This window comes from Nocardiopsis mangrovi, assembly GCF_042653925.1.
GTDB classification, from domain to species: Bacteria; Actinomycetota; Actinomycetes; order Streptosporangiales; family Streptosporangiaceae; genus Nocardiopsis_B; species Nocardiopsis_B mangrovi.
In genome coordinates this window covers 55,836-146,217 of record NZ_JBHSFQ010000018.1, presented here as the reverse complement: position 1 = coordinate 146,217, position 90,382 = coordinate 55,836, and the positions used below count along the sequence as shown (strand labels likewise).

The following is a 90,382-nucleotide window of genomic DNA, read 5'->3' as shown; positions in this document are numbered from 1 at the left end:
CGCCAGGACAACCACGCGCCGCGCGCGATCGGTGAACCTCTCGAACATGACTCGTCGCTCCTCACAGAGCGGTCAGACAGGGACGGAAAACCCGAACCCCACTTTCCGCAAACCAGCCCCCGGGGAGGGACCCCCAAGAGGCGTACCGCACCCGTCCATCCGGTCAGGCGGCCACCCGGCCGGCCCGGTGAACCCGCACCGCGGCCGTCACCGACCATCCGTGCATGAGACTTTCCCCGACGATAGGGCGTTCACCCTCATCCAACTACCAATCGGGCCGCCGGTGTTCCAACTACGCCGCAAGCGAACGGCCCGTGTCCCTCGTGATGAGGGCACACGGGCCGTGCGGTGTATTCAGCCGGTGATGTGCTCTGAGCGAACACGCTCACCCGCGTCCGGGAACCGGGGCCATGGACTGAGGCGTGCGGGCGGGTGGCGAGCGACGCTCAGCCCTGGGCGGCCTTGAACTCGGCGACGATCGCGGCCGGGATACGACCCCGCTCGTTGACCTGCTTGCCAGCGGCCTTCGCCCATGCGCGGATCTCTGCGCTGCGCTCGCGGCTGGGCGCGTTGCGCTGTGCCCGCGCGCTGCCGCGCCCGCCCTTGGCGGGCGCCTTGCGCGCGGCCTCGACGAACGGGGCGAGCGCATCACGCAGCTTGGAGGCATTGTTGCCGCTGAGGTCGATTTCGTAAGCGGCGCCGTCGACCCCGAACGAAACCGTCTCCTCGGCCTCGCCGCCATCGAGATCGTCGACGAGAAGCACCTGAACCTTTTGCGCCATAGATACATCCTCTTTCAGCAGAGCGGTGCGGCGGCACCTGAATATAAAGCTATCCGGAGAGAACGAGAATTACAATTCTCACAAGCAGCATTCCGCATGCGCGTCGATCCCGGGCTCGTGGCATGGCGGAAAGGCGCAGCACCGCAGGCGATACGGCCCCGCCGCCTGCCTCGGGGGACCGGAGTCGTTAACCCCTGCGGCGGGCCGCATTCGCTCGCTTAGCCTCCGGCGGGACGGGTGCCTTCCCCGGGGAGTTCCGCGGGAGATCCCTCCGCGCCCTTTGCCCCGTCTTCCGCTGTAACGGCTTCGGCCACTCCCGGGCGCGCCGCCCCCGCATCCGCCGCTTCGCGACCTGCCGCGTCGTCGACCTCGCTGACCAGGCGTCCGTCCGACGTTCTCGGAGCCATCTCGTTGCGGAGCAGCTTGATGACGAACGTACAGAAGACCGTCGCGACAACAGCGGGGGGGATCAGCGCCGACAAAACGTCACCCATCGCTGGCACACCCCTTCGTTGTTGTTACTTTATGCAGCAATTACCCCACAGAGGGGCGCTGCCGACCAGTGTCCGCGATCAGCCGGCGGCCATGCCGTGATCCGCCGCGGACTCGGGAGAGATCAACATGGTCTCCGACATCATAGACACCTTCCATACCCGTTCCGACCCGGGTGCGCGACTCGCGGCTTTCGCGGAACCGCAATCGCGCCGTCCAGTCGAGTTGAGAGCACGGCACACCCGCGGGCAACGTGAAGCCGGTTAGCCCGGCGGGACCGCAACCGAATCGGAGTGGAAAAGACGACGCTTCGTGGCCGGTCCGGCGTGGTTTCACGGTCGGCGGACGTTCGGACCACCCACCCCTCTCGGCGGCCGGCCCGAAGAAGCGTCCCGGCGAGTTACCAACCGCAATCCGTAGATTACCCGTCCCTATCAGCCCCTCCGCACCGGGCGCCATATGCGTCCGGGTGCGTGCCAGTTGTGGGATCGTGGCATCCTGCACTCGGACCGGGACACGCGGCGGACCCATGGGTATGGGCGCCCGGGTAAGTGACCAAAGTCCCGACCACCCCGTCACCGTGGGCATTCGGAGGCCGTCGCCGTGGAGTTCCACGCAGATCTGCATATTCACTCCAAGTACTCACGGGCGTGCAGCAGGGATTGCGACCTGGAGCACCTCGCCTGGTGGGCCGCGCGCAAGGGCATTGACCTGGTCGGCACCGGTGATTTCACTCACCCCGCCTGGCGCGAGGAGCTGCGGTCCAATCTGGTCCCGGCCGAGCCCGGCCTGTTCCGGCTGAAGCCGGAAATCGAAGCCCGCGTGCTGCGGACCCTGCCGCCGGCGTGTCGGAAACCAACGCGGTTCATGCTCTCGGTGGAGATATCCACCATCTATAAACGGGGCGAACGCACCCGAAAGGTGCACCATTTGCTCTACGCCCCGTCGATGGAGGCGGCCGAGGCGATCACGGCGGATTTGGCGAAGATCGGCAATCTCGCCTCCGACGGCCGGCCGATCCTCGGCCTGGATTCACGGGACCTGCTGGAGATCACGCTCTCCAGCGACCCCGGCTCCTATCTCGTTCCCGCGCACGTGTGGACCCCGTGGTTCGCCGTCCTCGGCTCGAAGTCCGGGTTCGACGCGGTGGCCGACTGCTACGCCGACCTCGCCGGCCACGTGTTCGCCGTCGAGACCGGGCTCTCCAGCGACCCCGACATGAACTGGACCGTGTCGTCGCTCGACGCCTACACGCAGGTCAGCAATTCCGACGCGCACTCGCCGCCCATGCTCGCCCGCGAGGCCACGCGTTTCGACACCGACCTCGACTACTACGCCGTGCGCCGCGCGCTGGAGACCCGCGAGGGGTTCCGCGGCACCGTCGAGTTCTTCCCCGAGGAGGGCAAGTACCACCTCGACGGGCACCGCAAGTGCGGGATCCGCTTCGACCCCGCCGAGACCCGCGCGCACGGCGGGCGCTGCCCGGTCTGCGCCAAGCCGCTCACCGTCGGGGTCTCGCACCGGGTCCACGAACTGGCCGACCGCGACCCCGGGTTCCGCCCCGCGGGCGCCGCCGGGTTCACGAACCTGGTGCCGCTCCCGGAGATCGTCGGGGAGATCCTGGGCTTCGGCCCCAAGAGCAAGCGTGTCCAGGCCGAGGTCGCGCGGCTGGTGGCGGCGCTCGGCTCCGAACTGGACATCCTGCACGCCCGGCCCCTCGACGACATCCGCGCGGCGGGCGGCGAGCTCTTCGGCGAGGCGATCACGCGCCTGCGCAAGGGCGAGGTCATCCGCAACGGCGGCTATGACGGCGAGTACGGCACCATCCGGATGTTCACCCCCGAGGAACTGGCCGCCGGCACGCACGCCGCGCCCACGCTCTTCGACGACCCCGTCCCGCTGCGGCCCGCACCCGGCAAGGGCGGCGACCCCGCTCCGGCAGCGGCTCCGCCCGCGTCCCCGGAGCCCCCGGACGCTCCTCAGCCCGCGCCTGAGCCCCCTGCCGGCGGCGCGGCGGACGGCCCCCGGGAGAACGGCGACACGCCCGCCCTGTTCCCCGACACCGCCGACGACGGCCCGCGGCCGATCCCGGGCCTGCTCGACGGCCTCGACCCCGAGCAGCGGGCCGCGGCCGAGGTCCCCGGCGGCCCGCTGCTCATCGTCGCCGGGCCCGGAACCGGCAAGACCCGGACCGTCACCCGCCGCATCGCGCACCTGGTGTCCGAACGCGACGTCCCGGCCCGCCACCAGCTCGCGATCACGTTCACCCGGCGCGCCGCCGAGGAGCTCGGCGAGCGGCTGACCGCGCTGCTGGGCGAGCGCGCCCGCGAGCTCACCGTCACCACCTTCCACGGCCTGGGCCTGCTCATCCTGCGCGAGCGCTACGAGCGGATCGGCCTGTCGGCGGGCTTCGGCATCGCCGACGCCGCCCGGCAGCTGGAGATCGCCGCCGGCGTCGCCGGAGGTGAGCGCGAGGGGCGCCGGCTCCTGGCGCGCCTCGACGGCGCGGCCGATGCGGAGCCCTCGGCCGAGGAGGACGCCTACCGGCGGCGGCTGCGCGAACTCGACCTGGTGGACTTCACCGACCTGGTGGCGCTGCCCGTGCGGCTGCTGCGCGACGACCCCGCGCTCGCGGCGGCCTACCGCGACCGCTGGCGCTGGATCAGCGTCGACGAGTACCAGGACATCGACGGCACCCAGTACGCGCTGCTGCGGCTGCTGGCGGGCGACACCGGCAACATCACCGCCATCGGCGACCCCGACCAGGCCATCTACGGGTTCCGCGGCGCCGAAGTCGGGTTCTTCCTGCGGTTCACCGAGGACCACCCCGGTGCGGTGACGGTGCGGCTCACCCGCAACTACCGCTCCAACGCCACCATCGTCACCGCGGCGACCCAGGCCATCGCGCCGGCGTCGCTGGTGCCCGGCCGGGAGCTGCGGGCGGTCGGCGACTTCGCCGACCCGCCGCGGATCGGGGTGCACGTGGCCGCCGACGAGCGCGCCGAGGCGTCGTTCGTGGCCCGCGCCATCGACCGGCTGCTGGGCGGCACGTCCCACCACTCGCTCGACAGCGGGCGGGTGACCGGCGACGGCGACGGCGGCCTGTCCTTCGGCGACATCTGCGTGCTCTACCGCACCGATGCCCAGAGCGAGGCGGTCATCAGCGCGTTCAACACCGCGGGCATCCCCTTCCAGAAACGCTCGCACGACCGGCTGCTGGCGCGGCCGGCCGTGCGGCTGGTCGCCGGCGAACTGGCCCGCCACCCCGGCGGGGCGCTGACCGAGCGCGTGCGCGCCGCGGTCGCCCTGCTGTGCGAGCGGCACGCCGACGACACCGCGCTGGTGACCGACCTGCGCACGGCCGGCGAGCTGATGCTGCCGCCGGCGGGCCGGTGCGGCGCCGACCTGGAGGCGTTCCTGTCCGCCCTCGCGCTGGGCGCCGAGGTCGACGCGCTGGACCCGCGCGCCGACCGGGTCGCGCTGCTCACGCTGCACGCGGCCAAGGGCCTGGAGTACCCCGTGGTGTTCCTCATCGGCTGCGACGACGGCCTGCTGCCGTTCCGGCTGCCGGGTACGGCGCCCGGGACCGGCGACCCGGCCGGCGACGCGGAGGAGCGGCGGCTGTTCTTCGTCGGGCTGACCCGCGCCCAGCGGCGCCTGTACCTGTCGCGGGCGCGGCGCCGCACCCGGCGGGGCGGCGGGGCGGCCGACACCGTGCCGTCGGCGTTCCTGTCGGCCATCGACGACGTTCTGACCATGGCGGTCGACGAGGAGACCGCGACGCGCAGGCGGCCGAGGGACCGCCAGCTCCGGCTGATCTGACGCGGCCGGTCCGGCTCAGTGCCGGGGGACGCCGGGGGCGTTGAGGTACACGAGCATCCGGGTGTTGCCGAGGGTGTTGGGCTTGACGCGTTCGAGGCCGAGGAACTCGGCCACGCCTTCGTCGTAGGAGCGCAGCAGCTCCTCGTAGACGCGGGGTGAGACCGGGGTGCCCTGGATGGGCTCGAAGCCGTGCCGGCCGAAGAAGCCGGTCTCGAACGTCAGGCAGAAGACCCGGCGCACGCCCAGTTCGCGGGCGCGGTCCAGGAGCGCCCCGACGATCCGGTGGCCGACCCCGTGGCCCTGCGCGCTGCGGTCGACGGCGACGGTGCGGACCTCGGCGAGGTCCTCCCACAGGACGTGGAGCGCGCCGCAGCCGACGATGGTGCGCTGCTCGCCATCGCCGGCTTCGGCCACGCAGAACTCCTGGACGTCCTCGTAGAGGTTGACGGTGCTCTTGGCGAGCACGCGCCGCTCTTGGCTGAACGTGTCCATGAGTCGGCGGATATGAACGACGTCTCGGGTCCGCGCTCGGCGGACGGTGACCTGCTGGGGATGCATGACCGCCTCAGATTACTCGTTGGCCGCCATGCGCGGGACTCCGGCGTCCCCTTGTCCCGCCCGGGCCTCCCTACCCTGGCGGGACGGCCGGGACCGGCCGGGGGTCCGTCAGATGAGCTGCTTTCGCGCGGCCCATACGACCGCCTCTATGGGGGTGTTGACCCCGAGTTGGTCGCAGATGGCACGCAGCCGGCGGCGCAGGGTGCGCGCGCTCAGCTCCAGACGCCGCGCGGCGACGTCCGTGGTCACGCCGGTGGCGATTTCCGCCAGCAGCTGGAGTTCATCGTCGGTCAAGTTGACCGGAAGGGTCGGTCCAGAATCGTGGGCAGGTGCGGGGGCCGGCACCATGCTCTCCCGCAGCAGCGGGACACTGGGGTCCTTCACGGTACGACGTACGAGTGTGGCCTGTTCCACTCCGTCCTCCCTCATCCGTGGTGAGTGCGGAACAACAACTCGTCGCCGCAGTGACCTCGGTCGAGCAGAGGGACGAACCTCTTGACATGGACGCCTGGGTTTTCTCCGGGACCGGCCGCCGACCACCGGCGCAGAAGCCTCCCTGGCACAGAGGCGGGTGCGCGGCGCCTGCGGGAATCCACGGACCCTCACGCTGAGATCTGGGACGGACAGATCCTGCGGGGGCGTGCACGGCAAAGAATGAAAGAAGCCGCCGAAGCAGTGTTCAGCCATTCTCACTCACCGTCATGTAGATCCACTACGGCAAACACGCGGATTTCTCCGCTCGTTTCGAAACGCTAAGCGGATGCGAACAGGTCGTCAAGGTCGTTATGAGCACAGAGCGTGACCATGTGATCATTATCGGTCATGACCTGGGAATGCAGGAATCTTCAATTCCGGCATTGACCTGCGAAAATAATCTACGCTACGGCCGCGGCGGAGCCGCTCGGAGGATCCCAACAGTATTCAGAAAGTGACCATGTAGACAGTGCTGCTGGCCTGGGCCTTCATGAGGGTGTCAAACATCACGATCCGACAACGCGCGCAAATGCACCCGCGCAATGCCGCCCCCGCCATCGATTCCGGCGGGGGCGGTGATGCCCGCTATTCGGGCTTGACCAGCGGAAACAGCACGGTGTCGCGGATATTGCGGCCGGTGAAGCCCATGAGCAGCCGGTCGATTCCGACCCCCACTCCGCCCGTGGGCGGCATGCCGTATTCGAGGGCCCGCAAAAAGTCCTCGTCGAGCTGCATCGCCTCGGGGTCGCCGCCGGCGGCCAGCAGCGACTGCTCGGTGAGCCGGCGCCGCTGCTCGACCGGGTCGACCAGCTCCGAGTACCCGGTGCCCAGCTCCATGCCGAACCCGATCAGGTCCCACTTCTCGGTGAGCAGGGGGTCGTCGCGGTGCTGCCGGGTCAGCGGGCTGGTCTCGACCGGGAAGTCCCGCACGAAGGTGGGCTGTTCGAGGGTGTGCTCGACCAGCTCCTCGAACAGGTGCTCCACCAGCTTGCCCTGGCCCCAGTCGGGGCTCCACTCGATCTCGCGGGAATCGGCGAGCTTGCGGACGTCCTCCAGCGGGGTGCGCGGGGTGACCTCGGTCCCCAGCGCCTCCGACACGACCCCGTACAGGGGGACCTGCGGCCACTCCCCGCCCAGGTCGAACTCGCGGCCGTCGCGCTCGACCACGGTGGAGCCGAACACCGCGCGGGCCGCCGACTGGATCAGCTCGCGGGTGGTGTCGGCCACGACGTTGTAATCGGCATAGGCCTGGTAGAACTCCAGCATCGTGAACTCGGGGTTGTGCGTGGAGTCGGCGCCCTCGTTGCGGAAGTTCCGGTTGATCTCGAAGACCCGCTCGACCCCGCCCACCACGAGCCGCTTCAGGTACAGCTCGGGGGCGATGCGCAGGTACAGCCCGAGGTCGTAGGCGTTGATGTGGGTGGTGAACGGGCGCGCGGTGGCGCCGCCGTGCACCTGCTGGAGCATCGGGGTCTCGACCTCGATGAAGCCGCGGTCCATCAGGCCGTCGCGCAGGGAGCGGACGGCCGCGGCGCGGCGCCGCACCATGTCGCGGGACTCGGGGTTGACGATGAGGTCCACGTAGCGCCGGCGCACCCGCGCCTCGGGGTCGGTGAGGCCCTTGTGCTTGTCGGGCAGGGGGCGCAGGCACTTGGCGGTGAGGGCCCAGGAGTCGACCATGACCGACAGCTCACCGCGCCGCGACGTGATCACCTCGCCCTCGACGCCCACGTGGTCGCCCAGATCGACGTCGGACTTCCACGCGGCCAGCGAGTCGGCGCCGAGCCGGTCGAGCGACAGCATGACCTGGAGGTCGCCGGAGGGGTCGCGCAGGGTGGCGAAGCACAGCTTGCCGCCCGTGCGGTAGAGCATGACGCGGCCGGCGATCCCCACCCGCTCCCCTGTGGCGGAGTCGGGGCCGAGGTCCCCGAATTTCTCCCGGACGTCCCCGATACCGGTGGTCCGCGGGAACCCGACGGGGAAGGGGTCGGCCCCTTCGCCGCGCAGCCGGTCCAGCTTCTCGCGCCGGATGCGCATCTGCTCGGGCAGGTCATCGTAGGAATCGTCCAGCACATCACTCACGGCATCGATCCTATCGGCGCCGCCGCCTCGGCCGGACCGCAGGCGGGACCGCCCCGCTCAGCCCACGTTGCGCTGGTACACCAGCCGCAGGCCGATCAGCGTGAGCCACGGCTCGTGGACGTCGACGGTCTCGCACTCGTCGACCACCAGGGGGGCGAGCCCGCCGGTGGCCACCACCGTGACGGAGTCGACGTCGGCGGTGAGGTCCTGGGCCATCCGGTCCACGATGCCGTCGACCTGGCCCGCGAAGCCGAAGACGATCCCCGAGCGCAGCGCCTCGGTGGTGTTCTTGGCGATGACCGCGCGCGGCTTGACGATCTCGACCATGTGCAGCTGGGCGCCGCGGCGCGACAGGGCCTCCACCGAGATGTCGATGCCCGGCGCGATGGCGCCGCCCACGTACTCGCCCTTGACGCTCACGGCGTCGAAGGTGGTGGCGGTGCCGAAGTCGACCACCACGCACGGGCCGCCGTAGAGCTCCACGGCGGCCAGGGCGTTGATGATCCGGTCGCTGCCGACCTCCTTGGGGTTGTCCATGCGCACCGGGATGCCGGTCTTCACGCCCGGCTCGACGATGACCGCCGGCACGTCGCCGAAGTGCCGGCGGAACATCTCGCGCATCTCGTGCTGGACGGTCGGCACCGAGCAGCACATGGCGATGCCGTCGATGTCGCCGGAGCGCATCAGGGCGCTGCCGCCGATGAGCCCCTGGAGCACCACCGCCCATTCGTCGGCGGTGCGGCGCGCCTCGGTCGATACGCGCCAGTGCTCCGTCAGGTCCTCGCCGTCGAAGAGGCCGAGGACCGTGTGGGAGTTACCGACATCGATCGCGAGCAGCATGTGGGCCTCATCATCCGGGGTCGTGGGGGTCGGCTGGGTTCAGTGGGTCTCGCGCAGATCGAGCGCGATGTCCAGTGCCGGACTGGAGTGGGTCAGGGCACCCACCGCAAGATAGTCCACCCCGGTCGCGGCCACTTCGGACGCGACCGCCAGCGTCAGCCCGCCGCTGGACTCCAGCCGGGCGCGGCCCGCGACGAGGGCCACGGCCCGCCGCAGGTCGGCCACTGTGAAGTTGTCGAGCAGGATCTCCTGGGCGCCGGCCTTGAGCGCCGGCTCGATCTGGTCGATCCGGTCGACCTCGACCTCCAGCGGCAGCCCCGGGTAGGCGCGCTGGACGGCGCGGACGGCTTCGGCGACGCCGCCGGCGGCCAGGACGTGGTTGTCCTTGATCAGCGCGGCGTCGGCGAGGCCGTAGCGGTGGTTGACCCCGCCCCCGCAGCGCACGGCGTACTTCTCCAGCGCGCGCAGGCCCGGGTGGGTCTTGCGGCTGTCGCGGATCCGCGCCCCGGTGCCCTCGACCGCCGCCACCCATCGCGCGGTGGCGGTGGCGATGCCGGAGAGGTGGGTGAGCAGGTTCAGCGCCGTGCGCTCGGCGGTGAGCAGGTCGCGCGTGCGCGCGGTGACGGTCATCAGCACATCGCCGCGGCGCACCCGGTCGCCGTCGGCGACGCGGCGCTCCACCTCGACCGCGCCGCCGGCGACGGTCCAGAACACGAGCTCGGCGACCGCCAGGCCGGCGGCGGTGCCATCGGCGCGGGCGACGACGTCGGCCGTGCTCAGCTGGCCTGCGGGGATGGTGGCCACGGTCGTGACGTCGACGCCGGCCCCGTGGCGGAGGTCCTCGTCGAGGGCGGTGCGCACGAGGCCGAGCGTGCCCAGGCCGGAGTCGTCCGGGGTGGGCTCGTTGGCCTCGGGGACCGACGCCGCCAGCTCGGCGGAGATGTGCTCGGGCGGCCGGACGACGGGCGCGGCCGGGCGCGGGAGCACGGTGACCCGCCCCTCGGGGTCCAGCACGCCCACAGCGCCCGCGTGCCCCCCGGGGGCGTGCCCGGGGTGGTCGGACCGCCAGTGTGCGCCGCGGCTCTCGCGCCGGGCCTCGGCGTGGGCGGCCACGAAGGCGGCGACGGTGAGCAGGTTGGTGGCCTCCCACGCGGCGATCCCCGGCTCGGCGGCCCCGGGCGCGGCGGACGCGGCGGCGATCCGGTCCAGCGCGGCGCGGGCGGCGGCCAGGCCCGCGCCGTCGCGCACGACGCCCACGTGCCGCGACATCGCCGCGCGCAGTTCGCCCGCCGTAGCGGGGTCGGCGAGCCCGTGCGGCCGGACGAGGGCGGAGCCGGCCGCCGACGCCCCGGTGGCGGTGGGCCGCCCGGCCAGGGCGCGGGCGATGCGGCCGGCGAAGACCAGTCCCTCCAGCAGCGAGTTGGACGCGAGCCGGTTGGCGCCGTGCACACCGGTGCAGGCGGCCTCGCCCACCGCGTAGAGCCCGGGCACCGACGTCGCGCCGTCCAGATCGGTGCGGATGCCGCCGGAGGCGTAGTGCGCGGCGGGCACGACCGGGATCGGCCGCGTCACCGGGTCGATGCCGTGGGCGCGGCAGGAGGCCAGGATGGTGGGGAACCGTCTCTCCCACTTCTCGGCCCCGAAGTGGCGCGCGTCCAGCAGCACGTGGCCGGCGCCGGTGTCGGCCATGGCGCGGGAGATGGCGCGCGTCACGATGTCGCGCGGCGCGAGGTCGGCGAGCTCGTGTTCGCCCCGCATGAACCGGCGGCCCTCGGTGTCGACCAGGAAGGCGCCCTCGCCGCGCACCGCCTCCGACACCAGGGGCTGCTGGCCGCGGGAGTCGGCGCCCAGCCAGAGCACGGTGGGGTGGAACTGGACGAACTCCAGGTCCTGCGCCTCGGCACCGGCGCGCAGCGCGAGCGCGACCCCGTCGCCGGTGGAGACCGGCGGGTTGGTGGTGGCGGCGAAGATCTGGCCGATACCGCCGGTGGCGATGACCACGGACGGCGCGAGCACGGCGCCCACGCCGTCGCGCCGCCCCTCGCCCATCACGTGCAGGGTGACGCCGCGGACCCGGCCGCGCGGCGCGCCGGGGGCGACGGGGGTGAGCAGGGCGTCGAGGGCGAGGGCGTGCTCGATGACCTCGATGCGCGGCTGGGCCTCGACGGCTGCGATCAGGGCCCGCTCGATCTCGGCCCCGGTGGCGTCGCCGCCGGCGTGGGCGATGCGGTCGGCGCGGTGCCCGCCCTCGCGGGTCAGCGCGAGTTCGCCGGCGGGGTCGAGGTCGAACCGGGCGCCCGCGGCGACGAGCCGGCGCACCGCGCCGGGGCCCTCGGTGGCCAGCACGTGCACGGAACGGGGGTCGCAGGCGCCGTCGCCCGCGGTGAGGGTGTCGATCATGTGCGCGACCGGGCGGTCGGCCGGCCCCAGCGCGGCGGCCACGCCGCCCTGCGCCCACCGGGTGGAGCCGGTGGAGAGCACGTCCTTGGTGACGATGACGGCCCGCCCTCCGGGCACGCGGGCGACGTAGTCCAGCGCGGTGCTGAGCCCGGCGACGCCCGACCCGACGATCACGACGTCGGCTTCGGTCGTCCAGCCGGGCTCGGGGGCGGTGAGCCGGAGCGGTAGGGGCGACGACGTGGTGGCGCTCACCGTGGTTACTCCCTGTTCCAGGTGGGTCCGCTGGGGATCACAGCGTGAGCGGCACGTTATCAATCAGCCTGGTCGCTCCCACACGCGCGGCCACCACGAGCACGGCATCGCCCCGGAAGTCGCCGGGGACCTCGGAGAAGGACTGGGCGTCGACGAGGGCCAGGTAGTCCACCTCGACCGGCGGCGCCTCGTCGGCCGCCGCGTCGAGCACGGCGCGCGCGGCGCTGAGGATGCCGATCGGGCCGGTGACCGACGCGTCGGCGCCGGCGAGCAGCGCCCGGGACAGCGCGAGGGCGCTCTCGCGCTCCTTGGCCGACAGGTAGGCGTTGCGGCTGGAGGTGGCCAGGCCGTCGGGGTCGCGCACCGTGGGCACGCCCACGATCGCGACGCCCATGCCCAGGTCGCGCACCATCCGGCGGACGACCGCGAGCTGCTGGGCGTCCTTCTGGCCGAAGAACGCGAGATCGGGGCGGACCATATGGAACAGCTTGCCGACGACGGTGAGGACGCCGTCGAAGAAGCCGGGGCGGAACTCGCCTTCGAGGACGTCGCCCATGCGGCCGGGGTGGACGGTCACCATCTGCCGACCCGGGTACATGGTCTCGACCGCGGGCGCGTAGACGACGTCGACGCCCTCCTCGGCGCAGACGGCGAGGTCGGCGGCCAACGGTCGGGGATAGCGGTCGAAGTCCTCGTTCGGCCCGAACTGGAGCGGGTTCACGAAGATGCTGACCGCAACGGCGTCGGCCTGCTCGCGCGCCGCGGCGATGAGCGCGCGGTGCCCGATGTGCAGCGCGCCCATGGTCGGCACGAGGGCGAGGCGGCCCAGGCCGGGGCGCAGCCGGGCCAGCTCCTCCGGCGTGCGGACCACGATCGGGTCACTGGGCGCGGGGGTCGCCGAAGCGGGGGCCTGATGGGTCATGGGGGTGTCCTCCGTCGATGGGGAAGCGGCTCACGCCTGGAGGACGTCCAGCAGGCGTTCGGCGTCGTGCGGCTTGAGCAGCCCCGCCGCAAGGGCGCGGTCGGCGGTCAGCCGGGCCAGCGCCACATAGGCGGGGACGCTCTCCGGGGAGTGCGCGCGCAGTTCGGCGATGTGCCCGGCGACGGTCTCGGTGTCGCCGCGCAGAACGGGTCCGCTGAGGCCGTCCATGCCGAGCCGCAGCGCGTTGTCCAAGGCGGCGCCCAGCAGAGGGGCGAGCATCCGGCCCGGGTCGTCGACGCCGGCCCGGGTGAGCAGGGCGGCGCTCTCGGCGACCAGGGTGACCATGTGGTTGGCCCCTCCGGCGAGCGCCGCGTGGTAGAGGGTCCGGTGCTCCTCGGCGATCCACACGGGCTCGGCGCCCATCTCCACCACCAGGGCCTCGGCGATGGGGCGCAGCACGTCGGGTGCGGTGACGCCGAAGGAGGCGTTGGTGAGGCGGTCCAGGTCCTCGTCGCGGCCGGTGAAGGTCATGACCGGGTGCAGGGCGAGGGGCAGCGCCCCGGCCGCGGTGGCGGGCGCGAGGACGCCGTGGCCGTGGCTGCCGCTGGTGTGGGCGAGGAAGGTCCCGGCGACCGGGGTGCCGGTGTCGACCAGGCCGCGCACGAGGGGGGCCAGGGCGTCGTCGGGGACGGTGAGCAGGACGAGGTCGACGGCCTCGACCACGTCGGCGGGTTCGAGGAGGGTGGCGTGGGGCAGCCGCTCGGCCACCCGCTCGCGGGAGGCGTCGGAGACGGCCGCGGCGGCGACGACCCGGTGGCCCGCGCGTTCGAGGGCGGCGCCGAGGACCGATCCGACCCGGCCGGGGCCGATCACGCCGATGGCGAGCCGCGCCGGGCGCCGGGTGACTTCCGTTGTCTCCATCGCACCTCGTTCCGCCCACGTTCCAGCCCGCACCGGGGTACCGGACGTCCGGCCGCCAGCTTACTGTCCGTTGCTGAGCAGCGCGGACGCCGGGTGCCCGGCGGGTCGCCGAACTGGGGGAGCGGGCCGGCCGCGGGCGTCAGCGGTCGAAGACGAACACGGGGCCGAAGATCACCTTGTCGCCGAAGTCGTTGCCGGCCAGCGCCGGCCCGCCGCCGGACGCCGCGCCGTTGTCGATGTCGTTCTCGACCTCGGTCGCCGGCTCCGCCTCCGGCGCGGTCTCGTCGGCCGAGGCGGGGCCGACCGCGATCAGGACGCCGATGACGGCGGCGGCTACGGCTCCTGCGACGGAGTACTTCTCGGGCACTGGGCCTCCTTGCGTTCGCCGGACGGGCGCCGTCCGGCCTGGCTGATGTCTCGACGGGCGGCGGGTCGCTCGCCCCGGATACGCGGAAGGGCCGGCGCCGCCCCCAGGGCAGGCGGCACCGGCCCGCATCACGCTCGGTCCGCGCCCCGAAGGCGCGGGTGACCGGATCTGCGGACGATCCGGATCAGTGGCGGCCGTGACCGCCGACGTGGATGTCCTCGATGACCGCCGCGCCGGAGTGGTCGCAGCTGGCCCCGGCGTTGCCGAGGACCGCGATCGCGTTGCCGCAGAGGTTGATCGGGATGTCCAGGTCGGCGACGAGCTGGTTGCCCCCGAGGAGGCTGCCGTTGCCCGAGGTGGACACGTCGTCGGCGGCGTAGGCGGGCGTGCCCGCGAGAAGTGCCCCTGCGAAGGCGGCTGCGACGGCACCGGCGGCGAGAACGTTCTTCAGCACTGCGAATCCCCTCATGAAGGTCCGGCCGGTGGCACCGACCGGCGCGATATTCCTGTGCGTATCAAAGTAAACACGCAACGTGTTCGCACACTATCTAGCCACACGGGGACGGCCCGGAACGTGGATTTTGCGAAAGTGAATAAGGGGAGAAAATCTTCACCGCCCCGAACGGGGTGGCATGTCGGACATTCCGCAATCAACACACCCCCCTACCGCCACAAGCGGTGACGCACGCCACACAGGCGTGTCTATGCGTGCGTCGTGGGGCAGAGCGGGAGAAGCCGCGCGCAAGCGGCCGAACCGGGGCTCACCCCTGCCGCCCGGCCGCCTCACTGCGCGTGGCCCAGCGCTCGGGTCCGGCGCTGGAGCTGCGCGCCTCGTGCCCGTAACGGGCGATGCCGTCGACGACCCGCCGGGCCTCGGCGAGGTCGCGGCCCACCGCACGCGCCCGGATCGGACCGGGCGGGGTGTCGGCGTCGACCGTCGCGACGCCGCGCCGCCGCGCCAGCGGCCCGGCGGTCATCCGGATGCTCTGCGCGCGGGCGTGCGGGACGATCTCGATGATCCGGCAGAACAGCCCGCGCCGGGCCACGAACAGCTTGCCGTCGACCCCCAGCGCGTCGCCGCTCGTGTGGCCGCGCGCCGCCGGGTGCAGCGGCACCCCCGCCGCCGAGGTCCCCGGGAAGAGCTCGTCCACCAGGGCGAAGGCGAGGTGGCGCGGGACCACCGGCAGCAGGACCGAGGAGTCCATCTGGCGCTCGCCGACGTAGCCGGCGACGTTGGCCTCGACGCGCACCACCCCCAGCGAGCGCCACAGCAGCGGCTCGACGAGGCGCACGGCCTGCACCCTGCCGGGCGGCACGGTCTGCATCCGCGCCGCGAAGGCGCCGTACCGCAGCCGCAGGCCGTCGGGCGACAGGGAGGCGTAGAAGTCCGTGTAGCGCATCAGCGGGCCGAGGAAGCCGCGCATCAGACCCAGCAGCAGCGGGACCGCCCCGCCGAGGACGCCGAGTTCGCCGACCGCGATGCCGCCGGCGATCAGCATCAGGAAGAGCATGAACGCGCCGAGCACCGGAAGCCGGAAGGCCAGCGCGCCCAGGAGCAGGCCGAATGGCAGCCGGTAGAACGGCCATTCGGGTGCTTCGGGGGTCTTGCCCGACAGCCCGGCGGCGTGGGCCAGCAGCGACGCCCGGAGGCGTTCGGCCGTCCCCCGGCCGAGGTAGCGCAGGCGGATCTCGCTGGAGTCGCCCCCGGCCAGCTCCACGCGCAGCTCGGCCAGGCCCAGCACCTGCATCAGCAGCGGGCGGACGACGTCGACCGCCTGGAGGCGGCTGAGCGGGATCTCCCGCGACACCCGCCGCACCAGGCCGGTGTGCACGACCAGGTGGTCTTCGCGCAGGCCGAAGGACGAGTGCCACCACGAGAGCAGGGCGTAGGCGGTGGAGCCGCACGCCACGGCGATGGTGAGCATCGTCATCCAGCCGAGGCCGAACCCGATGAGCAGGGGGCCGGGCATCGCCAGGAACACGACGGTGACCAGCACGACCTGGAACGGCACCGTCGCCCAGTGCGTGCGGTGGGCCCCGCGCGTGACATCGGGGACCGGCCGCGCCGGAGGCGGGGGCGGTGGCGGCGCGGCGGGATACGGAGCGGACACGGCCGCCGGCGGCGTCGGCGGCAGGAACCGCACGTGCGCCCCCTGACCGGAACCCCCGCCGGGCTGCCCGGGGTACCCGGGCTGTCCCGGGTGCCCGGGACCGCCTGGATGGCCGGGGTACCCGGGACCGCCGGGGTATCCCGGACCACCGGGGTACGCGGGGTCGCCGGGATGACCGGGACCGCCGGCCTGGCCGTTGTAGCCGGAGTGCCCCGGTCCACCGGCCTGGCCGGATCCACCCGGGTATCCGGCGGCGGGCGGCACGGGATACGCATGCGGGTGCGGCCGCCGGGCGGCACCGAAGGTCTGCTGCGCGGCGCCGCCGAACGTCTGCTGCGGCGCGTAGGGCCCCGTGGCCTGCGCCGGCTGCGCCCCTTGGCCGAAGGCACCGGTCGTCGGCGGCCCCGCCCGGCCATCCCCGTACGGCGGCCCGGGGACCGCGCCGCCGTGGCCCGGGTATCCCCCGGTTCCATGGCCGTGCGGCCCGGAGGCCCCGTGGGACCCCGGGTGATCAGGGCCGGCCGGCCAGGGCCGGCCGTACGCCTCACCCTGCGGAGGCCCGGCGAAGGTCTGCGTCGGGTGGGGCTGCTGGTGCTGGAACCCCTGCGTCGGGTGCGACGGCGGAAGGCCGATCGTCTGCGGGGCAGGGGCGAACGCCTGCGACTCCTGGGGCCCGGGCCCACCCCGCGTCTGCTCGGGCCGCGCGGACACCTGCGATCCGGGGAAGCCCTGCGTCCGCTGAGCCTGGACCGTGTTCTGCGCCGGCTGGGGCCGGGCGAACGCCCGGGTGCCGTCCTGTTCGCCGGGGAGCGACCCCTGGTACCCGGGTGGCACCGCCGGACCGCCCGCCGGTGCCGCCGACGCCGGAGGACGGGCGAAAGCGGCCGTCGGCCCGGCCGGAGCCGAGGGGTAGGCGGAGGGCGGAGCACCGTTCCCGCGGCCGATCGAAACGGGGCCCTGAGGCCCCTGGAAGGCGGCCTGGCCGTCGGCGGCCGGACCGTGAGAGGACGTCTCCGCGGTCGGCCGCGGAGCGGCATACGGGCGGCCGGCCCCAAGGGGTCCCTGGGTCGCATGGTGGCCGTGCGACCTCGGAGCCTCAGAAGACCCCTCGACGGCCGGAGCGAAGCGAGGAGTATCGGAGGACCACGAGCCGCCGGACAGGCCGTTGGCGTGCTCCTCGGGGCCGTGTGAGGACCACCCCTCGCCCAGGCCGTCGTCGCCGCCCGGGTCCGGCTCGGATGCCGCCCCGCCTCGGGCGGCTACGGCGGCCCCTCCTGCGAGGGTCCCGGTCGCGTCGACCTCGGTCCACAGCGGGCCGGCATCCGGCGATCCGGCGCCGGCGGCCCCCACACCACTGGCGGAGGGAGCACTCCCGATCTGCGAGGCACCACCGGTTATCGCCGACCCGCGACCGTCCCCGGCCCGCAACGGATCCGCGGGGAAGGGGTCATCGCCATCGCGCGAAGAACCGGACGCACCGTCGTCCTCCGGGGCCTCCCACGACACCCCGCCGTAGAACCCGTCGGCCTCCTGCGGCGAGCCATCACCAGAGACACCGAACACGCCCGGCGAGGAGACCGCCCGGGAAACCGCCCCGGCCCCGGCCGGCCCATCCGGCGTGCCCTCCGCACCGCTACCGGCCGACGGAGCCCTACCCGGGTCCCCCTCGCCGCTGTCGGCGCGCGTGTGATTCGTGCGGGGCGGGTCATCCTCGTCACGCACGGAGCGAGACGACCCGTCGTCCTCCGGGGCCTCCCACGACAGCCCGCCGAAGAAATCGTCCGCCGCCGGTGCCCGGTCGTCCTGAGGGGCATCGGACACGTCCGGCCCCGCTACACGCTCCGAAACCGCGCCGGCCGCGACCGTCTCCGGCTCGTCCTGCCCGGCTCGGGCCCCGGCGGCCTTCGCGGTCGCCGGCTCCGACGCGTCGGAACCACTGCCTGGGGTGTCCTCAGCCGGTGCGGCACCGCCGGACGTCCCCGGGCCGCGATCAACTCCGGCCCGCGAAGGGCCGGGGGCGGATGGTCCGCCGTCATCGCGCGCGGACCCGGACGACCGGCCTCGCACCGGTGGCGCTTCCGGCCCCGTGCCGGTCCCGGGAACCGGTGCCTCGTCGCGGCCGGCAGCGGACGGGACCGCGTCCTCGGCGAAGCCGACCCATGACACGCCACTCGCGAAGTCGTCGTCCTCGGCGTCCGGGGCGGGCTCGGCGGCGGTGGGGGCCCGGCGTGCGTCGTCGGGTGCGGCCCGGCCTCCGCGGCGGCGTGCGGCGGTCCGGTCGCCGGGCAGGCTCATGTGCGGCCACAGCGGTGGGGGGGACGCGTCCCCGCCGCGGCCGTTCCCCGCCGCGGCCGTGGCCCCGTCCGGCTCCCGCGCCGGCCCGGTACCGGATGCGGCGTCGCTTCCGGTACCCGCCGCGGCGCCGGCCCGGACCGCGTCGGGATCCTCGGTGCCCGCGGTCGCGGCGGAGGAGCGGTAGTAGGGGCGGTCGTCGACCGGTGGCGGTGCGACCTGGTCCGTGCTGTAGGCGTCGGTAGGGCCCGTGACCGGGCGCAGGGGCGGGAGGCGGCCGGGTTCGGGGGCATCGTCGGCATCGAACAGCCACCCGTCGGCGTCACCGGCGGATCCGCCGTCGGTGACGCCGTTCGGGATGGAGGACGCCGGGTCCGTGTCCGGAGTGGCCGTGTCGCCGCCCGGAACGCGCGCGCCGCCTCCCGGAGACGCGCCGCCCCCTGGGGACGCGCCGGTGTCCGGCGCGGCACCATCGTCCGGCGCGGTGTCGTCGGCCAAGGCGGAAGCGCCGTCGTCCGATGGCGGTGCGTCCTCTGGGCGGGCCCCGGATGGCGCCGTGTCGCGCGCCGGCTCGGCGCCGAACCAGCGCCGCTTCTTCCGGCCGGGGCCGGGCGCGGCTCCGGCGGCCCGTTCGGTGCCGCCCGGGTCCGGTGCGCCGCCGGGCGCGTCGTCGTTGGCGTCGCTCACAGGCTCAGAGCCCCGTCGAGAAGGTCTCGCTGCGCGCCGCCAGGCGGTCGCGCAGCACGACGGCGTCGTCGAGCCGGAGTCCCGGGATGCGGGTGTCGGCGGTGGTGGCCGCCGTACGCACGCGGACCGTGGCCATCCCCAGCGCCTGTTCCAGCAGGTTCGACGTGACGTCCACCACCTGCATCCGGCCGTAGGGGATGACGACCAGTTGGCGGACGACGACGCCGTACGTCAGGTAGAAGTCGGTGCGCCCCTCGGCGTAGCCCCAGGAGCGCCACACCGTGGACGCCGCGGGCCACCCGCCGGCGCCGGCGGCCACCGCCAGCACCACCCACGCGACGGCCAGGACCCATGACCACATCCACAGGACTCCGGCGCCGAGGGCGGCCACCGGGACCAGCGCGGCGAGCAGGATCAGCCGGCGGTACAGGGCGAGCATCGGCGAGACGCGGTTCCACTCGGTGCCGGCGGGCGCGGCGAACGCCGCGGCGACGGTGTCGGGGGAGACGGCGGTCTGCCCGCCGTCCCCGGGCCGGGCCGCGAGGCCCGGTTCACCGCTGTCCGCGGGATCGGCTCCGAGGCCCGGCCCGCCGCCATCCGCGGGATCGGCGCCCAAGCCCGACCCGCCGCTGTTCGCCGGGTCGGCTCCGAAGCGGGATCCGCCGGGATCGCGCGGGGCGCCGTCGTCGGCGGGCGCGATCACGGGGCCGCGCGGTCCGGGCTCGCCGCTGTCGCCCGCCGGGGGGTGTTCCCCAGCGGGCGCGGTGACCATGCCCTCGTCGGATCCGGACGCGGTTCCGGAGTCGTCACCGGGGGCGGTTCCCGGAGCTGTTGGGTCAGACGCGGCAAACTCCACGATTCCAGTCAATCATCCCTTCGCCCCTCCGCGGAGTCATGCCACGCGAGCCGCCCGCCGATCCGCCGCGGATCCTCGGGGTTCCGCGGGGGCGGCCGGGCCGGGCTCGACGGGTTCGGCGGGTTCGACCGGGACGCGGGGGACGATGGGGTTGGAAGGGGCGGCCGGATCCCCCGGATCGGTGGGGCCGAGCGGGTCGAACCCGCCGCGCGCCGCACGCCTTGGGGCACCGGCCGGTGTGAGGCCGGCCACGGCCGTCGCGGGGGTGTCCGTGAAGGGACCCGCGGAATCCATAAGGTCGAGAAGATCGGCGGGGCCAAGGGGGACGAGGCGCACCCGCCGTGGTCGTGGCGGGTCCTCGTTCGGCGCGGAGGGGTACTCGGCGACTGGCGTGACCAATGTGTCGATGGACATAGGCGCGGCTCCCGAAGCTGGTGTGTCGGACGCGGCAATTTCCACGATTCCAGTCAATCATCCTCCCGCCCGGTGGAGCGGGGCCACAGGAACCGGGTATCGGACGATCGCGAACCGCCGCGGCGCCGCGCCCCTTCACTCCGAGAGCACGGAACGTCCAGGTCACACGGGTGGCCGCGCCGGCCCGGCCCACCGCAGGACGGGCGTTCGCGGGCGGCGCGGCGTCACGTGTGTCCGGTTCAGGCCACCGGTCCCCGTTCCGGCGACGGGCCCCTGCCTCCAGGCCACCGGTCGCCGATCCGACGGGGTCCCCGCGTCAGGCGGCCGGTCTCCGGCCCGGCGGCGGCTCCTCGTCCTCCGGCGGCACCCGGCAGGCGTGCTCCAGGAGGAGGGCGGCGGCGAGGAGCAGGCCGCCCGCCGCCAGGGTGCCCGCGCAGGTGATGGCGTCGGCGCGCGCGGCGGCGGCGTTCAGCCGGTCGAGCAGGGCCAGCGCCGCGCCGCCGAACACGCCGACCGACACGGCACCGAACAGCGCGCTGGCCTTGGCCAGCGCCAGCAGCCGGGCGGCGCTGAGCGGGTCGATCGGCGTGGTGCCGGTGGCCCGCCGGATGCGGCGGCGGGTGTGCCAGGCCGTGATGCCCTCGCCCACCGCCAGCAGCGACAGAGTGGGGATCGCCGTCCACGGCACCAGCGGGAAGGACCCGTAGGCGCGGTCGACCGCCACGTAGGCGATCACCGCGCCCACCACGATGATGCCCAGCGGCAGCCGCCAGCCCGTCGGCCGCACGCTTCCTTCGTGCTGGTTGTCGTCCATGCGGTCCTTTGCGTGGTCGGGTCAGAGCGGCGGTTGGAGGGCGAGGTCGTCGCGCCGCCGGATCTCCTGGCCGGCGACGCCGGCGAGCAGGTCGGCCACTGCGCCGTGGCCGGGCAGGACCGCATCGGGGTCGGTGTCGGCCCAGGGGCGGAGCACGAACGCGCGCTCGTGGGCGCGCGGGTGCGGCAGGGTGAGATCGGGGTCGCCGCCGCGCCGGCTTCCGTAGGCGACGATGTCGACGTCCAGCGTGCGCGGCCCCCAGCGGGCCTCGCGGACCCGCTCGAACGCCTCCTCGACGCTCTGCACCCGTTCCAGCAGCTCGATGGGCGGCAGTTCGGTGTCGGCGAGCAGCACCACGTTGAGGAACGGCCCCTGCTCGGGTCCGCCCACCGGGGCGGTCTCATAGACCGGCGACAGCGCCACCGGCTCCAGCCCGGGGGCGTCGAACAGCGCGTCGACGGCCCCCTGGAGGATCGCCCTGCGGTCGCCCATGTTCCCGCCCAGTGAGAGCACGACCCGTTCGGGGGCGTCGGGCGGCGTGTCGACGGAGGTCACGGGCGCCTCCGCACGATGGTGACCGTCACGTCGGAGAACTCCTGGGCGATCGGGGCGTTGGGCTTGTGCACGGTGACCTCGGCCTCGCGCACCCGGGGCTCCGCCAGGCAGACGGCGGCCAGGCGCTCCGCCAGGGTCTCGATGAGGTTCACGGGCTCCCCCCGAACGACCTCGACCAGCCGGTCGCTGACCTCTCCGTAGTGCACGGTCAGGCCGAGGTCGTCGGTGCGCGCGGCCTCGCGGGTGTCGACGCCGAGCACGGCGTCGACGATGAACTCCTGCCCTTCGCGGCGCTCCGCCTCGAGCACGCCGTGGTGGCCGCGGGCCCGCAGCCCGCGCACGGCGATCCGGTCCAGCGGCCCGGGCGGATCCTGCGCACCCGGGCGGTCCGGCTGGTCTGCCACCGTCAGTCCTCGTCCCCGTCGTCGTCCTCGTCGAGCAGCACCGGTGAGGCGTGGTGCGACCACAGCCGCCACCCCTGGGCGGTGTGCACGAACATGTTGGTGGTCACGACCTGGCCGCCCGCGACGAAGCCGGGGTTGTCGTCCTCGGCGGTCAGCACGTTCTCCTCGCACGTGACCATGGCGACGTCGCCGCTCACCCCGATGTGGGTGTCGGTCAGCACGTACTGGATGTAGGGCACGTTGGCCATGATCAGCGCCCAGGCGCGCATGATCTCGGCGCGCCCGCGCAGCAGAGGCCACCCGGGGTTGACGCAGACCAGGTCGGGGGCCTCGTCCTCCTCGGCCCAGACCCGGCGCATCAGGTCGATGTCGCCGTTCTCGATGGCCCCGTAGAACTGCGCGTTGGCCTCGGCCACGCGCTCCATGACCTCCTGCCGGGACTTCACCGGCCACCCCGGCCGACGAGGTCGGCGCGGCCGTTGCGGAGGCCGGCGCCTCCGCTGCGCCAGGCGGCCGCGACGCGGACCGCGTCGGCGTTGGGCCGGACGTCGTGGACGCGCACGCACCACGCGCCGCGGTCGGCCGCGAGCGTGGTGAGGGCGACGGTCGCGTCATCGCATTCCGTGAATTCGCGGGATGTGCCGTCGGGGCCGGCGAGCAGCCGCCCGAGGAACCGCTTGCGGGAGCCTGCTATCAAGAGTGGACGCCCCAATTCGTCGAATCGGTCGAGGTGTGCGAGTAGGGCCCAGTTGTGGCCCTGCTCCGGGCGCTTGGCGAACCCCAGGCCGGGGTCCAGGACGATCTGGCCGGGATCGACGCCTTCGCCGACCATCACGTCCATGCGGTCCTCCAGTTCGTCGCGCACCTCGGTGACGACGTCGGCGTAGACCGCTCGGTTCTGCATGTCATGACTATGCCCGCGCCAGTGCATGAGCACGTAGGCGACGCCGGACTTGGCCACGAGCCGGGCCATCGCGGGGTCGGCGAGCCCTCCGCTGACGTCGTTGACCAGCAGCGCCCCGGCGTCGACCGCGTGCGCGGCGACCTCGGCGCGCATGGTGTCGACGCTGACGGCGATGCCCTGGCGGGCGAGTTCGCGGACCACCGGGCCGACCCTGCGCAGCTCCTCGGCGCTGGAGACGCGCTGGGCGCCGGGCCGGGTGGACTCGCCGCCCACGTCGATGATGTCGGCGCCGTCATCGGCCAGCCGGAGGCCGTGCTCGATGGCCTTCTCGGGGTCGAACCAGCTGCCACCGTCGGAGAAGGAATCCGGGGTGACATTGACGACCCCCATGACCAGGCACCGCCCGCGATCGGGAAGTCCTGGAAGCTTGTTCGTCGACGCCATGTCCTCACCCTACGAGACGCGGCGGCGCGGCAGCCGCGCCGCCCGCGCGTCCTGTGTCGTGCCGCCGGGTCGCGGGGACCGGCGGGACGTGCGGATACGCCGCTGCCCGCCGCACGGCGCGTGCGGCGGGCAGCGGGTGCCGGGCGGTCCGGGGTACCCCGGACCGCCCGGGTGTCAGTCGCGGGCCAGGATGAGGCTCATGGCCTCGGCCCGGGTGCGGTCGCGGTTGCGGAAGTCGCCGCGCACCGCCGAGGTGACGGTCTTGGCGCCGGGTTTGCGGACGCCGCGCATGGTCATGCACAGGTGCTCGGCCTCGACCACCACGATCACGCCGCGCGGTTCGAGGTACTTCATGACGGCGTCGGCGACCTCGGTGGTGAGCCGCTCCTGCACCTGGGGACGGCGCGCGAACACGTCGACCAGCCGCGCCAGCTTCGACAGCCCGGTGATCTGGCCGTTGGCGTTGGGGATGTAGCCGATGTGGGCGCTGCCGTAGAAGGGCACGAGGTGGTGCTCGCAGGTGGAGTACAGCTCGATGTCCTTGACCAGCACCATCTCCTCGTGGCCGGCCTCGAACACCGTGGTCAGGACGTCGCCCGGGTCCTGCCGCAGCCCCGCGAACTGCTCCTCGTAGGCGCGCGCGACGCGCGCGGGGGTGTCGCGCAGGCCGTCGCGGTCCGGGTCCTCGCCGATGGCGATCAGGATCTCGCGGACGGCCTGCGCGATGCGCTGCTGGTCGACCCTGCCGCCGGCGGTCGCCACCAGCGGGATGTCGTCCTCCTCACCCCCGAACATTCCGCTCACGCCGGCGTCCCGCGGTCATCGCCGGACCCGGAGTCGCCCGCGGGACCGTCGGTGCCGCCGGCCGCCGCGGGGCCGTCGCCGTTCCAGTCGCTCCGGCCGTTGGGGCTGTCCTGGCCGGAGAGGCCGGACTGCCCGTTGCCGTTCGCGACGGTGCCGACGTCCTGGGGGCCCAGCAGGGCGAGCTCCTTGGGCGTCTGCACGGGCGGCTGGTCGGAGGGCTGGCGCTTGCCGTAGCCCGTGAAGGAGCCGCGTGCCGGGCGCTTGGTGATCGGCGCGAAGACCTCCAGGACCTGCTCCTTGGTGAGGGTCTCCTTGTCGAGCAGGTGCAGCACCAGGTCGTCGAGGACCGCGCGGTACTCGACGAGGATCTCGTAGGCCTCGTCGTGGGCGGACTCGATGAGCCGGCGCACCTCCTCGTCGATCAGGGAGGCGATCTCCTCGGAGTACTCGCGGGCGTGCGACATCTCGCGGCCGAGGAACGGCTCGGTGTTGCCGCTGCCGAACTTGCGCGCCCCGAGCCGCTCGCTCATGCCGTACTCGGTGATCATGTTGCGCGCCAGGCTGGTGGCCTTGTCGATGTCGTTGGCGGCGCCCGTGGTGGGCTCGTGGAAGACGAGTTCCTCGGCCGCGCGCCCGCCGAGCATCATGGCGAGCTGGTCCATCATCTCCGAGCGGGAGGTGAGGAACTTGTCCTCCATCGGGACCGACATGGTGTAGCCGAGCGCCCGGCCCCGCGGCAGGATCGTGATCTTGTGCACGGGGTCGGCGTTGGGCAGGGCGTGGCCCACCAGGGCGTGGCCGCCCTCATGGTAGGCGATGACCTTCTTCTCGGCGTCGGACATGACGCGGGTCTTGCGCTCGGGGCCGGCCATGACGCGGTCGATGGCCTCCTCCAGCGTGGGCAGGTCGATCTCGTTGCGCCCCGCGCGCGCCGACAGCAGGGCGCCCTCGTTGACGACGTTGGCGAGGTCGGCGCCGGTCATGCCGGAGGTGCGCCGGGCGATGACGTCGAGGTCGACGTCGTCGGCCATGGGCTTGCCCTTGACGTGCACCTGGAGGATGCCCTTGCGGCCCTCCATGTCGGGGCGGTCGACCACGATCTGGCGGTCGAACCGGCCCGGGCGCAGCAGCGCGGGGTCGAGGATGTCGGGCCGGTTGGTGGCGGCGATCAGGATGACGCCGCCCTTGACGTCGAACCCGTCCATCTCGACCAGCATCTGGTTCAGGGTCTGTTCGCGCTCGTCGTGGCCGCCGCCCATGCCGGCGCCGCGGTGGCGGCCGACGGCGTCGATCTCGTCGATGAAGATGATCGCGGGGGCGTTGGCCTTGGCCTGCTCGAAGAGGTCGCGCACCCGCGACGCGCCCACGCCGACGAACATCTCGACGAAGTCGGAGCCGGAGATCGAGTAGAACGGCACCCCCGCCTCGCCCGCGACGGCGCGCGCCAGCAGGGTCTTGCCGGTTCCGGGCGGGCCGAACAGCAGCACGCCCTTGGGGATCTTGGCGCCCATGGACTGGAACTTGGCGGGGTTCTGGAGGAACTCCTTGATCTCCTGGAGCTCCTCGATGGCCTCCTCGGCGCCGGCGACGTCGGCGAAGGTGCTCTTAGGCGTGTCCTTGGTGATCAGCTTCGCCTTGGACTTCCCGAAGTTCATCACCCGGGAACCGCCGCCCTGCATCTGATTCATGACGAAGAGGAAGATGGCGATGATGATGATCAGCGGAAGGAACGAGAACAGCAGGGAGACGAACATGCTGTCCTGCGGGACCTCGACGTCGTAGGACTGGAGGTTCTCGCCGTCCTGTTCGAGGGTCCGCAGCTCCTGCGCGAGCTCGTAGCCCTGGCCTTCGACCCAGTACGCTTCGTAGATCTGGTCGTCGGTGGTGGTCAGCTCGATTCGCTGTTCCTTGTCGATCAACCGGGCGTTGTCCACCTGATCGCCGGAGATCAGCTCGAAGACCCGCGATGTGTCGACCTTCTCCGGTTCGGGACCGGAGCCCAGGCTCGTGAGCTGGAAGAAAACGAAGAGCATGAGGCCAATGGCCAGGATCCATGGCCACGGCCCGCGGTACAAGCGCTTGAGATTCATCGATACGGAACCCCGCTGGGTCCGTCCCTCCTGACCAGCGGCCTGCTTCGAGCACACACGAGCACCCGGAGGGCCGCTCAATGTCCCCGGAAGCGGGACCTATCGGACACGTATTCCCTACAGTGATGCCGGGATAATCGACGGTACACCCCGTCCACGACCGGGCGCACTCACGCCTCGGACCAGCACGGCCGGTGGTGAACCGTCAAGACACCAACGCCCGCGGACACCCGCAATGTTCCCGGCGGCCGGGGCGGCACCCGCGCGGCACCGCCCCGCGCCCCCGGCTCACCCCTGGTAGACGTGCGGCGCCAGGGTGCCGATGAACGGCAGGTTCCGGTACTTCTCGGCATAGTCCAGGCCGTACCCGACGATGAACTCGTTGGGCAGGTCGAAGCCGATGTACTTCACTTTCAGGTCGACGCTGAACGCCAGCGGCTTGCGCACCATCGTGCAGATCTCGACCGACGCCGGGCCCCGCGACTTCAAATTGCCGACCAGCCACGACAGGGTCAGGCCGGAGTCGATGACGTCCTCGACGATGAGGACGTTGCGGTCCTTGATGTCGGTGTCCAGGTCCTTGAGGATGCGCACCACGCCCGACGACGTCGTCCCCGCGCCGTAGGAGGACACCGCCATCCAGTCCATCTCGCAGGCGTGGCCCAGCCCGCGCGCGAGATCGGCCATGACCATGACGGCGCCCTTCAGGACGCCGACGAGCAGCAGGTCCTTGCCGGCGTAGTCGGCGTCGATCTCGGCGGCCAGCTCGCGGATCCTGGCCGTGATCTCTTCCTCGGTGACCAGGACCTTTTCAAGGTCGCCGCCCATGTCCTTCGCGTCCACGCTCTGTCGCCCTCGCTGCTCGCCTCGCGGAACCGGATGGCAACCAGGATAAAGGTCGACAAGCCGCCCCCGGCTCCGTCGCCCCCGCTCACCCGCCCCGCGGACCGGCCCCGCGCGGCCCGGACGAGCTGCGAACGCGCTCCGCACGAGCCCGTACGGCGCCTCGCACCGCCGCCGGCTACGGCGCGATGGCGATGCGCCCGCCGGTGCGGCGGGCGCGGCGGGCACCCGGCAGGTGCACCTCCGCCTGGCCGCGCCAGTCGGTGACCAGCCGGTCGAGCTCGCCGACATGGCCGGCGGTGAGATCGCCCGCCGGGCACCCGGCGGCCAGCGCCGCCCCCCGCAGCACCCGCGTGCGCACCGCGCGCGGCAGGCCGCCGAGCACCCGCACGTCGAGCTCCCCCGGGCCCGCCTCCGCCTCGGCGGCGGCCCGCCGCGCCCACGCGTCGAGCGCGTCGGCGTCGTCGCGCAGCAGCCCGGCGGTCCGCGCCAGCGCCTCGGTGATCCCCGGACCCAGCGCCTCCTCCAGCGCGGGCAGCGCGTTGTGGCGCACCCGGGAGCGGGCGTAGGCGGGATCGGTGTTGTGCGGGTCGCTCCAGGGGTCGAGCCCCATGCGCCGGCACGCCTCGCGCACCGACGCGCGGCTCAACCCGAGGAAAGGGCGCAGATAGCGGTCTCCCCCGGGGGCCATGCCGGCCAGCGACCGCGCGCCGGAGCCGCGGGCCAGCCCGAGCAGCACGGTCTCGGCCTGGTCGTCGCGGGTGTGCCCGAGCAGCACGGCGGCGGCGCCGTGGCGGTCGGCGGCGGAGTCGAGCGCCGAGTACCGGGCGTGCCGCGCCGCGGCCTCGGGGCCGCCGGCGCGTCCGACCCGCACCGCCACGGTGTCGACGGGGTCGAGGCCGAGGCCGCGCAGGGTGGCGGCGACAGCGGCGGCGCGGTCGGCCGAGCCCGCTTGGAGCCCGTGGTCGACGGTGACGGCGCCCGCCCGCAACCCCATCCGCGGGGCGGCGAAGGCGGTGGCGCCGGCCAGCGCCAACGAGTCGGCCCCGCCGCTGCACCCGACCAGCACCAGGGATCCGCGCGCCAGGCCGCCGAGCGCGCGCCGCACCTGGCGGCGCGCGGCGGCGACGTCGGCCGGCGGGCCGGTCATGGGAGTGGGCCCGGTCGGGCTGCGGCCGGGCGGGTCACCCCTCGGACGCGGCGGGACCGGCACCGGGCAGCGCCGGCGGGCTCACCACGCGGGCGACCCAGTCCTCGGGGTTGCGGATCTCGGCGAGGGTGGGCAGGGTCTCGGGCGACTCCCACACGCGGTTGAAGTCGGCCATACCCACCTGGGCCACGACCTTGCGGACGAACACGGCCCCTTCCTCGTACTGCTTCATCTTGAGGTCGAGGCCCAGCAGCTGGCGGATGACCTTGTCGACGCGGTTGGCGCCCTCGCGGCGCCGCTGGAACCGGCGGCGGATCGTGGCGACGGAGGGGACGACCTCGGGGCCGACCGCGTCCATCACGTAGTCGCCGTGCCCCTCGGCCAAGGACATCACGGCGGTGATCCGGTCCAGGATCTCGCTCTGCTCCTGGCTCTGGAACGCGGTGATCAGGTTGCCCTCGCCGCCGCGCACCGCTTCGGCCACGGCCTCTCCGGCCGCGCGCAGCCGGTCGAGGAAGTCCGACGCGTCGACGTTGGACGCCAGCAGCATGTCCTGCATCTGCTGCTGGACGTACTCGCGCAGCCAGGGCGACGACGTGAACTGGGTGCGGTGGGTCTCCTCGTGCAGGCACACCCACAGCCGGAAGTCGCGGGGGTCGACGTCGAGTTCGCGCTCGGCGTGGACGATGTTGGGCGCCACGAGCGTGAGGCGCCCGGTCGGCGCGGTGCCGTCGGGGTCGGGCGGCAGGAAGAGCTCGTACTGCCCGAGCACGCGGCCGGCGAGGTAGGAGAGCACGGCGCCCAGTTGGACGCCGGTGACGCGCGACCCCACCGCGGAGGTGATGGTGCCGGCCGCGCCGAGGCCCGGCTTCGCGGCGGCGAGGCGGTCGAGGATGGGTTCCAGCACCACGCGGAACCCGTCGACGTTGGCCTTGATCCAGCCGGGACGGTCGACGATGACCGCTGGTCCTGCCGGTTCAAGGGGTTCCATACCGGTGAACTCGCGCACGTGCCCCTGGGCGGTGACGGACAGCTCGCGCAGCTGCGCCACGGCGTGCCGGGCGTCGGCGAGGTCCACCTGAGGGCCGGGCCGCACGAGGCGGATTCCGGTGTTGACGGCTACGTCCCAGTCGATCAGACTCACGCCCTCACCGTACCCACTGGACACGGACATCACGGGATGACGGTCGCGATTTCCGGGTTTCCTCAGGGGCGACCCCGAGCGCGGGCACCGGGCCGAGGGCCGGATCCGGCCCTCGGGCGAACGGCCGCCGGCCCGCCGGGCGCGAGGCGCCCGGCGGGCCGGCGGTGGTTCCGGGTGATCCGGTCGGGGGTGGGCGGGGGGCCGCGGCGGCGGGCCCGGGGAGCAGGCCGGCCGCCGCGGCGCGCGCGGTACCGGGACAGAGCGGCGCCTCTGCCGGGCGCCCTCGGTACCGCGGGCGGGTGGTCCCCGGCGGGCCCGCGGGGCGGCGGGATCCCACGGAGAACGGGGACTCTGGGTGGTCGATCGTCAGTGGCCGGCGACCGGTGGCCAGTGGCCGGTCAGTAGCCGCCGCCGCTGCCGCTGCCGCCGGGGGCCTCGGCGCCGGCGCCCTCACCGGCGGCGCCGGCTCCGGTCTCGTCGCCGGCCTTGCCGCCCTCGGGGGTCATCGCGAACCAGGTGCCGCTGACACCTTGCCCGTTGACGTCGCCGGGTGCGGTGTCCTCCGCGTAGCGGTAGACGGGCCAGCCGCCGATGGTCACCTGCTCCAGGCCGTTGTCACGGGTGACGCTGCCGATCAGGGACGGGTCGCCGTCGAAGTCGAAGGTCTCCATGTCCAGCACGGGCGGCCATGCCTCGGCGCAGTCGCCGTTGCAGTTGGTCGCCGGCGGCTCGGCGGTGTCCTCGTCGAACCGGTAGAGGGTAAAGCCCTCGTTGTCGGTCAGGATCTCGCCCAGTTCGGGGTGGTCGACGGTCTCGATCCCGGTGGGGCAGTAGCCCTCCAGCCAGACGCCTTCCTCGTCGCGGCCGTCGTCGTTGTCCTCGGCGGCGCGCATGCCGTTGGGGCTGATGGCCCACCACGTGCCCGCCGCGCCCTCGCCCTCGATGTCGCCGGGCTCGGCGTCCTCCGCGTAGCGGTAGACGGGCCAGCCGTCCACGGTGACCTGCTCGGAGCCGTCCTCGCGCTGGACCGTGCCCAGGATCGAGGCGTCGCCGTCGAACTCGATGTCGTCGCTGCTGAGGACCGGCGGCCACGCCGTCGCGCAGTCGCCCTCGCAGTTGGAGGCCGGCGGGTCGGCGGTGTCCTCGTCGAACCGGTAGAGGGTGAAGCCCTCGCCGTCGGTGAGGACGTTGCCGAGTTCGGCGTCGTTCGCGGTCTGGAGGACGACCTGCTCGCCGCCGGCGCCTTCGGCGCCCTCGGTGGCGTCCTGTGCCTTCTGGCCGGTGGGCGCGACCGACCACCACGTGCCCGCGGCGCCCTCGCCCTCGGTGTCACCGGGGGCGGCGTCGCCCGCGTAGCGGTAGACCGGCCAGCCGCCGACGGTGATCTGCTCGGTGCCGTCCTCGCGTTCCACGGTGCCCAGCACCGAGGCGTCGCCGGCGAACTCGACGTCGCCGTCGGTCAGGGCGGGCGGCCACTGGGTCTCGCAGTCGCCGGAGCAGTTGCTCGTGGGGGGTTCGGAGCTGTCCTCGTCGAACCGGTAGAGGGTGAACCCCTGGTCGTCGACGAGGGTGACCCCCGCGTCGCCGTCCCCGGAGATCTCCAGGGCCGAGGGGAAGTAGCCGTCGCCGGACTCTGCGGTGGAGTCGTCGGTCGCGGCCTGTCCCGGGGGGTTCACCTGGTCGGAGAACGCCGATGTCAATCCGGCCGCCATCACCAGGCCCGCGGCACCCGCCGCCACGGCGATGAACGTGTTCCTGCGTCTCATCGAAGGCCCTCCATGGGGCTCGCACCGCGGCCCTGGCCCGAGGGGGTGCCCCCTGGGTCGGCCCGCTGCCTTTGCTGTCCCCCACAACACGGGGCGGGGGGCCACCCGGTTCACCCCAATGTGAGAAGGGTGTGTCGGCGCAGGTCGTCGGCGTCGGGAACACCGGAGCGCCGCGTTGGCGGGCGCGGGGAGGAGGCCGCGGAGGGGCGGATCCGGGCCGCGGCGGGCCGGAGCCGGGCCGCGGTGGACGGGGAGCGGCCTATGAGCAGCCGCACTCCGATATGGCGTCGGCGAAGGTGTCGAGGGTCTGGCCCGACGCGGCCTCGTTGTTGGCCATGAACGCGAACGCGAGGAGCCGTCCGTCGTCGTCGTAGACGGTCCCGGCCAGCGTGCTCACCCCGCTGAGGGTGCCGGTCTTGGCGCGGACCACCCCGGCGCCGCCGGCGGCGTCGCTGTCGTGGGAGTACCGCTCCGTCAGGGTCCCGGTGAAGTTCGCCGTGGGCAGCCCCGTGAGCGTGAAGTAGAGGTCGGGGCGGTCGGGGTCGGCGGCGGCCAGCACCAGGTCGACCAGCGCCTTGGCCGTGATGCGGTTGTCGACCGACAGCCCGCTGCCGTCCTCCACGTGCACGTCGTCGATCCCGAGGTCGGCCATGACCTCGTCGACGGCCGCGGACGCGCCCTGGAACGACGGCTCCTCGTCCATGGCGATCGCGGCCTGGCGGGCCAGCGCCTCGGCGACGTTGTTGTCGCTCTCCAGCAGCATCTTCTCGACCAGCGCGGAGATCGGGGCCGAGGCGACCGTCGCGATCCGCCGGGCGGACTCGGGGGCTTCGGCGGGCGACGGGCCGCCCTCGACGGTGATCCCGGCCGCTTCGAGCCGCTCGGCGAACGCGTCGGCCGTGACCTGGGGCGGGTTCTCGACGCGCTCGCTGTAGGACTGGTCGGGGTGGACGCGGCCGCCGTCGAGCATGAGGGCGTGCACCGTGGCGACGCTGCCTTCGTCGACGTAGCTCGGCTTCCACCCGGGGCCCATGTCGGACCCGGGGTAGAGGGTGTCGTCGTAGCCCAGCCGGACGGTGTCGAGCCCCTCGTCCTCCAGCGCGGCGGCGGTGTCCTCGGCGAGCGCCTCCAGCGTGGCCACCCGCGGGTAGGCGCCGGGCTCGATCTCGGCGGTCAGGGTGGGGTCGCCGCCGCCGACGATCACGACCGAATCGCCGTCGAGGACGACGTCGGTGTGCACGCGCGTGTCGGGCCCGGCGGAGTGCAGCACCGTGACGGCCGTGACGACCTTGGTGGTCGACGCGGGGACCGCGCCGTCCTCGGCCTCGCGGTCGAACAGGGGCTCGCCGGTCGCGGCGTCGGCGACATAAGCGGAGAGCCCGTCACTGATACCCGAATCCGACATGGGATCATCGAGCTTGTCCGCCAGCCGGTCCGGGTCGATCCGGTCGGCGTCCTGCGGCGCCACGGCCGGCGCGTCCTGCGCGACGGCGACAGGGTAGGGCATCGCCGCCTGCGGGCGGGACTCGATCACATCCAGCACGACCACGGCCGCCACCAGCACGAATATGTTGAGGATGGCCAAGGCGAGGAGAGCTCGGGCCCGTACCTGCCACACCCCGGCACCTGCCTTCCTGACCTGCGAAAACTTCGAACAGTAGAAGCGACACTAGTCGTAAGGGAAGCCGAGAACAGCATGGAATTCGACGTCACGATCGAGATCCCCAAGGGCGAGCGTAACAAGTATGAGATGGATCACGAGACAGGACGTATCCGGCTGGACCGGATGCTGTTCACCTCGACCAGCTACCCCGCCGACTACGGGTTCATCGAGGGCACGCTCGGCGACGACGGCGACCCGCTCGACGCGCTCGTCCTGCTGAAGCACCCGACCTTCCCGGGGTGCCTCATCCGCTGCCGCGCCATCGGCATGTTCCGCATGCGCGACGAGGCCGGCGGCGACGACAAGCTCCTCTGCGTGCCGGCGACCGACCCGCGCATGGAGCACCTGCGTGACATTCACCACGTGAACGAGTTCGAGCGGTTGGAGATCGAACACTTCTTCACGGTGTACAAGGACCTGGAGCCCGGCAAGTCGGTCGAGGGCGCCACCTGGACCGGCCGGCACGACGCCGAACTGGAGGTCGTCGCCTCGGTGAAGCGCGCCGAGGAGGCCGGGGTGCACGGCGACAGCTCGCACATCAAGGTGGAGGAGTAGGCCGCCACCGGACCGAGGAGCAGGGTGCGACCGCGGAACGACGGGTCGCCCGGCGACAAGGGACGCCGCCGCCGAGAACGCCCCCCGCGGGCCGCGCGGGAGGCGACCCCCGGGCCCGGCCTTCCCTGCCGCACGGGCTCATCCGGCACCCGCATCCGCGGCGTCCCCCTGGTCTCCGGCGGCGCCGCGTCCTTCCGTATCCGTGTCCGCGTCGCTGTCCCGGGGTGCCCCGTCCGTGCCGGTGTCCTCGGGTGCCCCCACGATGCCGGGGGCGTCGGCGGTGCCGCCGACACCGCGGTCCGCCACGGCCAGCAGGTAGACATAGCAGGCCAGCGCGGCGATGAGCAGCGTGCACGCGAGGACGACGAACCCCGGCAGCAGGCGGACGACCGCCGGCCCGTCCGCGTCCCGCCGCTGCGGGACCGGGAAGCCGGCCCGGTCGAAGGAGCCGGCGCGCGTCGCGATGTAGGCGCGCTGGCCGCACCGGTCGACCTGCGCCACCCCGCTGAGCACCCGCACCCGCAGGCAGTCGGGCCGAACGGTACCGAGCGCCGGAGCGTCGGCCGCGAAACCACCGCCGCCGCGCCGTCCTCCCGGGGCATCGGCCGGGGCGCCGCCGTCGTCGCGCCGCCCTTCCGGGCCGTCGAGCCCGGGCGAGGGCCCGGCGCGGTGGCGCGCGCACTCGGACAGGGCGAGGGCGAGCAGCCATTCGCGCAGCCGGGCGGGGTCGCCGAGCCGGTCGATGTGCGCGCGGGCGACGATCAGCGTGTCGCGCAGTATCGCCTGGGCGAGGTCGTGATCGCGCAGGTCGCTCCAGCACGCCTGGTAGATCTCGTCGCCGTGGGCGTCGTAGAGCCGGGCACAGGCGTCGGCCGGGCGTAGGCGCCGCGAACGCAGCGCCAGGACAAGGTCCGGGTCCGTCATGGTTCACGAATTTACGGTTCTTCCCGGGCATCGGCCGTGATCTCGCCGAATCGCGTGCCGTCCCCGGACGTTTCCCGTGATTCCGGGCGCGCCCGGGAGTGTCGGCGCGTCCCGACCTGGTCACCAGGTTGCCGCCCGGCCTGCGCGACGGCCCGCCGCCCGCACCCGGCCGCGGGCGGACCCCGCGGCGTCGAACGGGCTCATGTCCGGATCCGGGCCGTTCGCCACCGGGCGGCTCCGGGGAGCGCGCCGTCCTCCGGGGGCGCCGCGGGCACCACCGAGGCCGCGTTCGAGCCGGCCGGCCGGCGGGTGTGAGCAGGTGTGACGGGTGCGACCGCGCCGGAGCCACCGCACCAGGGAGGAGCGGATCAGCCGAGGCGGGTGTGGGCCGTGTCGGCGAGGACGTCGATGTCACCGGAGCCCAGGACGTCGGGGCGGTCGAGGATGTAGCGGACCGCGGCGCGCGGGCGGGCGATCACCGCGCGTCCCGAGCGCATGACGGGTTCGGGCAGGTGCCCGGCGACCAGGATCACGGGGACGACGGGCGGCCCGGGGTCGGGGCCCGGCGCGCCCAGCACGCGTTCCAGCCGGGCGGCGCGGGCTCCGGCGCGATCGGAGACGCGGTCGGCCGGCTGGCCGCCGATGCGCCACGCGCCCGCGCGGGCCACCACCCGGTACGGCCGTGTCAGGGCCTCCAGCAGATAGGCGCCGCCGGGCCCGATGGCCAGGTGGCGCGACGCGCCGTCGCGGACGAGCCGGTAGCCCCGCCGCTCCAGTTCGCGCAAGGGGCGCTCGGGGCCGCCGCCCTCCGCGGAGGGGACGCGCGGGGCCGCGGTGGCGAGCAGGACGTAGGTGAGGGCCGTGAGCCCGGCCACCAAGAGGCCGGCGCGCCAGTCGATGAACCCCGTGGCCATGACACCGGCACCGACCGCGATCAGCGCGCGCACCGCGAACCGCGCCTTCCGGGCGCCGGGGGCCGCGGTGGGCCCCCCGGCGGAACCGGGGCGGATCGATCCGCCGTCCCCCACCACTCACCTCCGGCACATCCCGCACAGGCGGGGTGTGTGCTCATCCGACGTGCGGGCGCTGCCGCCCCCCGCGCCGACCGGGATGCGGGCTCGGTCGCCGTTGACCACGCGTTCCGCGCGAAGCGGTCCGCCGTGCTCGTGTCCGGTACCGGCCGTCCGGCCCGGATGACGCTCGCCCGGCGCGTTCGCCGCCCTGGTAAGGCGGCCCGACGCCGGGCACCCTAATGCCATCACCGAATACCGGGGCATCGCAATGTGTTTGCGAAAAATTGGTCCCGACGGATACCCATATTCCGGGCGGGCAGAGGTCGTCCGATCAGCGGTCGGAGACCACGGCACGCCCGCAGTGACACATCCGACACGCACGGGCGGGCGATCGGGTTGACACCTCCGCGGCGACTTGATGTCCTTACGCGCATGCACCCGCGCACCCGCCTGGTCCGGACCGTCATGGCTCGAAGCGCCCTTGTGGCCGCTCGCCGTGTGGCCGGTGCGCTGTGTCCGTGTCCTTCGTGTCGCGGCGACCGCTGAGCCGGACCGCCTTCCGCGTACCCGCTCGATCCGCCGCTCCCCCGGGGCCTGTCTCCGTGCCCTGTGGATCCGCCCGCTGATGCGTTCCCACGTTCGCGGGCGAGACGTGCGGACCACCGCCCGTTTCCACCCGCCGGCGCCGCCGTCCGCGTACCCGAGTCCGCGTACCCGGCGCCCGGCCCCATGAAGGACCGTCCCACGTGTCGTACGACCTTTCCGCGCCCGCCCGCCCGTCCTCTGGCACGGTCGGCGCGCCATCGCGCCCGCACCGGGCCGCACCCCGCCCCGATCCGTCCCCGGCACGCGACGCCCACCCGGCCGCCCGGATACCCGGGCCGGCCCCCGCTCCCCCGGTGTCGCCGGAGGGTATCGGCGACATCACGCAGGCCGGGCACACCAGCGGCTACGCCCACCTGGCCGGGCGCGGAGTGCCCACGGTGGGACGGCTGGTGGCCGCCGCCCGCACGGCGTCGGCCGCACTCGTGCGGCCCACCCTGTGGCCCCGCCGGCGCGACCACTGGCAACCCGCGCCGCGCGCGGCCCGGCGCGGCGTGACCGGCAGGATGAAGGTGACCGCCGCCGTCCTGGAACCGAACGGGTTCACGGCCGTTCCGGCCGACGGCGCGCACCGCCCCGCGGTCCTGCGCCTGGCGCACGGCCGGGCGCACCTCGTGGCGGTCGCCGACGGCGGCGAGATGCTCGCGATCCAGGAACTGGCGCCGGGCCGCACGCGCGTCCTGGGCTCGGGTGACGGCTACCGGCTGATCAACACCGGAACCGAGCCCGCCGTGGTCGTGCGGGTCACGGTGTAGCCCACGGGATTCCCCGCGCCCGGCATCGACCGACGCCGGGCGCGGGGCCCGGGTGTCCACCGGTGCCGGGCGCGTGCCCGGGCCGGACGGACGTGCGGCCCGGACGCGGTCGGGGCTCATTCCCGCGGTTTCCCGGCGGCGGCGCGCAGGGCGTCGTCGACGGCCTCGATCTGCCGCAGCAGCCCCGCCATGCGCTGGCCTTCGGCCATGTAGGCGTGCATGACCTGGTCGATGGCGTGCGTGGGCAGGTGGTCGCGCAGATCGACCCGGGTGGTGCGGTACCCCTGGCGCGCGCCTTCGAGCGCGGCGGCGACGTGCTGGCGGGCGAGCCGGGAGAGCGCGACCGGATGGCGGCGCAGCACCCCCTGCAACCGGTAGTCGGCGGGCACGTGGTCGAACAGCCAGACGACGGCGGTCTGCTCGAAGGACTCCGACCCGGGCGGATGCACACTCGCCGGCCAGTCCGGGGACAACTGCTGGTCGGACATGCTCCCAGCATACCCACCGCATCGCACACACGTTCGACGCGGACGGCGCGGGTTCGGGGGGAGGCCGGACCGGGGCCCGGATCGCGGGCCCCGGTGGGAGTGGTCACCCCTGGGCCTCCTCCCGTGCGGCGGCGGTGCCCTCCTCCTCGCTCTCGCGCCGCTCCACCTCCACCCGGATCGCGTATTCGGCGGCGTCGACCGCCGCGCGGGCGGTGATCGCGTTCGTGTGCGCCCGATCCAGTTCGTCGAGCGCTATGCAGTCGAACGACACGCGGGCATCGTGGATCGCGGCTTCGAGTTGGCGGGACGCTTCGTGCAGGCTCATCCGGATATCCCCCTATCCCTCTGGGCTGTGCGGCTCGGGGCCGCGCGTTCCGGTACGCGCCCCGCTGGGGGCGAGGCACGCGTTACGGATGCGTACCCGTGTGATCCGACCTCATGTCTGCGCGCCCGAGAACGCCCGCGCCGCCGCTCTTCCGGCCGTGCCGGATCGCGTCCGGCCGTGCCAGATGGGTCACGTCCCCCGGTCGCGCGCGGCGCCGCGCTCCGCGTCCGGCGATCCCCGCCCCCGGCGCCCCGCGCCTGCGCACCGCCCGTTCGCCGCCCGTTCGCCGCCCGGGACCGCCCCTCCGCCACTCCCCGGGACGGCGCCCGGATGATCGGGCGGCCGCGCCGATCGGCCCTGGTGCGTCGGCGTGCGCCGTTAGCATGGCCCTGACCCAGAGAGGCAGGGAAGGCACATGCGCAACCGCTATCCGGGAAGCTGCACCACTTGCGGGACGGCCGTCGCGGCCGACGCCGGTGTCGTTCTCAAGGAGGACGGGCGGTGGCGCACCTACTGCGCGGAGCACGAGCCGAAGCCCGAAGCGCCTCCGCGCGGCGACCACCTCGGCTGGCACACCGGCGACCTCGCCGGGTTCGACTCCGAGACCTCCTCCAACGTCCCCCGTGACGCGTTCCTGGTGTCCGCGGCGCTGGTCGACACCACCGGGGCCACCCGCACCTGGCTGGTCGACCCCGGCGACCGCGAGATCCCCGAGGACGCCGTGGCGGTGCACGGCATCTCCACCGAGCGCGCCCGCGACGAGGGGATCCGCGCCGAGGACGCGCTGGAGGAGATCGCCGACTCCCTGGCCGGGCACCTGCTCGCGGGGCGCGGCCTGGTCATCTTCAACGCGCCCTTCGACCTCGTCGTCCTCGCCGAGGAGCTGCGGCGCTACGGGATGAAGTCGATCGACGACCGGCTCTCCGGCCCGCCCTCGGCCATCATCGACCCCCTGGTCATCGACCGCGGCGTCGATCCCTACCGCCGCGGGGCGCGCAACCTCGGTGCCATGTGCGCGTTCTACGGCGTCGACCTGACCGACGCCCATTCGGCGCACGGCGACGCCGTGGCCTGCCTCGAGGTGGCCCGCGAGATCGGCGCGCGCCGTCCCGACATCGCGTCGCTCGGCCTGGCCGAGCTCCACCAGCGCCAGATCGACTGGGCGGCCGAGTACGCCCGCAGTCGCCAGGAGTGGCTGGACCGCCGCCGCCCCGGGCACGGCAGGGTGATCGACGGAAGTTGGCCCATCTCGGCCATCTGACCGGCCCCGCGCCGCTGCGAACGCGGCCCCGCGGCCCGTACGGCCCTTCGGGGGGCCGTGCGGGCCGTTCGCGCACGGTCGCCCGGGGGCCCGCTGCCACCTGCGGGGGTGCCCGGCCGGGTTCCGCTCCGCACCGCCTTATGGGAGCCCCGCACACGCCGCGGCGCCGCGGCCGGACCGCCGACGGCCGCACTTCTCCGCGCGTGCCCGATTAGCCCCGAAGGCCCAAAAGGTCACTGTTTTACCTTTGAACCACTACGCTGGGCAGCCGCGCGCTCTGGAGGCGACCCCTCCACCGCGCGGCGCAGCGCACGCCCGGGCCCGCGCGCCGACCACCGCCCCGCCGATACCGGCGGTGCCCTGACCGGTTCCGGACGACACGGGCGAGGCGCGTGGCGCAGTGTGACCCACTCGTCGCACTATTGACCGATACACGACGATGCTGTGCGCCGAATGCGGCCGCGACGCGGTGCGAACGACGCGTTCGAGAACTCCCTGGAGGGGTAAGAAGCGCCTGTTTCACAGCACTTGTGCTGGATGCGATGCGTTCGCGCGTCGGCTGAGGCCGCGGCGCGGATAGCGACGCGGTCCGGCGCGCACTGCGAGAGGAGGCGGCGCCCCAGGCGCCGATCAACGTGGCGGACAACAACAGCAATAGACCCCCGGGGGACGGCTCAGACGCCCCCGTTGGAGAATCCAACGTCACGGCCGTGAACGAGCCGTATACGACGGAGGACCTGCTCTGGGAGCCCCCGCTCCACGGGGCCGCAGACCGGTCCAAGCCCCGGACCGACTGGCTCGTCTTCACCGTCGCCGCCGCGGCCGCGCTGGCGTTCCTGGCCTGGGGCGTGTCCTCGGCCGAAGGACTCGGCACGATCGCCGGATCCGCTCTCACCGGACTGATCCACTACGGCGGCTGGGCCTTCGTGCTCGCCGCCTCGGCGTTCGTCGTCATCGCCCTCTGGCTGGCCTTCAGCCGCTACGGCAACATCCGGCTCGGCCGCGACGACGAAACCCCTGAGTACAACACGATCTCGTGGATCTCCATGCTGTTCGCCACCGGCATGGGGATCGGCCTGATGTTCTTCGGCGTGTCCGAGCCGATGGCCCACATGCTGGAGCCGCCGCCCGGCACCGGCGGGGGCTCCGAGGCCCAGACCGCCGCCACCGCCATGGCGACCACGATGTTCCACTGGTCGCTGCACCCGTGGGCCATGTACGCGGTCGTCGGCCTGGCGATCGCCTACGGCACCTACCGGCGGGGCCGCCGCCAGCTCATCAGCGCGGCCTTCACCCCCCTGATCGGCAAGCGCGCCGCCAACGGGCCCATCGGCAAGGCCATCGACGTGCTGGCCATCTTCGCCACCCTCTTCGGTTCGGCGTGCTCCCTGGGCCTGGGCGCACTCCAGATCGCCGGCGGGTTCCTGGAGATCGGCCTCATCGAGGGGATCAGCGTCAGCTTCCTGACCGCCATCATCGTCGCCCTGGCCGTGTGCTTCGTGGCCTCGGCGGTGTCGGGGATCGACAAGGGCATCCAGTGGCTGTCCAACGCCAACATGCTGATGGCCGCCCTGCTGCTCATCTTCCTGCTCGCCGTCGGGCCCACCGTCTACATCTTGAACCTGGTCCCCACCACCCTCGGGACCTACCTCCAGGACTTCTTCACCATGGCCGCCCGCACGGAGGCCAGCGACGGCGACGCCGCGCCCTTCCTCCAGAGCTGGACGATCTTCTACTGGGCGTGGTGGATCTCCTGGACCCCGTTCGTCGGGATGTTCATCGGCAAGATCAGCCGCGGCCGGACCATCCGCCAGTTCGTGGCCGGTGTCATCATCGTCCCCTCGGTGGTCAGCCTCATCTGGTTCGCCATCATGGGCGGCACCGCGATCAACCTGTTCGAGAACGGGTCCGACTTCTTCGACCCGGCCAACCAGGAGGCCAGCCTCTACGGCCTGCTCGGGAACTTCCCGTTCGCGACCGTCGTCAGCGTCCTGGTCGCCGTGCTCGTCGCGGTCTTCTTCATCACCGGCGCCGACTCCGCCTCGATCGTCATGGGAACCCTGTCCCAGCGGGGGGCGAACGACCCCAAGACGTGGATCACCGTGTTCTGGGGCGTGCTGATGGCCGCCGTCGCCGGGGTCATGCTCGCGGTCGGGATCGTCACGGCCGGGCCCGATGGCGACCAGGGCGGCGCGCTCACCGGCCTGCAGAACCTGACCATCCTGGTGGCGGCCCCCTGGACGGTCGTCATGCTGCTGCTGTGCGTGGCGCTCATCAAGGACCTGCGCAAGGACCCGCTGATCGTGCGCGGGCACAAGGCGCAGGAGGTCGTCACCGCCGCGGTGGTGACGGGTGCCCAGGAGTACGACGGCGACTTCCAGCTGGAGATCTCCGCGGTCGACGAGGTCCCGGTGTCCGTGCCGGAGGAGGCGTCGACCGGGGCCCACATCCACGGCCCGAGTTCCGAATGCCCCGAAGAGGGCAAGGACAAGCGGCCCGACGGCGGCTCCGCACCGGAGCCGACCGCCCCGGCGCCCGAGTAGCGTCCCCGCTTCTACCCGGACGCCGATAGCGCGAAGGGGCCTTTCCCGCCGACCGCGGGGAGGGCCCCTTCGCGCTGCCGGGGGGCAGGGCGGCCCCCGCCCTCCCCGCATGCCGGGGCTCCGGCGGGGTAGCGGACCGCACGGCAACCGTCACGACGACCGCATCCGAGGTGCCACATGCTGCAACTCATCGCGATCCTGCTGGTGATCTGGCTCGTCCTGACCCTGATCGGCATCGTGTTCAAGGGCCTGATCTGGCTCGCGGTCATCGGCGTCATCCTGTTCGTGGCGACCGCCCTGTGGGGCTGGTGGCAGAAGCAGAAATCCTCCTGACCCCGCCGCGGCCTCCGCCCCCTGCGGCTCAGGTGCGCAGGCCGATCGTCGCGCTGGCCCGCCGCTGGTCGGTGGGCAGCCACGGCAGCGGCACCAGGCCCGTGAGAAACCCGTAGTCGCCGGCCAGTCGCCGATCGGCCTCGCTGTGCCCGGCGTGCACCTGCCCCCACCACGCGGCGATGTCGGCCCACCCCGGCGCGGACAGCGACCCGCCCGTGTGCTGCACCGACAGCGCGGCCGACAGGTTGGCGAACCGCAGGCGCTGCTCCAGCGGCCACCCCGCCAGCGTCCCCACGATGAACGCCGCCCCGAACACGTCCCCGGCGCCCGTGGTGTCGACCGCGTCGAGCACCAGCCCCTCGACCGCGGCGGTCTCGCCGCTCACCTGGTCGACCGCCAGCGCCCCGCGCGGGCCGTCGGTGACCACGGCCACCGGGACGTGCTCGGACAGCGCCGAAAGCGCCGAGGCCGGGCTGCCGGTCCGGGTGTAGGACATCGCCTCGATCGCGTTGGGCACGAACGCGTGGCAGTGCTTCAGCTGCTCCAGGACCGAGCCGTCCCACCGCTGGCTGTCGTCCCAGCCCACGTCGGCGAAGATCCGCGCCCCGCTGCCCGCCTGGTCGAGCGCCCACTCCGGCAGGTCGGCGTCGGGGCGCAGGCTGACGAAGACCGCCCGCGCCTGCGGCAGCGCCCGCGCCATCTCCGCCGGCGGGACGGGTGACGGGTGCTCGTGGGTGACCATGCTGCGGTCGCCGCGGTAGGCCAGGGACACCGTGAAGGGCGAGTGCCAGTCGGGGATCCGCCGCGACGCGGTCAGGTCCACCATCTCCTGTGTGCCCAGCGTCTCCCAGGAGAAGTCGCCGTAGACGTCCTCGCCGAAGGCCGCCGCGACCGCGGTGCGCAGCCCCAGGCGCGACGCCGCCACCGCCAGGTTGGCCACCCCGCCCGGGCACGACCCCATGCCCTCGGCGCCGACCTCCGTGCCCGATGCCGGCGCCGACGCCAGCCCGGTGAGGACGATGTCGAAGAACACCGTTCCGCTCAGCGCCAGGTCGATGGCGGGACTGTCGGGTTCGCGCTCACCCGCCAGTACGTCCCGCGGTTCGCCCACGAGCGGCGTCGACTCCAGGTCGGCCGCCTTCTTGCCCTTCGGTCCGCCTCCAGTGTGCTCGCGCCCCTGAGTCGCCATCGCCTATCCCCGCCCCCGGTCGTATGAGGTGTAGGAGTGCAGGGTACGCAAGGTCGCCCCGTTCGCGCGCCCCGCAGGGGGCCGTGATCGCCGGGAAACGCCGCTGGCACTACGGTGGACGCGGCGACGGACCGGCGAAGGGGGACGGCACAGTGCGATTGACGATCCTGGGCGGGGGCGGGTTCCGGGTCCCCCTGGTCTACCGGGCACTGCTCGCCGACGGCCTGCGCGACGACGCCGTCATCACCGAGGTGGTGCTCTACGACACCGACCCGCGGCGGCTGTCGGCGATCGGCGCCGTCCTGGAGCGCCAGCGCGACGCCCACCGCACGCGGCACGGCGCGCTGCCGCGCCCCGACGTCCGCGCCGAGACCGACCTGGACGCGGCGCTCGACGGCGCCGGCATGGTGTTCTCCGCGATGCGCGTGGGCGGGATGGCCGGCCGGGTCCTCGACGAGCGCGTGGCCCTGTCGGCGGGCGTCCTGGGCCAGGAGACCGTCGGCGCCGGCGGGATCAGCTACGGGCTGCGCACCCTCCCGGTCGCGCTGCGCGTGGCCCGCGCCGTCGCCGAGCGCGCGCCCGAGGCGTGGGTGGTGAACTTCACCAACCCGGCCGGGCTGGTCACCGAGGCGATGTCGGGGGTGCTCGGCGACCGCGTGGTCGGGATCTGCGACTCCCCCACGGGCCTGGCCCGCCGGGCGGCGCGGGCCCTGCGCCTGGACCCTGCCGCGGTGCGGGCCGACTACGCCGGCCTCAACCACCTCGGGTGGCTGCGCGGGCTGTGGTCGGGCGGGCACGACCGGCTGCCCGATCTGCTCGCCGACACCGAGGCGCTGGAGTCCTTCGAGGAGGGGCGGCTGTTCGGCGCCGCCTGGCTGCGCGCCATCGGGGCGCTGCCCAACGAGTACCTGCACTACTACGACCTCGCCCGCGAGGCGCGGGCCGAGGCGCTGGACGCCGCGCAGACCCGCGGCGAGCAGATCGTCGGCCAGCAGGCGGCGTTCTACCGGGCGGCGGCCGACCGCCCCGATGAGGCGTTCACCCTGTGGGACCGCACGCGCGTGGAGCGCGAGGCGACCTACATGGCCGACAACCGGCGCGCGGCCGGCGGGTTCGAACGGGCCGAGGAGGACCTCGACGGCGGCGGGTACGAGGAGGTCGCCCTCGCGGTGATGCGCGCGGTCGCGCGCGACGAGCCCGCCCGGCTCATCGTCGACGTCCGCAACCGCGGGGCGCTGCCCGGGCTCGACGCCGACGCGGTGGTGGAGGTCCCGTGCCTGGTCGACGCCTCGGGCGCGCGTCCGCTGGCCGCGGCCCCCCTCGACGGCCGCCAGATGGCGCTGGTGCACGCGGTGAAGTCGGTGGAGCGCGACGTCATCGAGGCCGTCCGCACCGGCTCGCGCACCCCCGCGCTGCGGGCGTTCGCCACCCACCCGCTGGTCGATTCCGTGGCCACCGCCCGCACCCTGCTCGACGGCTACCTCGGCGCGTTCCCCGACCTGGCCCGCACCCTGCCGCACCCGTAGGCCGCCGCCCCCGAGCCGCACGAGAAGCCGGCGGCCCGGAAGAGCATGCGCGGCCCGCCGGCACCGGGGGTACCCCCGGTCGCCGGGACGGGGCTCGACGGACCCCGCGGACCGCGGAGGAAGAACGGCGCCGCCGGCCGGCCGGAGCGCGGGCCTCAGCCGGCCCGGCCGTCGCCGATGCGGGCGACGAGTGCCGCCGCCCGGTCCTCGGGGAGCCCTGTGGCGGCGCGCACGGCCGCGACCGCGTCGGCGCCGCGGCCCTGCGCCAGCAGGCCGCGGACGAGCTCCAGGGTGTCGTCGGGCAGCGGCCGGCCGGTGCCGGGCTCCGGGTCGCCGGGGTCCAGCAGCGTGTAGCCGCCGGGCGCGGGCACCGGCTCGGCGGCGGGAACGGGGCCGGGCGCCGCCGGAGGCGGCTCGTCGCCGGCCCCCAGCCGGTCGGTCACGACGGCGCCCACGCGCAGCACGACCACCGCCGCCAGCACCACGAGCACCATCAGCAGGAACCCCATGCCGGGGTCCCTACCCGGCCCGGCGCGGCTCAGTCCCGGTGCGGGCGGTCCCGCCGCGACATCGTGCTCATCGCCGCCGCCACGGCCGCCGACGGCGCCCGCGACCACTTCCGCCCCCCGGGACCGCGACCGGCCTGAGCCCCCGGGGCCCACCGCCACCCCCTCGGCCGCCCGACCCGTCGGATCGCGCCCTGTGCACCTCCACCCCCGATACGGCCGGTTCTCCCGAAGCCGCGGCGAGGGGCGCGGCGACCCGCGAGCAGCCCGCGGCGGGTCGACGGACCGGCGGACCGGCGCGACGAGCGGCGGGGCCGCCCGCGCACGCCGCTCAGTCCGCGCCGATGTCCTCGGGCAGCAGGGTCCTCAGCTCGTCGACCGACGGCTCCCGGCCGGCGGCCAGGCGCTCGATCCGGCGGGACTGGCGGGTGATGCCCGCCTCCACCAGCTTGCGGACCTCGCGCCCGTTGCCGTCGGCGAACCGGTCGGCGTGCGCCGCCAGGTATGCGGCCACCGTGTCGGCGGTCTCGTCGGGCACGGCGAAGTCGCCCGCCCCCGCCATGCCGCGGAAGATGTCGACCAGCTCGGCGGCCGTGAACGGAGCGAAGGTGATCGTGCGGGAGAACCGCGAGGCCAGACCCGGGTTGGTGGCCAGGAAGCCGAGCATCTCCCCGGTGTAGCCGGCCGCGATCACCACGACCTCGTCGCGGTGGTCCTCCATGAGCTTGATCAGGGTGTCCACGGCCTCGCGGCCGAAGTCGTGCCCGCTGGCGCCCTCGCGCGCCAGGGCGTAGGCCTCGTCGATGAACAGCACCCCGCCGCGCGCGCTGTCGAAGACCTGGCGGGTGAGCTGGGCGGTCTCCCCCACATAGCGCCCGACCAGGTCGGCCCGGCTGGCCTCGACCACCTGCCCCTGGGCGAGCACCCCCAGCGCGGCCAGCAGCTCCCCGTAGATCCGCGCGACCGTGGTCTTGCCGGTGCCCGGCGGCCCGGCGAAGACGAGGTGCCGCGACGGGGACGCCGCCTGGAGCCCGGCGGCCTGCCGGCGCCGCGACGCCGAGATGAGGTTGATCAGGTCGGCGACCTCGCGCTTGGCCTCGGCCAGGCCGACCATGGCGTCGAGCCGGCCGAGCAGGGCGGCGGCCTGCTCGCGGTCACGCGGCGCGCCGACCCGCGAGGCGAGCCCGGTCTCGATGATCCCCTCCAGGTCGGCGGCGGTGAGCAGGGCCAGGCTATCGGCGTCGAGGACCGCGCCCTCCTGGGAGAGCCGGACGGCCTGGCGCTGGATCGCCGCCTCGAAGATGCGCCGGGCCTCACGGCCGTTGCCGAACGTCTCGTCGCGGTGCATGCGCCGGAAGTGCCGGGTGAACAGGTCGGCGACGCCGTCGTCGAACACGTACCCCTGCCGGTGCGCCATGCCCGCGGCGATGACGGAGAGGTCATCGGGGCTGTAGTTCTCGAAGTCGATGACGCGGGAGATCCGCGACCTGAGCCCGGGGTTGGCTCCGACGAACTCCCGCATCTCGCTGGAGTACCCGGCGAAGACCACGACGACCTCGTCGCGCATGTCCTCCATCAGCTTGATGAGGGTGTCGATCGCCTCCTGGCCGAAATCCGAGCCGGAGCCGAACCTGCGGGAGAGCGTGTACGCCTCGTCGATGAAGAGCACGCCGCCGCGGGCCTTGGCGAACAGGTCCGCGGTCTTCTTGGTGGTGCCGCCCAGGTGTTCGGCCACCAGGTCGGCGCGCGACGCCTCGATGAAGCGGCCCTGCTCCAGCACCCCCAGCGAGCGCAGGATGCGCCCGTACAGCCGCGCGACCGTGGTCTTGCCGGTGCCGGGCGGGCCCGAGAAGACGAGGTGGCGGCCGACGCTGAGCGCGGGCAGCCCGGCCTCGCGCCGCTTCTCGCTGACCTGCTGGAAGCTGACGAGGGCGCGGACCTCCCGCTTCACCCCCTCCAGCCCGATCATGGCGTCGAGTTCGGCCAGCAGCTCGGGCAGCGGCTGCGGCGCGCCGCCGGCGCGCGCCTGGGCCGCGGCGTCGGCCCTGGCCCGGACCCGCCCGGCGGCCCCGGTGACCTCGGTGCGCTCCAGGCGCAGCCCGGGATGGTGCTCGCCCTCGATGACCAGGCCTTCGTCGACCTCCAGGGTGCACCCGATGAACTGGAGGCGGCTGCCGTCGTCGAGGTAGGCGGCGGAGCGGCTGGAGCCCGAGACGGTGCAGCCCTCGATGGTGACCGTGCTCTCGCCGGTGGCGGCGACGCCGATGCCCATGCGGCCGGTCACGGTCGAGTCGCGCAGCCGGAGGGTGGCGTGATCGACGAGGATCCCCTCCCTGGCGCACGCGGTCAGGGTGGAGCGGACGATGTCGGCGTGGCCCGCCTCGCGGACGGAGATCCCCATCTCGGTGCACGACTCCACGTGGACGTCGATGAGTTTGAGCGTGGAGCCCAGCGCGTCGATCCCGTACCCGGTGTCCTTGACCACCACGGATTCCATGGTGACGGTGGAGGCGTCGTCGACCCGGACGGCCGTCGCGGGACTGCCGGTGATCTCGGCGTTGCGCAGTTCCAGCCGGGCGCGGCGCACGTGGACGCCGGCGTGGTCGGGGTTGCCCGCGCCCTGGACGCGCAGGCCGGAGGCCGTCACCCGGGCGTCCTGGAGGACGACACCGTTGTTCCCCGTGCCGGAGATGTGGGTCCCCGTCAGCCGGGCCGTGCCGTCGATGACGCTGACCCCGGTGGCGGCGGGACGGGTGATCCGCACGTCCGTGCAGACCAGGTCGGCTTCGTGGCACATCACCCCGGCATTGGGCGAGTCCGTGATGTCGCAGTCGGTGAGGACGGCGTTGCCGGCCTGCGCGACGTGGACGCTGTTGCGGCCCTCTCCGCCGCCGGTGACCCGGCAGCCGCTGAGGGCGGCCGCCGACCCGGTGACGTGGACCGGCTGTCCGCTGCCGCCGGTGATCTCACAGTTGTGCAGCTCCGCCGTCGACTTCTCTCCGATGTAGACGGCGGACGAGGCGGCGTTGCCGCCGCTGATCCGGCTGTCGCGGATCACCGGTGACCCGCCGATGATGTAGACCGTGTGGTTCCCGCGGTACCCGGTGAACTCGCAGTCCCTGACGACCGGCGATCCCCCGGCGCTGACGGCGAGCCTGGCCATGTCGAACCGGCACCCCGACGCAGATCCGCCCGAGCCGAGGAAGTCGGCGCCGGAGCCGATGAACGCGCACCCCTCCAGGTCCATCCAGGCGTCCTTGGCCGTGACGTCGTGGTGTGCCGTGAACGTGCAGCCGACCGCCTTGAGCGATGCCCCCGGGTCGACGTAGACCACCGGGTATTCGGCGCTGTCGCCGCGGACGGTCAGGGTGTAGGTCTCCAGCCGGCCGAAGACCCGGAAGGCGTTGCCGTCCCCGCCGCGGGTGATCGTCACGGTGCCCGGGCCGGCGGCGGGAACGATGATGACGTTCCGGTCGATCGTCAGGCCCGGCTCGATGTAGTGGCCCGGATCGACGTGGATGTACAGGTCGGAATCGGCGTAGGAAGGTGTCGCGAGCGCCTGTGCCAGGCTCGGAAACGCCCACGGGTCGCCGCCCTGTGACACCCGGACCGTTTGCATCCTCACGCTCCTCGGGGCGCAGTGCCCGGCCGCACCGGCGGCGTGGGCTTCGAACAGTGCGAGCCGTGCGATATGTACCGTATCGACGTTGCGGCCAGGCTGTTTCAGCTCTCCGGGCGGGTCGCCGCCCGAAGGGGCCGACGGGAGGAGCGGCAGGCCCGGGACCAGGCCCGGAAACGACGAAGGGCCCGGTACCCGGCCGCTTCCGCGACCTGGTCCGGACCCTCATCCGAGCCGCCTGTCGGAATCGAACCGACGACCTATTCATTACGAGTGAATCGCTCTGCCGACTGAGCTAAGGCGGCGCTACCCGGATGCAGCCCCGTTCGCACGGAGCGGCACCATTCTAGCGGGTTCCGCGACCGCCCGGCACCGTGCGGCGGCACGCCGCCCCTCTCATTCCGGGCACACCGTGCCGTCCTCGGGGACCTCTCCGTCGAGCAGGTAGGCGTCCACCGCCGCGTCGACGCACGCGTCGCCGGTCCGGTAGGCGGTGTGCCCGTCTCCCTCGCGGGTCAGCAGCACCCCCGATTCCAGCCGCCCGGCCAGGGCCTCGGACCACGCGTAAGGCGTCGCGGGGTCGCGCGTTGTCCCCACGACCAGGATCGGGTCGGCGCCCGCCCCTGTCAGGGGCGCCGGTTCCGCCACCGCCTCCTGCGGCCAGTACGCGCACGGCAGCGCACCCCAGGCGAGGGTCGGCCCGAAGATGGGGGACTCCGCCGCGGCCTCGGCCGCCGCCTCCTCGTAGGCGTCGATGTCGCGCGGGCTGGGGTGGTCGGCGCAGTTGACCGCGACGAGCGCGGCGGTGGAGTTCTCATACGCCCGTTCCGAGTCCCGGTCGTAGAGGCGGTCGCCGAGGCGCAGCAGGGCGGTGCCGTCGCCCTCGAAGGCGTCGGCGAGCGCGGTGCGCACCTGCGGCCAGAAGCTCTCGCTGTAGAGGGCGGCCACGATGCCGGTCTCGGCCCGGGTGCGGTTGACCTCGCGGCCGTCGCCGAGGTCGTTGCGCAGCGGCTCGCGGGCGGCGCCGGAGAGCAGCCCCTCGATCCGTTCGGTCGCCGATTCGACGGTGTCGTCCGGGCCGCCGAGCGGGCAGTCGGACCGGCGCAGGCAGTCGGTGATGAACGCCCGCAGGGCGGTCTCGAACCCGCTCGCCTGCTGCACGCTCAGCTCCAGCTGGTTCACCGACGGGTCCACGGCGCCGTCGAGCACGAGCGCGCGCGCCCGGTCGGGGAACAGGTCGGCGTAGAGCGTGCCGATGTAGGTGCCGTAGGACTTGCCGAGGTAGGTGAGGCGGTCGTCGCCGAGCACCGCGCGCAGCACGTCCATGTCCCGGGCGACGTCGGCGGTGCCCATGTGCGGCATGAGGTCGCCCGAGGACTCCCAGCAGGCGTCGACGAACTCGCGGTTGCCCTGCTCCACCTGGCGCAGGCCCTCGTCGGTCAGCTCCGCGACGTCGCCGTCCTCGCTGTCGTACTCGGCGCCGAGGAAGTCGTCGAGGTCCTCGCGGTCCAGGCAGGTGACCGGGGAGCTGCGGCCCACGCCCCGCGGGTCGAAGCCGACGACGTCGTAGCGCTCGCGGACCTGCTCGCTGACGATCCCGGTGGCCGAGCCGGCGTAGTCGTAGCCCGACCCGCCGGGCCCGCCGGGGTTGACGACCAGCGAGCCCTCGCGCGCGCCCGCGGCGGGCAGCCGCTTGACCGCGATCTCCAACCGCGGCCCGCCCGGGTCCTCGTAGTCGAGCGGCACCTCGAAGGCGCCGCACTCGAACCCGGCGTCGCATTCCTCCCAGGAGATCTCCTGGCCGTGGAACTCCGCGAGCGGATCGCCCTCCTCCCCTTCCGGACCGCCGGAGGGGGCGGGGGCGCATCCCGCCGCCAGGAGAGCGGCCAGCACCGCCGGCACGGCGCCGCGCGCCCATCGCGTCGTGTTCACGCAACCCCGTCCTCATCGGTGTCGGCGGGCCGGAGGGGATCCGGTCCCGCGTGTCCCGGCCGCGACCCGCTCGCGCGCCGGCCCGGGTCCGTTGTCGGCGACGTCATCCCAGGTACAGCGCCGCGGTCATGGCCTCCATGGCGATCTGCGGGTGCACGTTGGCGCCGATGCGCCCGCGGCACTCCATGATCGCGTCGATCCGGCGCAGGGTGGCCCGGGGGGTCGAGGCGCCCGCGACCCGGGTGAGGTCGGCCTCGTGGGTGCCGGTGGACAGTTCCACGCGGGCGCCCATCTGGATCGCCAGCACATCGCGGTAGAACGCCACGAGATCCATCAGGGCGAGGTCGTAGGTGTCGCGCTTGATCCTGGTGGCCCGGCGCTTCTGCCGCTCCTCCAGGTCCTTCAGCGCGCCCGCGGCACCGCGTACCGCCTTGGCCACGCCCTTGCCGGTGGAGCCCTCCCCGAACGCCGCCTTGAGGTCGGAGCGCTCCTGGTCGTCCAGTGCCCCGGTGATGGCCTTGGCCTCGGACTCGGCGAGCTCGTACAGGCGCGCCGCGGCCGACACGCAGGAGCCGATGCCGTCGAGGCGCGCGGGGATGGACAGCACCTCCGAGCGGCGCTCACGCGCGTCGGGATCGGTGGCCAGCCGCCGGGCCCGCTCGACCTGCCCGGCCGCGGCCCGCGCCGCCTCGGCCGCGGTGCCGGGGTCGACGCCGTCGCGGACCAGGGCGTCGACCACCGCGCGGGTGGGCGGGGTGCGCAGGGTGACCAGGCGGCAGCGGGAGCGGATGGTGACGAGCAGGTCCTCGGCGGTGGGCGTGCACAGCAGCCACACCGTGCGCGGGGACGGTTCCTCGACCGCCTTGAGCAGGGCGTTGGACGCGGCCTCGGTGGCGCGGTCGGCGTCCTCGAACAGCACCACCCGGAACCGCCCGCCGGTGGGCCGCGAGGCCGAGCGCAGCACGAGGTCGCGGGTCTTGTCGACGCCGAAGCTCAGTCCGCTGGGGCGCACGTAGAGGACGTCGGGGTGGGTTCCGGCGAGCACCTGGTGGCAGGAGTCGCAGTGGCCGCACCCGCCATCGGGGCATTGCAAGGCGGCGGCGAAGGCCCGTGCCGCCTCGGCCCGCCCGGACCCCGGGGGGCCGGTGAACAGCCAGGCGTGGGTCATGCCGCCGCCGGAACCGCCGGCCAGCCGGTCGGCCGCCGCGGCCGCGGCGGCGCCGAGCTGCCCGGCCACCGTGTCCTGGCCCACCAGGTCGTCGAAGACGCTCATCGTGCCCCAGCATAAGAGGAACGGACGACGGCCGTGGGCCGACCGTGCAGACGGGACACCCGGAACGGGCGGAATCCGCGGCGCCGCCGGAACGGCCGGGCAACGCGAACGCCCCGGGACGGTGGCCGTCCCGGGGCGCGCGGTGCCGGAGGTGCCATCGGCACCCGACGGGCGGTGTCAGTCCCTGATGATCGGCATCATCCCGGTGATCGCCTCGGCGTCCTGCGGGACCGGGTCGGGCAGCAGCGGGCGGACCCGCCGCTGGATCTCGCGGAGGATCTGCTCCTGCGGCTCACGGGCGTCGAGCACGAGATAGCGGCCGGAGTCGCGCTCGGCCAGCTCCCGGAAGCCCTTGCGCACCCGGGTGTGGAACTCCGCGGACTCCGACTCGATGCGGTCGGTGGACCCGCCCAGGCGGGCCAGGCCCTCGTCCGGCGGGACGTCCAGCAGAACGGTCAGGTGCGGAATGAGGCCGTCGGTGGCCCAGGTGTTGACCCGCTCGATCTCGGCGGAGTCGAGCTCACGGCCGGCCCCCTGGTAGGCCAGCGTGGAGTCGATGTAGCGGTCGCTGATCACGATGGCGCCGCGGCGCAGCGCGGGCAGGATGACCTCGCCGACGTGGTCGGCCCGGTCGGCCGCGTACAGCAGGGCCTCGGCCCGCGGCGACATGCCCGTGTGCTCCTTGTCGAGCAGGAGCGCGCGCAGCCGCATGCCGAGCTTGGTCGACCCCGGTTCGCGGGTGGCGACCACCTCGAAGCCCTCGTCGCGCAGCCACACGGCCAGCTGGCCGGCCTGGGTGGACTTGCCGGCGCCCTCGCCGCCCTCCAGGACGATGAAGGTGCCCGGAAGCCGCTCCTCGTCCTTCTCGGTGGCCACCGGAACGCCGCGCAGCGCGGCGACCAGCTCGGTGAACAGCGGGACCTCGGTCTCCTCGGCCACCTGCCGGTAGGAGACGAACGCCACGGCCAGCGTCAGCAGCGCGGCGATGATGAGCACCGCGGCGGTGCCGAAGAAGTCGTAGGCGAGCTCGCCCACCTGGAACCCGTGGTCGCCGATGACTCCGGCGACCAGCGGGCCGACCGCCGCCGACACCAGCAGCACCACACGCGCCGCGGCGTGCAGGAACCCGAAGGCGCGGTCGCGCGAGTCGTCCTCGACCTCGTGGCCCAGGATCGCCAGGCCGATCGCCCAGGCGATACCCGCGCCGGCACCGACGACGAAGGTCAGCACGGCCGCCATCACCACGTCGGGGATGAGCCCGGCGAACAGCAGGGCCACGCCCGAGACACCGATGCTCAGGCCGAACAGCCGGCGCCGGCTGAAGTCGCGCAGGACCCGCGGGCCGGCGAACACGCCGAAGGCCATCCCGGCGGAGACCGCGCAGAAGAGCACGCCGAACCCGGCGTTGCCGGCGCCCAGGCGCTCGACGAGCACACGGGCCACACCGACCACCGCGCCGCCCGCGGCGAACGCGGCCAGCATGCCCAGGAGCAGCCCGCGCACCAGCGGGGCGGCCTTGGCGTAGCGCCGGCCCTCCCAGAGGGTGCGGAGCACGTTCTCGGGCCGGAAGCGGTTCTTCTGCCACTCCGCCTTGGCGGCGGCCTTGGCCCTGGCCTGCTCGGCGGCCAGCTCGGCCGGGTCGGGCAGCACCGGCGTCTCGACGGTGGCCGCGATCGGGTCGCCGGAGGCGGGGATCTCCGCCGTGCGGGCGTTGGGGTCGGGGATGGGCGCGGTACGGGCGTTGGGGTCGTCGAAGGGGACCTGCGGCGCCGGAGGCGCGGCCGGTGCCGGGGCCGCGGGGGCGGCGGAGGCGGGGGCCTCCCGCTTGGGGACCGGCACCCCCCAGACGACGGCCGCGGCCGCGAAGAACATGACACCGTTGATGTAGAGGGCGACGTCGGCCTCGGGCGACCCCATCGACGGGATCAGCCCGCCGAGCAGGGAGCTGACCGACGCCAGCACCGCGAACAGCCCGGCCGCCACCGGAGCGGCGCCGTAGGTGCTCAGCAGGCTGACCTTCTCGGCCTGCGCCAGCTGCTTCTTCGGCACGAGGCCGGGGACGGTGGCGTCCTTGGCCGGGGCCCAGAACAGGGCGGCGACCTCGGCCAGGAAGGTGGCGGCGAGCAGCCACCACAGTTCGCCGACGATCGGGATGGAGATGTAGAGGAGGCCGCGCAGGACGTGGCCGACGACCATGGTCAGCCGGCGGTCGACGCGGTCGACGAGCAGCCCCGCCAGGGGGCTGAGCACGATCGGGGGGGCGAGCTTGAGGGCCACGACGCCGCTGACGGCGAAGTACTGGACCAGGGGGGCGGAGTCCTGCGTGAGGATCGTGGCCAGCGAGATCAAGGCCAGCAGGCTGAGCCAGTCGCCGAGGCTGGAGAGCGACAGCGAGATCCACAGGCGGCGGAACGGCTTGTTCGCAAGGACACTGCGCGCCTCGCCCGGCGCTCCTAGGGGTGCAGATCTGCTCATAGCGAAAGGTTATCGACGGTTCCGGTCTAGAACGGCGTGCGGACGGGGTTGCGGGACGGGGGCGGAGACGGGCGCGTCACCCGGCGGAGGGGATGGTCCCGGGCGGGGCGCGAGGGCCGTCATCGGGATGGACCTGGGGTGATCCGCGACGCATCGGGGCGGGCCCGCCCCGGCTCGTAAGGAGGCGGCGACCGCCGCGTCCGCGGATCCTATGTCCGCGGAACTGTACTGCCGGGCGGACGATAGCGCCACCCCCCGCGCGCGGGCGGAGCGAACGGGCGGAGTGGGCGTTCCCCCGCCCGCGAAGCGCTGACCTGCGACCCCGTGCACCAGGCGAGCGCACACGACCCCGCCCGAAGACACCCCGCGAGCGGAGCGGCGGACGGGCGGCGGGCGAAAACGGTGAACGGCCGCAGCGGACGGGCCCTCGGGCGGCGCCGCCCGAGGACGCGGGCCCCGGGCCCCCGGGGCGGCCGTCCGCGGAGAGCGGCGGCCGGTGCCCGGGAACGGGGCTACGACTTGGGCGTGCCGTCCTTCGCCGACCTGGAGGAGGCCGTCCTTCTCGCCCCGCCGGCCTTGGCGGTGCCGGACGCGGCGGACTTCGCGGCGGTCTTCTTCGCCGCCGGCTTCTTGGCCGGCGCCTTCTTCGCGGCGGTCTGCTTGGCGGGGGCCTTGGCCCTGCGCTCGGCCAGCAGCTCCGACGCGCGCTCGTCCGTGATCGACGCGACCTCGTCGCCCTTGCGCAGTGAGGCGTTGGTCTCCCCGTCGGTCACGTAGGGCCCGAATCTGCCGTCCTTGATGACCATCGGGCTGCCGGTGGCGACGTCCTTGCCCAGCTCGCGCAGCGGGGCCGAGGCCGCGGCGCGGCGCCCCCGCTGCTTGGGCTTGGCGAAGATCTCCTTGGCCTCGTCAATGGTGACCGTGAACATCTGCTCCTCGGTCTCCAGCGAGCGGCTGTCGGTGCCCTTCTTCAGGTACGGCCCGAACCGGCCGTTCTGGGCGGTGACAGGCTCGCCGTCGATCTCGCCGACCACGCGCGGCAGCGACAGCAGCTTCAGCGCGTCCTCAAGGGTGACGGTGTCGAGGGACATCGACTTCAGCAGCGACCCGGTGCGCGGCTTCACCGCCGCCTTCGACTTCGCCTTGGGCTTGCCCTCGGCATCGGCGGCGGGCTCCTCCAGGACCTCGGTGACATAGGGGCCGAACCGGCCGTTGCGCGCCACGACCGCGCGCCCGGTCTCCGGGTCGGTGCCCAGTTCGCGGTCGCCGCTGGGCTGGGCGAACAGCTCCTCGGCCTTCTCCTCGGTCAGTTCATCGGGGGCGAGGTCCTCGGGCACGTTCACCCGCGCTCCGTCGCGCTCCATGTAGGGGCCGTAGCGGCCGACCCGGATCATGATGTCGGTACCGGGCAGCGGGAAGGAGCTGACCTCCTTGGGGTCGATCTCGCCGAGCTGGTCGCCGACCAGCTCCTTGAGGCCGGTCTCCCCGCCCGAGCCGAAGTAGAAGCGGCGCAGCCACGGCACGCTCTCGGTCTCGCCGCGCGCGATGTCGTCGAGCATGTCCTCCATGCGCGCGGTGAAGTCGTAGTCGACCAGGTTGCCGAAGTGCCGCTCCAGCAGCTGCACCACGGCGAACGCCAGGAAGGACGGCACCAGCGCCGAGCCCTTCTTGAACACGTAGCCGCGGTCGAGGATGGTGCCGATGATCGACGCGTAGGTGGAGGGCCGGCCGATCTCGCGGTCCTCCAGCTCCTTGACCAGGCTGGCCTCGGTGTAGCGCGCCGGCGGGCGGGTGCTGTGGCCCTCGGCCTCGATCTGCTCGGCCTTGAGCGGGTCGCCCTCGTCGACCGGGGGCAGCCGGCGCTCGCGGTCGTCGAGTTCGGCGTTGGGGTCGTCGGCGCCCTCGACGTAGGCCTTGAGGAACCCGTGGAAGGTGATGATCTTGCCGGTGGCGGTGAACTCGGCCAGCTCGCCCGTGCTGGAGGTGCCGGCGACCCGCACCGTGACGGACTCGCCGACGGCGTCCTTCATCTGCGAGGCGACGGTGCGCTTCCAGATCAGTTCGTAGAGCCGGAACTCCGCGCCGCTCAGCCCGGTCTCGGCGGGCGTGCGGAAGGAGTCGCCGGCGGGGCGGATCGCCTCGTGGGCCTCCTGCGCGTTCTTGACCTTGCTGGCGTAGACGCGCGGCTTGGCGGGCACGTGGTCGGCGCCGTACAGGCGGGCCGCCTGGTCGCGGGCCGCGGCGACGGCGCTGTCCGACAGCGTGGTGCTGTCGGTACGCATGTAGGTGATGAAGCCGTTCTCGTAGAGCCGCTGCGCCACCTGCATGGTCTGCTTCGCCGACAGGTTGAGCTTGCGGGACGCCTCCTGCTGGAGGGTGGTGGTGCGGAACGGGGCGTAGGGCGAGCGCTTGTAGGGCTTGCGCTCGACCGACCGCACGGCGTAGGCGGCGCCTTCGAGGCGGGCGGACAGCGCCCGGGCGGCGGACTCGTCGAGGTGCAGCATGCCCTCGGTCGAGCGCAGGACGCCCTGGGCGGTGAAGTCGCGGCCCACGGCCACGCGGGCGCCGTCGACCGACACCAGGTGCGCGACGAACGTGGAGGGGTCCTCGGCCGGAGCCCCGCCCATGGCGTCGAAGACCGCCTTGAGGCCCCAGTACTCGGCCGACGTGAACGCGATGCGCTCCCGCTCGCGCTCGACGACCAGGCGGGTCGCCACCGACTGCACCCGGCCGGCCGAGAGCTTCGGCATGACCTTCTTCCACAGCACCGGGGACACCTCGTAGCCGTAGAGGCGGTCGAGGATACGGCGGGTCTCCTGGGCGTTGACCAGGCGCAGGTTGAGGTCGCGGGTGTTCTCCGCGGCGCGCCGGATGGCGTCCTTGGTGATCTCGTTGAACACCATGCGCTTGACCGGGATCTTCGGGTTGAGCTCTTCACGCAGGTGCCAGGCGATCGCCTCGCCCTCGCGGTCCTCATCCGTCGCGAGGTAGAGCTCGTCGGCGTCGGCCATCAGCTCCTTGAGCTTCTTGACGTGCGCCTTCTTGTCGGAGTTGATGACGTAGAGCGGCTCGAAGGCGTTGTCGACGTTGACTCCCAGCCGCGCCCAGGGTTCGCCCTTGTACCGGGCCGGGATCTCCGCGGCCTTGTTGGGGAGGTCGCGGATGTGGCCGATGCTGGACTCCACGACGTATCCCCGGCCGAGGTAGCCGGCGATGGTCTTGGCCTTGGCCGGCGACTCGACGATGACCAGGCGGTTGCCGCCGCCCTTGTGTCCCGTTTCCTTCGAGCCGTTCTCGCCGACGCTGCCCTTCTTGGGTGGCACGCTCTTCCCCTACATCTAGCCTTGTGCTGTCTCTGTGCGACGATCTACCGGACCGCGAGCCATCGGTCCCCCAGCAACTGACGGTAACCGACGACTTCGGCGTTCGCTTCCCGAGCGGCGCGGTCGAAACGGCCGGACGGCCCCAAGGGGGACCCATGGAATTTCCCCGTCTGCGTCACGCTGGTAACCCACCTGTACGAACGCTATGGCACGAACCCCGTCGGCAGTCGCAGAATAAGCGCAATGCTCGAGTACGAATACCGGGAGCTGCGGCTTCCGAGAGGCACCTCACGCGGCTCCGCCCGCCAGGCCCTGACCGAACACGCCGAGTACGGGAGATGGGAGCTCGCCCGTGTGCGGCTCTACCCGGATGGCAGCCGGCTCATTACCCTGCGCCGCAAGATCATCCGCCAACTCCGCATAATGTGATTTCCGACACAGACTACCGTGCCGGGTCGCGCCGCTCCGACCGGCGGCCGGGCGGGCAACGCCCGTCCCCTGACAGCAAGCGGCGGGTCCCCCCGGAATATTCCGGGGGGACCCGCTGTGTCGGCGTCACGGTCGTCACACCCGCCGCCCCGCGCTGAGTCCACCACGACCATTGTCAGCGGGGAAGCGGGCGTCCGGCCCGCGTGCCGGTCCCTGCTTCGACTGCTCCCTGGCCGGCGGCGCCTGCGTGCCGCCGGGTACTGCGTTACCGCCGTCCTGCTGGTACTGCTGGTACTGCTGGTACTGCTGGTACTGCTGGTACTGCTGGTACTGCTGGTACTTCCGATACCGCGTGTTACCGCGGGTACTGCTCGATCCTGCGTCCGGCGGCACGGCCGCCGAACCCGTCACCCCGCCGAGAGTCCACCACGACCATTGACTTCGAGGCGACGGGCCGGCGCACCGCGCACCGGTTTCCCACTCCGCCGTGCCCATCCCGCGCCCCGAAGGAGCCCGGCGGCACTGCGTTATCCAGGTGACCCGTAGAGGCCCTCGCAAACCGTGTGACCAGCACGGTCGGCGTGTCCTCCCGGATCACCGTGGAAGTCGTGCGGCCCGGCTACAGACCCAGGGCGCCGGTGACCGGCCCCAACGGGTCCGCGTCCTGGCCCTCGGTGGCGTCGGCGAGCCCGGACAGCTCGCCCGACAGCATGCGCGCCTGCCCGGCCACCGCCTCGGGCGTCGGGGCGGGCAGCGTCCGCACCACGGGCACGTCCTCCAGCGCCACTTCCGGCAGGCCCAGCTCGTTGGTGCCCTGCGGCTGCGACGCCGCCGGCGCCGCGGGAGACTGCTCGGCGGCCAGGGGCCGCACCTTCGGCGCCGGAAGCGCGGGCGCGGGCAGCTCGGGCAGCCCGCCCTCCGCGCCGCGCTCCGCGGCGGCGTGGTGCTCGACCCCGGTGGTGTTGCTCTGGACCGCGCCGTTCTCCGCGCGCTGGTGCTCGATGACGGCCGCGCCGCTGTCGTTCCCCGCGGCGCCGGCGTTGCCCAGGACCGCGATGGCGTTGCCGACGGCGTTGACGGGCACGTCCAGGTCGGCCACCAGCTGGTTGCCGCCCAGCAGCGACGCGTTGCCGGAGGTGCTGACGTCCTCGCCGTCCTCGGCGACCAGCGCCGCCGTGCGATCGGCGGACGCGCCCGCGCTCCCGATCGCGCCGATGGCGTTACCCGCGAGGTTCACCGGGACGTCGGCGTCGATGACGGCCTGGTTGCCGCCCAGGAGCGACGCGTTGCCGCTCGTGGAGACCTCGCGGCCGTCGTGGCCGTGGTGGCCCTCGTGTCCGTGGCCGTGGTGGCCGGGCGCCGACTGGCGGACGACCTCCGCGGTCCCCTGCTCGGCGGGCGCCGACTGGGGCGCCGTCGGCCCGGCCTGCAGCGCGCCGGGCTGGATCTCCAGCGGGCGCGTGAGGCCGCTGGCGGCCTCGGCGATCGAGGACAGATCGGTGGTGGGTGCGGCGGGGGCGGACTGGTGGGTGACGTAGTCGCCGCCCTGGAACACCGGGGGCTTGGGCGCCAGCTGGGCGACCGTGTACTCGGTGGTCGCCAGTGCGCTGTCGACCTGGGCGAGCACGTCGGCGTCGCTCAGCTGGTGCTCGCGCTCGGTGCTCTCGGCGCGGTCGTGCAGGCGCTCGGGGCCGCCCTCGTGGCCGTGGCCGTGGTGGCCATGGTGGTGGCCGTGGTGGTGGTCGTGGTGGTGGTCGTCCTCTTCGACGACCGCCGCGCCGGACGAGTCGGCGTCGGCACCCGCGTTGCCCAGCACCGCGATGGCGTTGCCCACGGCGTTGACGGGGACGTCGGCGTCGATGACGGCCTGGTTGCCGCCGAGCAGCGAACCGTTGCCGGAGGTGCTGACCTCCTCGGTGGACTCGGCGACCAGCGCCGCCGTGCGATCGGCGGAGGCGCCGGCGTTGCCGAGCACGCCGATGGCGTTTCCTGCGGCGTTGACGGGCACGTCCAGGTCGGCGAGCAGCTGGTTGCCGCCCAGCAGCGAGCCGTTCCCAGAGGTACTGGGGCTGCTGTCGGCGTAGGAGACCCCCGCGCCCAGGGCGACGAAGCCGGCTGTCAGCAACGCGGCCCTGGCGGAGGTTCGGACCCACGTAGGCATGTGGAAGTCCTTTCGAAGCGGATCAACGTGTGGATGAGATGGAGTCGTGCGAGGCCGCGGAGGCCCTTGCCCCTGGGAGGGGCACGGCAGCCCATTGGCCGTGGCCGTCCGTTCGACCGCACCTGGCGGGTGCGGTCCCGGTCCGGACGGGGAGCGCGCAACTCCTCGCGCGTGGCTCGCTGACGAGTGGTGCACGCCCGGTTCAGCTCCGCTCCGGATGAGCGGAGGCTGACGTGAACCCCGCGATCGTGGCCGCGTCGCGGGACTCGCGTCAGCCCCCCGGTCACAGGACCGGGGAAGCCGATGTCCTCTATCGCCGGGAGCGTGCTCCCCGGCGCCGACCGAGCAGGAGGGCTCCGGCGCCGACGGCGACGGCCCCCACCGCTGCGGCGACGAACGGGATCAGGCCGGTTCCGGTCGCCGGGAGCGCCGCGTCTCCGGCGGAACTCACCTCGGCCTCGGAACCGGGCCCGGCCGGGGCGGTGTCTCCACCGGACGGGGTGTCCGGGGATGTGGCACCGTGGTCATCAGGGGTTCCTTCTCCCTCTTCCTCGTTGCCGTGGTGCTCGGGTTCACCGCCACCCGGGCCCTCGGGCCCGTCCGTGCCGGGGCCGTCATCGCCGGGGCCGCCGTCCGGCTCGCGCCCGGGCTCGTCGTCGTCCCCACCCGGGTACCCGTCCGGGCCGTCGCCGTCGCCGTGCCCGTCGCCGTGCCCGTCACCGCGGCCGGAGCCGGTCCCCTCGCCGACGGCGGCACCGGAGTCGTCGCAGTCCGCACCGGAGTTGCCGAGCACGGACACGGCGTTGCCGCACGCGTTCACCGGGACATCGGCGTCGGCGTCGAGCTGGTTGCCGCCCAGCAGGGAGCCGTTCCCGCTGGTGGAGGTGGAAGATCCCTCGTTGCGGCCCTTGCCCTCGACGACCGCCGCCCCGGAGCCGGAGCACTGGGCGCCGGAGTTGCCGAGCAGCGCCACCGCGTTGCCGCACAGGTTGACCGGCACGTCGGCATCGGCCACGGCCTGGTTCCCGCCCCCGAGCGAGCCGTTCCCGCTCGTGCTGGTGTCGGCGGAGGCGATCGGAGCAACGGTGAAGAAGCCGGCCGCGACCAATGCGGCGAACGTCGTCGTATATGTCCGTGACATGTGACAGTTCCTCAAGGTTCGTTCGGATTCGTAGATCGGGGGGCGCCAAACGGGGGTCACGCGTGACAGGCGCGCAGCGGTCCGGGCGGAGGCGGCGCGGAACCGGCGGGCCGCATCAGGGCCGAGACCGGTGTGGGCGCGCGCTCTCGTCGCCCGTGAACCCGTTAGTCGGGAGAGAAGGACGGGTCGTCGGCGGCGTCGCGGACGACCAGCGTCGGGTCACCGGGCAGCGCGACGCGCTGGGCGGTGAGGCGCAGCACATCGCTGCGGTTCATCAGGAACCCTGCCGTGGCCGGCACGGGAACCGAGGACGACGACACCGCTCCAGCAGAGTCGGAGCCGCCCTGCCACGGCGCGGAGGCCGCGTCGTGGTGCCGTCCGGCGGCGGCCTGGTCGTGCGCGGCCCGCTGGGCGAGCGCGTCGACGTGGCCGGCCATGGTCACGGCGGGGTTCAGTACCTGCTGGGCGGAGCGTTCGCCATCGCTGTCGGCGGCGGCGTCGTCGCGGTCGCTCTCGCGTGCCGCGTCGTCGCCCTCCTCCGCCGGGGCGAGGCCATCGGGTGCCGGGAGACCGCCGATGGAGCCGAGCGGAGCGCCGAGGACGGGCAGCGCTGAGCGCGAGCCGTCGTCGACCACCTGCTGCAAGCCGTCGCGGAGCCCGCCGGCGGGACCGGCGAGGCCGTCGGATACGGCTTGGGTCAGCGGGGACCCGCCCAGGGAGTCGCCGGCGTAGTCGCCCACACGGCGACCGGCCTCGACGGTTCCGGAGACGACCCCGCCGGTGGTGCCCGCCGCGGCCTCGACGACCTGGCGCGCCCCGTGCCCCGTGGCCGTTCCGGCCTCGGCGACCGCCGGGAGGACCTCCCCCGGCCGCGCGGCCGAGACGATCCGGGCGACACGGTCGCCGACCGGGCCGACGCGGACCGGTGATCCGGCGGGCGCCGGCGTCGCTTCCCGCGAGGGGCCGGTGGCCCCGGTGGAGTCGGTGGAGTCGGCGGAGCCGGTGGTGTCGGCCGGATCGGTGGAACGGGCGATCCGCGCGGAGTCAGCGGAGTCGGCCGAGCCACCGGCGCCGAGGGTGCCGGCGAGCCGGTCCACGGCCGCGGCACGGTCACCGGACGACACGCCGGCCGCAGGCTCCTCCGGCGACCCGGAGCGGCCGGACCGGCCCGTGGAACCGGAGCTCCCGGCCGCGGACGGGGCGGTGGAACCGGAGCTCCCGGTCTCGGGAGAGCCGGTGGCGCCGGAACCGGACCCGCGAACGGAGCCGGCGGACGCGTCGGATTCGTCGGAGTCGGTGGACTCGGCCGACCCGGGCAGAACAACGGAGTCGGCCGGCCCGGCAAGGCCCGCCCGCTCGGCCGATTCGGCCGGCTCGGAGAGCCGGGCCGGGTCCTCGGCGACAGCGGCCGCGACACCGCCGAGCAGCCAGCCCGCGAGGGCCAGACCACTCAGCAGAAGTACCCGTACAAGTGCCGTCGCCATGGGAACGCGCGCGGCACGGGCGGGGAGTCCCCGCCACTGCCGGTCCGCGAACGCCATGGGTTGCCACCTCGGAGTATCGATGCCGTCGATCCAACCGTGCGCGCAGCGGCCGGACACGACCGCTCGGCCACAGGGCCCGCGCACAGGGACGTTCACAGAGAGGAATCCTTTGTGAACTGACAGTCACCGTAACACCACACTGGGCAAGACGGTGGAGCGAAACGGAAAACGGACCGGGATTTTTTCCCGGCCCGCCCGCCCGCCTCCGGGCCCTTCCGCAAAGCCACCCCATCCGAACCGGAACGACTCCCCCAACCCACCGGACCACCCGAAGCGACGGGGCGGAGCGGGGGGACTGGGGAGCGTGGGGCGGGGGGCGGGGGCGGCGAACCGGGGGTACGGGAGAGGCCCCCGCCCCGTCAGCTCAAGTCGATGAAGCGGTCGAGCACCCGCACCCCGAAGCGCAGGCCGTCGACCGGCACGCGCTCGTCGACCCCGTGGAACATCCCGGAGAAGTTGAGCTCCGGCGGCAGCTTCAGCGGCGCGAACCCGTAGTTGCGGATGCCGAGCCGCTGGAAGCTCTTCGCGTCGGTGCCGCCCGACAGGCAGTACGGGACCGCTTTGGCCGCCGGGTCCTCGGCCAGCAGCGACTCGGCCATGGCGCTGACCAGGCCGCCCTCGAAGTCGGTCTCGACCGACGGCAGGTGGTGAATGAACTCGCGGCCGACCTTCGGGCCGAGCAGCCGGTCGATCTCGGCGAAGTACTCCTCCTCCATGCCCGGCAGGAAACGGCCGTCGACCTGGGCGGTCGCGGTGCCGGGGATGACGTTGGCCTTGTATCCCCCGTCGAGGACGGTGGGGTTGACCGTGTGCCGCAGGGTCGCGCCGATCATGCTCGCGATCGGGCCGAGCCGGGCGACGGTCGCCTCGACGTCGTCCTCGGAGAACTCGATCCCGTAGGCGTCGCAGACCTCCTCCAGGAAGGTCCGCACCGTCTTCGTCAGCCTGATGGGGAACTCATGGCGCCCCAGCCGGGCGATCGCGTCGGCGAGTTCGGTGACCGCGTTGTCGTGGTTGACCATCGACCCGTGGCCGGCGGTCCCGCGCGCGGTCAGCTTCATCCACGCGATGCCCTTCTCCGCCGTCTCGATCAGGTAGAGGCGGCGGTCGTCGGCGACGGTGAAGCTGAAGCCGCCGACCTCGCTGATGGCGTCGCTGCAATCGGCGAACAGCTCCGGGTGCCGGTCGACCAGCCACTGCGCGCCCCACGTCCCGCCGGCCTCCTCGTCGGCGAGGAAGGCGAGCACGATGTCGCGCGGCGGGGTACGCCCCTCGCGCATGCGCTGCCGCAGCACGGCCAGGACCATGGCGTCCATGTCCTTCATGTCGATGGCCCCGCGGCCCCACACGCAGCCGTCGGCGACCTCGCCGGCGAAGGGGTCGTGCGTCCAGTCGGCGGCATCGGCGGGCACCACGTCCAGGTGCCCGTGGATCAGCAGCGGCGGCCGATCCCGATCGGCCCCCGGAATCCGCGCCACGACGTTGCTGCGGCCGGGGTGCGACTCGTAGATCGCGGGTTCGATCCCGACCTCGTCCAGCTTCCCCGCCACATACTCGGCGGCCACCCGCTCCCCCGGACCCGAGTGGTCGCCATAGTTGGAGGTGTCGATGGCGATCAGCTCTCGGCACAGATCCACCACTTCGACCTCGGCCGCCCCGAGCCCTTCGTTCCCGCCGCCCATGGTCTGCACCAGCTCCTCTCTCACACCGACATCCTGCACCGACCCTCCCATCCTCCCCCGCCCCCGAAAACGATGTACGTCCGGCCTCCGACCTTTGCTATGGTTAACCCTGTCCGGGAGCCCAAAGGCACCCCGGCACACCCAGGTCCGGGTGGCGGAATAGGTAGACGCGCTAGCTTGAGGTGCTAGTGCCCGTTAAGGGCATGGGGGTTCAAGTCCCCCCTCGGACACGTAATCACCCCTAGCAGGTGTAAGCCTGACCCGAGCTGCTCAACGAGTCCACTCCGGGTCGGGCTTTCGTCATTCCCGACCCCGACGACCGTCCAGCTCGTCGCATCGCAGAGGACCATCAGGTCACGCGAACACAGATGTCGAACGGCATCGAGCGGGCCACGTCCCGGAAGGGCACGTGCCAGGGCTCTCAGAAGCCGGTCTTCCCGAACATAGAGGCTTTTCGCCCAGGTAGTCCTCGCGGCCGGGAACTCCTGTTGCCGTGACGGCACCGGCAGCCCGGCCGATCGACGAGGCCCGGCCGGCCTGCGGGGAGCGGCCCGCCGACAGAGCCGCGCCGGATCCACGGCGACAGATCTCGCTGCCCATCCACCGACATGCCGCACCCTTCCGCCGATCCGGACCTTTGTCTTCCTCACACGAGCAAGTGGCCCGCTATGACAGAGAACGCCGATCCGATCTCGACGGCGACGGCGACGGCGACGGCGACGGCGACGGCGACGGCGACGGCGACGGCGACGGCGACGGCGACGGCGACCGGAGGATGTTGCCGCCGCGGGACGGAGCCGAGCTTTCGACGGTGTCCCGAGAAGTCGACTCAGGAACCATGGTCTACATGGTTCTCATCGCTGCGATCGGCAATGAAGCTTCGTTATATAGCGCTCCCGATAACTTCGCAGCACGCTGGTTAGGGAAGGCCTGCGCTGCGTAGCGGCGGCGCTATATAATGCAGACATGTCCCGATCGAGCGCCATGAGCGCGCTGACCGACATCGCCGAGGAGCAGTGGGGACTGTTCACCCGCCGGCAAGCCGAAGCGACCGGGATGGCCTGGAGTACGCTCGCCCGGCTCGCCACAGAAGCGGCCACCGTCGAACGCGTGGCGCACGGCGTCTACCGCCTTCGGGGAGCTCCACCCCCGGACCGTCTCGATCTGCGCGCCGCATGGCTCCAACTCGCCCCCGACACCCCCGCCTGGGAGCGCGCACCCGACGACGGCGTCGTATCCCACCGGTCCGCAGCCGCGCTCTACGGCCTTGGACACCTACCCGCCGACATCCACGAGTTCACCCTGCCCAAGCGCAGGCAGTCCCGCCGATCCGATCTGCGGCTGCACCGCGGCCGCCTCACCGAATCCGAGTGGACCACTCTCGACGGACTTCCGGTAACGAGGCCACGGCGCATCACCTCCGACCTGCTGGCGGCCCGTGAGGATCCCGGCGCGGTCGGCCACGTCCTGGCCGAAGCACTCCGCGGAGGCCACGACCACCCCGCCGCGATGGTCCGGTCGCTCGCCGCACATGCCGCACACTTCGGCCTACGCCGCGGAGACGGGCCGGCCCTGCTGCGCTGGCTCCTCGACCTCACCTCGGCCCCGGAACGGGACCGCTGGCTCGGCCAGGCCACCGACACGGAAACCACCACGTCACCGCTATGACGCTTTCGTACAAGACCCCTGCTGCGTTCCGCCGCGCTCTCACCGAACGTCTTCGCTCGACCGCGCGGCCCAACGGCCCGTGGCCCCTGCCCGAGCTTCAGCGTCAATTCGCCTACGACCGGTTGCTCGCGCGTCTCTACCACGCCGACGACGGCTGGATCGTCAAAGGCGCGACCGCGCTCCTTGCCCGCGAACTCGCGGTCCGCCGCACGGTGGACATCGACATCTACCGGGCCACCAGCCGCGAAGCGGCCGAACGGGACCTGCGCGAAGCAGCCGCACAAGACATCGGCGACTGGTTTCGCTTCGAACCCGGGGCATCGACGCCCATCTCCGATGGCGCCAACGGCGTCCGGGTACCGATCACCTCCCGCCTCGGAGCCGCCGTATGGGCGAAGTTCCATGTGGACGTCATCGCCGAGAACATCCGCATGACCGGCACCCCCGAGGACGTCCCGCCCCTACCTCCCCTGGACGTTCCCGGTCTGGAGCGCCCCGGCTACCGGGTCTACCCTCTGGTCGATCACGTCGCCGACAAGACCTGCGCCATCCTCGAACGCCACGGCCCTGAGCGACGGCCCTCCACGCGCTTCAAGGATCTCGTCGACCTGGTCTCCGTCATCACCCAGACGCGTCCGCCCGCCGATCTCCAACTCAAGGCCCTACGCTCCGAGGCTGAACGCCGAAACCTGGCGCTCCCCCACCGGTTCACCGTCCCCGACCGCGGCCTGTGGGAGCCCGGCTACGCGGCTGAAGCGGCACGGGCCCTATCCCTGCCCGCCCGCACACTGGACGGGGCTCTCAGCCTCGTCTCCCCGTTTCTCGACCCGCTGCTTGAGGAGACGGCTGAGGGGGACTGGAATCCTCAAGCAGGTATCTGGAAGCGAGACGAGTAGTCAGCTGCCCCACGAACCGCACTTCACGTTCCGCCACAGCCCGTTGAACGAGAAACGGAGTAGCATCCCGGGTTCGGAGGCCATGAGCGTCCAAGGCATGAAGAACTCCGATCTCATCTGGCCGCTGCGGGACCGCACACTGCCTCATTGTCGTGTCGGCGGTTTCGGCCACGGGGCGGCCTGCGCCGCGGCATCAAGGATGTCGCCCAAGCGGTACCAGGCATCAGGCCCCGTGTTCTTCGCAGGACTTTCGGCGAACCGTCCCCACGCCTTGTCGTCCGTGCCGAGAGCGTCACGAACGACCGAGACGACGGACGGATGGGCCTGCCTGGGGCCTCCTCTCTGAGCGCGCAGGGCCGTCCAGGCCGGCAGGGCACGCACCAGCTCCGACCGAGGATCGGGCAGTGCCAGGACGAGCCGTGTCCATCCCTCGCGATAGCTGGGACCACCGCCGAGGCGTCTGCGAAGGTCGACGGTAGTACGGATCAGCCCCTCCTCCGGGGCGGTGTGGCGTCCCAGCATGTCCTCGAAGAACGCCCCTGGGCAGCCCCGGATCGCGAGTGAAAGGAGCGCCTTCTCCACGAGTTCGTCGTCGCCCGTGTGCCGATCGATGTAAGAGGTGAGGACTTCGCCTGAAAGGCCGGCGAGTTCTTTCGGGGTCACCTTGTCGGGGTCGCCGACGGGAGTCCTCCGGTCCGGGGCGGGCTGGGGAACCGGATCCTCGACGATCCTGCGGATCGTGTCGAGCATGGCGGTGGCCTGACGCGACTCTTCGTACCCCTGATAGCCACCCCACCAGGGGGAACGGCGTTCCAGTCTCCTGCGCGCTTCCGCGACGATCGGCGAGACCGCCAGTTTGATCTCTGGTGTGACCTCGGAAAGGTGAAGCAACATTGCTCGAACCCAGCGGATGTCATCCAGCGCCCAGGTGAGGGACTTGGAATCGGCTTCCCAGTACTCCACGGCGCGGACGGCGACGTCGGCGAAGCGCCGCCCGATCTCGGCGAGTGTGGCTTCGGATGCGCGCCAGGCCCTCGGGCGCCCGTACTCCGTGGCTTCGTCCGGGTCGAGCAGGTACCTCCAGCGTTTGGAAGCTGTCCCGCGCACCCAGTGCACCGGCGCCCTCAGTTCGAAATCGAGCACCGTCCCCTCGTCACGGATGAACTCCTCAGCCCTTTCCCGCCTCCGTTCCGGAAGTTGCGCGAGTTCGCCGGACAGTTTTTCCCTGACCTGGGACGCCGCCAACCCGTCACGGCGCATGCGCGCGGACTTCGCTATGAGAACGCTCCAGGCGAAGTCAAGGACATCGCGCACGGCAAGCGCAAGGAGCAGCTCGTCTTCGACCTGCCATGGCAGGTCTTCGAGAAGCCGGTGCCGGATCACGGACTCGGCGGGCGATTCATCGGCCCACTCCACGATTCGCCAATGCGCTTCCGGGTGCGCGCCGAGGATTCCGCGCCACATCTGCTCCCACGCGCGGAAGTCGGCCAGGTGCCGGTCCATATCGGCATCAAGGTCTTCCGAATCCGCGTCCGGATGACGTGGACAGCCAGGCAGTGCGTTGAGAGCTGCCGCGAAGACAACCTCGTGCAATGCGCGTACACGCAGGACCACCTGGGCGACCGTCGGTTCTTCCAGCAGCTCGGGTGTCATGGGCGACGGAGTGGCAACTCTCCGAGTGAGTTCCCGCGCGACCGCGTGTGCAAGTTCATCGTTCGAGGTGCCGGATCCGAGGCGAGCAAGCCGGTCACCATCGCACTCCCTCAGCACACGCGTTCGCAACGAGGGCGGGCATGACGGGTGCCCCAACGCGGCGACATCGGGACTCGGTGCCCCCCAATAGTGGGTGTGCCCCTGGGCGTCGGGCTCGTTGCCATCGTCGATCGCGGCTTCGAGCAACCACAGGGGAGCCGTCTTATGGTGGGGACCGGTTAGGAGCGTGTTCAGCAGCCTTGAACGCTCGGCTCCCGGTGTCATATCCCGCACACGGTGCGCCGCGACACGAGTCGCAGGTGATTCCGCCTCGTCGTCGGCGATGAGCGCGCGAAGGAAATCGCTGGGAATCCAGGAGCTGTCAGGCGCGTTCGTCATCGGATCCGTCTCTATCTGAACTGCGCGGGACGTATCCCCGCACTCCGTGCTCGTCTCGTCCGGCACACGCGAATCCCAGAGGTGGCCGTGAGCGCCTCGGCGCCGGCGCCGAGGCGCTTGGCGTCCGCCCTTCCGACCCACTCGCGGATCAGCCGGCGGGATCCACCGTCCTGAGTAGTCCGACGAAGCCGTTGAGCTGTTCGAACTGCTCAGGCGTCAGCGGATCCGGGCTGAAGTGCATGGTCTCGTTGCGGATCGCGTTCACCGCCTTCAGCAGCTCGAGGAACACGTCTTGGTCCAGGTTCCACGCGAGCTTGTCCCAGTTCTCCTCCGGCGTGAGCAGGAACCGGTAGTTGCCCAGTGTGAGATCGGCGGCCGACTGGATTCGGGCCGGGTTCCTCCGAGCCACCGCGCGGATCTCCTCAAGCGTGAACACTTCGTCGACCCGGCGGCGCAGCCGCCGCTCGGCCTCCTCGATGAGCACGAATGGGCGGGCCAGTTCGTCGAACTGCTGGGTGAGATCGGCCGCGGTGATGATCCCGCTGATCCGAGACTTGTCCGGGCTCCGGACGAAGACGAAACCCTTGTCGTAGATCTGGCGAATCTGGTTGAGCAGCGGCTCGTCGTACTCGACCAGCGATGCGGAGGTGATCGCATTCTCCAGAGGTGCCTTCGGGTCGGCAACGCGTGCCTGCCCCATGGATTCCCAGCTCACCGCGCCGTGGAAAGTACCTTCCTCAGAAATGACGGCGAGCTGGGAGTAGTTGTTGACGAGCATCATGGTGATGGCCCGGCGGAGGGGCGTTCCGGGGGCGACCGATGTGACACCCCGATTCGCCGGATCCAGATCCCCGATGCGGAGCGTCATCGGCGGGAGATCCGAAACGTCCTCAGTGTCGGCGGCCACCTGGGCTTCCGTACTCGACTCGCCCAGGACGGGTTCTTCGCCGAGAGGGACGAGCTCGATGGTGGCGTGGATCCATCCTTCGGTGAAAGGCGGCCGAGTGGTCAATCCTTTCTCGTCCAGTTCCTTCTCGATCCGCGCGACGGTCTCCGACGTCCGGCGAGTCGCTCCCCAGTACTCAAGGAACTCGCGGACGGTCAGCCGTAGAGGGCTGTCGGAATCGGGGTGTGCCGCCTTCGCGAGCAGTTCCGCACGGCTTGCGGCCCTGTGCTCGTCTGGCTGGTCTGCATCGGTTCCGGGCCCGGGGTCGGTGCCGTGTTCAGCGAGGTCGGCAACGCGCCTGGCGGCGTCAAAACGACTGAGGCGACAGACCGTGAGCAGCGATCCCATGCTGTCGAGGAGGTCCCGCTTGATCGCGGAGCGGGGAACATCCGTCCTCAGCCACTCGACCGGACGGGTGAGGCGGAACCCGGGTGGCGCGTCGCCGCGGTAGCGATACGCCCCGGTCACCCGGCCGAACGCCACGAGGGAAGGGCGATCTTTGCGGGGCATGACGATGTAGTCGCCGACGTCGATCACACTCAGAAACCGCCAGAGCTGCCCTGTCCAGTTCGCGATCCGCGCTTTACCGGATCCGGGGTAGGTCGCCGTGATCAGCTCCCTCAGCTCTTCCTTCGAGGAGCATCCGCCGATGTCGTCCAGCTCATCCCAGCCAAGGATGGTCAGCCCTTCACGAAGCGCCGCTTCTTCCCGCTCCCCCCATCTGCCTCCGCGGATCATCCAGGCTGCGGAAGTGAAATCGGCCACGAATCTCCCCTTGGGTACTGCCGCTAGAGAAAAGATTCCATCATGATACCGATCACCACAGCGCGAGTGCGCCGTTTTCAGATCCGGGTCCACCCGGAATCCATGATCATTTATCGGTGCGCACACTCTCACCGGTCCGCATGACAGCATCCCGCCTCCCATTCCAGACCAGAGGAGGAGCGGCCGGAGGTCAGGAAGGATGGATTGACCCGGGACCCTACGTATGCGTGAGCCGCATGGAGACGCGAAACGCGGCTTCACTCACTATTCGATGCGGACTCCTGACCTACTGTCACGACACGCCCTTCCGCATCGTGGTGGTGGTTCAGCCATCTGAATTCCCGGAATTCAGCGTCCCTTCCGACTGGACTTCGGGTGGTGCCGTCCTCCAAGCATCAGCCTGCGAGCAGAAGGAAGTTGAGCATAACCGCGCCAGCCCCGGAGAACATGCCGATGACTTTCTCCTGACATACGCCAGCGTGAATTCCATAACGCTTCGGGGCACCTAGCATCGCCCAACGCCTCCCCTCACCTGCACGGGCCAGGCCGGCGGAACGGCCGTTGGGGGATCGCGTCGCCGAGGATGTGGGTGACCATCCCTAACGCCACCGCGGCTCCGACATAGGCGCGGGTATGCACTCCGGAATGCAGCAGTAGATAGGTGAGCGCGACGGCCAGGAGCGACAGCGAGAACCACCCACCGAGTGCGTCGCGTGCTTGGTGAGGCAGCAGACGCAGGAATCCGTTCCCGCCCCGGGCCATGGCCAGCCATCCGGTCGGCGCATCGCGCACCTTGCCGGCGCGAGGCAGGCGACCGAGGCCGCGTAGTGCAAGGCACAGCAGCAGCCACACCGTGACGGCGCGAGCGGGTGGCCCCAGGCACAGCATCCCTATTGACATCCCGATCACGACGGTGAACGCCGGCGTGTGCAACAGGTAGCGGTGCGTGCCGACGTTGCCGGCGTCGCCAGGAGTACAGGTACACCGGTACGCCATCGCCGACAAGGCGCGCGCCCCGGGCCGGCTCCCGCGTGAACGGCCCGTGGGATCTGCTGGCCGTGGAATCGGGGTGGTCGAAGTCGGGTACCAGTGCTGCGCCGGCACCGATGAGGGCGCCGACGAACAGCACGCCCGGGCTGGTGGGCATCCCGGCTATCGGGGCAGTGGCCAGGGGGCTCACCAGCCCGGTCACCGCCCCGGTGGCAGCGTGGTTGGGTGCCATCACGTGGCGACCTCCGCTGTGGCCAATCGCGGCACGGCGGGATACGGGTCCGCGTCCGGCAGGCACGCGGTCGGAAAGCGTGGGGTCGGCATGTACGCCTCCATGGTCAGGGCAATCGCAGGGCTGGATCAGTCCAGGGCGAGGATGACAATGAGAATCGTGACGATCACGATCACGCTTGTCGGTCGGTCGGAAAACCGGCCACCGAAGTTTCGAGCAGGCACAACGGGCCTCCTAGAAGGTGGGGGATTTCACTCTCGCGGACAGCTGAGCGACTCCATGCTGCCCACCCCGTGCGACATCAGGGACGCGAACAGTAGGGTCTCCGGCGCTAGGTATGCATGTCCCCACCGTGAGAGGAGGCTGTCGCGCGCAACCCCCGGTGCGTCTACATCCGTATTGCCCGGAATGTCTTTTCTGCCGTGACGGATGAGGTCTCCGCAATCCGCTTCCGATTGTCAGTGCCGCGAATTACCTTCATGAAGAATCATTCGTCCGCGTCGGACAGGAGAATCTGCGGCATGGCGCAACGCGGTGGCCGATCCGAATGGGAACGACAGCAGGCGGCAGCACGCCGTGAGGCCGAACGCGCAGCGAAAGAGGAAGCGCGTCGCGAGAAGGAAGCCGAGCGCCGTCGCAAGCAGCAGCACGTCGAGGACCAGCAGAAGCGCTCCGAGGACCGAACACGGGAAGTCGAACAACGTGTCGCCGCGCTCGATGGTGCTCTCCCCGGCGCTCTTCAGCGTGCCCCTCTGAGGTTCGACGATCTGGTGGTGAAACCGAAGATCCCTCGGTTCGACCCGGGCCGCCTCGACACTCCCGAGTTCCAGCCCGCCTGGGCCGAGTATGAGCCGGAGCCTCCCGGGCTCTTCAGCCTGCTGTTCGGCGGATCCGCTCGTCATGATCGAGAGGTCGAACGAGCCAAGCAGGCATTCCAGGACGCGGTCACCGCCCACAAGGAACGGGAGAGCCAACGGCTGAGTGCCCTGTCGAAAGCCCGCGGCGAACACGCCGCTCGTGTCCGGGCAATCGAGGACGAGGCACGGTCAGAGAACGCCCTGCTGAACACCCGCTCCGTTGAGTTCGCCCAAGGCCGGCCCGAGGCCGTCGAGTGGTTCGTCGCGCGCATCCTGGAGAGGTCGGCGTACCCGGAGGGGTTCCCTAGGAAATTCCAGGTCGCCTATCGTCCGCAGAACCGTGACATCGTGGTCGAGCTCGAACTTCCACCGACGTCCGTGATCCCCGATGTGCGCGGCTACAAGTACGTGAAGACGCGCGACGCGATCGACCCGATCCCACGCCCGGCGACCGAAGTGAAGAAGCGCTACGCGCAACTCATCGCATCCGTGGCGCTGCGCACCCTGCACGAAATCCTCAGTGCAACGCCGGCCGACGTGGTGGATGCCGTCGTTTTCAACGGACGGCTGACCACCACCGACCGCGCCACGGGGAAGACCACCCTGCTTCACCTGCTCAGTGTGGAGAGCGAACGCGCCGAGTTCGAGGACTTGGTGCTCTCCAAGGTCGACGCTGTGGCCTGCCTGAAACGACTCAATGCGCTGGTCTCCCCGAACCCCTACGATCTGGAAGCCATCGAGCCGCTCATCGAGTTCGATCTGAAGCGCTTTCGCTTCGCCGACGACATCGACGTGGTATCCGACCTCGACTCGCGCAAGAACCTCCTCAAGCTGAACCCGACCGAATTCGAGCACCTCGTCCGGGAGCTCTTCTCCGCTATGGGAGCCGAGGCGTGGACCACGCTCCCATCCAAGGACGGGGGTGTCGACGCAGTGGCCACGAGCAAGAACATCTTCTTCGGCGGTGTCTGTCTCATCCAGGCGAAACGGTGGTCGAATCTGGTCGGGCTCGACGCCGTCCACGCGCTCACCGGAGTGATGTCCGATCACAACGCGACGACAGGGGTCCTGGTGACCACCTCGTGGTTCGGCCGCGCCAGTGAGCAGTTCGCCCAACGCAACCGCATCAAACTCATCAACGGCGCCGAGCTGAAGCATCTGATCAAGGAGCACCTCGGCATCGACGTCGTACCCGGGGTCGCGCCGAAGCACAAGCCCCGCGCGTCCAACAACAAGCAGACCGGGCGACCTGGGCCAACACAATGACCGTTGGACTCCCGCCAGGCGGGAGAGAGTCACGGAGTGCCGGGTTTCGGTCAACGAGACTCGCAACTCGCTCTTGTGACCCCGGCTTTCCGTCGCCGTCGTCGTTGGGCACGGGAACGCTCTCACGGCACGGCTACCGCTCGGCTGGCGCAGGGCTCACCCCCGTCCATCAAGCGCGGTCAAACCAAATGGAGACGGGGAGGTGCTGCCGGGCCCCCGCTTCCCTGACCATGGTTGAGGGTGAAGGCCAGCCCGAACATCAGGGAGTTGAGCTCATCGCTGGGGAGGCCGAGTTCGACGGCCAAGCGCGCCAGGGGCCTCCCACTCTCGCGGAGCCTGGCCGAAACCTTGGCCAGGACCTGAGAGGTCTCCCTGGGTATGCCGCCTGGCTCGCCGCTTCGGAACCCCAGTTCGGCCAACTCTTTGCAGGCCGCCCGGTGCTGCCAGTCGCTGAGCAGCCCCAGGTCGTGTAGCCGGTAGGCCAGGGCCATGGCCGAGACCCTCCAGAACCTCTTGGCTTTAAGGATCTGGTCCGCCGTTACCCCCGCGGGCACGCGAGCCTGGACGTCGGCGCGGGGCATGAGGAAGGCGCTGGCGAACTGGTTGGCTTCACGTTCGGCCTCGGGGCCGGTGAGGGACCGATCGTGGCCGTGCAGTACCAAGTGGCCCAGTTCGTGCGCCCCATCGAATCTGCCTCTCTCCCCGCTTTTGGCGGTGTTGAGGAAAACGAAGGGGGTGTCGTCACGCCAGAAACTGAAAGCATCGACCTCGGCGTGAGCCGGATCAAGGGCGAAGACACGCACGCCGTGTGCCTCAAGGAGGTGCACCATGTTGGGTGCCGGCGCCTCCCCCAGTCCCCAACAGGAGCGGACCATCTCCGCCGCAGTCTCCGGTTCGGGCCTACTGAAGGTGGGGACGTCCGGTACGGGGAGCGTGAACTTCTCCTCCAGCCAGGCGTGCAGGTGGAGTGCGATGGCCGCCTGGGCTCGAACGGCCTTCTGCTTACGCGCCGATGTCTTGGTTTTCGCGCCGAAGGACACGGCCTCGGTAGGGTGATTAAGGCCGTTCTCGTACCTGGACATGCTCTGCGGGGGACTCTGCTCAGATCCCGCCGGCCACGATCACACGGATGTCAGTCCTTACCGCGATGATGGCCGTGTGGCTGTGCGATCGGATTTCACATTGGAACTGCAGTTGGAGAAGACTCGGGAGGAGGCTGGTAACGAGGCTGTGCGGAGCGCGATCACTGGCGTGCTTCACCACATGCGCAGTGGGCGGGGGCGGCACCGTCGTGGTGGCCGACAGCTCATCGTCCTGCTGGAGCTGGCTCGATCTCAGGCCGCGGGCGCGGAAGAGTGGTATGTAGTGCGGCTCCTACAGGATTCTCTGGACTACGCCGAAGAACGAATCCTGCAGGCGGACTTCACGGATAGGTACCGCCTGTTCCAGGACGGCAAGCGCAGTCCCCTCTACCGCGACTACGTGGCCGGGAGTACATGGATAGCCAATGAGTACTCGGCTGACGCGACTCAGGAGTACCTCAACGAGCACCCAGAGGCCACGGTTCATGAGGTGATCATGCATTTTCGTTCGCTCAGTCGAGACGCGCTGTTCATCGATGCGCCGGAGGACCGCCCGGGGCGCTACCGATTACTCCGAGGACGCGCGGAGATGGCCGAGTGGATGGGGCGAATCCTCATGGAACGCCTCGACGTGGAAGACCCGGTCAAAGCCGCCAAGCAGATCGTCATGTCGCCGGAGGCGTGGGCCGTGTTAGCCTCCGACACCAACGGTCAAACCCTCCTCAAAGCCGCAGAGATGCAGCGACGCTCAGCCGGTCTTGCGATTCTACGCGAAGTTGCTGAGAATCCGGCGGCCTCCGAGAACGACCTTCAGCAAGCGCTGAAGAACCAATACTGGATCTTTGGTGGTCGTTTCATCGGCGAGGCCGCCTATCGCAGGCTGGTGCCGGGCGATGAGATCAATATTCCGCTGATCCGCGGCGACGGATCCCTACACGTCGTAGAACTCAAGCGCGCCAGCAACCTGCACACGCCGCTTGTGAAGCGCCACCGCAACGCATGGGTTGCCACCGCCCAGGTACACGACGCCGTCGGCCAAGCGGTCAATTACCTTGTTGGCCTTGACGAGAATCGTCACCGCATCCGGAGGGAGTTCGGGATCGAGGTACGCCGAGCTAGCGCCGCAGTCCTCATTGGCCACCCTGCCACTCAACCCGAAATCCCAGAGGAAGCGATTAATGAGGCCCTACGGACGCTGAACACCCACCTCAGCAGAGTCGAGGTAATGACGTACAAGGACTTAATCGATAGCGCACAACGCTCTCTCGACGGACCATCCGGCCTATAACGCGGAACGTTACAGGACCTCGACGCGGCACGTCAGCTCCCGAGCCCCGCCGACCGCCGCGTCGGCCTCGGGGGGCGTCGGCGAGCAGGGCCATTGAGGAGGCGACGATCATGTCGTCGACAGAGCGGGGTAAGAAGGCCGCGAGCAACTGGGGTTCGCCATGGGGTTGGGCGAGGTCGTACCTGTGGCTGTAGCTGACCACTGCGGCGATGGCGGCGAGCATCAGTACGGCGGCGAGCGTCCTCCAGCGGGACCAGCGGGAAGAATCCACCGCGGTCACCGCCTCTCGAGGACGAGATCCGTGGAAACCTTAAGCAGTGTGTACGAATCGGTCGGCTCTGGCTCGGACGCTTAGGTATGCATCGAACTTCATGGTCATTTGGAGAGAGCCGTCGAATTCCGGACCCTTGTGTTTTGGGACTTTTTGTTGACTGCCGTGAACGGTTCACCGTCAACGCCCAGCTCTGCTGCAACGCCTTCCATAGGGGTTCGCATCGGTGGGTTACATACGGGTCAGCAGGGGGTATGGGGCTCACAACGGGACCACGATCATCTCGGTATCGGCGCCAGTGCTCAGGGCCCGCTGAAGCGGGTCATTGCGGAGCCGCAGGTCGACCGCACGACAGGCGGCACCCCGCGCGGCCCTCGACCAGGTATTCCGACGCCTTTCAGGGTGCAGCTAGAGTCGGTCTGTACGTTGGTTCAGCCCCCCATCCGTTCTGTCTCTCCCCGCATGGAACCAACGCACGAACCCTCGGGCTCGCTGAAGCTGGGGCATGGAATGTCGTAGACCCTTGAGAGAGTGGCAGAAACACCCTCTCACGTTTGGTTCACTCGATGCAGGCTCCAGCGGAACCGCCCATGCCCTTTCCCGGCGTCTCCCCCAATGTCCCTCTTGGGCCCTTTACGGGCACGCCTCTGAGAGTCCACTCCCATGGCGACCTTCTTCACACTGCACACGACTGCCCTGAGGGCCCTGCCACGAGTCCCGATTGGCGATCGGTCCCGCTCACCACAGATGTCATGCGCAGACTGTGCTTGTCATGCCACGCGCTTCAGCGAGGAGCGCCCCTTACCGCGATCGGGCTGTTCGTGGAGTCCGTCCTCGCCCTGGTTCGGTCCGTGGGTTGGGATACGGATGAGGATGAAAAAAGCGGCTGGTTCCACGAGGAGGAATCGGACGAGGAAGAAGATCTCGAGGACACGGACTATGTCGACGAGGACTACTCTGAGCGCGACATGACGAAGAGGATATGGCTCTGGTCCGTGATTGAGCTCCACGAACACCTCAAGAGCCTTGCTCCCTTCCCCTGGTTGGCGCCCTGGGCACAAGCGGCGCTGCAGGAGGAGGCGGAACAATCCGAGGCGTTGCGGCGAGAGTATGCAGCCTCCTTCAACCCCATCCACCTCTTGGAAGCGGCGGCCGCGACCCTAATGGAAAGCCGCGACCTTCCCCTCAGCCTCCCCGGGGCGACGGTAGCTTGGAGTACTGAGGCACTCCGGGATGCACTCGAACGACTCAAAGACCGCTGGACCAGGAGAATCGCTTCATGCCCGGAAGGGGTTTCGGAAGACGTGGTCGCAGACCTCGTCCACCACATTCTCCCCAAAGGGGAAAGTACCGAATCTGCCCAAGCTATGCTGGAACTCGCCGAGAGTTGGGCCCAGAAGACTCGAAATGCCGTCGAGCATTTCCCAGTGTCTGGAGACCGATGGGTCTTACTTCAGCTCCGCGATTTCAAGGTCATCTCATGGAACAACTGGTGGGCCGCTGTGATCGCCCATTACACGATGGCGGCGGACTGGCGCCATCCCGCCGTACTTATGCGCGTTCCAGAACCGATATCCCACCGACTGGAGGAGGAATCCGGACAGTACGACGTCGTGTACACAGAGAAAGAAGCATCCACCGACGCGGATCCCGCAGCCTTGCTCGCAGAAACGCTGAACTTTCCCGGTCGAGATGTCGCTCCGCTGCTTCCCGGCGTACTCGACGATGGCCCAGTGCACCAGCGGCGGATGCTGACCGAACAGGACACGATCGGCTTGCAGAACAGCACACCGTCTGCGCATCAACCGTATCTGGTCTTCTCCGCGACGCACGGTGTCGAAGTACTTTTCCCTCCGGCCCTGCAGGAGCGCTGCCAAAATGGCTGGGAAGGAGTGTTGATAGCGGGTGCTTCGGATCTTCCTTCAGCGCTTATTGAGGGGATTCTGCAACCAACCGGTAATCCCGATCGAAATCGGCGGGACCCGTTTGAAGAAAACGGATTGAATCGACTTAGCAGGAGGCACGGAGAGCACTCCCTGATATCCTTCTCACAGCGCAACCATGAAGAGAGCGACCGCGCAGCCAGGTTTATCGCCATGGCCCGAGTCTCTCCGGACCTGCGTTCCTTCGCCGAAGAGAGCGGGAGGGAATTTTATTCGATGCACTTGGAATATGCACTGCTCGACTCACGCTACCCCCCTCTCGATCTCGGCCCCTTCCAGCCTATGGGTCAACCGCTCCAGCAGGGAAGCGGGCTCGGCCTCCCCCTCGCCCACCTGGCACAGGTGCAGATCTACACCACGAACGCGCGGCAGCGCTCCTCAGGTCGGACCCATTCACCTTCCTGCCAACATGCACCAGGCCTTGGCCACAAGGTCGATCTGATCACCCCCGCCGAGTTTCTGCAGATCTCGCCACACCGCTTGTGCAGTATCTGCGGCGGCCATGCCGTCCGCCTCCTCGACGAAGGACAGCTCACCTACTACCAGGCTGCTCGTGAACTCCACCGCCTGTGGAACGAGGTGAACGAGTGGCCTCGGCGTTGGAGGGGACTGACCGGTGAGAATGTAACGCGCCTTCGCGAAGAATTAAACGGAATTTCCCTCATGAATAACGACCCCCGAATGGACGGGAGAGCAATTGAGCAATGGAACGAGTCCATCCACCAGATTCGCATACGACTGAATCGAATTGACCGATTTATCCAACAACCGAACAAACCGGCAAAGCCCCGATCCTATCACTCACGCGGGACCTCTCCGAGCGCACCCAAGGAGACAATGGATGCTGACGTGCGGGTCGACTTTCTCATAAGGGGTCACGTAAAATCTATTCTGGAGCGAGCCTCAGACCCGGGCCTCCGGATCCAAATCTCTGTCGCCCTCGACTACCTGAGTTCGGGGAGAACGCCTCCGCCAGGTGGACTTGCCCTCCTCACCTTGCTACGGCAGGCCCGTGCCCATGCCGCAGAGGTGGACGAATGGGAGATCGTCCACCACCTCCAGGAAACGTTGGACTTCGCCGAGAACCGACTCAGTCGCCCCGACTACCAGGAACGTTGCCACCTCCTTCGAAAGGGAACCAGGGATGGAAGCCTGCACACCTTACTGACGCAGAAGGCCATGATCTACCCACGCTATACCGCTGAGAAGGGAGCGGAATTCCTGAAAAAGCATCCGAAAGCCAGCGCCCGAGACTTGGTAAAAGAATTCGCCAAAGAATACCGCGACTCCGCATATATGTTGGCCCCGTATGACCGCCCCGGTCGCTACCTCATGGTCCGCGGGATCAGCGAGCTTGAACTCTGGTTGGACCACGCGGTCCAGAGCCGAATCGACGTCGAGGATATCGTGGATGTAGCCCGGAGAATCGCCTCATCCCCCGAGACGCTGAGCCTGATTGCTACCGATGAGGAGGGTGAGTTGATTCTACGGGCCGCGGAGTTGCGACGACGTCACGCTAAACTAAAAGAGCTGCGCACAGTCGTCGAGCGGACATCCGCCCTGGAAAAGGATCTCCAAAGCGCGCTCATTGGCCAGTCTTGGATCTTCGGTGGCGAGTACGTTGGCGAGTCTGCGCACCGACGACTCGTCGTCGGTGACGAGATCGACATCCCGCTGATCCGTGGCGACGGCTCCCTGCACGTAGTTGAACTTAAACGATCAATGAATCTGAAAAACGGCCTTGTCAAGCGACATCGAGGAGAGTACGTTCCCACCTCCAGTGTCAACGATGCCGTGGCGCAGGCAGCCAACTACCTGGTAAACCTGGACGGCAACCGGAACGAGATCAAGGAGAAACTCGGATTGGAGACCAGGCGGGCAAGCGCAACCGTTTTGATCGGGCACCCAGGTCTCCAGTCCGATGTACCTGAGGAGGAGATCAATGAGGCGATGCGCAAGTTGAACACAATGGTCTCCCGAGTCGAGGTCCTCACGTATAAGGATCTACTCGACAACGCTGAGCGCGCCATCGGTGGACCCAACCCTCTATCGTAAATATAGAGATCTGTAGATACGCCCTCAAGGCATTCGAAGGCTGGCTAAGAAGAGGCTTCGGACCTTCCGCGCGCTCAGATTCTCATCGACCTGATTGATTCTTACGGGCCGTTCATCACACTTACGAGGGACCAGTGTGTTACGCACGAATGTCGGCGCCTACGGACATGCCTCTCACCGCGGCGACGGCGGCGAACATCGGCATGGCGGCGATGGTCATCCAGCGGGACCAGCGGGAAGAACCCACCACGGTCACCACACGTCCAGAGCGAATGTTGTGGACAAGACCAGCGGAGACGCCTTATATGGAGGAATGGTCCAAGTTCCCCCTCGGGCACTCGATCGACATCACTCCCAGGTCATCGTCCTGGGAGTTTTTCGTTGTTCCGGTATCGGACCCGTGGGTGCTTCCCTCGGCTTCTGAGAGGGATGGTGGGCCGGGCCCGGGAGGGCCGGTCTGGGCGGCCCTCCCGGGGTGTTCGGGGCGGGTTATGGGCAGTTGTCGGTGAGTTCGCAGATGTCCGATGGGTCGGTGGAGACCTTGATGTCGTCGTACCAGATGTAGCTGTCGTTCTCGGGGGCGAAGTCCGGGGTGGCGCCGCCGGCGAAGCTGTCGAGGTAGGCCGTGTCCACCTGGTCGTCGTTGGTGACGAAGCGCAGACCGGTCACCTCGGCGGCGGAACGCCCGTTGTAGAAGACCTCGATCTCGCCGTCGTAGCGGGCCTGCCCGCCGGTGACGGTGTTGACCTTGACCCGCTGCACGACGTTCACCCATTCGCCCCTGGGCCAGTGGACGACGGAACCGTTGTCCTCCAGGACGACGTAGTCGCCGTAGGTGTCCTCCTTGTCCATGTGGTAGTAGTACAGCGCCGCCTCGCCGTCCGCGCGCCGCCAGATGAAGCGGGAGCTGAAGCCGTTCGTGCCGTCGCAGGTCTGGCCGCCGGAACACCAGTCGCCACCCGCGAGGCCGATACCGACCTTTCCGGCGTACTTGGTGGTGCCCCAGCTGAAGTCCTCGTCGAACCTGATCCACATGGACACGTAGTACTCGGGCGCCGCGGCCAGCTCGAAGGGCGCCTGCGCACCGGATTCCTCGGGCCCGACCTCGCCCGCCGGGTAGAGCACGCGCAGCGACTGGCCGCCGCTGTGCGCCGGGGTGGAACCGTCGATCCGGGTCCGTTCTTCCATGCCGACGGACCAGGGGGCGTTCCAGCCGTCCTCGCTCCATTCGCTGAGCGGGTAGGCGGTGCCTCCGGCGGGTCTCTCGAATCCGTTCTCCTTGTACTCCTGCGCCGGCGCCTGCGCTTCGTCCGCAACGCTGTGCGCCGTCTCCGCGGCGGGCTCCGCGGCGGACCCCGGGTACAGCATGACGGGTGTGAGCAGGGTGGCGACGCCCGCGGCGCCGAGGAGGAGGGGCTTCGGCTTCATGGCCGACTCCTTGCTTTCCGATCGATGGAGGTATCGGTGGGTCGGGCCGGCCGGCGCGGCATCGCTCCGGCGATCGACCCGCCCTCTTCTCGCGGCCGGTCGCAGGCGGTAGGGGTGCGCGGTCTCCTCCCCTTGGGCGGGAGGCTCGGGGATCCTGGCGTCCACCGTCGACATCGGCCGCTACGCGCGCACATGCTCCCCCTGCATATGCCGGCGAAGGACGGCATACGCAGGGGGAGCACATGGAGCTCCGGGAGGCGGGTCAGCTCTGCGGGGCGGTGTCGGCGGCGCGCTTGACGAGGCGCTTGGTGGTGCGGCGGAACGCCCAGACGACAACCACCGCGACCAGTGCCGTCAGCGGAAAGCCCAGCACGATGTCGGCGATCGCCAGCCCGCTAGTGGAACCGGCGAGGTAGAGCCACTCCGACACCCCGAACCGGGCCGCGAACATCACCGTGACCGCGATCGTGGCGATGTCGTGGACGAGAATGGACGGCTTGTCCTCGCGCCAGGCGTGGCCGCCGCCATGGAAGGCGTTCCAGACGACCCCGGTCAGCGGCCGGCGCACGATGACGGAGACCAGGGTGACGATGCCCGCCGCCAGTGCGGCCCAGATCCCGATGAGGAAGAAGTCGTTGGCCGAACCGGTCGCGGCGGAGAGGCCGCCGGCGGCCACCACGCCGATCACTCCGCCGGAGGCGGCGCCGAAGCGCGCCCCGCGCCACATCTGGAAGGCGGCGAGCGCCACGGCGACGGCGATGGAGATCCCGATCGTGACGGGCAGCGGGAAGAACCCGACGGCCGCCGCGAAGACGACGACCGGGATCGCGGAATACAGCATCCCCTTCGGCCCACCCGCTCCGTCGAGCATCGCCTTCTTGACGTCGACCGGCGGCTGGGGCTCAGCGGTCGCGGGGTCGTGGGTGGAGTGGACCTGGGTGCCATAGGGGGAGCGGCCATGGGCGTCGTGGGCGGGGTGACCCTGGGCGTCGTAGGCGGAGTGGTCCTGGGTGTCGTGGGGGGCGGTCCGGGTCATTTCGTCCTCCTGGGGGTGATGGGGTTCCGGCACGGGACGCATTCGGGGCGAACGCGACCGGCCGTGGTCGTTGGTCGCGGCGTGAGTGCCCGCCGATGGAGCACGGCGCGGAGGTGCGTCCGCGCGAGGGTCAGGCCGCGGCGGTCCGGCGGGCCGTCATGGAGAGGCCGACCGCCTTGCGCCACCGGGGCAGGACGGCGTCGACGTGGTCGCGCAGCGCGGTGAGCGCCTGCTTGTGTTCGCGGCGCTCCTTGCGGGAGATCGTGCAGCAGACGTCGCCATCGGCGGCGAGCACGGCCAGCACCGCGTCCTCCACCGGGACTGTGGCCGGGTCGCGGCCGAGGAACGCCGTGTTCCGCGTGCTCTCCCGCAGGCCGGCCACCTGGCCGGGGTCGCGGAGGCTGGGCCGGCGGGTCGGGAAGACCCCCAGCGCCCGCCCCCGATGCACCGTGATCGCTCCCTGTTCTTCGAGCTGGTCCCGCACCGCGGCCTCGGCCCGGTGCCAGTTGCGGTCCACGACCGTGAACCAGCGGCGCGGCTCGGTCGGGGACGCGCTGCTGAGTACCTCGGCGAGGAACGGATCGCTCGGCGGCTCGGCCGCCGCGCCGCTGCGCACGGCCTTGCCGTCCTGGTCGCTGAGCAGCCCGGCGATGGCCAGCTCGGCCACTGCCGCCCCGCGCATCAACTGGCCGCGGACCAGGGCGGTGCTGGAGTCGATCTTGTTCTTGTCGAGGTCGAAGTTGAGCAGGTAGAGCCGTTGCGGAAGGGTCCAGTCCATGGCTGCTCCTCGGGAGGCGGTCGATCGGACCGGCCGCTGCACGCGGCCGGTGGCCGCGGGTGCGGGCGCGGTGCCGTGCGCCTGTTCGCGGTGCTCGACGCTGGTTCCGGGCGTTGCGGTCATGTTGTCGATTCCATCGGACACCGCGCCGGCCCGGTAGTGCGACGGTGTCACCGCGTCGCCGTGACGTACCGCGTGGCGCGGGTATGACGCCGTGTCACTAGCGCCCGCGGCCACCATCTGACCCCATGCCGTAACGGCATACTCAACCCGCTCCGGGAGTTCGCTCCCCCGTCGCGCCGGGACGCCCGCCGCGGTCGGCCGCTCGGGCGTGGGACCGGTCATCGCTCCCCCGTTGCGCCGGGACGCGCGTGGCCCCGGCCGCCCCTCCGGCCGGGCCACGTGGGACGTCGCCGGCGTCACCCCTCCGTGCGCTCGGGGGTGGCGGGGGCGGCGTCCGCCGGGCGGTGGCGGTCCGCCTTGCGGTAGGTCAGCGTCCGGAGCAGGGTCTCGGCCGGGCCGCGCCTGCCGGCGCGGTCGAGCAGGAGCGCTCCGGCGACGGTCAGCAGCCAGGTGCCGAGGGCCACCGGCACCGCCGTCCAGCTGGACAGGTACGCGCCCAGCCCGAGCCCCCACGCCGCCAGGAACAGCCCCCAGACCACCGACTGGGCCAGATAGCCGCTGAGGGAGCGGCGCCCCAGCGCCACCAGCGCCCGTACCGGCAGTGCCCGCTCTCTCCCCCGGGTGGTGATCCAGTGCGCGAAGAGGCCGAAGAGCGCCGCGTAGCCCACCCCGGTGAAGATCCCGGTGTAGAAGTGCACCGCGCCGACGGCCGTGCCGTAGGCCGGATCGAGGACGCCCACGTGCACCAGGGCCAGCACCGCGCCGGCGGCCCATCCGATGGAGATGCCCGCGACGGCGAGCCGGCGCAGCAGCGGCAGGTGGCGCGACGGCTCTTCCAGCAGCCGGTGGCGGGCGGCGAGCATGCCGATCAGGAACGCCGTCGGCAGGGCGAGGGTGAACACGCCGGCGAACAGCCCGAAGAGCCAGCTGGGAAGGCGGATCGCCGCCGCCGCCAGGTAGCCCGTCTCGGCGATACTCGTCCGCTGGAAGTCGGCCGTCGCGGGCACGGTCGCCGGCGTCGGCGCCAGCGCGGTGCCGATGGCGATCACGGCGCCGAGTGCGAGCAGGATGCCCAGCCAGATCGCGAGGGTGCGGTCGCTCCGGCCTAGGAACAGCGGGACCATGATGAGCCCGATCAGGCCGTAGGTGCCCAGGATGTCGCCCTGCCACAGCAGCAGGGCGTGCACCGCGCCGAAGAGGAGCAGCCACCAGTGCCGCGTGCGCAGGAGCCGGCGGGCCTGCTTGTGGGGCGTTCCACGTGATGTCTGCCGGGTGTGCATCTGCACGACCCCGTAGGCGAACAGGAAGCCGAACATCGTGTGCGTGCGGGCGTCGACGACGATCAGGGTCGCGGCCTGGGCGATCCTGTCGGCGAGGTTGCCGTCAGCGGGGTGCAGCAGGGCCAGGCCGGCCGGGGCGTCGTAGATGAACCAGGGGACGTGGGCCAGCGCGATCAGCAGCAGCATCATGCCGCGCGCGAGGTCGGGTGCGAGGACGCGTTCCGTGGTCGGCGTCGAACGCACCGGGGCGTCGACGGCGACCGCGGGTCTCTCGTGGACGCCGTCGGAATAGGCGCTCGTCATGGGTGGGAGGTCCTCTTTCCGTGCGCGCACCGCGATGCGGTGCGATGGGTCGCGGGTGGTCGTGCCGGCCGCGGGGGCCGCGTGGCGGAGTTCAGCGCGCGACGGCCGGCGGGCAGGAGGCGGGAAGGACAACCGTCCGGCCGGCGGCCGTCGCCCGTCCGCCCGCCCGTGGACCGCGGCCGCTCCGCGGTCGGGCCGGCGGAGGCGTCAGTGGCCGGGTCGCGCCTGTGCGTCCGTGTTCGTGGTGAGGCGCTTGGTGGAGCGGCGGAACGCCCAGATCACGACCACCGCGGCCAGGGCGGCCAGGGGGAAGCCGGTCACGGTGTCGGCGATCGCCAGCCCGGTCGTGGAGTCGGCGAGGTAGAGCCATTGCCGCACGGCGAAGCGGGCGCCGAACATGGCCACCACCGTGAGCGTGGCGATGTCGTGCGCGAGAAGCGACGGCTTGTCTTCGCGCCAGGCGTGGCCGCCGCCGTGGAAGGCGTTCCAGACGACCCCGGTCAGCGGTCGGCGCACGATGACGGTGACGAGGGTGGCGATGCCCGCCGCCAGTGCGGCCCAGATCCCGATGAGGAAGAAGTCGTTGGCCGAACCGGTCCAGGCCGCGACGCCGCCGGCGACCGCGACGCCGAACACGCCGCCCAGTGCCGGCATGAGCTGCTCCCCGCGCCACATCCGGAATCCGGCCAGGGCCAGGGCCGCGGCGATCGCGACCCCGACCGCGGCCGGCAGCGGGACGAAGGGCACGGCCGCCGAGAATCCCACGACCGGGAGCGCCGTGTACACCATCCCCGACGGGCCGCCGATCCCGTCGATCACGGCCTGCCTGACGTCGACGGGCTGCTCCGGCCGGGCGGGATCGTCGGCGCCGTTGCCGGCGCCCTCATCCTCCGGGCCCACCGGGCCCTCGTCGGTTCGGTCCGTGGTGCGGCCGGGGCCGGTCGGGGTGCGTTCTCCGTCCCGATGGGCGTGCGCAGTCGTGGCCGGCCGATCGGAGAGGTCGGGCTCAGTCACGGTGTCGTCCTCCGAGGTGACGGGCGAGGAAGCGGTCGGCCGCGCGGTGGAAGGCGATCTTGTTCTCGGGGTTCACGAAGCCGTGGCCCTCGTCGGGGAAGACGGTGTAGTCGACCTCGACCCCGCGGGCGCGCAGGGCGGCGACGATGTTGTCGGACTCGGCCTGCACGACGCGGACGTCGTTGGCGCCCTGGACCACCATCAGCGGCGTGCGGATGTCGTCGACCCGGCTGATCGGCGAGCGGGCCAGCATGTCGGCCTCCTCCCCGGGGACCTCGGGGTCGCCGATGTAGCGGTACCAGTTGTTGATCAGCAGGGGTTTGGCGGCCTCCGGCACGGTGCGCATGAAGTTCGCGAGGTCGGAGATGCCGACGACGTCGACGGCTGCGGCGAAGCGGTCCGGGGTGAAGGCGGCGCCCACCAGCGCCGCGTAGCCCCCGTAGGAGGTCCCGAAGATCGCCACCCGGTCGGGGTCGGCGTAGCCCCGCGCCACCGCCCAGTCCACGGCGTCGATCAGGTCGTCGTGCATCTTGCCGGCGAACTCCCCGATCGCGGCCTGGGTGTGGGCCTTGCCGAACCCGGTGGAGCCGCGGAAGTTGACCTGGAGCACCGCGTAGCCGCGGTTGGCGAGCAGTTGCACGGTCGGGTTGAACCCCCACGCGTCGCGGGCCCAGGGGCCGCCGTGGACCAGCAGCACCATCGGCAGCCCCGATGGCTCGACGCCCACGGGCAGGGTCAGGTACGAGGGCAGCGACAGCCCGTCGCGGGCGGTGATCGTCACCGGCGTCATCGGGGCCATCGCACCGGGGTCGAGGCGGGGGTGGGGCCGGAACAGCAGCCGGGACTCACCGGTGGTGTGGTCGTAGAAGTAGGTGGCCTCGGGGTCGCGGTCGTGGGCGAAGCCGACGACCCACCGCTGTCCCGTGGTGTCCGATGACAGGTCGCCGACGTCGCCCTCGGACAGGTCCTCCAGGTTCGCCAGGACCTCGGCGAAGTGCGGGTCCAGGGCGTGGATGACCTGGCGGTCACCGAGGTAGCGCGTCCCGAGCAGCTCCCCGGTGGCGCGGTCGAGGATCAGCGGCGAGTCGACCGCGGCGGCGGTCCGGAGCGACACGGAGAGTTCGAGGTCCGGGTGGCCGTCGACCTCGGTCTCCTCACCGGTGGCCAAGTCGATGCGCACCAGCCGGACGCGGTCGCCGCCCCGGCTGGAGCCGACCCACATCCCGGTCCGGTCCGGCGTGAGCTGCGCCAGGTACACCCCGACCGGGTAGTCGGCGCCGTCGAGCGTCCGCAGCGTGCGCAGATCGCCCGTCGCCGGGTCGCGGCGGGCGATCTCGAAGTCGCCGTCGGCGTTCACCGCGGCGGCGAGCAGCTCACCGTCGCGGCCCTGGAACCAGCTCTTCCCGGGGCTTGGGCTCTGGGCCACCAGGGTGAGCTCGCCGGTGGCGATGTCGAGTTCGTGGAGGTCGAGTTCCGCGGGCGTGCGGGCGTTGAGGTACAGGGTCACCTTGCCGGGCCGCCCGGGGGACGGCTGGACGCCTACCGCGCCGGCCCCGAGGAACGGCGTGAGGTCGACCGCCGCGGCGCCCGGGGTGTCCAGGTCGACCCGGTGCAAGTGGTAGTTCTCGTCACCGCCGTCGTCTTGGAGGTAGAGCAGCCAGCGCGGGTCGTCGGTCCAGAGATAGCCCTGCACACTGCGGGTCTCGTCGGCGGTCACGCAGCGGGGCTCGGAGCCGGCGTCGAGATCCTCGATCCAGACGTTGAGCCGGTTCTTCCACGGCGCCAGGAAGGCGATCCGGGTGCCGTCCGGTGAGATCGAGGCGTTGGTGCGCGCCGGCGGGCCGAAAAGGTCCTCGACCGGGATCAGGTCGGGCAGGGCCATGTCGTTCCTTTCGTCGGTGTTCTGGGGCGGTGTTCGGGAACGCGGTGTGCGCCGCGCGGGGGGCGTGCCGTGGCGGCGGGCCCGGGGGCCCGCCGCCGGGGCGGTCCCGTGCGGGGTTCCTCGCGGTACCCCATCGGGCGGCGGGCCCGGGCGGACCGGCGGCGTCAGCGGCGCGGCTCCCAGCGGAAGATGCGGGCGGCCAGCGCGACGGCCACGACGACCCAGCCCAGGGTGGGCGCCAGGAGGATGAGGGAGTCCGTCACGCCGACGCCGCCGTTCCAGGCGTTGACGATCAGCTCGGAGGCCGATCCGCCGGGGAGCAGCCGCTTGACCAGGGTCAGCTCCTCGGTACCGGTGAACCCCACCCAGCCGGACACGGCGAGGGTTCCGAGCAGGACGGGCAGCGTGGTCACCTGGGCGTGCTCGGGTGAGTTCGTCACGCCGGCCGTGGCCAGCCCCAGGCCGAGCATCATGGCCACCGCCGCCAGGACGGCCACCGCCAGGAGGATGGCGTCGGCCGGACCGCCGGCGACCACGCCCAGCACGGTCAGGATCGCCGTCACCTGGACCAGCGTGATGGCGGTGACCGGGAGCAGCAGCCCGGAGAGGATCCCGGTGTCGCCGGCCGCGGTGGAGCGCAGCCGCTTGAGGAAGAGGTTCTGCCGGCGCGAGGCGAGCGTGGTCACCGTTGTCGTGTAGAGCCCCATCGCCACGACCAGGAAGATCAGGACCGCGGCGACGCCGCCGACGGCCAGCGCCGGGATCCTCTGGTGCAGGTAGATGTACAAGGCGCTGGACGCCGCGGGGAGAACGAGCATGGTGACCAGAACCAGCCGGTTCCGGAAGATCTGGATCAGCTCGCCGTAGGCGATCGAGAGCATGGCGAAGGTCCTTGTCCTGGATGTTCGGTGAGGGGCTAGTCGCTGCCGATGGCGCGGAAGACGTCGTCGAGCCGGGTCGGCCCGGCTTCGAGCTCCCGCAGCTCCACGGCGTGGTCCTGCGCCCAGCCGAGCAGGGTGTGCAGGTCCTTCTGCAGGCCGAGGGTCTCGATGAGGAACGTCCCCCCGCTCTCACGCGTGGCGCGCAGCGGGAGCGCCGGGGCGGCGGCCGGGAGGGAGAACCGGATCGTGGCCGGCAGGGTCCGCGTCAGCTCGGAGACGGTCCCCTCCATGTGGAAGGCGCCCTGGTGCATCAGTCCGACGCGGTCGGCGCGCTGCTGGGCCTCTTCCAGGTAGTGCGTGGTGAGGATGACGGTGCACCCGTCTTCGCGCAGCTTGTCCACGGCGTCCCACAGGTCGTCCCGGGACTGGATGTCCAGGCCGGTGGTGGGCTCGTCCAGGAAGACCAGCTCCGGACCGCCGTACACGGCGGTGGCGAAGTCCAGGCGCCGCTTCTCGCCGCCGGAGAGCTGGGCCACCTTGGTGCCGGCCTTGCGGGTGAGGTCGACGACGTCGAGGACGCGTCCGACGTCGTCCGCGCGCCGGGTGAGGCTCCCGATCAGCCGGACCGATTCGCGCACCGTCAGGTCCGGGGAGAACCCGCTCTCCTGGAGCATGATGCCGGTCCTGGGCCGCACGGCGCGGCGGTCGCGCGGGTCCTGCCCGAAGACCCGGACGGTGCCCGAGGTGGCGACGCGGTGGCCTTCGACGGTCTCCAGGGTGGAGGTCTTGCCCGCCCCGTTCGTACCGAGCAGCGCGTAGAGCTCCCCGCGCCGCACCTGGAAGGACAGGTCCCG

Annotated in this window: 68 protein-coding genes and 2 tRNA genes (1 of these 70 running past the window's edge); 16 read left to right on the top strand and 54 right to left on the bottom strand. The window is 71.7% G+C overall.

Annotation, left to right across the window (positions count from 1 at the left end; all coding sequences use genetic code 11):
• Positions 1-446: 446 nt before the first annotated feature.
• Both ACFO4E_RS18630 and ACFO4E_RS18625 read right to left on the bottom strand, forming a co-directional pair.
• Complete coding sequence (locus ACFO4E_RS18630; protein ID WP_378576512.1) at positions 447-782, bottom strand: histone-like nucleoid-structuring protein Lsr2; 336 nt, start codon at positions 780-782, stop codon at positions 447-449.
• Positions 783-1,000: 218 nt separating this feature from the next.
• A complete protein-coding gene (locus tag ACFO4E_RS18625; protein WP_378576511.1) occupies positions 1,001-1,276 on the bottom strand; it encodes a hypothetical protein in 276 nt (91 codons plus the stop codon).
• Positions 1,277-1,877: 601 nt separating this feature from the next.
• On the opposite strand from ACFO4E_RS18625, the gene ACFO4E_RS18620 reads away from it, so the two are divergent.
• Entirely contained in the window at positions 1,878-5,096 is a 3,219-nt protein-coding gene (locus ACFO4E_RS18620; RefSeq protein WP_378576509.1) for a UvrD-helicase domain-containing protein, read from the top strand.
• A 15-nt stretch (positions 5,097-5,111) separates the two neighbouring features.
• Here ACFO4E_RS18620 and ACFO4E_RS18615 read toward each other — a convergent pair whose 3' ends face one another.
• From ACFO4E_RS18615 to dacB, 23 genes are all read right to left on the bottom strand, one after another.
• On the bottom strand, positions 5,112-5,654 hold the full coding sequence (locus ACFO4E_RS18615) for an amino-acid N-acetyltransferase (protein ID WP_378576507.1): 543 nt from the start codon (positions 5,652-5,654) through the stop codon (positions 5,112-5,114).
• A 108-nt stretch (positions 5,655-5,762) separates the two neighbouring features.
• Positions 5,763-6,068 (bottom strand): LuxR C-terminal-related transcriptional regulator, encoded by a 306-nt coding sequence (locus tag ACFO4E_RS18610; protein ID WP_378576528.1) that lies wholly within the window; start codon positions 6,066-6,068, stop codon positions 5,763-5,765.
• A gap of 645 nt (positions 6,069-6,713) precedes the next feature.
• Positions 6,714-8,210 (bottom strand): bifunctional lysylphosphatidylglycerol synthetase/lysine--tRNA ligase LysX, encoded by a 1,497-nt coding sequence (lysX, locus tag ACFO4E_RS18605; RefSeq protein ID WP_378576505.1) that lies wholly within the window; start codon positions 8,208-8,210, stop codon positions 6,714-6,716.
• A 57-nt stretch (positions 8,211-8,267) separates the two neighbouring features.
• Positions 8,268-9,050 (bottom strand): type III pantothenate kinase, encoded by a 783-nt coding sequence (locus ACFO4E_RS18600; protein ID WP_378576503.1) that lies wholly within the window; start codon positions 9,048-9,050, stop codon positions 8,268-8,270.
• A 39-nt stretch (positions 9,051-9,089) separates the two neighbouring features.
• Positions 9,090-11,702, bottom strand: coding sequence for an L-aspartate oxidase (locus tag ACFO4E_RS18595; protein WP_378576501.1), 2,613 nt, complete (start codon positions 11,700-11,702; stop codon positions 9,090-9,092).
• 37 nt (positions 11,703-11,739) lie between these two features.
• The gene (gene panC / locus ACFO4E_RS18590) at positions 11,740-12,624 is read right to left on the bottom strand and encodes a pantoate--beta-alanine ligase (protein WP_378576499.1); all 885 of its coding nucleotides are present in this window, start codon (positions 12,622-12,624) and stop codon (positions 11,740-11,742) included.
• A gap of 30 nt (positions 12,625-12,654) precedes the next feature.
• On the bottom strand, positions 12,655-13,545 hold the full coding sequence (locus ACFO4E_RS18585) for a Rossmann-like and DUF2520 domain-containing protein (protein WP_378576498.1): 891 nt from the start codon (positions 13,543-13,545) through the stop codon (positions 12,655-12,657).
• A 139-nt stretch (positions 13,546-13,684) separates the two neighbouring features.
• Positions 13,685-13,912 carry a hypothetical protein gene (locus tag ACFO4E_RS18580; RefSeq protein ID WP_378576496.1) on the bottom strand — a complete coding sequence of 76 codons (228 nt, stop codon included), beginning with the start codon at positions 13,910-13,912 and terminating at the stop codon, positions 13,685-13,687.
• Between the two features lie 184 nt (positions 13,913-14,096).
• Positions 14,097-14,366 carry a chaplin family protein gene (locus ACFO4E_RS18575; RefSeq protein ID WP_378576494.1) on the bottom strand — a complete coding sequence of 90 codons (270 nt, stop codon included), beginning with the start codon at positions 14,364-14,366 and terminating at the stop codon, positions 14,097-14,099.
• A 307-nt stretch (positions 14,367-14,673) separates the two neighbouring features.
• Positions 14,674-15,924, bottom strand: a complete 1,251-nt coding sequence (locus tag ACFO4E_RS18570; RefSeq protein ID WP_378576493.1) for a PH domain-containing protein — start codon at positions 15,922-15,924, stop codon at positions 14,674-14,676.
• A 3,082-nt stretch (positions 15,925-19,006) separates the two neighbouring features.
• Complete coding sequence (locus tag ACFO4E_RS18565; protein ID WP_378576491.1) at positions 19,007-19,858, bottom strand: PH domain-containing protein; 852 nt, start codon at positions 19,856-19,858, stop codon at positions 19,007-19,009.
• Between the two features lie 730 nt (positions 19,859-20,588).
• On the bottom strand, positions 20,589-21,086 hold the full coding sequence (locus ACFO4E_RS18560) for a DUF3180 domain-containing protein (RefSeq protein ID WP_378576489.1): 498 nt from the start codon (positions 21,084-21,086) through the stop codon (positions 20,589-20,591).
• 21 nt (positions 21,087-21,107) lie between these two features.
• Positions 21,108-21,578 (bottom strand): 2-amino-4-hydroxy-6-hydroxymethyldihydropteridine diphosphokinase, encoded by a 471-nt coding sequence (gene folK / locus ACFO4E_RS18555; RefSeq protein WP_378576526.1) that lies wholly within the window; start codon positions 21,576-21,578, stop codon positions 21,108-21,110.
• Between the two features lie 59 nt (positions 21,579-21,637).
• Positions 21,638-22,045: a dihydroneopterin aldolase gene (gene folB, locus ACFO4E_RS18550; RefSeq protein WP_378576488.1), complete on the bottom strand. Its 408-nt coding sequence runs from the start codon at positions 22,043-22,045 to the stop codon at positions 21,638-21,640.
• A 2-nt stretch (positions 22,046-22,047) separates the two neighbouring features.
• Positions 22,048-22,491 (bottom strand): nuclear transport factor 2 family protein, encoded by a 444-nt coding sequence (locus ACFO4E_RS18545; protein ID WP_378576486.1) that lies wholly within the window; start codon positions 22,489-22,491, stop codon positions 22,048-22,050.
• Positions 22,488-23,393, bottom strand: a complete 906-nt coding sequence (gene folP / locus ACFO4E_RS18540) for a dihydropteroate synthase (RefSeq protein WP_465263134.1) — start codon at positions 23,391-23,393, stop codon at positions 22,488-22,490. The genes ACFO4E_RS18545 and folP overlap by 4 nt, the downstream gene beginning before the upstream one ends.
• Positions 23,394-23,567: 174 nt before the next feature.
• Positions 23,568-24,188, bottom strand: a complete 621-nt coding sequence (folE, locus tag ACFO4E_RS18535) for a GTP cyclohydrolase I FolE (protein ID WP_378576522.1) — start codon at positions 24,186-24,188, stop codon at positions 23,568-23,570.
• A 5-nt stretch (positions 24,189-24,193) separates the two neighbouring features.
• On the bottom strand, positions 24,194-26,287 hold the full coding sequence (gene ftsH / locus ACFO4E_RS18530; protein ID WP_378576484.1) for an ATP-dependent zinc metalloprotease FtsH: 2,094 nt from the start codon (positions 26,285-26,287) through the stop codon (positions 24,194-24,196).
• 288 nt (positions 26,288-26,575) lie between these two features.
• A complete protein-coding gene (hpt, locus tag ACFO4E_RS18525; protein WP_378576482.1) occupies positions 26,576-27,130 on the bottom strand; it encodes a hypoxanthine phosphoribosyltransferase in 555 nt (184 codons plus the stop codon).
• A gap of 178 nt (positions 27,131-27,308) precedes the next feature.
• Positions 27,309-28,280, bottom strand: coding sequence for a tRNA lysidine(34) synthetase TilS (gene tilS, locus ACFO4E_RS18520; protein WP_378576480.1), 972 nt, complete (start codon positions 28,278-28,280; stop codon positions 27,309-27,311).
• 34 nt (positions 28,281-28,314) lie between these two features.
• On the bottom strand, positions 28,315-29,418 hold the full coding sequence (locus ACFO4E_RS18515) for a zinc-dependent metalloprotease (RefSeq protein ID WP_378576520.1): 1,104 nt from the start codon (positions 29,416-29,418) through the stop codon (positions 28,315-28,317).
• 404 nt (positions 29,419-29,822) lie between these two features.
• The gene (locus tag ACFO4E_RS18510; RefSeq protein WP_378576479.1) at positions 29,823-31,190 is read right to left on the bottom strand and encodes a hypothetical protein; all 1,368 of its coding nucleotides are present in this window, start codon (positions 31,188-31,190) and stop codon (positions 29,823-29,825) included.
• Positions 31,191-31,449: 259 nt separating this feature from the next.
• Positions 31,450-32,808, bottom strand: a complete 1,359-nt coding sequence (gene dacB / locus ACFO4E_RS18505; RefSeq protein ID WP_378576477.1) for a D-alanyl-D-alanine carboxypeptidase/D-alanyl-D-alanine endopeptidase — start codon at positions 32,806-32,808, stop codon at positions 31,450-31,452.
• 78 nt (positions 32,809-32,886) lie between these two features.
• Here dacB and ACFO4E_RS18500 point away from each other — a divergent pair, with 78 nt between their 5' ends.
• The gene (locus tag ACFO4E_RS18500) at positions 32,887-33,408 is read left to right on the top strand and encodes an inorganic diphosphatase (RefSeq protein ID WP_378576475.1); all 522 of its coding nucleotides are present in this window, start codon (positions 32,887-32,889) and stop codon (positions 33,406-33,408) included.
• Positions 33,409-33,546: 138 nt separating this feature from the next.
• Here ACFO4E_RS18500 and ACFO4E_RS18495 read toward each other — a convergent pair whose 3' ends face one another.
• Both ACFO4E_RS18495 and ACFO4E_RS18490 read right to left on the bottom strand, forming a co-directional pair.
• Positions 33,547-34,332, bottom strand: coding sequence for an RNA polymerase sigma factor (locus ACFO4E_RS18495; RefSeq protein WP_378576474.1), 786 nt, complete (start codon positions 34,330-34,332; stop codon positions 33,547-33,549).
• Positions 34,333-34,700: 368 nt separating this feature from the next.
• Complete coding sequence (locus tag ACFO4E_RS18490) at positions 34,701-35,360, bottom strand: hypothetical protein (RefSeq protein WP_378576472.1); 660 nt, start codon at positions 35,358-35,360, stop codon at positions 34,701-34,703.
• Between the two features lie 884 nt (positions 35,361-36,244).
• On the opposite strand from ACFO4E_RS18490, the gene ACFO4E_RS18485 reads away from it, so the two are divergent.
• The gene (locus ACFO4E_RS18485; RefSeq protein ID WP_378576470.1) at positions 36,245-36,703 is read left to right on the top strand and encodes a hypothetical protein; all 459 of its coding nucleotides are present in this window, start codon (positions 36,245-36,247) and stop codon (positions 36,701-36,703) included.
• Positions 36,704-36,819: 116 nt separating this feature from the next.
• On the opposite strand, the gene ACFO4E_RS18480 is transcribed toward ACFO4E_RS18485, so the two are convergent.
• On the bottom strand, positions 36,820-37,191 hold the full coding sequence (locus ACFO4E_RS18480) for a hypothetical protein (RefSeq protein ID WP_378576468.1): 372 nt from the start codon (positions 37,189-37,191) through the stop codon (positions 36,820-36,822).
• 103 nt (positions 37,192-37,294) lie between these two features.
• A complete protein-coding gene (locus ACFO4E_RS18475) occupies positions 37,295-37,516 on the bottom strand; it encodes a hypothetical protein (RefSeq protein WP_378576467.1) in 222 nt (73 codons plus the stop codon).
• A gap of 415 nt (positions 37,517-37,931) precedes the next feature.
• Between ACFO4E_RS18475 and ACFO4E_RS18470 the strand changes: the two genes are divergently transcribed.
• The 3 genes from ACFO4E_RS18470 (at position 37,932) to ACFO4E_RS18460 (ending at position 41,653) form a co-directional block, all read left to right on the top strand.
• Positions 37,932-38,777, top strand: coding sequence for an exonuclease domain-containing protein (locus ACFO4E_RS18470; protein WP_378576465.1), 846 nt, complete (start codon positions 37,932-37,934; stop codon positions 38,775-38,777).
• Between the two features lie 710 nt (positions 38,778-39,487).
• Positions 39,488-41,320 carry a BCCT family transporter gene (locus tag ACFO4E_RS18465; protein WP_378576463.1) on the top strand — a complete coding sequence of 611 codons (1,833 nt, stop codon included), beginning with the start codon at positions 39,488-39,490 and terminating at the stop codon, positions 41,318-41,320.
• A gap of 177 nt (positions 41,321-41,497) precedes the next feature.
• Complete coding sequence (locus ACFO4E_RS18460) at positions 41,498-41,653, top strand: hypothetical protein (RefSeq protein ID WP_378576461.1); 156 nt, start codon at positions 41,498-41,500, stop codon at positions 41,651-41,653.
• A 28-nt stretch (positions 41,654-41,681) separates the two neighbouring features.
• On the opposite strand, the gene ACFO4E_RS18455 is transcribed toward ACFO4E_RS18460, so the two are convergent.
• Complete coding sequence (locus ACFO4E_RS18455) at positions 41,682-42,842, bottom strand: carbohydrate kinase family protein (RefSeq protein WP_378576460.1); 1,161 nt, start codon at positions 42,840-42,842, stop codon at positions 41,682-41,684.
• Between the two features lie 152 nt (positions 42,843-42,994).
• Between ACFO4E_RS18455 and ACFO4E_RS18450 the strand changes: the two genes are divergently transcribed.
• Positions 42,995-44,368, top strand: a complete 1,374-nt coding sequence (locus ACFO4E_RS18450; RefSeq protein ID WP_378576458.1) for a 6-phospho-beta-glucosidase — start codon at positions 42,995-42,997, stop codon at positions 44,366-44,368.
• Positions 44,369-44,523: 155 nt separating this feature from the next.
• On the opposite strand, the gene ACFO4E_RS18445 is transcribed toward ACFO4E_RS18450, so the two are convergent.
• The 7 genes from ACFO4E_RS18445 to topA all read right to left on the bottom strand — a co-directional run bounded on the left by ACFO4E_RS18445 (position 44,524) and on the right by topA (position 57,496).
• On the bottom strand, positions 44,524-44,877 hold the full coding sequence (locus ACFO4E_RS18445) for a hypothetical protein (protein ID WP_378576456.1): 354 nt from the start codon (positions 44,875-44,877) through the stop codon (positions 44,524-44,526).
• A gap of 328 nt (positions 44,878-45,205) precedes the next feature.
• Positions 45,206-48,493: an AAA family ATPase gene (locus tag ACFO4E_RS18440; RefSeq protein WP_378576454.1), complete on the bottom strand. Its 3,288-nt coding sequence runs from the start codon at positions 48,491-48,493 to the stop codon at positions 45,206-45,208.
• 232 nt (positions 48,494-48,725) lie between these two features.
• Positions 48,726-48,798: transfer RNA gene (locus ACFO4E_RS18435), tRNA-Thr, on the bottom strand.
• 91 nt (positions 48,799-48,889) lie between these two features.
• Positions 48,890-50,425, bottom strand: a complete 1,536-nt coding sequence (locus ACFO4E_RS18430) for an alpha/beta hydrolase (RefSeq protein WP_378576452.1) — start codon at positions 50,423-50,425, stop codon at positions 48,890-48,892.
• 103 nt (positions 50,426-50,528) lie between these two features.
• Positions 50,529-51,698 carry a DNA polymerase III subunit delta' gene (locus ACFO4E_RS18425; RefSeq protein WP_378576450.1) on the bottom strand — a complete coding sequence of 390 codons (1,170 nt, stop codon included), beginning with the start codon at positions 51,696-51,698 and terminating at the stop codon, positions 50,529-50,531.
• Positions 51,699-51,875: 177 nt separating this feature from the next.
• Complete coding sequence (gene tmk, locus ACFO4E_RS18420) at positions 51,876-54,173, bottom strand: dTMP kinase (RefSeq protein ID WP_378576449.1); 2,298 nt, start codon at positions 54,171-54,173, stop codon at positions 51,876-51,878.
• Between the two features lie 512 nt (positions 54,174-54,685).
• A complete protein-coding gene (gene topA, locus ACFO4E_RS18415) occupies positions 54,686-57,496 on the bottom strand; it encodes a type I DNA topoisomerase (RefSeq protein WP_378576447.1) in 2,811 nt (936 codons plus the stop codon).
• Between the two features lie 243 nt (positions 57,497-57,739).
• Here topA and ACFO4E_RS18410 point away from each other — a divergent pair, with 243 nt between their 5' ends.
• Both ACFO4E_RS18410 and ACFO4E_RS18405 read left to right on the top strand, forming a co-directional pair.
• The gene (locus tag ACFO4E_RS18410) at positions 57,740-57,925 is read left to right on the top strand and encodes a DUF5703 family protein (RefSeq protein WP_378576445.1); all 186 of its coding nucleotides are present in this window, start codon (positions 57,740-57,742) and stop codon (positions 57,923-57,925) included.
• Positions 57,926-58,172: 247 nt separating this feature from the next.
• On the top strand, positions 58,173-58,364 hold the full coding sequence (locus ACFO4E_RS18405) for a hypothetical protein (RefSeq protein WP_378576443.1): 192 nt from the start codon (positions 58,173-58,175) through the stop codon (positions 58,362-58,364).
• A 180-nt stretch (positions 58,365-58,544) separates the two neighbouring features.
• Here ACFO4E_RS18405 and ACFO4E_RS18400 read toward each other — a convergent pair whose 3' ends face one another.
• From ACFO4E_RS18400 to ACFO4E_RS18385, 4 genes are all read right to left on the bottom strand, one after another.
• Complete coding sequence (locus tag ACFO4E_RS18400) at positions 58,545-60,086, bottom strand: hypothetical protein (protein ID WP_378576441.1); 1,542 nt, start codon at positions 60,084-60,086, stop codon at positions 58,545-58,547.
• A 310-nt stretch (positions 60,087-60,396) separates the two neighbouring features.
• Positions 60,397-61,227, bottom strand: coding sequence for a chaplin family protein (locus tag ACFO4E_RS18395; protein WP_378576439.1), 831 nt, complete (start codon positions 61,225-61,227; stop codon positions 60,397-60,399).
• A gap of 164 nt (positions 61,228-61,391) precedes the next feature.
• Complete coding sequence (locus ACFO4E_RS18390; protein WP_378576438.1) at positions 61,392-62,768, bottom strand: hypothetical protein; 1,377 nt, start codon at positions 62,766-62,768, stop codon at positions 61,392-61,394.
• 362 nt (positions 62,769-63,130) lie between these two features.
• Positions 63,131-64,453, bottom strand: coding sequence for a M20/M25/M40 family metallo-hydrolase (locus ACFO4E_RS18385; protein WP_378576518.1), 1,323 nt, complete (start codon positions 64,451-64,453; stop codon positions 63,131-63,133).
• Positions 64,454-64,598: 145 nt separating this feature from the next.
• Here ACFO4E_RS18385 and ACFO4E_RS18380 point away from each other — a divergent pair.
• From ACFO4E_RS18380 to ACFO4E_RS18365, 4 genes are all read left to right on the top strand, one after another.
• Positions 64,599-64,683: transfer RNA gene (locus tag ACFO4E_RS18380), tRNA-Leu, on the top strand.
• Positions 64,684-65,111: 428 nt separating this feature from the next.
• Positions 65,112-65,396, top strand: coding sequence for a hypothetical protein (locus ACFO4E_RS18375; protein ID WP_378576436.1), 285 nt, complete (start codon positions 65,112-65,114; stop codon positions 65,394-65,396).
• Between the two features lie 23 nt (positions 65,397-65,419).
• Positions 65,420-66,121, top strand: coding sequence for a type IV toxin-antitoxin system AbiEi family antitoxin domain-containing protein (locus ACFO4E_RS18370; protein ID WP_378576435.1), 702 nt, complete (start codon positions 65,420-65,422; stop codon positions 66,119-66,121).
• Entirely contained in the window at positions 66,118-67,017 is a 900-nt protein-coding gene (locus ACFO4E_RS18365) for a nucleotidyl transferase AbiEii/AbiGii toxin family protein (RefSeq protein ID WP_378576433.1), read from the top strand. Before ACFO4E_RS18370 ends, ACFO4E_RS18365 begins: the two co-directional genes overlap by 4 nt.
• Before the next feature lie 144 nt (positions 67,018-67,161).
• Here ACFO4E_RS18365 and ACFO4E_RS18360 read toward each other — a convergent pair whose 3' ends face one another.
• The 3 genes from ACFO4E_RS18360 to ACFO4E_RS18350 form a co-directional block, all read right to left on the bottom strand.
• A complete protein-coding gene (locus ACFO4E_RS18360; RefSeq protein ID WP_378576431.1) occupies positions 67,162-68,670 on the bottom strand; it encodes a hypothetical protein in 1,509 nt (502 codons plus the stop codon).
• A 586-nt stretch (positions 68,671-69,256) separates the two neighbouring features.
• The gene (locus ACFO4E_RS18355; protein ID WP_378576429.1) at positions 69,257-70,819 is read right to left on the bottom strand and encodes a CBS domain-containing protein; all 1,563 of its coding nucleotides are present in this window, start codon (positions 70,817-70,819) and stop codon (positions 69,257-69,259) included.
• A gap of 528 nt (positions 70,820-71,347) precedes the next feature.
• The gene (locus ACFO4E_RS18350; protein WP_378576427.1) at positions 71,348-71,824 is read right to left on the bottom strand and encodes a hypothetical protein; all 477 of its coding nucleotides are present in this window, start codon (positions 71,822-71,824) and stop codon (positions 71,348-71,350) included.
• Between the two features lie 639 nt (positions 71,825-72,463).
• On the opposite strand from ACFO4E_RS18350, the gene ACFO4E_RS18345 reads away from it, so the two are divergent.
• On the top strand, positions 72,464-74,164 hold the full coding sequence (locus ACFO4E_RS18345) for a restriction endonuclease (protein WP_378576425.1): 1,701 nt from the start codon (positions 72,464-72,466) through the stop codon (positions 74,162-74,164).
• Positions 74,165-74,343: 179 nt separating this feature from the next.
• Here the strand turns inward: ACFO4E_RS18345 and ACFO4E_RS18340 are convergent, their stop codons facing one another.
• Entirely contained in the window at positions 74,344-75,246 is a 903-nt protein-coding gene (locus ACFO4E_RS18340) for an ImmA/IrrE family metallo-endopeptidase (protein WP_378576424.1), read from the bottom strand.
• 100 nt (positions 75,247-75,346) lie between these two features.
• On the opposite strand from ACFO4E_RS18340, the gene ACFO4E_RS18335 reads away from it, so the two are divergent.
• Positions 75,347-76,534 carry a Shedu anti-phage system protein SduA domain-containing protein gene (locus ACFO4E_RS18335; RefSeq protein ID WP_378576422.1) on the top strand — a complete coding sequence of 396 codons (1,188 nt, stop codon included), beginning with the start codon at positions 75,347-75,349 and terminating at the stop codon, positions 76,532-76,534.
• Here the strand turns inward: ACFO4E_RS18335 and ACFO4E_RS18330 are convergent.
• A complete protein-coding gene (locus ACFO4E_RS18330) occupies positions 76,455-76,805 on the bottom strand; it encodes a DUF2637 domain-containing protein (protein ID WP_378576516.1) in 351 nt (116 codons plus the stop codon). The genes ACFO4E_RS18335 and ACFO4E_RS18330 overlap by 80 nt on opposite strands.
• Positions 76,806-77,626: 821 nt before the next feature.
• Here ACFO4E_RS18330 and ACFO4E_RS18325 point away from each other — a divergent pair.
• On the top strand, positions 77,627-80,803 hold the full coding sequence (locus tag ACFO4E_RS18325; RefSeq protein WP_378576420.1) for a Shedu anti-phage system protein SduA domain-containing protein: 3,177 nt from the start codon (positions 77,627-77,629) through the stop codon (positions 80,801-80,803).
• A gap of 489 nt (positions 80,804-81,292) precedes the next feature.
• Here the strand turns inward: ACFO4E_RS18325 and ACFO4E_RS18320 are convergent, their stop codons facing one another.
• The 8 genes from ACFO4E_RS18320 to ACFO4E_RS18285 form a co-directional block, all read right to left on the bottom strand.
• A complete protein-coding gene (locus ACFO4E_RS18320; RefSeq protein WP_378576418.1) occupies positions 81,293-82,231 on the bottom strand; it encodes a polysaccharide lyase in 939 nt (312 codons plus the stop codon).
• Between the two features lie 262 nt (positions 82,232-82,493).
• Complete coding sequence (locus ACFO4E_RS18315; RefSeq protein WP_378576416.1) at positions 82,494-83,267, bottom strand: DUF3159 domain-containing protein; 774 nt, start codon at positions 83,265-83,267, stop codon at positions 82,494-82,496.
• A gap of 130 nt (positions 83,268-83,397) precedes the next feature.
• Complete coding sequence (locus ACFO4E_RS18310; RefSeq protein ID WP_378576414.1) at positions 83,398-84,168, bottom strand: GOLPH3/VPS74 family protein; 771 nt, start codon at positions 84,166-84,168, stop codon at positions 83,398-83,400.
• Between the two features lie 296 nt (positions 84,169-84,464).
• Entirely contained in the window at positions 84,465-85,751 is a 1,287-nt protein-coding gene (locus tag ACFO4E_RS18305; protein WP_378576413.1) for a DUF418 domain-containing protein, read from the bottom strand.
• A 207-nt stretch (positions 85,752-85,958) separates the two neighbouring features.
• Positions 85,959-86,765: a DUF3159 domain-containing protein gene (locus tag ACFO4E_RS18300; protein WP_378576411.1), complete on the bottom strand. Its 807-nt coding sequence runs from the start codon at positions 86,763-86,765 to the stop codon at positions 85,959-85,961.
• On the bottom strand, positions 86,758-88,647 hold the full coding sequence (locus ACFO4E_RS18295; RefSeq protein ID WP_378576410.1) for a S9 family peptidase: 1,890 nt from the start codon (positions 88,645-88,647) through the stop codon (positions 86,758-86,760). Before ACFO4E_RS18295 ends, ACFO4E_RS18300 begins: the two co-directional genes overlap by 8 nt.
• 164 nt (positions 88,648-88,811) lie before the next feature.
• Positions 88,812-89,528, bottom strand: coding sequence for an ABC transporter permease (locus tag ACFO4E_RS18290; protein ID WP_378576408.1), 717 nt, complete (start codon positions 89,526-89,528; stop codon positions 88,812-88,814).
• 35 nt (positions 89,529-89,563) lie between these two features.
• Positions 89,564-90,382 carry the 3' portion of an ABC transporter ATP-binding protein gene (locus ACFO4E_RS18285; RefSeq protein ID WP_378576406.1) on the bottom strand. The gene runs 66 nt beyond the window's last position, so 819 of the gene's 885 nt are visible here — the last part of the coding sequence; its start codon lies off the right edge, out of view; its stop codon occupies positions 89,564-89,566.

Excerpts from the sequence above, each read along its gene's own strand:
- ACFO4E_RS18480 (WP_378576468.1), bottom strand. The coding sequence starts at position 37,191 with ATGTCCGACCAGCAGTTGTCCCCGGACTGGCCGGCGAGTGTGCATCCG.
- ACFO4E_RS18585 (WP_378576498.1), bottom strand. The coding sequence starts at position 13,545 with ATGGAGACAACGGAAGTCACCCGGCGCCCGGCGCGGCTCGCCATCGGC.
- tilS (WP_378576480.1), bottom strand. The coding sequence starts at position 28,280 with ATGACCGGCCCGCCGGCCGACGTCGCCGCCGCGCGCCGCCAGGTGCGG.
- ACFO4E_RS18495 (WP_378576474.1), bottom strand. The coding sequence starts at position 34,332 with ATGACGGACCCGGACCTTGTCCTGGCGCTGCGTTCGCGGCGCCTACGC.
- ACFO4E_RS18560 (WP_378576489.1), bottom strand. The coding sequence starts at position 21,086 with ATGGACGACAACCAGCACGAAGGAAGCGTGCGGCCGACGGGCTGGCGG.
- ACFO4E_RS18600 (WP_378576503.1), bottom strand. The coding sequence starts at position 9,050 with ATGCTGCTCGCGATCGATGTCGGTAACTCCCACACGGTCCTCGGCCTC.
- ACFO4E_RS18360 (WP_378576431.1), bottom strand. The coding sequence starts at position 68,670 with ATGACACCCGAGCTGCTGGAAGAACCGACGGTCGCCCAGGTGGTCCTG.
- ACFO4E_RS18625 (WP_378576511.1), bottom strand. The coding sequence starts at position 1,276 with ATGGGTGACGTTTTGTCGGCGCTGATCCCCCCCGCTGTTGTCGCGACG.
- ACFO4E_RS18630 (WP_378576512.1), bottom strand. The coding sequence starts at position 782 with ATGGCGCAAAAGGTTCAGGTGCTTCTCGTCGACGATCTCGATGGCGGC.
- ACFO4E_RS18305 (WP_378576413.1), bottom strand. The coding sequence starts at position 85,751 with ATGACGAGCGCCTATTCCGACGGCGTCCACGAGAGACCCGCGGTCGCC.
- folE (WP_378576522.1), bottom strand. The coding sequence starts at position 24,188 with ATGTTCGGGGGTGAGGAGGACGACATCCCGCTGGTGGCGACCGCCGGC.
- tmk (WP_378576449.1), bottom strand. The coding sequence starts at position 54,173 with ATGAGCAGATCTGCACCCCTAGGAGCGCCGGGCGAGGCGCGCAGTGTC.
- ACFO4E_RS18295 (WP_378576410.1), bottom strand. The coding sequence starts at position 88,647 with ATGGCCCTGCCCGACCTGATCCCGGTCGAGGACCTTTTCGGCCCGCCG.
- ACFO4E_RS18340 (WP_378576424.1), bottom strand. The coding sequence starts at position 75,246 with ATGTCCAGGTACGAGAACGGCCTTAATCACCCTACCGAGGCCGTGTCC.
- ACFO4E_RS18385 (WP_378576518.1), bottom strand. The coding sequence starts at position 64,453 with ATGGGCGGCGGGAACGAAGGGCTCGGGGCGGCCGAGGTCGAAGTGGTG.
- ACFO4E_RS18365 (WP_378576433.1), top strand. The coding sequence starts at position 66,118 with ATGACGCTTTCGTACAAGACCCCTGCTGCGTTCCGCCGCGCTCTCACC.
- ACFO4E_RS18445 (WP_378576456.1), bottom strand. The coding sequence starts at position 44,877 with ATGGGGTTCCTGCTGATGGTGCTCGTGGTGCTGGCGGCGGTGGTCGTG.
- ACFO4E_RS18320 (WP_378576418.1), bottom strand. The coding sequence starts at position 82,231 with ATGAAGCCGAAGCCCCTCCTCCTCGGCGCCGCGGGCGTCGCCACCCTG.
- ACFO4E_RS18290 (WP_378576408.1), bottom strand. The coding sequence starts at position 89,528 with ATGCTCTCGATCGCCTACGGCGAGCTGATCCAGATCTTCCGGAACCGG.
- ftsH (WP_378576484.1), bottom strand. The coding sequence starts at position 26,287 with ATGAATCTCAAGCGCTTGTACCGCGGGCCGTGGCCATGGATCCTGGCC.
- ACFO4E_RS18410 (WP_378576445.1), top strand. The coding sequence starts at position 57,740 with ATGCTCGAGTACGAATACCGGGAGCTGCGGCTTCCGAGAGGCACCTCA.
- ACFO4E_RS18370 (WP_378576435.1), top strand. The coding sequence starts at position 65,420 with ATGTCCCGATCGAGCGCCATGAGCGCGCTGACCGACATCGCCGAGGAG.
- folP (WP_465263134.1), bottom strand. The coding sequence starts at position 23,393 with ATGGCGTCGACGAACAAGCTTCCAGGACTTCCCGATCGCGGGCGGTGC.
- folK (WP_378576526.1), bottom strand. The coding sequence starts at position 21,578 with ATGGGCGACCGCAGGGCGATCCTCCAGGGGGCCGTCGACGCGCTGTTC.
- ACFO4E_RS18510 (WP_378576479.1), bottom strand. The coding sequence starts at position 31,190 with ATGAGACGCAGGAACACGTTCATCGCCGTGGCGGCGGGTGCCGCGGGC.
- ACFO4E_RS18400 (WP_378576441.1), bottom strand. The coding sequence starts at position 60,086 with ATGCCTACGTGGGTCCGAACCTCCGCCAGGGCCGCGTTGCTGACAGCC.
- ACFO4E_RS18615 (WP_378576507.1), bottom strand. The coding sequence starts at position 5,654 with ATGCATCCCCAGCAGGTCACCGTCCGCCGAGCGCGGACCCGAGACGTC.
- ACFO4E_RS18460 (WP_378576461.1), top strand. The coding sequence starts at position 41,498 with ATGCTGCAACTCATCGCGATCCTGCTGGTGATCTGGCTCGTCCTGACC.
- ACFO4E_RS18390 (WP_378576438.1), bottom strand. The coding sequence starts at position 62,768 with ATGGCGTTCGCGGACCGGCAGTGGCGGGGACTCCCCGCCCGTGCCGCG.
- ACFO4E_RS18470 (WP_378576465.1), top strand. The coding sequence starts at position 37,932 with ATGCGCAACCGCTATCCGGGAAGCTGCACCACTTGCGGGACGGCCGTC.
- ACFO4E_RS18475 (WP_378576467.1), bottom strand. The coding sequence starts at position 37,516 with ATGAGCCTGCACGAAGCGTCCCGCCAACTCGAAGCCGCGATCCACGAT.
- ACFO4E_RS18500 (WP_378576475.1), top strand. The coding sequence starts at position 32,887 with ATGGAATTCGACGTCACGATCGAGATCCCCAAGGGCGAGCGTAACAAG.
- ACFO4E_RS18395 (WP_378576439.1), bottom strand. The coding sequence starts at position 61,227 with ATGTCACGGACATATACGACGACGTTCGCCGCATTGGTCGCGGCCGGC.
- ACFO4E_RS18310 (WP_378576414.1), bottom strand. The coding sequence starts at position 84,168 with ATGACCGCAACGCCCGGAACCAGCGTCGAGCACCGCGAACAGGCGCAC.
- ACFO4E_RS18440 (WP_378576454.1), bottom strand. The coding sequence starts at position 48,493 with ATGCAAACGGTCCGGGTGTCACAGGGCGGCGACCCGTGGGCGTTTCCG.
- ACFO4E_RS18425 (WP_378576450.1), bottom strand. The coding sequence starts at position 51,698 with ATGAGCGTCTTCGACGACCTGGTGGGCCAGGACACGGTGGCCGGGCAG.
- ACFO4E_RS18315 (WP_378576416.1), bottom strand. The coding sequence starts at position 83,267 with ATGACCCGGACCGCCCCCCACGACACCCAGGACCACTCCGCCTACGAC.
- ACFO4E_RS18455 (WP_378576460.1), bottom strand. The coding sequence starts at position 42,842 with ATGGCGACTCAGGGGCGCGAGCACACTGGAGGCGGACCGAAGGGCAAG.
- panC (WP_378576499.1), bottom strand. The coding sequence starts at position 12,624 with ATGACCCATCAGGCCCCCGCTTCGGCGACCCCCGCGCCCAGTGACCCG.